Raw genomic sequence first — 115,343 nt, forward strand, 5'->3', positions numbered from 1 at the left:
ATGTGAGTGTACTCCTTGGCGTCCGTGAGATGATGCAGTGTGGTGAGAAGCCTGTGCATGCCTGCGGGTGGTGGCCGCAGGTATTGCTTGGTCTCCACGAGGGTGCGCAGCAGGGGCAGTTGTTCTGCGGCGGTTTGCTGCGCGATCAATGGCAGCCACGCGATCTCCCCTTCATGCAGCAGCGTGGCTATCAGAGCCTCGCGGTCAGGTTCAAAGCCTCGGTTTAAAGTGGAGGTGGCGGTTTCGAGCGCATCGGTCCATGCCTGGGATCGTGAGCGAATCCAAGGCAGCCAGAGGCGAGCAGCGGCGCCGGATGCATGCACGTCATGTGCAGCGGGCAGATCCATGCCGAGCAGTTGAAGCGCTTCGCGACGATGTGGCGCAAGCTCCTTCATCAAATACTGGCGTGTGGCGGGATCTCCCAGCCACGGGCGTATGTCACGGCTATGCCAGTGGCGAGGCAGAGGCGTTACAGGGAACGAACCATCTGCGGGAAGCGCGTGCTGGATGAGGCTGAGGTCCGCGAGAGTGCGTGCCGAGTGTGTGGCACGCGACAGCCGCCACCAGGCTTCATTGATGGGAAGCAGGGCGGGGAATTTTTCGCAGTGCTCGGCTTGGATGCGCCAACCGCTGTCCTGCGATCCGGCAGGGCAGGAGGTGCGCGCGCGCTGTGCGGCTGGATGCTGCTCCAGGCGCAGGAATACGATTCGTCCCGCCTGCAGGCGCAGGGGGAACTGCATGAGAGTCATGAAATGAAAAAGGCCGCGATTGACCACACCAGTGCGCCGTCCGTGCGTGGTGCATCGCGGAAAGAGACGCGGACGACGGTGCAGGGGTGGACTGCGCGGGCGTGATGAGATCGACTCAACATCGCAGATGCTGGCGGCTCGTGGCGCCGCGCATGTCCAGATGGATTCAGACGGCCTTCGTTATGAGGCCGTCAGCGCTGCAAGAAAACTGGTCTGCGCGGTGAACATGATGCGATGTGTAGCCACAGAACGCCTTTTGGCAAGCCTGGAGTACGATGGACACTCTTGTCCGTCGGCCTGCGCTCCTCCTCAGCAGGCAATCCACAAATACACATGCAGCAACGCCGCGGAAGGTTTGGGCTGCTGGAGATCGATTTGAGATAATGCGTGCACAAAAATGCTGAAGGTGCCGCTGGCCGACAGACAAGAGTGTCCATTGTACCTTCGTAGCGGCCCGCTGCGCCTACCTCAAATAAATGAACTCATTGCTCATCATCAGCGCCTGGCAAAGCAGCGCCCAGGCCTCCTGCTCGCGTTTGGTGGAGTCCTGATGGGTGGAATTGAGCGAGGCATCGGCGGCGGTGAGATAGTTCTCAGCACGGCGCAGATCTTCGGCAGTGGCTTCACGGGCAAAGGCGAGGCGATAGGCGGCGCGGAGGCGGGCCTCCTTGTTGGCGGAGAGTTTGAACAGGCGGGTGGCGAAGTTCTTTGCGGCGTCGGTGGCGAGGTCGCTGTTCATGAGGAGCAGGGCCTGCGGGGAGACGACGGAACTGTAACGCAGGCCGGTGCTGGTGGAGGCATCGGGATAGTCGAACTGCTGGAAGAGGTCGTAGAGATTGTTGCGGATGATCGGCATGTAGAGCGCACGCCGCGTGCTGCCGTAGGAGGTGAAGTCCTTGGAGGTGTGATTGAAGACGAATTCGCGATTGCGGCGCGGGATGGTCTTGCCGCCGATGGTAGTGTCGAGACTGCCTGCGACTTCCAGCAGGGCATCGCGGATTTCTTCGGCTTCGAGACGGCGCACGGGGAAGTGGTGCAGCAGGAGGTCTTCGGGATCAGCCGCGTAACCTTGTGCCGAAGTGGCGGAGCTCTGCTGATACGTGCGCGAGCTCATGATGAGGCGGTGCATGTCCTTGAGGCTCCAGCCGTTGCTGGTGAACCAATGGGCCAGCCAGTCGAGCAGGGCAGGATGCGTGGGCTGCTGGCCGAGGAGGCCGAAGTTGTCCGTGGTGGGGACGATGCCCTGACGGAAATGCCAGGACCAGATGCGGTTGGCGATGACGCGTGAAGTGAGCGGATGTTCGGGGCTGGCGAGCCAGCGGGCGAGTTCAAGGCGGCCGCTTTGATTCGCGGGGAACTGCGGCTTGGTGGTGAGTGATGCCTGGGCGACCTGGATGAAGCCGCGTTGCACGGGCTTGCCGAGCGCGAGGTGGCTGCCGCGAATGTGGATGGGCAGCTCTTTGATGATCTTCGGTGCTTCGGCCACGGCGAGCGTGGTGGGCAGATCCGGAAGGTTGCTTTCCGTGGTCATCATCGTGTCCTTCAGCGAGCGCACCTTTTCAGCCACGTCTTTGGGGAAGAGAATCATGGGCTCGGGTGGCAGCGCGAGGAAGCCTGCGGGGGCATCCAAGGCGGCACGCGCCTGATGCAGCAGCGAGTCTTCGGATGCGTCTTTGGGTTCTGCTTTGGCGTCCGCTTTGGGCTTCGCTTTCGGCGCAGGAGCGATTTTTTCTGCAGCGGCGAAGATGGCGGTGTAGTAGCCACGCAGAGATTGCACATCGCCCGTCTTACTGAGAACATCCTGCCAGGGCTTGAAGAAGGGCAGCGTTTCGTTGGCGGCGAGGTACACGCGGCAGTTGAGCAGGATGTGCGGGCGCAGGCCGAGCGGCTCCGCCACCGGGCGCACCTGGCTCAGGGTAGGTGCCTCGGGCAGCTTGGCGGCGGCCATGAGGTAATCGACTGCGTGTTCACGCACCTCTTTGCGCAGGGCTGTGATGGCGGCGCTTTCGGCTTTGGAAACGGCGGCCCTTTGGTCCTTGAGGATGCGTTCGGAAGATTTGACGGCGGCAAAGTCATCGAGCGAGCCCACGGGCGCTTCATACGCCGTGCTCAGCGCGCCGATGCGGTCCACGCTGAAGCTTTGCGTGCTCTTGAAGATGGCGGCGAGTGAGTAGTAGTCAGCGGTCGGGACGGGGTCGAACTTGTGATCATGACAGCGTGCGCAGCCGAGGGTGAGGCCCATGAAGGCGCGGCCCATGACATCGATCTGCTCATCGATGACGTCCATGGTGAGCTTCTCCTTGTCCGGTTCGGCGAGGACTTTGGCACCGAGATTGAGAAAGGCGGTGGCGGTGACGTGCTCGTGGCGCTCGGAGAGGTCTTTCGATTCGAGCAGATCTCCGGCGATCTGTTCGGTGAGGAATTGATCGAAGGGTTTGTCGGCGTTGATCGCCTTCACCACATAGTCGCGGTAACGCCATGCGGTGCCGAGCGCGATGTTCTCATCGAGACCGTTCGAGTCCGAGTAACGTGCCACATCCAGCCAGTGGCGACCCCATTTTTCACCGTATTGCGGAGAGCGCAGCAGGCGGTCCACCACCTTGGCAAAGGCGTCGGGGGCGTTGTCTGCGAGGAAGGCATCCACCTCCTGCGGAGTGGGAGGCAGGCCGATGAGATCGAAGGTGGCACGGCGGATCAGCGTGCGTTTGTCAGCAGGCGCCGCCAGCTTGAGTCCTTTTTCAGCGAGTTTTTCGCTGATAAAAGCGTCGATGGGATTGGATGCGTCTGTTTTGGGGACGGGCGGCGCCACAATCGGGCGGAAGGCCCAGTGCTTGGCACCCTCTTTGAGATCAATGACACGTGGCGCACCTGGTTTGGCGGAGGCGACGGCCTCACGCGGATCTGGCGCTCCCATTTTCACCCACTCTTCCAGCGTCTTCACTTCCGCCGCAGGCATGGCGCCTTTGGGCGGCATCTGCAGGTCCTGGTTTTGATAGCGGATGGACTCGATGATGTGGCTCTTGTCGGGATTGCCCGCGACGAGGGCCGGGCCGTTGTCGCCGCCTTTGAGTATGGCGTCGCGGGAATCGATGAAGAGGCCGCCCTTGCCCTTGCCGGATTCGACGGAGTGGCACTCGTAGCAGCGTTTGATCAGGATAGGGCGGACGTTCTTTTCAAAGAAAGTGATTTTCGCGTCATCCGCAGGCGCGGCCATGGCTGCGCTGCCCGTGTGCAGCGTCAAAAGCAGGGCAATGGAGAAAGGGGCTTTCATGAGACAGTAAAAGTACGGCCAGAAAGCAGCGCTTCTTGCCGTGGGATTGACTTCGTTTAGTTTGCGAGATGTCTCCTGTCCTGAACACTCTGGCCGACCTCGTCCGCATCAACAGCATCAACACCTCTTATGAGGGCGGTCCCGGAGAGGGGGAGGCGGCGGCCTACGTGCGGCAATTCTTTGAGGAGCGCGGCATGGAAGTGTGGGAGCAGGAAGTGTTTCCGGGGCGCAACAACGTGATCGCGCGCGTGCCGGGTCGCGACTCCTCCAGGCGCATCGTGTTCGAGGCGCACATGGACACGGTCTCCGTCAAAGGCATGACAATTGATCCCTTCGATCCGGTTGTGCGGGATGGCAGGCTGCACGGTCGCGGCTCGGTAGATGACAAGGCGGGGCTGGCGGCGATGATGCACGCGGTGGCGGACATTCACGCCAGCGGTGAACCTCCGCCCTGCGAGGTGTGGCTGGCTGCCGTGGTTGACGAGGAGTATTCCTTTCGCGGCGTGGTCAAACTCTGCGAAGGACTCAAGGCCGATGCCGCCGTGGTGGCGGAGCCGACAGAATTCAAATGCGTGATTGCGAGCAAGGGAGTGCTGCGCTGGCGCATCCGCACCAAGGGAAAAGCAGCGCACAGCTCGAAGCCGCATCTGGGTATCAACGCGATCACCGCGATGTCGCGCATCGTGCTGGCCTTGAACGAGGACCATGAGCGCATGCAGCAGACCCAGCATCCGCTGCTCGGGCCGGGCACCTGCAACGTGGGCGTGATCCATGGCGGCGTGCAGGTGAACTTCGTGCCGGATGAGGCGGTGATCGAAATCGACCGCCGTCTGCTCCCCGGTGAAGAAGTGCCGGACGTGCTGGCGCATTATCAGGTGCTGCTGGATGCGCTGATGAAGCGACACCCGGACGTGCTGGCAGAAATGGAAACACCGATGCTGCAGGACTGGCCCTTTCAGACCGACGCCCAAGCTCCGCTCGTGCAACTTGCGCAAACCTTGCTCGGCGAAATGGAGCGCGATAATGGCGTCAGCGGCGTTCCCTTTGGCAGTGATGCCAGCAAATTCTCACGCATGGGCATTCCGACGATCCTGTTTGGCCCCGGCAGCATCGATCAGGCACACGCAGCGGTGGAGTACGTCGAGTGTGCCGAAGTGGAAAAGGCGCTGGCGTTTTACACGGAGGTGGCGCGGCGGTTTGTGTGAGGAGGAGGAAAGCATGCACTCGCATGTCACTGCGCGTGCGGACGTGAAGTACGATAGACACTCCTGTCTGTCGTTCAGCGCTTCGTCGGAGCGGGGTGTAAACAAATGACCTGCGGCTCCGCTGCGGCGGAGGAAGTGGCGCGACGTAACGCAAAGGGATGCGCAGCCGACGATGGCTTTAAGGTTGGGGTGAGCCTGGCTGCTTTTCGGTATCGCTGATCGACGGCAGGAGTGCCCATCGTACTGCTGACTCAAGAGAACGACTTCCGCAAATGGCTGGGCAGGATGTTCAGGGCTTCGCGGTATTTCGCGACGGTGCGGCGCGCGACCTTGATGCCCTGGCCGTCCAGCAGTTTGGCGAGCTTGTCGTCGCTGAGGGGCTTGTGCTTGGGCTCGTTCTTGATGAGTTCGGCGATGGCGTTTTTGACGCTGGTGTTGCTCAAGTCATCGCCTGATTCTGTCTTCACGCCGTGGGAGAAGAAGAATTTCATGTCAAACACGCCATGCGGAGTGGCGATGTACTTGCCGGCGATGGCGCGGCTGACGGTGGTCTCATGCACGCCGACTTCATCGGCCACGGTGGCCATGTTGAGCGGGCGCAGGAAGTTGGTGCCCTTCTCCAGGAACTCGCGCTGATACTTGAGGATCTGCGTGGCGATGCGGTGGATCGTCTGCTGGCGCTGATGGATGGAGCGGATGAGGAACTTGCCGCTGCGGATCTTGTCGCGCACGTAGTTGCGCACCTCGCCGTTGTTGCCGGGCGCACTGAGCAGGTCCTTGTAGGTGTTGCTGATGCGCAGGTGCGGCAGGTCGTCATTGGTCATGACTGCCACCCAGTCGCGCCCCTGGCGCTCTACCACGACATCCGGTGTGACGTAGTTGTTGGAGGAGACGGCAAAGCGCTGCGCCGGGCGCGGGTCCAGCGTGCTGATGAAATCGGCGGCGCGTGAGATCTGCTCCAGCGGTACGCCGAGCTTGCGGGCGAGGATGGGGTAGCGCTTGTTGGCGAGATCGTCGATGTATTGATCAACGAGCCGCCAGGCGAGGCTCTGCTTTTTGCCAAGGCGCTCCAGCTGCACCAGCAGGCATTCGCGCAGATCTTCCGAGCCGACGCCCACAGGATCGAAGCTCTGCAGCAGCTTTTTGGCGGTGATCAGGACATCGATGGGGATGCCATGGTTCAGGCTCAGGTCGTCGATGCGGGTGTTGAGAAAGCCACGGTCATCCAGATTGCCAATGAGGAACTCCACATGAGGAGCAAGTGCGGCTTTGGCGTCCGAGGTGTGGAGCTGGGAAAGCAGATGCTCCTGCAGCGTGGTGGGAGCCACGATGGAGTCCATGAGGAACTGCCAGCGTTCCTGGTCATCGCTGCGGCGGGTGGCGGTCTGCTGGCGGCTCTGCTGCCAGTACTCGCGCCATTCGTCATCCATCTGCGTCAGGGCGTCGATGTCACTGTCATCCACGCTGCGGTCATCGGGATCATCGGGGATGGCGTCCTGGATGGAAGTTTCCGGGGCTTCGAGCTCCAGCACCGGATTGATTTCGACCTCCTGCTGGATGATCTGGCGCAGCTCCAAAGTGGGAGCCTGCAAGATCTGCAAGCTTTGCTGCATCTGCGGCCCGATGGCGAGCTTTTGAGTCTGTAACTGCTGGAGTCCGTGGTCGGCCATGAATGGTTGTAGGACAGCCAAGCGCCGTCCTACCCTTTTAGCAAGCATTCTTCAGGCCAGCGCCGCGTTTATTTTTGATTTCGTCAAAAGACCTGCCGCTGGCACAAAAGAAGAAGCTTCGGCGTGACCGGGATTTCCTAAAAAATGGGGCGCTGGAGCCGGAAGTACGGGGCGGGAAAGCCTCAAGGCACCTCAAAAACCTTCTGCGTGGTGGGGTCCAGCGCCAGGGAGCCGCTCTCGAGCCCGGTGATGTCGAGCTCTTTGTAAGGCGGATATGGGCTGATCACACGGCCGGGCTTCGCGGTTTTCTTGCCCTTCAAGAACGACCCAGAAGATCCGCTGTTGGAAGTCGTGGTAGGAAATTCCTTGGAGGTGGATTCGGAGCGGCGCGTCGTGGGCGCTGGCGTCGGCGGAGGGGCGTCAGGCTTCGGCTCCTTCTTGGGTGTCACCGTGGCAGGTTTACTCGTCGTCCTGGGGGATGGCGGTGAGTCGTCCACCTTGGGCGGAGTGTATTTGCGCGTGGTGCTGGGGGAGGGAGTCTTGCTCTGTGGAGCTGGAGCAGAAGGCGTGCTTTTGCTGCGGCTCGTGTTTGACTGCGACGGGGCCGGAGCGGTCGGCTGCTGCTGGGGTTGCTGCTGCGGCGGGTAGTTGTAGCGCGGCTGTCCCTGAGGCTGCTGTTGCGGATATTGATAGCCAGGCTGTGGCTGGGTGTAGCCTGAACCGGGAAGGGGATATCCTTGCGGAGACTGCTGCGGATATGTTGGAGCGGCCTGCGGGCGCGGGGTGGAGTCCAGGCTGTAGCCGCCGTTTTGACCGTAGCCCTGCGGCGGGTAGTCATAGCCGGTGGGGTCCTTGCCATAGAAAAGACGGCGCGCCATTTCGCTCATGCGCTGGCCAAACTTCGGCAGAAACTGCAGCGGGCTTTCATACTGCGGCTGGGGCTGCTGCTGTTGCGGATAGCCGTAGCCTGGAGGTGTCTGCTGGTAACCCTGCGGTGCTTGCTGATAGCCCTGTGGAGGGCTGTACTGCTGTGGATAACCACCCTGCTGGGGATAACCCTGCGGCTGCGGATAGTAGCGCTGCTGAGCCTGCGCCATGCCCGTGGAAGCAGAGAGGATGGTGAAACACCAGCCCAGCCCAATGGAACTGATCAGCCCCCTGCGAGTGGTTTGAGAATTCATAATCGTTAATAGTTCTTAAATTCCTGGGAACTTCAAGCCGCATTTTCCGGCCCTCCGCCTCAGGAATGAGGTCACAACTGGATAGACGAATGCGGCTGAAGTTTGTTCAGCCGCATTGCCATTTCTTCGAATCTGTCGTGAACTTCGGCCTTATGAAGCCAGACGCGCGTCGATGTCTTTGTCCAGCCAGGCCCACATGCTGGCGAGGCCTTCGGTTACCTTCGCCTTCACAGCCGTGAGTTCGTCGGCGCTGAGGCTCTGACCTGCGGCGGGGACGCTGCGGCCAAACATGTAGTACTTGATCTTCGGCTCTGTGCCGGAGGGGCGCACGGCGAAGCTGCGGCCATCGGCAAGGTCCACAAAGAGCATCTTCTCCTTCAGCACCACGTCGCCTTCTTCATCGGTGATCTCGTCCTTGCGGAAATCGCGCACCTTGATGACGGCGGAGCCATCCACTTCCTTCGGCGGGTTGCTGCCGTAGCTGTCGGCCAGCTTGGCGATCTGCGCGGCACCGCTGGCACCTTCGAAGACCTTGCTCTCGTTGCGCTCCAGGAAGTAGCCCACTTCACAGTACACCTGATCCAGCAGTCCCACCACGGTGAGGCCCAGGCTGGCGGCGTAGGCGGCGAGCTCGGCAAACATGACCACGGCGCCGTTGCCGTCTTTGTCGCGGCTGAAGTCATCGCCCATGTAGCCGTAGCTTTCCTCACCACCGAAGACGAGGAACTTGCTGTGCTTGAGGCGTGCGTTGCGGCTCTCCACGTTGTTGAGGTCGCGGTAGCGGCTCTGAATGTCGGCAGGCAGGGCGGCTTCGTATTTGGAAAGCTTGGCGCTGATCCACTTGAAACCGGTGAGTGTGTTCACGCAACCGACACCAAACTTCGCGGCGATGGCGTCCTGCATCGGGCTCGTGACAAAGGTCTTCAGCAGCACGGAGTGGCTCTTGTTTTCAGCATTGAGGATGCCGAGGTCAAACATCGTCTTGGTGCGGTACCAGGCCATGAGTGAGCCCACCTGATTGCCGGTGAGCAGCACCATTTCGCCAGCGGCATTGCGCACGCCCACGCCCATGCGGTCGCAGTCGGGATCGGTGCCGATGATGATGTCCGCGCCTTCCTTGTTGGCGAGATCCACCGCCATCTGCAAGGCGGAGGCGTTTTCCGGATTCGGGGACTTCACGGTGGGGAAGCGGCCGTCGCGCACGTCCTGCTCCGGCACGGTGAGAAAATTGAAGCCGAGCTTTTTCAGCAGCACGGGCACCAGCACACCGCCTGCGCCGTGCAATGCGGTGAATACAATTTTGAGCTTCTTCGCTTCTTCCTTCTGCAGCAGCTCGGGCTGCAGCATCATGGTTTCCACGCGGGCCAGATACTTCTGGTCCATGTCATCGGCCAGGGTGGTGAGCTTGCCGCGTTCGGCCTCGGGCAGCGCGGTGTATTCCTCGCCCTTGATGGCGTTCACTTCCTTGATGATGCCGGTGGCGTGGGGCTCCACGATGCCGGCGCCGTCGTTGAAATTCACCTTATAGCCGTTGTCATGCGCCGGGTTGTGGGAGGCGGTGATCATCACGCCTGCATCCGCACGGAGCTGTCGCACCGCGAAGGACATTTCCGGCGTGGCACGGCAGTAGTCGAAGAGGTACACATCCGCCCCGTGATCCATGGCGATCTTGGCGCAGAACTTCGCGAACTCCGGGGAGAAGTGGCGGGTGTCATGCGCAAAGACAATGCTCGGCTTGCCGCTGAGCTTGGCGTTGGCGCGGAAGTTTTTGAGGTAGGTCACCAGGCCACGGGTGGCGCGGCTGACGTTGTAGAAGTTCATCGCGTTCGTGCCCACGCAGGGGTGCTCCGGGCGCTGGTCTTCCGGGGCGCTGCCACGCTCCGACTTGGTGACGATCTTGCCCACCGTGCGGCCACGCAGGCCGCCGGTGCCAAATTTAAGCGCCTGGAAGAAGCGGTCGTTCAGCTCCGCCCACTGGCCTGCGGTGGCGAGTTCTTCGATGCTGGCGCGGTAAAGCGGGTTGTCGCTGGCGGCGAGGAGGGCACGAATGTTGTCGTAGCTGGCGGCGAGGAGTTGCCCGGAAGAGGCGGCGGCTTGGAGTTGATCGGCAAGGGACATATGAAATATCAATTTGAACCAGTGATTTAAGGAATCAAACGGCAAAGCGCTCAGCGAGCAATGAGGGATGCTTTACAAACGGGGGCGCAGAATTGCACTCGCCAAAAGGAATGCCGCTCTTTAAGATCGCCCTCGTTCCCTGCCAGACACACCGAAAACACTCACCTTTTATACGATCATGGGCCTGATGGATTACCTCAAAGGACAGTTCTTGGAAATCATCCAATGGACGGACGACTCACGCGACACGCTTTCCTGGCGCTTTCCGGACGAGGACAAGGAAATCAAGCGCGGCGCGCAGCTCATCGTGCGGGAGTCGCAGATCGCCCAGTTTGTTTACCTTGGTCAATACGGCGACACCTTCGGCCCCGGCAAGCACACCCTGAGCACGGAAAACATCCCGATTCTCTCCACGCTCAAGGGCTGGAAGTACGGCTTTGAGTCTCCCTTCAAGGCGGACGTTTACTACGTCACCACCCGCCTCTTCACCGGCAACAAGTGGGGCACCAGCAACCCAATCATGATGCGGGATGCGGACTTCGGCATCGTGCGCGTGCGCGCCTTCGGCACCTTTGATTTCAGAATCACCGAGCCCAAGCTCTTCCTCAAGGAAGTCGCCGGCACCGACAACCACTTCCGCCTGGATGAATTCGCCGACACCATGCGCAGCCGCATTGTCAGCGTGTTCACGGACGCCCTCGCCACCGCCAAGGTGCCCGTGCTCGATCTCGCCACCCGCTACTCCGAGCTTGGCGAAGCCCTGCTGCCCATCATCAACCCCACGACGCAGGGCAAGTACGGCATTGAGATCACCAGCTTCATCCTCGAAAACGCCAGCGTGCCGCCGGAAGTCGAGGCCGCCATCGACAAGCGCAGCAGCATGGGCGCGATCGGCAACCTGAACGACTACGTGAAGTTCCAGATGGCCGAAGGCATGGCCAAAGGTGGCGCTGGTCCGGCCGGAGCCGCCGCAGAAATCGCGATGGGTTTTGGCATGGCGCAGAACATGATGGCCCAGGGTGCCTTCAACATGAACCCCGCCGCCGGCGGTGCCGCCGCCCCGGCTGTCGCTGCTGCTCCAGCCGCCGCGCCTTCCGTCGACATCCTCACCCCCGCCCAGGTGGCCCAGACCCTCGGCGTCACCGAGGCCGATGTCCTCGCCAGCATCGAAGGCGGCCAGATCAAGGCCAAGAAGATCGGCACGCAGTACCGCATCACCAAGGCCGCGCTGGATGAGTTTCTGGCGCAGTGATGGGGGTGCCCAATGACCCCTCGTGTGAAATGCCGGAGGTGCTCCGCGATGATTTTGGAAATCACCGCGAGCGCCAACGGCGGTTTCTGTGGTGCGTGCGTTAAGACACGCGGGCTGCGCTGTTGCCTCAGGCAGATAGGTGTTCAATGCCTCTAGCGAGGGATTGAGCGAAGCGGTATCCCTCGGTCAGAGAGCCATACACGCTCACTTCGGCCGCATCGCGGAGCGATGCCAGCGCGGGCCAAGTTTGGTTTTTTTTAAGCGGCTTCATTTCCTGTTATCCCCCTCTAGGGTAGTTCGGGGAAAAACGAAGCGTGCTTTCCGCACTCCTGCGGAAACGGTTTTGGAAACAAAAGCTCCGGGAGCAAAAAAATGGAAACGAAAAACCTCGTTTTTCGTTTCCATGGGGCTGCGGGGGCGCAGCGCTAGATCGGGGACTGGAGCCCCTGGCGTTTACTACCAGCTGAAGCGCTCGCGCAGCGTGGGCTCGCGATGGTGGGAGAGGCCCATGAGGCAGCCCAGGGTGAGGCCGACAGCGAAGGCGCCGAGGACGACGGGGACTGGATTCTCACGCACGTATTGCTTGGACTGAACCAAGGTGTCCTCAGCGCGTGCGGCGGCGGTTTTGTAAAGGTCCTCGGCGCGGTGTGCGGCGGAGTGGTAAACGTCTTCAGCGCGTGTGGCGGCAGACTGGTAGAGGTCTTTGGCAGCCTGACCCGCGTGCTGCGCGGCATCCTTGGTGGCGGCGATTCCACGCTGTGCAGCATCTTTGGCGGTCTGGGCGGCCTGCTCGGCTGCGTCTTTCACAGTGTGTGTGGCGTTCTGGGCCAGATCACGGGCGGCATAGCCGGCCTGCTGTGCGGCGTCCTTGGCATTGCCAGCTGCTTCCTGGGCGGAGTCTTTGGCGGCCTGGGAATGTTGGTCGTAGGCGAGCGTGTTGAAGTCGGTTTTCATTTGGGGGTGTGGTTGTTCTTGCTGTGATCGTGTGTGGTCTTTGCTGTGATCGTCTCAAACTGCGCCAAAAGCGCAGTCCGTGCCATGGGGTGTATGCCTCCCTCCTGGCGGTCACTGGCAGGATCGTCTCCGGGCATGAAGGCAGCCGTACCAATCGGTGTCCCGAGAGTCCGCCGTGAGGCTGATGCCGTTATGAGGCTGCGATAGGAAGAGATGCGATCCCAGTGTGGTATGAAAAAAAACGCCCGCCGCCATCGAGGGCGGAGTCGGGGCGTTTAGAAAGGGGGACGTCATAGGTCCGCAGCACGCGCTGGGACGCAGGAACCTGTAGACGCGCACACCTCATCCCTGTCGGCTGAGCGGGGCGGGTCACGCAATAAAAAGAAATACCACACCATGCTATACAATATCCCGGTCAGCCGTGGGTGGCGTCGCAGGGTTGGTAGGGAACCGCTGTGCGGGTCCGTGATTCCGGGGCTATGGCGGCGCAGGCATTCAAAAAGGTGCGCCGTCTCCCGGCGGTGAAAGGCAGAAAGGGCGGGGCGCCGGTTGCCAGTTTCCAACCCCCAGAACCTAGGGGGGCAACTGGAAACTGCGGCGCTGAAGGCTGTGCAGGAGAGCGCGGGGAATGCAAACGGCAGGAAAGCTGTGGCAATGCGGTGCAGTTTGCGCAGTTGCCATGGGCAACCGAAAAAAAGGCATGGCAACCGGATTGGCCGTCAGGATGCGGGGCGTTTCCACACGCTCACAGACCTGCGGGCTGCCCCACAATTAGCGCAGCTCTTCATCTTAGGTTGGGTGAGTTTGGCGCACAGTGCCTACCTGTGCTTCACCGCTCACTTCGCCAAACCGCCCGACTCTTGGCGGCACCGAGGCACAAGCCAGTAGACCAGCGTTCTATTACCACGCCCATCCTGCATTCCACCTCACCAAGGCGCAGTCTGATTCAGCTGCAGCGGCGCGCTGCGGATGAGGAAGAAGCCGTGGAAGGGCTGCACATTGGCGGCAGGTGCTGGCGTGGTCTGCGGCATCCAGGCGGGCGGAGTGGTGGTGCCATTGAGGTAGTAGCCGGTGTAGCTGCTGGCGTCTGGCGTGGTGTCGCCATCCCAGAGGCGGAAGCGGTCGGCCGCATCCGGGGTGAGGCCGGAGGTGAGTCCGTTGACCGGAGCAGGGGTGACCACGGGCCAGCCGGGGGCGACGAACTGGGTGCCGGCGACGAGCGGGGTGACGTAGTTCGTCAGGCGCACTTCACCGGTGAACATGAGGACGTTGCCAGCACCGCGCATCTGCACCATGGCAGCTTCGTGCGCAGCGAAGGGGCGGGCGTTCATGCTGAGCACATCGCTGAGCCAGTAACCGTTGCTGTTGGTGAGGGTGGTGTAGTTGCTGGCGGCTGGGTCGAAGAAGAGCACGCGGTCCTCGCTGCTGAAGGCGGTGGATGGAAGCAGTTCACCGAGGGTGTGGTGCTGGCGGACGCTGATGCGCGCATTGGCAAGACCGGCATAAGACTGGCTGGTATTTTGCAGCACGATGGTGTTGCCGGAGCTGCTGGCGGAGTCGATGTCGAAGCGCTGTCCGGCCAGCGGGCCGTCGAGGACTTCGAGGTAGAACGAACCGGAAGGCAGGGTGATGATGGCCTGCAGCATGATTTCATTGGCGCTGACGGCGGCGACGCGGCCGGTGAAGAAGGCGGCATTGAGCAGCGGCATGCTGAAGGTGCGTGAGCCAGGGGCGAAGGACTGGCGGCTCCAGCCCTGGATGCCGGAGGTGACGGTGGCTTCGGCGACGCCGTCGCGGTTCGCATCGAGATCGACCTTGAGGCGGATGTAGCCAGCGTCGAGCCCCTTGAAGACGAGGAGTTTTTCGAGGTTCGAATACGAGCGTGTGAGCGTGCCGTCCGCGTTGATGGTGGTGGTGGCCGCCATGGTGAGTTTCTTCCAGGCGCTGGCAGTTCCGGCTTTGCTGAGATCGGTCAGTGTTTCGAGGCTGATGATGAGGTCGTCATGCGTGGCGGTGGGCTGCGTCAGCTGGGCGATGAGCGTGCCAGTGGTGGCGTCATGCGTGAGGGCAAAGCGGTTCGGCTGCAGCGGGTTGGCAGGATCGGTGCCCAGAGCGTATTCAAGCAGGTTGGAGATGCCGTCTTCGTCCGGATCTGCGGTGGCGCCGCCGATGTCACTGCCCTGGCTCCAGGTGGCGAAGGTGCTGGCGCCTGGAAGGACGCTGGCGGTGAAGCCGCCGGTGATGATGTAGCGGCGGATGGCCGTGCTGGCGGCGAAGCCGGTGCCGGCAGGAGCGACGATGCCGAGGTCGCGGGTGAGATCCACGCTGGCGTCGGTGGCGTCATCGGTGGATCCTTCCGCGCCGGATTCGGCAGCACCCACAGGGCAGAAGCCGGGGCGCAGCGTGAAGAGGCCGGTGCTGGCACCATTCACGGCGGGGCTGTTGTTGAAGATGAGATCCTGACCCACGTCGTCATCGCCCTCGATTACGGAGGACATCGGGAAGAGACCTTCCAGCGGTGAACCGGTGGTGAACTGTGACGCAGGAATGTGCAGGAAGTAGCTGCCTGGATTCAGGCCTTCGAGGTAGTAGCGGCCTTTGCAGCTGCAGCCCGAGCTTCCCACGCTCACCGGATCATCCACGCCGGGAGTCGCGCCCTGGGCATAGAGTTCCACGTAGATGTTGCCAAGGCTTTCACCCTCATTGCGGACGCCGTCGCCATTGATGTCGAGGAAGATGAAGTTGCCTACTGCCACGCTGGACCACAGGCCGAAGTCCACGGTCAAATTGGTGTCAGCATCCGTGTCGCCATCGGTGATGGATTCGGCGCCGCCAGAGAGATTGATGACGGGGCTGAAGAGCGCTGTGCCGGAGCCGCCGGGCTGCGCGCCGTCATTGTTGTTGTCGACGTTGTTGTCCGCGATGGAGGCCGTGCCGCCGGTGAAGAGGTAGTCCACAGGAGGCGTGACCTTGATGTAGTAATTGCCTGCGGGCAGGGAGCTGAAGAGGTACGCACCGCTGGAGGTGGTGGTGAAGTCACTGCCCACCTGCACGTCCGCTGCGCTGCTGCTGCCGCCGATGGCATTGTCATCGCCGGTGGTGAAGAGCTGGACGGTGGCTCCGGCCACGCCGGGCTCGCCGCTGTCCTTGAGGCCGTTGTTGTTGGAGTCTTCAAAGACGAGATTGCCGATGGAGAGCGTGCGTACCTGCAGGGTGATGTTGAAGGACTGGGCACAGGCGTTGGCATCGGTGACACGGATGGTGACGGGGAAGGAGCCCTTGGCCGTGGCTGTGCCGCTGAGTATGCCTGAGGAGGAGATGAGGACGCCGCCGGGCAGATCCCCGCTCTGCAGCGCATAGGTGTAGGGTCCGGTGCCGCCGGAAGCGGTGAGCGTCTGCGAGTAGGATGCACCAAGATACGCGATCGGCAGCGTGGCGGTGGTGGGGGAGAGATTGAGTGTCGGGCAGACAGGAGCGAGCGTGTAGGTGGCCGAGCCGGAGCAGCCATCCGAAGCCGTCGCCTTGATGGTGAAGGTGGTGGAGGAAACGCTGGTGGTGGTGCCGCTGATCGTGCCGCTGCTGCTCAGAGTCATGCCGGAAGGCAGCGTGCCGCTGGCCAGGGTGAAGGTGTAAGGAGTCAGACCGCCTGAAGGGGTGATGCTCTGCGAGTAGGCAACGCCGACCACCGGCGTGGCCAGCGTGGCCGGCGACTGGTTGATGACTGGGCAGATCTTCAGCGCGACCACCGAGCTGCCCTGGCAGCCGTTGGCATCCGTGGTGCGGATGGTGACGTTCATGCCGGTGCCGTTGGAGGTGGTGGGCGTGCCGCTGATGATTCCGCTGCTGGGATTAAGCGTGAGGCCAACTGGCAGTGTGCCGCTGGTCACCGTCCATGAGGTGTAAGGTGCGATGCCGCCATTGCCGGCGAGCGTCTGTGAGAAGGCGACTCCGACCGTGCCGGTGGTGAGGGTGGCGGGCGTAACCGTGATGGTAGGACATGCCGGAGTGATGGTATAGCTGGTGGTGCCGGTGCAGTTGTTCGAATCCGTGGCGCGGACCGAGAAGGTCGCCGCCGAAGTGCTGGTGGGGGTGCCGGAGATGACGCCCGAAGCGCTGTTCAAGCTCAGGCCCGCAGGCAGTGTGCCGCTGCTAATCGAATAGGTCACGGTGCCCACGCCGCCCGTGGAGGTGATGGTCTGCGAGTAGGCGCTGTTGACCATGCCATTTGGCAGCGTGGCGGGGCTGACCGTGATGGTCGGGCAGGCCGGAGTCAGCGAGTAGTTGCGTGTGCCGGTGCAACCATTCGCATCGGTGGCGGTGATGGTGAAGCTGGTTGCCGCGGTGCTGGTGGGCGTGCCGGACAGCGTGCCTGCGGAGCTGAGGGTCAGGCCCGCTGGCAGTGTGCCGCTGGAAACCGTGTACACATAGGGAGTCACTCCACCGGATGCAGTGAGGGTCTGCGAGTAACTGCTGCCCGCAGTGCTGGCGGCCAGAGTGGTGGGGCTGATGGCGATGACCGGGCAGACTTTGATGGAGATCGTCGCGCTGACCTGACAGCCGCGTGCATCGGTGGTGCGTACGGTCACACTGGTGGCGGCACCCGTGGAGGCCGTCGGTGTGCCGGAGATGATACCGGTGTTCACATTGAGCGTGAGACCTGCGGGCAGCGTGCCGCTGGTGACCGTCCATGCCGCATACGGTGCCGTGCCGCCGCCACCAGTGAGTGCCTGTGAATACGCGGTGCCGACCGTGCCGGTGGCTGCCGTCAGCGGCGTGATGGTCATCGTGGGGCAGGCAGGAGTGATGGTGTAGCTCTGCGTGCCGGTGCAGCCATTGGCGTCCGTGGCTCTGAGTGTGAAGGTGGCGGGGGTCGGGCTGTCCGGCATGCCGCTCAGGATGCCTGCGGAGCTCAGTGTGGCCCAGGTGGGCAGCGTGCCGCTGGCCACCGTGAAGGTGTAGGCGCTGGCGCCGCCCGTGGCGGTAAAGGTCTGCGAGTAGGCGGTGCTCACCGTCGGCGTCGCCGGCGTGGTGGGAGACAGCGTGATGACGGGGCAGACCTGCACCGTGATCGCCTGCGTGCCCTGGCAGCCATTGGCATCCGTGGTGCGGATGGAAACACTCACGCCGACTGCATTGGAGGTGGTGGGAGTGCCGCTGATGACGCCGGTGCTGGTATTGAGCGTGAGACCCGCAGGCAGTGTGCCGCTGGTGACGGTCCAGGTGCTGTAAGGTGCGGTGCCGCCTGAAGCTGTGAGAGTCTGTGAATAGACGCTGCCCACCGTGGCTTGCGCCGCTGTGGTCGGCGTGATGCTGATCGTCGGGCAGTTCGGTGCGAGCGTGTAGCTCATCGTGCCGGCGCAGCCGTTCGCATCCGTGGCACGCACACTGAAGGTGGCGGAGGTGCCCGTGGTGGGTGTTCCGGTGATCACCCCGGCGGTGCTCATGGAAGCCCAGGCCGGCAGGGATCCGCTGGCAATCGTATAGGTGTAACCGGAGGTGCCGCCCGAGGAGCTGAGAGACTGCGAGTAAGCGGCGCCAATGACCGGGTTGGTCAGCGTTGCAGGTGAAAGCGTGATGACCGGGCACACCTGCAGCGTGATGGCTCGCGTGCCTTGGCAGCCATTGGCATCATTCACACGCACCGTGATCGTGGTGGCCGGGCTGGCGGAAGCCGTTGGCGTGCCGCTGACAACACCGGTGCTGGCATTGAGAGTGAGCCCGGCAGGCAGCGTGCCCGAAATAACCGTCCAAGCGCTGTAAGGCGCGATGCCTCCGGTGGCGGTCAGCGTCTGCGAGTAGGCCGTGCCCACCGTGCCTTGCGCCATTGCCGCAGGCGTGATGGTGACCGTCGGGCAAACCGGAGTGATCGTGTAGCTTAGCGTGCCGCTGCAGCCGTTGGCATCCGTGGCGCGTACGGTGAAGGTGGCCGCCGTGGTGCTCGTGGGGGTGCCGCTCAGGACGCCGGAAGGACTCAGCGTGGCCCAGGCTGGCAGCGTGCCGCTGGCAAGAGAGAAGGTGTAAGCCGCAGCGCCACCAGAACCGGCGAGTGTCTGCGAGTAGGCGGTGCCGACGGTTGGTGTGGGGAGCGTGGCCGGTGTGAGCGTGATGACCGGGCAGATGATCAGATTGATAATGCGTGTGCCCGAGCAGCCATTCGCATCTGTGGCGCGGAAGGTGAGGCTGACGCCACCCGCATTGCTGGTTGTTGGCGTGCCGGAGATAAGGCCGGTGTTGGCATTGAGCGTGAGTCCTGAAGGCAGTGTGCCGCTGCTCACCGCAAAGGTGTAGCCCGTCGTGCCACCGCTGGCGCTGAGCGTCTGTGAATACGACGTGCTGACGGTGCCGCTGGGCAGCGTGCTCGGATTGACCGTGATCGTGGGGCACACTGGCGTGACGGTGTAGTTTCTGGTGCCGGTGCAGCCATAAGAATCCGTGGCGACGATGCTGAAGGTGGCTGCGCTGCTGCTGGTCGGAGTGCCGGAGAGCACACCCGCGCTGCTCAGGGTGAGACCTGCGGGCAGCGCGCCGCTGCCGACTGCATAAGTGTAAGGCGCCAGACCACCCGAGGCCGTGACCGTCTGCGTGTAAGCCGTGCCCACCGTCGGTGTGGTGAGGGTGGAGGGTGAAACGGAGATCGGCAGACAGGTGATGGTCACGAGATAATCTTCCACCTCACCCATGCCGCTGGCACCGACGGAGGTCGGGCTCTGCGTGTTGGTGAGACGGAAGCGCGCGCCGCGCTGGCCGGGAACCGCATCGACGGGCACGATGAAGTTCACCGTCTGCGTCACACCGTTCGTGCCCGTGGCGATGCTCGTGTTCGTGGCAATCTGTTCGCCCGCATCGGTGAAGGAGCCGTTGTTGTTGAAGTCGATCCACCCATTGAGGTAACCCGCCGCACCGCTGTTGTTCGTCACCACCACGGTGGCGCTGCCTGCGGTGCCGGGAGTCTGGCTCGGCACGGTCACTCCGTCTTCGTCATCGCTGCCGGCGGTGTCATCGCCCGTGGCGGTGGAATTGAGCGTGGAGACATATTCCGTGTCCGCCAGCGCACCCATGCGCAGATTGGAGCTGGCAAGGCTTGAAGCATCCGCCACACCGTTCCAGTCGCCGAAATCCGTCGTCGGCACGGCGATGGTGGTCACATAATCTTCGACTTCACCGGTTCCTGCGATGCCGGTGACGCCAGGGGATGAGACATCGGTCAGGCGCACGCGCACTCCCACGTTCGAACCAGTCACCGCACCTGCCGGCACGGTGATGTTGAGGTTTTGCGTGCTGTTGCTGGCGCCGGTGACGATGCTGACATCGGTGGCGATCTGTTCGCCTGCATCGGCGAAGGAACCGTTGTTGTTGTAGTCGATCCACACGTTGAGGAAGGCGGCGGAACCGGTGCTGTTCGTCACGATCACCGGAATCGTGGCCGGAGCGCCAGCGGTCATGGTGGGTAGCGTCACGCCGTCTTCATCATCCACGCCGGTGCTGTCGTCACCCGTGGCGGAGACATTGCGCGTGGAGACATATTCCGTGTCCACCAGCGCACCGAGGCGGAGCGTGTTGTTGGCGGTGGATGCTGCATCGCTGATGCCGCTCCAGTCGCCGTAGTCAAGCGGCGGGCTGATGATGGAAACGACGTAGTCTTCCACTTCGCCGCTGCCAGCAGCACCGCCGGAGCCGGGGGCGGAAACGGAGGTCAGGCGGAAGCGCGCACCCAGATTGGTGCCGGTCACTGCATTGGCCGGCACAGTGACGCTGAGGTTCTGCGTGCCGCTGGTGGTGCCGGTGGCGATGCTCACATTCGTGGCGACCTGCTCTCCTGCGTCGGTGAGCACACCGTTGTTGTTGAAGTCGATCCACGCGTTGAGGAAGGTGGCGGAGCCCGTGTTGTTCGTCACGATGACGGGAATGGTGGCCGGTGCGCCTGCGGTCAGGGACGGCATCGTCACACCGTCTTCATCATCCAGGCCGGTGGTGTCGTCACCCGTGGCCGTGAGGTTGTTGGTCGGGGCAAATTCGGTGTCCGTCAGAGCTCCCAGGCGCAGGTTGGAGTTCATCGTGCTTGAGGCACTGGGGAAGGTGGTGAAGTCGCCAAAGTCCGTCGTCGGTGCGGCGATGTTGGCCACATAGTCTTCCACTTCACCATTGCCACCACCCGTGCCCGTGGAGCCCGGACTGCTGGTGGAGGTGAGGCGGAAGCGCACGCCCAGATTGGTGCCGGTGACTGCAGCCGCAGGAACCGTGATGCTCTGACTGATGATTGAATTGTTCAGTCCGGTCGCGACATTGACATTGCTGGCGAACTGTTCACCTGCATCGGCGAATGACCCGTTGTTGTTGAAGTCAGCCCAGGCGTTCAGGAATGTCGTCGAGCCCGTGGTGTTGGTCACGGTGACAGGGATCGAGTACGTCCCGCCTGCGGTCATGGCGGGCAGCGCCACACCGTCTTCATCAGACAGATTGGTGGTGTCATCACCGGTGGCCGTGGCGTTCTTCGTGGCGCTGAATTCCGCATCGGTCAGCGCACCGAGGCGCAGTGAGGCGACGAGCGTGTTGGACGCATCGGCAGCGCCGTTCCAGTCGCCGAAGTCCGTGGTGGGGCCGACGATGTTGGTGACATAATCTTCCACTTCCCCTGTGCCCGCCGTGCCGGTGGCCCCGGGGTTGGCGACTGACGTCAGTCTGACGCGCACCCCCACAGGCGTGCCTGCCACGGCGTTGACGGGCACTGTGAAGTTGATGGTTTTGCTGGCGTTGGAGGTGCCGGTGACGATGAGGGTGTTCGTGGCAATCTGCTCACCCGAGTCGGTGAGCACACCGTTGTTGTTGTAGTCGATCCAGGCGTTGAGATAGGCGGATGAGCCGTTGCTGTTCGTCACCTTCGCGGTGATTTTGGCCGCCAGACCTGCGGTGAGAGTGGGGATGGTCACACCGTCTTCATCATCAGTGCCGGTGGTGTCGTCGCCCGTGGCGGCGGTGTTCTTGGTGGCGTCGTATTCTGCATCGATCAGCGTGCCGATTTTCAGCCTGCTGTTGGCCGTGCTGGCGGCGGTGCCAATGCCGCTGAAGTCACCAAAGTCGAGCGTCGGTGCGGCGATGTTGACGACATAGTCTTCGATTTCGCCGACGGCGGCGTTCGCACCGGTCGGTCCGGGGGAAGTAGGGGCAGAAAGGCGGAAGCGTGCGCCCACATTCGTTCCCGTCACAGCGGCAATAGGAACAGTCACATTGATGGTGAACGTCGAGTCATCGCTGCCGGTCGGGATGTTGATGTTGGTGGCAATCTGCTCGCCGGAATCCGTCAGGACGCCATTGTTGTTGAAGTCGATCCACGCATTGAGGTAGCCGAGCGCGCCGGTGCTGTTGGTCGCCACGACGGGGATCGTCAGCACCTGGCCGGCGGTCATGGACGGCAGCGTCACGCCGTCTTCGTCAGCCAGATTGGCGGTGTCGTCACCGGTGGCGGTGGTGTTTTTGGTGGGAGAATACTCGGCATCGATCAGCGATCCCATGCGCAGGCTGGGGCTCACGCCTTGGGAGGCGTCCGCAAAGCCGCTGAAGTCACCAAAATCCGTGGTCGGCGCGGTGATGGTGACCACATAGTCTTCGATTTCACCCGTGCCAGCGCTGCCGGAGGTGGCGGGCGATGAGGCCGAGGTGAGCATCACACGTGCGCCGAGAGGCACGCCGGTGAGTGAGGTGGCCGGGATGGTGATGCTGCCGCCGATCGGGCTGTTGCTCGTGCCGGTGGGGATGGTCCCGTTGACGACGATCTGTTCACCCGGGTCCGTCAGCACTCCGTTGCCGTTGAAATCAATCCAGGCATTCAGATACGCCGTGGCGCCCGTCGTGTTCGTCACCAGGGCTGAGATGGTGGCAGGAGCACCGGCGATCATGGTTGGGAAAGTGATGCTGTCTTCATCGTCGCTGCCGGTGATGTCGTCTCCCGTGGCAGTGGCATTGGTGGTGGCCACGTATTCCGTGTCCGTCAGCGCGCCCAGTCGCAGATTGCTGTTGGTCGTGGTGCTGACGACGCTGAAGAGCGAGTAATCCCCGGAGTCAGTCGTCGGCTGAGCAATGTTGACCACGTAGTCCTCCACTTCACCCACGCCGCCTGCACCGGTGGAGCCCGGTGAGATGTCGTTGGAAATACGTGCGCGCATGCCCAGGCTGGTGCCGGTGACTGCGCTGGCGGGCACGGTGACGCTGATGTTGATGGTGCTGTTCGTGGTGCCCGTCGCAACGGGAGTGTTCGTGGCGATCTGCTCTCCCACGTCGGTGAAGACGCCGTTGTTGTTGTAGTCGATCCAGGCGTTCAGATAAGCGGCGGCTCCCGTGTTGTTGCTGGCGACGACCGGGATCGTGGCCGGCGCACCGGCGATCATGGACGGCAGTGTGACTCCGTCTTCATCATCCACACCGTTCAGATCGTCACCCGTGGCGGTCGCGTCGGTGGTGGCGGCGTATTCCGTGTCAACAAGCGTGCCGAGGCGCAGATTCGTGCTCGCGGTGTTGGAGACGCTTGGCGCGCCGCTGTAATCACCGAAGTCTGTGAGCGGCGCGAGGATGACGACCGCGTGGTCTTCCACTTCACCGATGCCGACGCCACCGGTGGAGCCCGGGGTTTGCACATTGGTAAGGCGGAAGCGTGTGCCGATGAGCGAGGCGGCGGTGACGGCATTGGCCGGCACGGTGAAATTCAGGGTGACCGTGCCACCGCTGGTTCCCGTGATGATGTTCACGTTGTTGGCGATCTGCTCGCCCGCATCCGTTACCACGCCGTTGTTGTTGTAGTCGATCCAGGCGTTCAGGTACGCCGTGGAGCCCGTCAGGTTCGTCACGGTGACGGGCAGCGTCATGGGCTGGCCCGCAGTCATGGAAGGGAAGCTCACGCCGTCTTCGTCATCGCTGCCGGTGGTGTCATCACCCTGCGCGCTGGCGTTTTTGGTGGCGCTGCCTTCGAGGTCCTGCAGCGCGCCCAGCTTGAGATTGGTGCTGCCTGTGCTGTAGGCGTCCGCGAAGAGCGAGAAGTCGCCGTAGTCCGTCGTGGGCACAACGATCGTGGCCACGTTGTCCTCCACTTCGCCGTTGCCGCTGGCGCCCGTCGGGCCGGGCGACGAGGTGGAGGTGAGGCGCACACGCACGCCTGCGCTTCCCAGCACGGCATTGGCCGGGGCGGTGAAGGAAACGGTGCGGTTGGAGTTTGAGCCGCCGTTGACGATCAGGGTGTTGGTGGCGATCTGCTCACCCGCATCGGTAAGAGAGCCATTTTGATTGAAGTCGATCCACGCGTTGAGGTAGGCCGTGGCGCCGCTGGTGTTGGTGACGTTCACCGTGATCGAGCCTGCTCCGCCCTGCGTGATGCTGGCGGGCAGCGTCACACCGTCTTCATCATCACTGCCGGTGGTGTCATCACCGGTCGCCGTGCTGTTGGTGGCGGCGGTGGCCTCCGCATCGGTGAGGGCACCGATGCGCAGCGTGGCGTTCATGCGGCTGCTGGCGTTGCCGAACAGGCTGTAGTCACTGTAATCCGAGTCAGGCGCAGGCGTGACGGTGTAGGCCAGCGCGCCGCTGCAGCCGTTCGCATCCGTGGCGGTGACCGTGAAGGTGGCGGCCGTGGTGCTCGTGGGTGTTCCTGACAGAACCCCCGCAGTGCTGAGCGTGAGGCCTGCGGGCAGAGTGCCGTTGCTCACGGCATAGCTGTAAGGTGACGTGCCCCCGGATGCAGTGATGGTTTGTGAGTAGGCGGTGTTGATCGTGCCATTCGTCAGTGTCGCGGGCGTGAGGGCGATCACCGGACAGATTTGCATCGCGACGGCCTGTGAGCCTGTGCAGCCGTTTGCGTCAGTGACACGGAATGTCACGCTGGTGCCTGTGCCATTCGAGGTCGTTGGCGTGCCACTGATGACGCCGGTGCTGGCGTTCAACGTCAGACCCGCGGGCAGTGTGCCGCTGGTGACCGCCCATGAACCATACGGGGCCAGTCCACCGCTGGCGCTCAGGTTTTGTGAATAGGCCGTGCCCACGGTGGCGCGCGTGGCAGTCGCGGGGGTGACGGAGATGAGCGGACAGGAGGGGGCGAGGGTGTAGGACCGTGAGCCGGGGCAGCCGTTGGCGTCCGTGGCGGTGATTGTGAAGGTGAATGAAGCGGTGCTGGTGGCAGTGCCGCTCAGGATGCCCGCGTTGCTCAGGATCAGGCCGGTCGGCAGTGTCCCGCTGCTCACGGTGTAAGTGTAGGCCGTTGCACCGCCTGAAGCCGTGATGGTTTGTGAATAGGGGCTGTTCACCGTGGCTGCAGTGAGTGTGGTCGGATTCACCGTGACCACCGGGCAGATTTTTAGCGTGACCGCCTGTGAACCCTGGCATCCGTTGGCATCCGTGGCGCGCACCGTGAAGGATGCGCCAGAGCCGTTGCCGGCCGTGGGGGTGCCGCTGATCAAGCCGGTGCTCGCATTGAGCGTGAGACCGGCTGGCAGTGTGCCGCTGGTCACCGTCCATGAGCCATAAGGAGATGCACCACCGCTGGCGGAAAGTGTCTGGGAGAAAGCGGTGCCGACCGTGCCTGTGTTGAGCGTGACCGGCGTGATGGCGATCGCCGGGCAGGTCATCACCACCGCATAAGTCTTGGTTCCCACGCAGCCGTTGGCGTCCGTGGCGCTGAGGGTGAAGTTGAAGGTGCCGGCGAAGTTCGGCGTGCCGCTGAGGATGCCTGTGGTGGCATTCAGCGTCATACCCGAAGGCAGCGTGCCTGAATTGAGCGCATAGCTGTAAGGTGCCGTCCCGCCCGAGGCCGTGACGGTCTGTGAATACGCCATGCTGAGGGTGCCGTTGGCCAGCGATGCCGGAGCCAGCGCCACCGTCGGACAGGTGGGGGTGATGAGATAGTCTTCGACTTCACCATTCGGCGCGATGCCAAAAGCTCCCGGAGACGCCGCCGTGGTCAAACGCACGCGCAGGCCGATCTGCGCCAGCACCGCCGTGCCCGGCACGGTGCCGGTCACATTGACGCTCTGCTGCGAAGCGCTGGAACTGGCCGACACGGAGCTGAGTGTTTCGGACGGATCCAGGAAGTCGCCGTCGTTGTTCCAGTCAATGAAGGCATAGACACTGGCGCTGCTCCCGGTGTTGTTGAACACGGAGACAGGGATGGTGAAGCTTTGGCCGCGGGAGAATGCAGGCAGTGAGGCGATGGAGTCTTCATCATCCGTGCCACTCAGGTCGTCACCCGTGGATGTGGCATCAGGCTGACCGTCTGATTCGATGTCCAGCGTGGCGCCGAGACGCAGGTTGGAGTTGCGATAGTGGGAAGGTCCGCTGTCGTTGTTGGCCGTCTGGTAGTTGGCCGTGCCGGTGCCGATGCCGGTGTCGGGAAGATCACCCCAGTCACGGTTCCCGGCGATCACGAAGGTGAACTGCTTGGTGGCGGTGGTGGTGGCGGCCACGGTGGGAATGAACTGCACATCATCGATGGCCATGCCGTCCAGACCATACGAAAACACCATGCTGGAGGTCTGCGGCACGAAGGGCAGGTCGAACGTGGCCCAGTTGTCAAAGTTCGCGGCGTTCGGGGCAGGGAAGTTCACATTCGCCGGGCCGAACAGGCTGGCGGCGGAGGCGTTGTAGCCGGCGATCCACAGCGCATTGCTGTAGAACGGCGGCTGGGCTTCCGTGGTGCTCGGATTGGCAAACGCGCCGCGCATCGCATAGCGCACCCGCAGTGTGTAGGGACGTCCCACGGTGAAACCGCTGACCGTCTGCGAGGCCCAGCTGTCCACAAACGGAGAGGCGAGGTACTGCAGGCCTGCAGGCGTTTGACCCAGCAGCGAGTTGTTGGCGTTGCTGTCGTTGACGCCGTAGATCTGCGCCGCCGTCGTTGTGCCGGAAAGGGCGCTGTTGCCGAGCGTCCAGCCGGTCACGCTGGTACGTGGCGTGAAGGTGATGGCGCTCCACGCGTCCGTTTCCACGGAACCGTTCGTCACAGTGACGCTGGCCGGGGTCACGAGGGCGTCATCCACCGCGAAGGTGACGACGTAGGTGCCGGGGGAGGTCGGTGTGCCGGAGAGCACGCCCGTGCTGCTGTTGATCGACAGGCCCGTCGGCAGCGCACCTGAGCTGACACGCCAGTTTTGATAAGGGCTGCCGCCGCCGGTGGCCGCCAGCGTCGTGGAGGTGTAGGCCGTGCCTTCCGTGCCATTCGGCAGGGAAGCAGTCGTGATGCTCATGGCCGTGGTCACGCTGATCTGGATCGTGGTGAAGCCCTGGCAGCCGCGGACGTCGGTGGCGCGCACGGTGATGGCGCTGGTGCCCGTGGTGGAGGTGGTGCCGGAGATGACACCGGCGCTGCTCAGGCTCAGCCCTGAGGGCAGCGTGCCCTGGGTGATCGCATACGAGTAAGGAGCGATGCCACCAGCGGCGCTCAAACTGGTGTTGTAGGCCACGCCCGAACTGACCGCAGGAACGGTGAGCGGTGAAATTCCGATGGCAGGGCAGGGGCGCAGACCAAAGTCGAGGGTGTATTCATCACTGCCGAGATTGGAGGCACCGGGCTCGGTGGCCGTGGCGAGTGTGAACGGCATGCTGTACACCGCAGCACCCACACCCGCGACGACTGCGTCTGCGCTGCTGACGAACGAGCCGGCGGTTTGCACGCCGTTGCTGTCGTTGTCGATGCCGTTGTCGAGGAGCACCGAAGTGGAACTGGCCAGCGGGAAGTCGAGGTTGAGGCTGTAGGTGGTCGTGCCGGTGCCGTACTTGCTGGTGAACACGGCTTTGTTCGGCGGTGTGATTTTGAGGTAGTAGACCCCGGTGGGCAGCGAGGTGAACTGATAAGCACCGGTCCAGTCCGTGACTGCCGTCAGGGTGGAGAAACCAGAGGCGATGGTGCCGAAGCTGCCCGCCGTCAGCATGCCGCCGGAGCTGAGCACGGAGGCACTGCCGTTGGTCACGGCCTGGTCATCGGCCGAGTTCACGCGTCCGTCCGCACCGGCGCTCCAGATTTCCACCGGCACATTGGGAATGCCGCGTTCATTGGAATCTTTGAGCCCGTTGTTGTTCTCATCGAGGAAGACAAGATTCCCCACGCTCATGCCGCCCGAACCGACGCTGATGGTGTAGCTCTGCGTGGCGAAGCAGCCGTTCGCATCCGTGGCTTTGGCGGTGAAGACGTAGGCGCCGCTGGCGCTGGTCACCGTGCCGCTGACGACTCCTGCGCTGCTAAGGGTGAGGCCGCCTGGAAGTGCGCCCGTGGTGATCGTCCAAGTATAAGGTAAAGTGCCGTTGCTGGAGCTCAGCGTTTGGTTGTAGCTGGCATACTGCGCCGTCGCTGGCAAAGACGCTGGAGTGATGCTGAGCGTGGGGCAGGCGCCCGTGACGATGTAATCTTCCACTTCACCATTGGCGGTGGTTCCGGTGGACGTCAGCGTGGTGGCCGTGGCGAGACGGAAGCGCGCGCCAAAGGTGCCGAGCACCGCCGTGCCCGGCGTGGTGCCAGTGAGGTTGACGGTCTGCTGGCTTGCTGAAGTGTTGACCGCCACTGCGGTGAGCGTTTCACCCGCGTCCGCAAAATCGCCGTCGTTGTTCCAGTCAATGAAGCCGAAGACGCGCGCGGTGCTTCCGCTGTTGTTGAAGACCGAGACCGGAATGGTGTAGGCCTGGCCGCGGTTGAACACGGGCATGCTGGTGATGCCGTCTTCATCCACTCCATCACCCGTGGCCGAGGTGTTTGGCTGGCCGTCGCCTTCCGCATCCACCGTGGCACCGAGGCGCAGCGTGGTGGCGGTGGCTGTATGGGAGGGGCCGCTGTCGCTGCTGAGTGTCTGATAGTTGCCCGCGCCGGTGCCGGTGCCTGTGTCTGGCAGATCGCCGTAGTCGAGCGAGAAGGCATTCACGGTGATGGCATAATCTTCCACTTCACCACGCAGGGTGGAACTGCCGCTGAAGCTGGGAGCCGTGGCGCCTTCCGTGGCGATGATTCGCAGGTATTTGACGCCCCCGGTCGTGCCTGCTGGCGGGCTGAGCGTGGCCGTGATGGTGTTGGTGCCGGTGACGAGGCTGGACGTGCTCAGCGTCACACTTTCATTGGTGTCGAGCACATCGTTGTCGCCGTTCCAGTCCGCAAACACGGCGATCTTGCCGGACGTGATCGGGCTTGTCAGCGTGACCGGAATGGACAGCGTGCCGCTGCTTCCAGTCAGCAGCGTCGGCATGACGAGGTCTTCGTCATCGGTGCCGGTCGTGTCATCCGTCGTGGCGCTGCCGGAGGCGGGATTGCTGGTTTCCACGTCGGTGGCATTGGTGCCGATCTTGATCAACGTGCTGGCGACGCGGGATGCGGATGCAAAGCTCGGGTAGTCACCGAAGTCCACGGTGGAGGCGTTGACTACGACGAGGTAGTCTTCCACTTCACCCGTGCCGACGACGCCATTGGAGGCCGGAATCGTGGTGCTGGCGAGGCGCACACGCAGTCCGAGGTTGGCCCCGATCACGGCGGTGCTGGGAACGGTGAAGTTGAAGCTAAATGCCCCGTTGCTGGTGCCGTTCGGCACGCTGATCTCAGCGCCAAGTTCTTCATCGGCGGTCAGGTTGCCGTCGTTGTTCCAGTCGATCCATGCCTTGAGGAATCCAGCGGAGCCGAAGGAGTTGGTGGCGTTGATGGTGAGCGTGGCGGGGACATTTTGCGTCAGCGTGGGCAGTGTGGGCACGCCGTCATCGTCCGCACCGTCACCCGTGGCGGTGCTGTTGGGCTGGCCGTTGCCTTCCGCATCCACCGTGGCGCCAAGGCGCAGATTGCTGTTGGCGGTATGCGCCGGTCCGTTGTCGTTGGAGAGAGTCTGGTAGTTGCTTGCGGAAGTGCCGATGATGGTGTCGGGCAGATCTCCATAATCCAGCGTCGGGGTGGTGACGTTGATCGCGTAGTCTTCGACTTCACCCTTCAGTGCAGAAGTGCCGCTGAAGGCTGGCGCGGCGGTGCCTTCGATCACGACGATGCGGAGATACTTGGTGCCGATGGTGGTGCCTGCGGGAGGGCTGAACGTGGCCGTGACGGTGTTGCCGCCGCCGATGAGGCCCGAACTGGTGAGGGTGACGGTTTCATTCACGTCCAGGGTGTCGCCGTCATCATTCCAATCCGCCCAAACACCAATCCGACCCAGCGCGACACTGCCGCTGAGAGTCGTGGGGATGTTCACGTTCAGGTCACCCCCGGAAACCACGGATGGAATCACCAAATCTTCGTCATCGGTCCCGGTGGTGTCATCCGCATTTGCTGTTCCGGTGGTCGGATTGACGGGTTCCACATCAGTCGCAGCGGTGCCGATCCGAATTTCGGTGCTCGCGATTTGGGAGGCGGCTGCAAAGCCGGGGTAATCGCCAAAATCCGTCACGGGCAGATTCGTGGTGATCGACAGAGCACGGGTCCCGGCGCAGCTGTTGGCGTCCGTAGAGCGAACCGTGAAGCTCGCGGTGCCGGTGGCGGTGGGGGTTCCGGTGATGACGCCAGCACTGGAGAGTGTGAGTCCGGCAGGCAATGCACCGCTGGCGAGGGTGTAGGCATAGGCGGAGGCTCCGCCGGTGGAGGCGAGTGTCTGACTGTAAGGCGCACCCTGGATCGCAGCCGGCAGCGTGCTCGTGCTCACGGTGACGACAGGGCAGATCTGCAGCGTGAGGCTCTTTGAGCCCTGGCAGCCATTGGCGTCATTCACCCGCACGGTGAGGGTGGTCGCGGGTGAGGCGGAGGCCGTCGGCGTGCCACTGATGACACCCGTGCCGGCGTTGAGCGTCAAGCCAGCTGGCAGCGTGCCGCTGGTGATCGTCCAAGTGCCGTAAGGGGAGACGCCACCGCTGGCGCTGAGCGTCTGCGAATAGCTGGTGCCCACAATGCCCTGCGCCAGGGAGGACTGTGTGATGCTCACCGCCGGGCACACCGGAGTGACTGTGTAACTGAGCGTTCCCGCGCAGCCGGTGGCATCTGTCGCCTTCACTGTGAAGGTTGCAGCGGCCGTGCTGCCGGGGGTGCCGCTGAGCACACCAGCGGAACTCAGCGCCGCCCATGCAGGCAGCGCTCCGCTGGACACGGTGTAGGTGTAAGGAGACACACCACCACTGGCCGTGAAGGTTTGCGTGTAGCCGGTGCCAACGGTCGGCGCTGGCAGTGTTGCTGGCGAAACAGTCACCGCCGGGCAGACGCTGACGACGTAATCTTCCACTTCGCCATTGCCTGCATTTCCAATGGAGCCCGGGGTGCTGACGGATGTCAGACGCACACGGATGCCGATATTGCCGAGGACGGCGGTCGCAGGGGTGTTGAAGGTGATGTTGCGCCTGGTGCCGTTGGTGCCGTTGACAATGAGGGTGTTGCTGGCGACCTGCTCGCCGGCGTCGGTCAGGATGCCGTTGTCGTTGAAATCCACCCACGCATTCAGGAAGGCCGAGGCACCGCTCGTGTTGGTGATAGTGACGCTCAGGGTGGTCGATGTCCCCTGATAAATGGCCGCAGGCACCAGCACGCCATCTTCATCATCCAGGCCTGCGAGGTCGTCACCCGTGGCGCTGGCATTGGTGTTGGCGGAGTACTCTGAGTCTGTCAGTGTGCCGAGGAACAAGCTGGTCGAAAGATTGCTGCCAGCGGAGCCAAACGAGGCGTTGTCACCGTAATCCACCGCAGTCAGCAATCCGAAGTCGATCGTGTCTTCCAAACTGTCACCGCCCGTGCCGAGATTGCCCGGCTCCGCACCCTGTGTCAGTGTCACGATGGGGCTGTAAACGGCTGTGGCCCGTCCACCCGGCTGCGAGCCATTGTTGTCTCCATTGACTCCGTTATCACCGGCGGCGGTGGTGCTGACCACCGAGTACAGCGTCGGCGGTGTCACCGTGACAAAGTATTTTCCGGCCGTCAGTCCGACGAAACTGTAGGTGCCCGTGCCATCCGTGGTGGTGGTGGCCGCCAGCGTGTCTGCTGCAGTGCCTGATCCCCCGATCGCGTTGTCAGTACCAGGAGTCCAAAGCTGCACAGTCACTCCACCGATGCCGCTTTCGCCGCTGTCCTGCAGCCCGTTGTTGTTGGCGTCGTTCCAGACCAGATCACCGATGCTCAATGTCTTGGAGATGCCCAGGGTGGCATTGACAATGCCAGAGGTGCCGACGGTGACAGAGAGTTTGCCATCGACCGTGCCGTCACTGCCCGCGCCGGAGCCGAGGAACTCACCGGCATTGAGCCAGCCGGTGGGAAGATCTGCCGCCGGGGCGGTGGAGCCCAGGCTGCCGTAGGAAGTGCTCAGGACGACTTTGTAGGAGGTGTTGGCCGTGGCGCCGCCGAGGATGAACGTTCCGTCGCTCTTGACGGGGAAGGAGTCCACGAGGTTGCCCGAGGCATCCACCAGCATGGCGAAAAGCTGGCCGCTGGCATTGGTGCCCGTGCCGCTGATGATGCCGTCTGCAAGACCGTTGGGATCATAGTACACGATGCCTTTGACACCCAGGGAAGTCACCGAAGAGGAAATGCCTTCAGACAAGTCCGTGTAGGAAGCGGTGGGCAGCGGCCCCACTTTCACCGCTTTGGGCGAGGTGGTGTCGTAACTGTCGATGCGGTAAATGTTGGTGCCGGTGGAGCCCAGGGCATAAAGCCGTGAAACACCACCCACCCCGGCAATCTGCACGGAGCTGTTGCTGGAGTAGGGGATCTGCGAGTCCACGCTCGCCGTGGTGGCTGCCGGACCCGAGGCATTCATGCCGTCGTCGATGAACTGGTTGAAAAGCGTGTTGGCGTTGCTGATTACCGTGGAGGTCACCAGCAGGCCGTCCTGCGGGCGGATGACGAAGTCACCCCCATTGAAGGTCTGGGAACGGTGGAAGAAGTTCGTGTAATCATTGAATGCGGGCGAGTTCAGCCCCAGTCCCGCCGAGTTCAGATGCCACACCGCCACGTTGTTGCTGAGCTGGCCGCCGGCATAGTATTCACCATTGTAAAAGGCAGCACGGGGGAAGGCCCCCGCGCTGGCCGAACCTGAAACGGGGCTGCCCGTGTTGAAGGTGACGTTTGTTCGTGACGAACCAGTGACCAGCTGGGAGCTCCAGGTCTTGCTCACGTTGTCGTAGGCCGCCGTGTACAAATTGAAGTTGTAGCCGCTGGTGCCCGTGGACGTGGCGGCCCAGTAGAACCGCCGGTTGAGCCAGTCGAGCGCCAGGCCGTTCATCATCGCATCCGAGGAGCTGGTGTTGAAGCCTGGGGAAGCTGCGTTGAGATCCAAGATGCCCGGATTGACAGACACCGTCGGTGTGGAGGAGTTCGGATTGTAAACCGAGATTTCATCCAGATAGAAGCGGGTGCCGACAGCGCGGATCGTGTAGAAGTAGTCCCTGAAGTTCGAAGACGGGGCCACGATGGACGTGGTGTAGTCTTCCACTTCGCCATACCCGCTCGCTCCGGTGGATCCTGGGCTCGCGACCGTGGTCAGGCGGAAACGCGCGCCCACCGTGCCGACGCTGGCGGTGCTCGGCACGTCAAAGTAGAAGGTCTGGTAGTCCCCGCTGGTGCCATCATCCACCACGACATCAGAGATCACCTGCTCGCCCGCGTCAGTGACCACGCCATTGTTGTTGAAGTCCACCCATCCATTCAGATACGCCGGCGCACCGGTCGTGTTGTTGAGTTTGACGGTCACCGCCACACCCGCCTGCCCCTGCACGAGAATGGCCTGCAAGGTCACGCCGTCTTCGTCATTGAAGTTGGTGATGTCATCGCCCGTGGCTGCTAGATTGGTGACCGCAGTGATTTCCGTGTCCTCCAGATCGCCGATGCTCAGAGCACTTGAGTTGTAGCTGCTGGCATTTGCAAAGCGCGAGAAGTCGCCATGATCGGACGCTGGCTGGACGGTGATGATGTAATCCTCCACCTCACCTGTTCCGGACATTCCGGTGTCACCGGGCGTGGCGATGGAGCTCAATCTGAAACGCGCCCCGATGGCTCCGGTCGCTGCCGCGCTTGGCACCGTGAAGCTGTAGCTGCGGCTGCTGCCACTGGTGCCGGTGGTCACGACGTCATTGACGATGATCTGCTCACCCGGGTCCGTGAGGAGGCCGTTGTTGTTGAAGTCGATCCAGCCGTTGAGGAAAGCGTCCGCCCCGCTGGTGTTCGTGAGGTTGACCGTCACACTCACACCGGACTGTCCTTGAATGACGGTGGCAGGCAGCGTCACACCGTCTTCGTCATCACTGCCGTTGGTGTCATCACCCGTCGCAGCGGCATTGGCGAGCCCGGAGCTTTCACTGTCCACCAGCGCGCCCATCCTTACCGAGGTCGAAGTGGTGCTACCGGCGATCCCGAATGAAGAATCGTCCCCGAAGTCCGATGGCGGCAGGATATTGACCACATAGTCTTCCACTTCTCCGTTGCCGCTCGCTCCGGTGGAGCCCGGGCTGCTGGTGGATGTCAGTCGTACTCGCACACCCACGCTCCCCGCGCTGGCACCGCCCGGCACCGTGAAGCTGAGAGTCCTGTTGCTGTTCGATGTGCCCGTCGCGATCAAGGTGTTGGCCGCAATCTGCTCACCGGAATCGGTGAGCACGCCGTTGTTGTTGTAGTCGATCCAGGCGTTCAAATAAGCCGTCGCTCCCGTGGTGTTGGTGGTGTTCACGGTCATGCTGCCGGAAGTTCCCTGCACGATGAAGGCTGGCAGAGTCACGCCGTCTTCGTCATCAGCGCCGGAGAGATCATCGCCCGTGGCGGTTGCATCGGTGGTCGCGGCAGACTCCGTATCAAACAAAGCGCCGAGTTTGAGGTTGGCGTTGTAGTTGCTGCTGACGCTGCCAAAGCTGGCGTAGTCGCCGAAGTCCGTTGCTGCAGGAGTGAGCGTGTAGCTGCGGGTGGCCTGGCAGCCGTTGGCGTCCGTGGCGCTCACGGTAAAGGATGCTGCGGTTGTACTGGTAGGAGTGCCCGAGATGACCCCGGTGCTGGAGTTCAGCGTCAGACCCGCCGGCAATGTGCCGCTGATCAGCGCAAATCCATAGGGCTGCGTGCCACCCGTCGCGCTGAAGGTCTGGCTGTAGGCGGAGTTCACCATGCTGGCGGCCAGACTGGACGGGCTCAGAGTGATGGCTGAACACGGCTTCACAGTGTAAGCCTGGGTGCCATAGTAGCCAAGGTTGTCAGTGGCGCGGAGCGTGAAATTGAAGGTCGATGAGCTGGTGGGCGTACCGCTGATCACTCCCGTGCTGGCATTCAACGTGAGCCCGGTCGGCAGGGAACCACTGGCAACGCTCCACGTGAAGGTTGGCGATGTACGCGCGACACTGAGGCCGTCATCAGCTCCAATCAGTTTGAAGGAGGAGTTGAACGAGGTCTGCGTCCCGGGGGCTGCGAAGAGTTCAATGGCCTCCCCTCCGCCCTGTTCGAAGAACACGAGTTCGATCACGTGGATTCCCGCCGTGAGTGTGACCGTGCCTAATCTGTCTGAAGTCGCGTGCAGCGTGTCGTCGTTGATCACCGCCGATCCGTCGATCTTGACGCGTGCACCGTCGTCGGAGTTCGTGAGGAAGGTCCATTCACCGGCGGTCGGGATGGTGATGATGCCCGTGGCTTTCAGGGCAAAATTATCACCCGACCCTCCTGGGAAGCCGGTGTCTGTGACGTGCCCTCCACCGGCACTGCTGCCATTGTAGGCGATGGTTGAAGCGGTGCCGGTCCAGTTGCTGATGCGGTTCGTTCCGGCCAGCACGGCATCTGCTGCGGCGAGAGTGCCGACCGATGTCGATGAGAATGCCTGCTGAACGTCAAATCCAGACTCCAGGCCGGTCATCGTCTGGGAGTAAGCGGTGCTAACAGTCGGCGGTGGAAGTGTTGTGGGAGTGATGGTGATGAAATTGAAAACCTGCAGCAGCAGAGTGGCGGATCCCTGGCAGCCGTTCGCATCCGTGGCGGTGAAGGTGAGGCTCGCTCCGCTCTCAGTGCTCACCGTTGGCGTGCCCGAAATCACTCCGGTGGATGAATTGAAACTCAGGCCCGCAGGCAATGTCCCTGAAGTCAGCGCCCAGGTGTAGCTTCCGTTTCCGCCGCTGGCCCCCAGTGTCTGTGAGTAAGGCCAGCTCACCGCACCATCTGACAGGGAGGAAGTGCTGAGCGTGATGCTGGGACAGGAGATCGTCGTGACGTAGTCTTCCACCTCACCGTTGCCTTTGAGACCAGTGGGGCCGGGCGTGCTGGTCGAGGTCAGTCGCACACGCACCCCGGCGGTGCCCATGGAGGCCGTGGCGGGCACGGTGAAACTCACCGTTCTGTTCGAATTCGAGGTGCCCGTGACGATCAGGGTGTTGGTGGCAATCTGTTCACCAGAATCAGTGAGCACTCCGTTGCGATTGTAGTCGATCCAGGCGTTGAGATACACCGTGGAACCGCTGGTGTTGGTGACGTTGACTGTGAGGCTGCCGGTGGTTCCCGTCATTATGCTTGCGGGCACGGTCACGCCGTCCTCGTCATCGCTGCCCGTGGTGTCGTCACCCGTGGCAGTCGCGTTCGCGGTGATGGCCGTTTCGCTGTCCGTCGTGGCACCGATTTTGATGCTGCTGACCGTGGTGCTGCTGGCGCTGGTGAAAACGGAGTAGTCACTGAAGTCGGTCGCCGCAGTGGCTGCCGTCGCTGCGGCAAGCAAAACGCAGCACATTGAAACGAGGAGACGTGTCGCTTTCAGGCGACACGTCAGACCAAAGAACCGTGATGCGTTTTCCCTCATGGGGTGGCGTTAGAGCAGGGAGGGGCGTGTCATGCGGCGGGCGCGGCGTGTCAGATGGGCGGCAGCCGCAGCGAGCAGCAGGAAGGCCGAGCCGGGCTCTGGCACCACGGCTGTTTGCAGGCTGAACGCTCCAGGGGTCGTGGAATACGTTCCTGGGCCCTGCACGTTATTGGCACCGCCAATGATGGTGCTGTTCGCATCGGTCAGCTGCCAGTAGTAAGAATTGCTGTCAGCTGTATTGGGTATGACCCAGTCATCGGTCTGATCTCCCACGGGGGAGCCGTCGGTCACCAGCGCCCACTCGCTGCCTGGCACAATGGATTTGGAATTGTAGGCCCAGAGATAAACCGTATCCCCCATGGTGAAGATATCGGCAGGACTGGCATCAGGTGAATTCGAGGAGCCATCCGGGTTGAAGTCGAAGCCCCCTAAAAAATACCGCCCGACCGGAATCGGCTCTGGATTCCAGCCGTTCGCATCCGGATAATACGCACGATCAAGCACGTGCCAGTTGGCCTGCCATTGATCAACGTTCTGATACGTGGGGGTGAAACCGCCGGTAAAAGTCCCAATCTCAAACGAATAAGTGGCATCCAGAGCGTTGCCGGAACTGTCGAACAAATTGTCGCCGAAGCTGCTGTTCCAGTAGACCGAGCTGGCCTGGGCACCGTGGGTCCACGCCAGCGCCACAGCGAGGCAGAGGAGTCTGGGTAGTGTGGAGGTTTTTTTCATCGGGGTTTTGGGCTGTTGGCGGCGGGGGAAATCGGAGAAACGAGCGTGTCAGGAAGCTTCCGGGCAGGGATGTAATTGAGATTTAGGTCCTTACGTATCACATATATTATAATTATAATAACAACAATGCCAGCAAACAAGTCTGAATTCGGATTTATTTGGAAATCTTGACTGTTCGGGCCTGTCGTTAGTTATGCCCCGCTATGGGAAGGGGCATCTGCTGGCAGACCACGATCCCAGCCTAGGCTCTTGGGGGCGCATGACCGGCGACCTTGTTCTGCAGTCCCGCGCCTGTTCTTCCCTTAAGTGCAGAATCTCATGGCGCTGGCCCATGTCGCGGCTAATGGAGCCGATGAAGTTGGAACAAGGCCAGATTTGGAAGCAGGGAGAGAATTACATCCGCATTGTGGAATGGGCGCGTCTGTCCATCGAGTACAAGGTGATGAAGGACCCCATCTCCAAGCTGGGAATGCTGCACAGAGTCACGAAGAAGGAATTCTGCCGCCTCCTCAAAGGAGCCGTGCTGCTGAAGCCGGACGATCTGCCTTCCGCAGAGGCGCCAGCCGAGGACGAAGACGAGGAAGAATTCTCCGCCGAGCTTGAAAAGGCCATCAGCCAGAGCATTGCAGCGGACCTCCGCTGCATCCTCGATGGAGCCAATGACGGTGATAGCGATTCGGTGCTGGAAGCTCACGCCCGCCTCAAGGACGCTGTCAGCACCACCGATCTCCCATTGCTGCTGGATGCGCTGAAGTCACCTGACAATAATTTCTGGTCCCGGGAACTCATCGGCGAACTGGTGGCGAAAACGGGCGGTTCAGACTGTCTGGCAGAACTGCTCGAAGCTCTTGCCGCAGGTTTTGCCGAAGGCCATGACAACGATGGCCTGCAGAGCAGCCTCATCATGCTGGCCGAGGGCGAGCCGGAAAAATGCCGCCGGAAGCTGAGCGAACTGCTGGCCGGGCCAAATTTTAAAAATCAAGAGGCTGCCGAGTGGCTCCTGACATTCATCCCATAACCGTCACACCGTCTCAAAGAACAGAGTGAACTCGTGCCGGTTGTAGGTCAGGTGCGTCTGCGCAAACAAACGCAGCCCAGCAGCCTTGGACATCGCAACGATGAGGCGGAACAGCTCGTTGGGTTCATCCAGTGAATCAACCCGCGGCACCTTGAGTGTGAAAACAACAAGTCCCCCCGGCTTGAGAAACCGTGACAGCCGGATCACTTGCTCGATGGATTCCTCCGGCGGTCCGTTCATGTCGCACAGCAGCGCGTCATAGGCCGTCCCGGCCTTTGGCTGAAAGGCTGCCACGTCCTCCAGGAAAAACTTCAGCCCGGGCCGGCCATCGAGTCGTTTGTCCAGCGGCGCACGATCAATCGCCGTCACCCGCTGGTTGCGCGCGAGCAGTTCCGACGTCATGCCACCGGGGCAGGCCCCCAGTTCGATCCAGTGCGCTCCCTCCCTCATTGGCGGCCGGTACAGCAGCAAATAATGCAGCGCCTCGGCGATCTTGGCGCCCGCGCGGCTGATCGTGTCCGGTGCATCCTGATCAATGTACTTGCTGCCGCCTGCGTAGAGACCGTTCGAGGCGCGCGGACTCTGCATGCCGCAAAACAAGCCCTCTTTTCCCACGAGGCAAAACAGGGTTTCCGCCGTCGGGTCCTGTTCCTCCACCGTCGCCGCAGCCAGCTTGGGAAACAGTTGCAGCACCCTGCCGCGTAGATTGGAGGCCAGCCCTTTGTAATACTTGTCCGGAGACGTGGGCTGCAGCGTGCCGATGAAAATCCCCTGCGGTTTGCGTTCACCAAACTTCTTCAGCAGTGTCTGTGCCGCCTTCTCAATGAAGCCGTCCATTTTCTGCGCATTGCACGGCCAGGTGTGGTCCATTGGCAGATTCCAGCGCGCAAACTTCGCGGCTTCAGACTGGCGGATTGCCGCCGGGGTCGCTGTCTTGATAAGATAATAATCCTGCCCCAGCCGTGTGCTCGATACCGCTCCCATTTGCTTCAGCACAGTTTCGGCGATTCCCTCGAAAATTTCGGGGATGCGCACCAGCCAGGGGCGCTGAGCTGGGGGAGTGGCGGTCGTTTCGCTGTCGGTCATGTCCTCCTGCACTCGCGCCACATTGTCCTGTCTGCAAGCAGAGGAGTGCGGCAGGCTGCTCTCAATCGCCGCCTTCGGTGCGGCGCGTCACCCATTCCACCGCTGCACGCACCAGCTCGGGGGCCGTGTGGATGCCGAGCTTCGTTTTGATATGGGAACGGTGGGCCTCCACGGTCTTCACGCTGAGCCGCAGATCATGGGCGATCATGCTCGTGCCGCGGCCTTGGCCGAGAAGTTCGAATATCTCCAGTTCCCGGTCGCTGAGCTTCTCCACAGAGCTTTTGCTGTTGCTCTCCCGGCCCGTCACAAAGCTGTTCAGCATCAGCAGGTTCGCCGCAGCACTGAGATACAATTCGCCACTGAGCACATGCCGGATGGCCGCCACCACCTGGTCCGGCGGGGCCTGCTTCATCAGGTAGCCGCGCGCTCCGGCACGCAGCGCCCGTTCGGCGTAGAGCGATTCATCGTGCATGGACAGCACCAGCACCGGCAGGTGGGGTTTGAGCACCTTGAGCGATTTCACCAGCTCGATGCCATTGATGTCCTTCAGGGAAATGTCAGCGATCACAAGGTCGAACTCATGGCGCTCCACCAGTCCCAGGGCTTCCGTAGCTGTCTCGGCCTCGCCACAGATGATGATGTCATCCTCATGATCGAGAAGCATCGCGATGCCTTTGCGGAAAATGGGATGATCATCCACGATGAGAATGCGGTGCCGGCAAACTTCCAAAGGAACGGGGTGCTTGGAAGGAGAGGCATTCATCCGGGGTTCAAAGAAGGAGATGGGATGGATGCCGGCGGTGGCTGCTGCCCGACAGCAATCATTGGCAGCACGCAGGATACCCGCGTCCCGTGATTCTTGCGTCTGCCGATGCTGAAATCCGCCCCGATCACATCCGCACGGTACTTCATCAGGCGCACTCCCATGCCGTCGCCCACATGAATGACCTCCGGCATGCCGCACCCGTCATCTGCCACGCTCAAGGAAAGAAGATTATGCCGCAGCCTCAGGCTCAGGGTGATCGAGCGCGCCCCCGAATGCTTCAGCGCATTGGTCACCGCCTCCTGGGCGATGCGATATAAATGCAGCGCCACACTGTTGTCCGTGATGGGGATCATTCGCTCGCAGCGCAGCCGGCATGAGATGCTGCCGTTGCTGCGTGCCGCCAGTTCATGCAGGGCGGAGACCAGGCCTTCGGCATCCATGACCACGGGATGCAGTCCTTTGGCGATGTCGCGTGAGGCCTCCACGGATTGATGGATCAAAGCCGCCAGCCGCGAGGCCTCCGCCGCCGGTCCAGCGAGCTCCTGCGCCTCCAGGGTTTTTGCCAATGACCGCGCCATCAAGGCCAGCCCGGAGAGCGACTGGCACAGCCCGTCGTGCAGATCCTGGCCCATCCGGCGCTGCTCCTGTTCGGAGATGTCGATCAGCGCGTTTTCCAGCCTGTTCCGTTCCTCGATCTGCGCCGTCAGTTTCTCATTGGCGGACACCAGCTCTGCCGTGCGTTCCGCCACGCGCTGCTCCAGCTCTTTCTGTGTCTGCCGCTGTTCGGTGATGTCCGTGGCCACACCCAGCACCTTGTCGCAAACCCCGGCCTCGTTGAACAGAGGCACCTTCCCCGTGCTGAACCAGCGCACCTGCCCGTCTGCCTGGGTGATTTCTTCCTCTGGAATCTGCAGGGCCTTGCCACTCGACATGACGTCGTGGTCGATTTGCTGAAAATGCGCGATCTGCTCCGGCGTGCGGTTGAAGTCAGCATCAGTCTTTCCCGCAAGCTTCTCCGCCGTGGTGCCGCAGCTGCGTGCGAGTGCGGCGTTGCCCAGCAAGAATTTCCCGTGCTTGTCCTTCACAAAGATCATGCTCGGAGTCGCGTCGATCACCTGACGCAGAAAAACGCGCTCGCGGTGCAGTTCATCCTCGATCAGGCGAAAATTCCTTTCGCTCGCAGTCAGCACTTCGTTGCGCGCTTCGAGCTGTGTGCGGGTTGGTTTCGTCTTCGGCGTTTTTTGTGGTCGCGGCTCGACGGGTTTGCCATCGTTCCGCGTGCTGGCACGTGGCGTTGTCGGTGTTCCTGGTTGAGTCTCGCGTGTGTGGGGCACAGCCCTGCTCCGGCGTTTTGCCTGGGCGGGGCCATCCGGCGCGGACTGCCTTGAGGAGGAACGAGGCATGGCAGGAGCCTACTGACTCAGGATTCCGTCTTCAATCTTAATCGCACGATGCAGGGGGACCGCATTGGACGCATGGCTGCTGCGGGGTAGGTGCATTTCCAGCAGCCGTTCCAGTCGCTCCGTTTCCCTGCCCTCCTCCATCAACATGGTCCAGTGCCGTTCGCACCCGCACCAGCGGCAGCAGATTTGCAGCCTCGCCCCGGGTTTGGCATGCGTGCTGATTTTGATCCCATGCTGCAAAGACCAGTCCAGGATCTGCTGCGCCTTGAGTGTGCCCAGGCCGGAGATGCGCAGCCGCCCCTGCGCAAAGCAGATGCCACGCGGGGCCGCCAGGCAGGTGAAAAGGGCCAGTCGGGCCATTGAGACGATAAACCAGCCGGACAGCAGGCCGCACAGCCAGCGCTCGGGAGAAACGTACTCACCGCCTGCGACCCGCCACCCCAGCACGAGCAAAACCATGCAGGTCAGCAGTGCGGCGGCCTGATTGAACTTTCCATGCAGGAGGCGCGTGAGATGTTCATACCGCGCCCGGTGGTAAAGCTGTGGCTCCTCAATCCAAAGGCTGGTCTCGTCGTTGCGCAGCACAGCGGCCGGAGGTGTCAGCATGGGCCTGGGCGTCGCCAGAAGCGGGGCGGCATCCTGCTTCAGGAGACCAGACCGGGGCGCGCTGGAAAACGTAACTCCGGCCAAAAGCCGGGTTGCTGGTAGGGGTTTGTTCATGCCGGCCTCCCGCCATCCTAGGCATGCCTTATTCGTTGATGCCGCAGTGGTGCCAGTGATGGGCGGACCGGGAGACCAGACGCACGCTTCCGGTCAGCCTCAAGACCTTTTGGGCCAGTTCCGAACTCGAAATTCTGCCGCTTTCACGCGGCCGTTGCGTGACTGACGTGTCCCCGGTGCGCGTAGCCGAGGCCAGGTCTGGGCGGGCAGGCTCCACCGCCATTTCCTCGATTGTGTAAGTTGCGTTCATGACCATCCTTTCGTTGAGAGTGAGAATTCATTGTCCATGGTATAGCAGGAGATGGCTTCCATCTCCTGCTCCCAAAATTCCTCCAGCCGTTCGGATTCGGCGGGAACAAAGACCTGCCCCTGCGCGGCATAAACGGACATCAGTTCTTTCTCCGCATTCAGCCAGTGCTCGGGTCGCAGATGTGAACAGCCTTCTTTCTTCCAATGTTTGAAAGCAAGCAGGGCGATTTCTTTGTCGGAGGGATGTGAGCCTTGACGGGAGGTCTCGCTTGATGGGGTGTACACAGGGGCATTCATGGCTTTGAGGGGTAAACGTGAATGAAATGCAAACTGGCGGGTGGCTCCGGCCATTCTGACCACTTCTAAATTTCCCGCAATCGGCTCTGCCCTGCTCTTGGCATCGGGGAAACCCTCAACCATCTGTCATGGCCCAAGATTGTCCCTTTTGGCAGGTTTGCTGCGGCCTCAAACTTCAATTGCAGGTTTCTTTAATCTGCAGGTTTCTTTAATCCTTTGCGAATCGCATTCCCTTTCTACTCTCCGCGCCCCGCATGTCCGTCAAACTTCGTCTCAATACCGCCACCGCCACCAAAGTCGTCCTCGCCAAGATCGGCAATCCTCTGCGTGAGGAACCGCTGCAAACCTCCAAGGAGGTGTTCCAGATCGCCGAGGGAGATCAGGAAGCACTTACCGCACTGTTCCTGAAGCCTTTCAAGGCCTGCATCGCCCACCGCTTCACCCATCATGCCTCCCTCAAGCAGCATGAGGTGAACAACTGCGCCAAAGCCATCTTTGAAGACGAGGATCAGCTGCTGGCCAAGGGCGTCGAGATCGCCCAGCGCCTCTACGCCAAGTCCAATCATCCCAACATCAAGGCCGGTGACCTTTGCATCTCCCTGCTCAAGGAAATCCACATCGAGGGCGAGCTCGTCAACGGCCTCTGCATCCTGAAGAGCGACAGCGTCGTGCCCTTCCTCACCATCACCCCGCGCAACGGCGACCTCCAGCTCAGCACCGAGCACGGCATCAATCCCGACAAAATCGACAAAGGCTGCCTCATCCTCAATTTCTGGGAGGAGAAAGGCTACTACGTCCTCACCTTCGACCGCAGCGGTGGCGACACCCGCTTCTGGGTGCGCGAATTCCTCGGCGTGGAGGCCGTGCCAGACGCCGCCTTCCTCACCAACGCCTACGCCAAGATGGCCGTGTCCTTCCTCGAAGAGCAGCAGCCTGCCGATGGCGACACGCCCCCCTGGGAAACCGCCACCGCTGCCAAGGACGCCCTCGAGTACTTCGAAGAACGCGAAAATTTCGACCTCGAAGAGTTCGGTCAAACCGTCCTCAAAAACCCCGAAGTCATCGCCAAGTTCGACGAACACCGCGCCCGCATGGAGGAAGAGCAGGGCCAGCCGCTGGAGACCAACTTCGAGATTTCCAAGAAGGACCTCACCAAGGCCAAGAAACGCATCGCCGCCGTCCTCAAGCTCGACACCGGCGTCGAAATCCACTTCAAGCCCGGCAAGAGCGAAAACGATCCCCAGCTCGAACGCGGCTTCGACGACGACAAGGGCATGAAGTACGTGAAGGTGTTTTACAACAAAGACGTCAGCGCGGGGTGAAATAAGGACGAATGGAATTTTCGTCCACGATCAACTCTCGGGATCTTCCAGCAGGCGCCGCGGAAGGTCTCGGGAGCCATGCATGATGCGCTCGATGCTTAGCTGTTCTCCTTTTTGATAAAAAACGAGATGCTTGTCGAAAGGGCGCGATGCCTGGAAGCTACGGATGCCCGCGAGTTCCATGGATTTAAAATGACGGCGCAGCCCGAGTTCAGGATGGGCTGCGAGATGTTGAATCGTTTGGTCAATGGCCAGCAAGTAACGCTCGGCCACTTCAGGGTCGGCATTTTCAAGATACCATCGGTGTTGCAGAGCAATGTCCTGTTCTGCCCGCAGGGCAATGACAACTGTCAGGCTCATGCGCGGGCATTTTGACGAATGCGGTCCAGTGTCGAAGCATCGTAAACATGATGAGGCGAACGAACACCTTCGAGAAGGGCCGCTTCCAGAGCGGGTGATTCATCAAATTCCTGATGTTCCAGCACGCGCAAGGCCTCCCGCACGACTTCTCCTTCGTCGGCATAACGACCAGTGTGAACGAGTCGCTCAACAAGCTGGCTCAGGGCAGGTGGAAGAGCAATATTCATGACTAAGGGTATCCAATGCGCTGAATTTGTCTAGGAGTTGCCTTTCGGGTTCATCCGGAGGTGGCAAAAAGTCGCTTCAGCGGATACAGCAACCGCATCAAGTTCAGCCTCTTCTCTCATGAACCCCAGTTCCGATCCTACCTCTCCCCAGCGTCTCTGGAAAATGGGCCGCGTTGTTCTGCAACGTGAAACCGCTCATCGCGGTGGCAAGACGGTCATTGTGATCAAGGACTTCGCCACGCATCTGCCGCTTTCCGTCATCGAAACCATCGCCAAACGTGTTCGCGCTGCCTGCGGCTGTGGCGGCACGGTGCGTGACAAACGCATCGAGATTCAAGGCGATCAAGCCGCCAAGGTCCGAGCAGTGCTGGAAGCCGAAGGCTTTGAAGTGCGCGGCGTGAAGTGATCACCGCCCTAAGTGCACCCGTGTGTCATACTCAAAGCAGACCTGGCCTGACTCCTGATAAACGTCAAAGATGCGGCGCAGTTCGGCGATCATCTCGTCATGGCGTGGCTGGCCCTCAGCCGGCGCATAAGAACTGGAAAGCAGGCGCCCCTTGAGTCCTTCGAAATCAAAGCGCTGCTCATAGGCAAAGGTGTGCGTGGCATAGTCAACGCGGAAGAATGCGCCGAGAGCAGCCGTGTTGACGTTTTCGTGACGAACCTTCGTGTAGTCCGTGCCGAAAGTGATGAGCAGTTGTTCGAACGCTTGCAGGAAAGGCGTGGAGTCGAGTCTGCGCTCATTCCAAATGAGCACAATGTGACCGTCCGGTTTGAGGATGCGGGTGAACTCTGCGCGAGTATCCGGCGTGTTGAACCAATGAAAAGCCTGCGCGGCGACGATGAAGTCCACACTTTGGTCCGGCAGCGTGGTGGCCTGCGCGCTGGCGTTCACACTGTGAAAGTTGGGAAAATGAGCGAGCAGCCGCTCAGCCGCCTCACGCATCTCGCGATTTGGCTCCACGGCATAAACGGCATTGCCAGCGCGCAAAAAGAGCTCCGCAGAAATGCCGGTGCCCGAGCCGACATCAGCGATCACGTGTTGAGGAATAAGTCCTGCCTCACGCTGCAGCAGCGGGATGATTTCCGGCGGGTAGCTTGGGCGGTAGCGCACGTAGTTCTCCACACGGTCGGAGAAGCGCTGTTCGGGTGCGGATGACGGGGTGTGCATAAGGCCATAATGCCGGAGGTGGGGCGGGAAAACAAGTTGCCAGCACCCTCGCGACTGCTAACGCTGAACTTATCCCACTATGATCGTCGCTCCTAAAATTCGCGGATTCATCTGCACCACCGCACATCCGACCGGCTGTGCCAAACACATTGCTGACCAGATCGCCGTCGTTAAGTCGCGCGGCCCCATTGCCAATGGCCCGAAGAAGGTGTTGGTGGTGGGTTCCTCGACCGGTTACGGTCTGTCCTCCCGCATTGCGGCAGCCTTTGGCTCGGGTGCGGCCACCATGGGCGTGTTTTTTGAAAAACCCGGTGAGGCTGAGCGCTGCGGCACCGCAGGCTGGTACAACTCCGCTGCGTTTGAAAATGAAGCCAAGGCTGCCGGTCTCTATGCCCGCTCCTTCAATGGCGACGCCTTCTCCGATGCGATGAAGACCACGGTGATCGAAGCCATCAAGGCAGATCTCGGGCAGGTGGACTGCGTCATTTACAGCCTTGCCTCCCCGCGCCGCACGCATCCGAAAACCGGCGAAGTTTTCAAATCCGTGCTCAAGCCCATCGGCTCTGCTTCCTACACCAATAAAAACCTCAACACCGGAAACGGTGTGGTCAATGAAGTGACCATCGACCCGGCGAATGAAGACGAGATCGCGCAGACCGTGGCCGTCATGGGCGGTGAAGACTGGGAAATGTGGATCGATGCGCTGCAAAGCGCCGGCGTTCTCGCAGAAGGCGTGCAGACCGTGGCTTACAGCTACATCGGGCCGGAAGTGACCTGGCCGATCTACAAGAACGGCACCATCGGCCGTGCGAAGGAAGATCTGGAGCGCGTGCAGCGTGTGCTGGACGGCAAGCTGGCCTCCCTGAAGGGCAAGGCCTGGGTCTCGGTGAACAAGGCGCTCGTCACGCAGGCCAGTTCCGCGATTCCTGTGGTGCCGCTTTACATCTCGCTGCTCTACAAGGCGATGAAGGCCGAAGGCACGCATGAGGATTGCATCGAGCAGATGGACCGCCTCTTCCGCGAGCGCCTCTACAACGGCAATCCGCAGCCGGATGAAGCCGGACGCATCCGTGTGGACGACTGGGAAATGAAGCCTGCATTGCAGGACCTTGTGGGCAAACGCTGGGCCGAGGTGAACACCGAGAACCTCGCGGAGCTGGGTGATTTCGAAGGCTATCAGACCAGCTTCCTGCGCCTCTTCGGCTTTGGTCTCGAAGGCGTGGACTACAATGCCGAGGTGGACGTCAGCATTGGCGTGCCATCACTTGCCTAAGGATGACACGTTTCCCGAGCCCGCAGCGCTTTGCTGCGGGCTCTACTTGGATTACTTTCCTTTCGCGAGATCCAGAAACACGATGCTCGAAGGATTGCCGACGGCTGCGTAATGGCCGGTGAAGTTTAGGACGCCGGTTTTGCGATCGACGCGGAACACAGCCACGTTGTCGCCACGCTGGTTGAGGCTGTAGAAGAACTCGCCTGTGGGGTCGAAGTTGAAGCTGCGCGGGTAGTCGCCGTGGGTCCACTCTTCGGTGACGAAGGTGAGAGTGCCGTCTTTGCCGACGGCAAAAATGCCGATGCTGTCGTGCAGACGATTGCCCGCATAGACGAAGCGGCCATCGGCAGAGACGAGGATCTCGGAGCAGAAGTTGCTGCCGGCAAATCCGGGTGGCAGGCTTGAGATCGTCTGGCGTGGGGTGAGGCGACCTTTCTCAGTGTCGTAATCAAGCAGCACGATGTTGGAGCCCTCCTCCTGCAGGGAATAGAGCCAGCGGTTGTTGGGGTGAAAGGCAAAGTGGCGTGGGCCATCTCCAGGAGGAAAGGTGACATGGGGAGGATCGTTCGGCGTCAGCGTGCCTTTTTGGTCGTCAAACTTCCACACGAGGATTTGATCCAGGCCGAGATCCACAGACAGCACAAAGCGTCCTGAAGCATCAGACGCGATCATGTGCGAATGCGTTCCATCATGGCCGCTGAAGGCGAAGCTGCCGGGAGGCGCGTTGGTTGCTTTCTTCGGCCCGATGGTGCCGGCGTCCTGCTTGAAGTCTGTGGCTTCTCCGAGGCTGCCATCAGGCTTGATTGGAAGCACGGACATCGAGCCACCAAAGTAATTCGCCACCAGCAGAAAGCGTCCGGAGGGATGAAGGCTCACATAGGTGGGTCCTTTGCCGCCGGAACTGACGGTGTTCATCAGCGTCAATTGACCGTCCTTGGGATTGATGGCAAAGGCGCTGACGGAGCCTGCTTCGTTGTCACCCTGATGGTCGGTTTCATTCGTTGAATACATGACTGTCCTGGCGGCATTGAAGGTGAGGCAGTTGGGGCTCACGCCAGTTTTGTACAGACCGCAGGGTGTCATGGCACCGGTGCTGCGGTTTACTTCAAAGATATGGATGCCCTGGCCGTTCCCTGGTGGCAGATCCACCTGGGTGGCCTTCATGTTTTGCAGCGGCGAGGTGAAGGTGCCGACGTAGGCGATCAGCGGTGCCTGATCTTTGGCATGAACGGAGAGAGCCGCACCGGCGGCGAGTGCGGTGCTCAGAAAGGAACGGCGTGAAATGGATTGGATGTGGGATTGCATGAGAAATGGGAATTACTTGAGGACCGGCAGAATCACACGCGAGGCATGTGTGGCATCATGCCAGATGGTGTTGATGGCTGGCACACCGGGTTCGGTGATGAAGTGGCTGATGGGGGCGCCGGTCTGCGTGTTCGGCTCATAATAAGGCGCGCCGGTGCTGGCGATGGTGATGCGGATGCGGTGGCCTTTGTTGAAGATGATGCTGGTCCAGCCGATGTCCCAGGCGAGTTTTGTCACAGCGCCAGGCACGAGCAGTTTTTGATGATCAAATCCTTCGTGATAGCGTGCGCGCAATGGGTAGTCCACGATCAGGATGGAGCGGCCATCGGGATATACATCGGTCACGCGCAGGAAGAAGTCGGTGTCCTTGGCAGTGGATGACACGAAGACTTCGGCCTTGATGCGTCCGGTGACTTCGAGCGGCTTGGTCAGCACCTCGCTGGTCCAGGTGCGCACTTCGGCCTGCTCTTCAAAGGCTCGCGCATCCTTGGCACCGGGGAAGCCAGCGTAAGGCAGGCTCATGGGATGCGCAGGATCGCTGAGATACGAGGTGCTGGCTTTCTCATTCGAGGGTTTCGCGGCGGCGAGTTTGCCGTCGGGTTGCAGGAACCAGTCGGCGGCTTTACTGGCGGGCGGGAAGTCTTTTTCCTCACGCCACACATTGCCGGGAGCACCTTCCTCACCGACTGCGCCCATCACGTAGTATTTCACGGTCGTATCCTTTTCGACGCCGTTGTTTTCGCCTTTGAGGTAATGATTGAACCACTTCGTCATGTGCGCATAGACATCGAACATGGCGTTCTCGGGGAAGAGAAGGTCGCCGATCTTGTTCGACTTTGGATAGCCGCCGTGCAGCCAGGGGCCGATGATGAGCTGCTGCTGGCCGCGTGAATTGGGACCGCCATGCTCATTGCGCCCGATGAAGCTGGCCACGCTGCCCTGGCACATGAAATCAAACCAGCTGCCGATGGTGAAGCAGGGGTAGTTCATCTTGTCGAAGTGCAGGGAGGCGTCTTCGTCCTTCCAGAAATCGTCATAGTCCGGGTGCTGGTCCCATTCACGCAGCATGGCTTCGTTGTCTTTGATGTCGCGTGCCACAGAGCCGCCCTTGATGAAGCGCTGCGGTTTGGTGGCACCGCCGATGCGGTAGCCTTCCTGATACAGGCTCAGGCCCGTGTCGGTCATGTACTGCGCCACGAGATGCGGCGGCTGGGTGACGGCGAGGTAGTTCTGGGCATAGCCCGCCTGCGAGCCGCCATAAGTGCCGATCTTGCCTGTGCACCAAGGTTGGGCGGCCAGCCATTCGCACACGTCATAGCCATCGCGCAGCGGCCCCCATTGCAGGCCGCGATAGCCTCTGTAAACGCCTTCGCTCTCATGCGTGCCGCGGTAGTTCACCAGTGCGATGACAAAGCCGCCTTCGGCAAACTTGGCGGCAGCCTTGCGCGAACCGGCGCTGCTGATGTCCGCATAGCGCTGCTCAAAGATGGCGGGAAATTTGCCCTCGCCCGGCGGGAAGAACACATAGGCCGAGAGGCGCTTGCCATCGCGCATCGGAATCATGAGATGCTCTTCACGGACGGGGCCGAAATCGAGCTTGGCGGGAGTGGCGGCGTGCAAAGACGCACAGGCGGCGAAGAATAGGAGAACGTGGCGCATCAGTCCATTACGGGGGGCATGGACGGCACGTTTCAATCACATGCGGTGCGAAAGGCACGTATCCTGATACTTAGCTCGCGCCGATGCCGCGAATGACGGCGGGCAGGGTCTGGGCCAGGATTTTCAGATCGAGCCAGAAGGACCAGTTGTCGATGTACTTGAGATCCAGCGCGACCCACTCCTCGAAGTTCTTGATGCCGTTGCGGCCGGTGACCTGCCACAGGCAGGTCAGACCGGGCTTCACGCTGAGGCGGCGGCGCTGCGCGTGCTTTTCGATGCGCTGAATTTCATAGACGGGCAGGGGACGGGGGCCGACGAGGCTCATGTCTCCGCGCAACACGTTGATGAGCTGGGGCAGTTCATCAATGCTGGTGCGGCGCAGCCAGCGGCCAAAGGCGAAGATGCGTGGGTCGTTGGAGATCTTGAAGACGGGGCCGTCCATCTCATTGTGCGCCTCCAGTTCCTGGCGCTGAGCTTCCGCGCCCTGGTGCATGGTGCGGAATTTCCACATGGTGAAGGGCTTGCCGTAGTGCCCGGCGCGCTCCTGCTTGAAGAACACCGGCCCGCGTGAACCGAAACGAATGCCAACGACCGCCACGAGCCACAAGGGCAGTGAGAGCAGAAGCAGTATCAATGCGCCGACATGATCGACGATGGCTTTGAACAGCAGCTCCCATGAGGCCTGCGGTGTGGAATGGAACACCAGCATCAAGCGCCCGCCGAGCACGTCGAAGGTCGGGCGAGCGATGGCGGTCTGGAAGAAGTCAGCCGCGATCCAGGCTTCAACGCCTTCGGTTTCGCAGGCCTGCACCGCTTCCTCGATCTTGCTGAAATGCACATGTTGCGCGGCGAAGAGCACACGGCTGATGGAATGCTCATGCAATGCGGCGACGAGATCTGAAATCGGGCTCTGCATGATGTCGATCTGGCCCACGACCTCGATCTCGGCGCGCTGCTCGGTGGTCATGTTGGCCAGGAAGGCTGCCAGATCTGCCTGCGCGCCGGCGATGATGACACGCTCACGGCCTTTACCAGAGGCCATCTGCCTGCGCAGGATTTCACGCTGCCAGGCCTCGCGCAGCAGCAAGGAGAGCGCACCGAGAGCCACGGAGAAAACGACCACGGCACGGCTTTCGACCGACCACTTGAAGAAGACGATGCAAAAGGCGATGCACATGCCGATGACAGCAAGCGCCTCCGCGAGCTGACGGATCGAGCGCGCTGGTGTCTTGTTGTAGATGTTGGAGTAAAACCCGCGGGCCTCCAGCACGATGGGCGTGAACGGGGCCACGACCGCAATCACCCAGTAGAACTTCTCCATGGGCGGGATCTCAACCGCATCGGGAAAGAAGACCGGAACCAGATCTGCACGCAGGAAATGACCAAACCAAAGGCAGAACGCCAGGAGCGCGCTGTCGAGCAGTTCGGTGAGCTGCAAATTGATTTCTTGCTTCCGGCCCAGCATAGTGACGAGTAAGATACTGAATCTTATTCAGACTTATTAAAATTATACTCCGCCTAGCCAATGGCTCAACTTGTTTCCTCTAAAAACCTGCTTTTCTCCTCCCGCCCTCTTGCGGTGGGGGTGGTGGCGGATTCTGCTGCCCTTGAGCACTTTATCTCCCTGGATGCGGCCTCCCGCGCGAACCTTTGTGACGTGGCGGAGCTGAGGCTGGACCAGCTGCAGATACCTGCGGCGGATCTGCGTGCCAGGCTGGCTGGCAACACCCTGCCGCTGCTGCTGACGGCACGGCATCCTGCGGAAGGCGGGCAGGGGCCTGAGGACCCGGCAGCCCGTGCGGCGATGATCGAGCCGCTGCTGGATCTCGCCACGTTGATCGACATTGAACTGCGCAGCGCTGCGCAGATGCAGGGCACGATCCAGAAAGCGCGTGCCGCAGGCGTGCCGGTGGTAGGTTCATTCCATGATTTTCAGGCCACCCCGGCGGAGGAGGTCCTGCGTGGCGCGGTGAATTTCGCCCAGCAGGCGGGACTGGATGCCGTGAAGATCGCCACCTACCTGAACACGCAGGGGGATCTGGCGAGTCTCATGAAACTGGCGGGGGAGACGCATCGGCTGCGGCTTTCCGTCATGGGCATGGGGCCCTGGGGGCGTGTTTCACGTCTGGTGCTGGCTAAATGTGGCAGCCTGCTGAATTACGGCTTTATTGGTGCTTCGAATGCTCCTGGCCAGTGGCCCGTCGCCCGCCTGAAAGAACTCCTCTCTGAACTCTGAAATGATCCCCCCTCGTCAGTCTCCCCCCTTCCGCCGCGCCCTGCTGGCCAGTCTTCTTTGCGTCTCCATCTCCGGCTGCGGTGACCCCAAGCGTGAGCAGCAGCTGCAATGGAGGGAGGAGGAGATCGAGGCGAAGGCCGCGGCCATCGCCAAGCGTGAGCAGGATTTCGCTGGAGAGAAGCAGATGATCGCACAGGCGAAGGCGGACATCGCCGCGCGTGAGGCGGCGGTGGCACAGCTGAAGAAGAAGCTGGAGACTCAGCTCGCCGATGAGATCGAGAAAACGAAGAAGGTGCGCCGTGAGATTGAGATCAAAAATCTGCGTGGCTCCATTCCACAGATCACTGCCGGGCGCTGCATCGTCATTGATCCTGAGAATGATGATGTGCTGTTTGAAAAGAGCCCGGACCTGCGTGGGGCGATCGCCAGCACGACGAAAATCATGACCGGCCTGCTCGTGGTGGAAGCGGGAGACCTCGACAAGGTGGTCACCATTGAACTGGCGGACACCCAGTGCGCTCCGGTGCGCATCGGCCTCAAGGTGGGGGAGCAGTACACCCGCCGCATGCTGCTGACCGCCATGATGGTGAAGAGCTCCAACGACATCGCGCAGGCGCTGGCGCGTGACAATGCCGGCAGCGTGGCCGCCTTTGCGGAAAAAATGGACGCGCGTGCGCAGGCGCTCGGCCTGAAGAACACGCACTTCGTCAATCCGCACGGCCTGCCATCCCTCACAGATGAAGATCCCTACTCCACGGCGCGTGATCTGGCGATGATCGCCAAGGCGGCGGACAAGCTGCCGGACATCCGCGCCATTGTGAAGCTGCAGAGCTTCAAGTTTACCAAGCCCGACGGCAAGATCATCGAACTGGCCAACACCAACCGCGTGCTGCGCACCGCCAGCTACTGTGATGGCATGAAAACCGGCTACACCGAGGCTGCGGGCTACTGCCTGGTGGCCACCGGCGAGCGCAATGGCCGCCGCCGCATCGTGGTCATCCTCAACGACAGCCACGAAGGTGTCTGGCGTGACGCGCAGGCGCTGCTCGACTGGGCGCTGAAGGCGTGAAATAACATTCGCGGCTTGCGAGTTTCATGGCTTCCCGGCATCATCGCCGCCTCTGACCATGAAACTCCATACCCTCCTGCTCGCCTCCCTCTGTGTCGCCGCCACCAGCTTTGCTGAAACGGCCAAGAATCTCGCCATCGACCCCAAGCCGCGTGATGCCGGCTGGATGAAACGCCACGAGAGCTTCAACGCCATTTCCAAAAAGGGCGAGGCGCAGCTGGTGTTTCTGGGCGACTCGATCACCCAAGGCTGGGAAAAAAATGGCAAGGACGTCTGGGCCAAAACGTGGGAACCGCTCAAGGCGGCGAATTTCGGCATTGGCGGTGACCGCACCGAACACGTGATCTGGCGCCTGCAGAACGGCAACTTTGACGGTATCAAGCCGAAGCTCGTGGTGCTCATGATCGGCACCAACAACACCGGTCATCAAGGCCGCCCGGCTGCCGAGCATGGCGGTGTGGCGTACGCCAGCAGCGCCGAACAGACCGCCGAGGGAGTGAAGATGATTCTCGACATCCTGGGCAAAAAACTCCCGGAGACGAAGGTGCTGCTGCTGGGCATCTTTCCACGAGGTGCCACCAAGGAGGATGCGATGCGCAAGCAGAACGTGGCCACCAACAACCTCATCTCCGGCTTCGCAGACAACAAACGCGTCTTCTACATGGACATCGGCAACACGTTCCTGAAGCCCGATGGCACCCTGCCGAAGGAAATCATGCCCGACCTGCTTCATCTCAGCGCTCAAGGGTATCAAATGTGGGCCGACGCCATCGAAGGCAAGGTCAAGGAGCTCATGAAGTAGCTCGGAGCAAGGCAGTCAGTTTCATCACCATCCAAGCATGAAAACCATTCTCATTCCTCTTCTGCTCGGCGCGACGGCGTCGTTTGCGCAGCTGGCCGATCAAGCAACGCCGGCTGACAAGGTCAAGATCGCCAAAGGCTTCAAGGTGGAGCTGCTGTATTCCGTGCCGAAGGCGCAGGAAGGCTCCTGGGTGTCCATGACGCAGGACGACAAAGGCCGCATGATTTGCAGCGACCAGTATGGAGCGCTGTATCGCATCACCCCGCCGGCGCTGAATGGCAGCCCGGGTGAGACGAAGGTGGAAAAGCTCAGCATCGACTTCGGTCACTGCCAGGGCCTGCTGTATCATGCGGGTGCGCTCTATGGGGTGGTGAATGACGACGCCTATCAGGGCCGCGGCCTCTACCGCTGCAAGGACACGAATGGTGATGACCAGTTCGACACCGTGGAGCTGCTGCGCTCTTTCCCAGGCAAGGCTGGTGAGCATGGGCCGCATGGTGTGATCGCCTCCCAGGATGGCAAGAGCCTGTATGTGATGTGTGGCAACCAGACGCCAGAGCCAAGCTGTGAGACCAGCCTGGTGCCGCGCCATTGGTCGGAAGACCAGCTTTATCCCATGCTGCTGGGCCGTGGCTTCATGCGCGATGTGCTGGCCCCCGGCGGCTGGCTGGCGCACACGGATCTGGATGGCAGGAAGTGGGAGCTGGTGAACACCGGCACGCGCAACACCTACGACATCGCCATGAATCGCAGTGGTGACATCTTCGGCTTTGACGCGGACATGGAGTGGGACACCGGCATGCCGTGGTACCGCCCCACTCGCGTGTGCTTCATGCAGAGTGGTGGCGAGTTCGGCTGGCGCACCTGCAGCAAGAAATGGCCTGCACGCTGGGAGGACAGCCTGCCAGCCGTGGTGGACATCGGCCCCGGCTCACCAACGGGCGTGGCCTTTGGCTACGGCGCAAAGTTCCCGGCGAAGTATCAGGACGCGCTCTTCATCTGTGACTGGAGCTATGGCAAAATGTATGCCGTTCATCTCTCGCCCAATGGTGCTGGTTACACAGGCGTGACCGAGGAGTTCATGAGCGCCTCGCCGCTGCCGCTGACGGACATTGAAGTCTCGAAGAAGGATGGAGCGATGTATGTGAGCGTCGGCGGCCGCAAGGTGCAGTCGGGACTTTATCGGGTGACTTACACGGGAGCGGATTCCGTGCAGCCATCCCCGCAGCCTGAAGTAAAGCCGCTGGCACGACGCACACTGGAAACCTTTCATGGCAAGCAAGATCCCAAAGCGGTTGATGCGGCATGGCCTTATCTCGGAGATGCTGACCGCCAAACACGCTTTGCAGCCCGCATCGCGCTGGAGCATCAGCCTATCGCGTCTTGGAAGGACAAGGCGCTCAATGAGTCCAATCCCCGCGCTGCCTTGACGGCACTGATGGGCCTCATCCGCAGCAGCGGAGGTGACAAAGCAATGCAGCAGCCGGTTTTGGCTGCACTGAACAAGATCGACTTCAAGGCGCTCAAAGGTTTGGATCGTGTCACACTGGTCCGCGATTACATGCTCGCTTTCACCCGCATGGGAGAGCCGGATGCGGCGACGAAGGAGACGGTGATCAAGCATCTTGCGCCGTTGTTTCCCACGAATGATCCGGCCTTGAACCGTGATCTCTGCGAAGTGCTGGTCTATCTGGGAGACGCCAGCGTTGTCGCCAAGGCTGAGCCATGGGTCAATGGCTCGCCGACACAGGAGGAGCAGATCGACTACGCCCGCATCCTGCGCTTTGCGAAGACCGGCTGGACGAAGGAACTGCGGGCTGACTATTTCAGCTGGTTCCTGCGCGCCGCGAACTACAAGGGTGGGGCGTCGTTTGATCTCTTCATCGGCGAGATCAAGCAGAATGCACTATCGACCATGACCGAAGAGGAAAAGCTGGCCATCAAGGATGTGCTGGATGCGAAGCCGGAGGTGAAAGCACCATCGTTTACCGCAAAGCCCATGCAGTTCGTCAAAGCTTGGACGCTGGCTGAACTCAGCAAGTCGCTGGGGGTTGGGCTGGAGGGCAACCGTAACTTTGCCAATGGCCGCAACATGTTCGGCGCCGCCACCTGCTTCGCCTGCCACCGCTTCAACAACGAAGGTGGTGCCGTGGGTCCGGACCTGACCAGTGTGGCCGGCAAGTACAGCCCGCGTGATTTGCTGGAGCATATCTTGGAGCCCAGCAAGGAGATCAGCGACCAGTATGGCAGCACCGTCTTCACACTGCAGGATGGCAGCACGGTCATAGGTCGCATCGCCAACATGAAGGAGAACATCATGATGGTCTGCACCAACATGATGGACCCCAACAACTTCACCAATGTGGATGCCCGCAAAGTTGTGAAAACGGAGGAGAGCAAGATCAGCATGATGCCTCCCGGCCTGCTCTTCATGCTCAAGGAGGACGACATTCTCGACCTCATGGCCTATCTGCTGAGCAAGGGCAATCCGGACGATCCCATGTTTGTTAAGTAAGTAATTCCTTGCCTAAGCGGCAGCTTCAAAAACAAAGGCCCCAGTTCTTGCGAACTGGGGCCTTCTTATTATCGCGGGGTTAGCCGTGAACTAGGAGCTTACTTGGCTTTCTTTTCAGCAGCAGGCGTTTCGCCTTTCTGCTTGGCCCAGCGCTTGCGCTGAGCATCAGCGATTTTCTTGCGGGCAGCAGCGGACATGACGCGCTTCTTTTTGGCCGGCTTCTCACCTGCAGTTGTTGATGCGGCGGACGACTTGGAAGAGCCGCCAAGAAGCTGTGCCAGTTCCTGCTGGAAGCCTTCGATTTTTTCTTGAAGAGCAGCGGCGCGGCGGAGTTGGGATGAGGATAGAGTCATTTGTTTTATTTATGGGGGTACAATCCTTTGTTTATGAAAAACTTAGGCCAAAGTCAAGCTTGGAACTCTAAGTCTATTCCCCATTTTGCACTTAAAGAGCCTGATCGTAGATGCTCTGGAATACCTCGGCGGCATTTGGGTCTATGATCGTTATGCCGTTTTGGTCAAAACGTGCTGTAACTGTCGCCCCTTTTCCCTCCTGCATGTATTTCCAGTTGAGGTCTCGGACGCGTGCGGCGGCATCCACGATGGCGCAGGTAATGCGGGCATCTTCGGCGGTCGGATAGAGTCCGGCCACATCGTCACGGGACTCTTTGGCAAACTTGACGCGGCAGACGGCGACCAAGCCTACAGTCAGACTATCCACTCCGTAACCTATGTAGCCTTTGGTGCCGTCAGGGCGGGTTACTTCGCGGGTAAAGTGATTGTTGCTCGTGCGCGAGCCGCCGCCCTGATTCCACCAGCGGAAACCACGATACTGCTGGTCGCTTTCGACTTTGCCGTCAGCACCGACGATTTCGTGCCCCTGGTTCACCGGACCTTCGAAATCGGCTGGAGTTACCCAGTTGTTATTAAAGTTGATCGACATGCCGTTGTCGAAATCCACGCGCACCTGCACGGCGTCGAAGGCATTGATGCCATCGCGTACCAGGCGCTTTTTCTGGCCGACGGCGGTCAATGAGACCGGCTTGCTGTGGTAGTAGCTCCAGATCAGATCGGTCCAATGCGGGCCGACGTAGCTGAAGGGGTCGCTGCTTTCCACCCACTTGAAGGTGCTGGTGCTGACTTCGAGCGGTTCTTCGAGATAGGCGGTGCCATAGAGCGGCGCGCCGATGCGGTTCTGAATGTCATCGCGGATGCGCAGGTGGTCGGGGTCGTAGCGCTTGTGCATGTCCACGGCGACGATGAGGTTCCTGGCCTTGGCTGCTGCGATGATTTCGTCCGACTCCTGAATGGAGAGGCACATGGGTTTCTCGGTCAAGACGTGCACTCCTTTGGCCAGCGCGGCGAGAATGGGCTGCGTGTGCAGGTGATCCGGGGTGGCGACGGCCATCACATCGAGATCTGGGAAGGCGGCGAGGATGTCATCCCAGGGGGCCTCGCCGTGGAAGGCACGCGGTTCGTGACCGGTGAGGTCTTTGAAAGCCGCTGCGGCTTTGAGCGCGGACTTTTCGCTGCGGGTGGCGACGGCGACGAGGTCGAATTTGACCCCGGCGAGTTCGCGTGAGTATTTGTCGAGGCCGACGCGGGCAAGCTGTCCGGCGATGCCGAAGCGCTGCAAGTCCGCGTAAGCACGCGCGTGAACATCTCCGCCGAACATGCCGGCGCCAACGAGGGCTATCTTGATGGTGGGTTCCATGGTGACGCATGGAACGCGAACTCAGGCGGCATGCAAGAGGTCAAGCTGATACCGGTATGCCGGGTTCTCATGCTTTGGTGAGGCCTGAACTGGAAGACGACACGGAGTGCTGCTGCAGCCGCACCAAGAGGGCACAAAAAACGCGGGAGTCTTGCGACTCCCGCGTTGGATGGTTTCTCGATGAGAGACGCCTGCTTATTCAGCAGCGGCGGCTTTCTTCTTCGGAGCTGCCTTCTTCTTGGCAGGAGCTTTGGCTGGCGCTGCTTCTTCGGCCACAGGCTCGGCTGCGACTTCAGGCTCAGGGGCTGCGGCGGCTTTTGGCACGTAGGCGTCCACCCACTCGATGTAGGCCATCGGAGCGGAGTCGCTGCGGCGCTGGCCGAGCTTGGTGATGCGGGTGTAGCCACCGACGCGGTCCTTGGAGGCCACGGCGATCTCTTCGAAGAGCTTCTTCACCATGTCTTTGTGACGGAGTGAGGAGAGGGCGGTGCGGCGAGCATGCAGGGTGCCGCGTTTGCCGAGGGTGACGAGCTTCTCTGCGTAAGGGCGGAGGGCTTTGGCCTTGGCCAGTGTGGTGCGAATCCGGCGGTGCTCGATGAGGGAGCAGGTGAGATTCATGAGCAGCGCGTCGCGATGATCCTGCTTGCGCTGAAGTTTGACGATTTTTCTTCCGTGTTTCATGTCCTAAATTGGTCTGTCTAAAATTCTGTCTGTGATTGATTACTCGTCTTCGTCGTCTGCGTCTGGCAGATGGCTGTCCACGAGCTTGGTGAAGTCGAGGGAGTCGGCTTCTTCATCGTCGTCGCCGATCATGCTGCTGCGGGCGAGGAGGGAGACACCGCCAGGGGTGGCCTCAAGCAGCGCTGGGTCGAACTTCATGCCGAGAGACAGACCAAGCTCTGCGAGCTTTTCCTTGATCTCGGTGAGGGACTTCTTGCCGAAGTTGCGGTAACGAAGCATTTCGCCTTCGGTCTTCATGGCCAGCTGGCCGACGCTTGTGATGTTGGCGTTGTTGAGGCAGTTGGCGGCGCGGACGGAGAGTTCGATCTCGTTGACGCTCATGTTCAGGAGCTTGCGCAGCTCGCTGTTTTCTTCACTCTGGGCTTCCGGTGCGGCTTCGAATTCGATGGCCTTGTCGTCATAGTTGACGAAGACGTCGAGGTGGTGGCGCAGGATGGCGGCAGACTGCAGGAGGGCGTCCTGCGGGGTGATGCGGCCGTCGGTCCAGATGTCGAGCACCAGCTTGTCATAGTCGGTGTTCTGACCGACGCGGGTGTTTTCCACGCCGTATTTCACGCGGGTGACAGGGCTGTAGATGGAGTCGATCGGGATGACGCCGATGGGGGTGTCAACGCGCTTGTTTTCTTCCCAGGTGGAGAAACCACGGCCGACGCGCACTTCGAATTCGCATTCGAACTTCGTTTTGCGGTCCAGCGTGCAGATCACGAGATCCTTGTTGATGACTTCGTAGTGGTTGTCGTCCTTGATGTCACCGGCGGTGACGGCGCCTTCCTTGTCAGCAAGGATGGAAAGCAGGCGGGGCTCCTTGGCATCGCTGTGATGCTTGAAGCGGACCTTCTTGAGGTTCAGGATGATCTGAACGACGTCTTCGAGCACGCCCGGGAGGGTGGTGAATTCGTGTTCCGCACCGCGGATTTTCACGGAGGTGATGGACGCGCCTTCAAGGGAGGAGAGGAGGACGCGGCGGAGGGAGTTGCCAATTGTGTGACCGTAACCTTTGTCGAAGGGTTCGGCAGTGAACTGGGCGTATGTTTCGGTTGCCGTGGCCTCGTTTTTCACAAGGCGGGAAGGCATCTCGAATCGGGCAAGACGTACTGACATAGGATTTGTGTTAACACTAACGGCCGGGTTACCTCCGGGCGAGAACCCTGCACATCTCGAAGAGAGGCAGGCGCGGAGACCAACGGCGAATGGATGACGACTCGCAGGGGGCGGGGAGTATGGAAGCCGGTCTTTAGAATGCAACCGGGAATTTTCAGGGGGAAAGGGGCCGGAAAAGCCCGGTGAAAGGGCTGATTCCGGCTACTGCTGCGGCAGATTCAGCTCCACCCGCTCCTGGCCCCGCAGCACGATGGCGGGGATTTTCTCTCCGGGAAGGTGGTGCAGGAGCAGATCGCCGATGAGGGCGCTTTCCGAGAGGCGCTGATTCTGGTCGCTGATCTGAATGAGGATGTCGTCCTTTTTAAATCCCGCTTTCTTGGCGGCCGCATGCTGGCCGAACTCGCCCACATGGAAGACGCGCAGGGCCATCTGGGTCTTGTCCAGGCCGAGGCTGGCGCGCTCCTCATCGGGAATGTCGTCCATTTTCATGCCGCCAAAGGCCATCGCCCGCATGGGCCAGGTGCCGACGCGCTTGCCGATGTCTGATTTCAAGCGCCAGCCGGCGGGGAGATCGAGGGTGACGGCGGTTTCCTTTCCGCCGCGCAGGACTGTGGCGGGGAGGGAACCTGAGTCGGGCGAGCGATGCAGCACCCAGCTCACATCGGCGATGGAGACGAGAGGCTGGCCATTGAGGCGGGTGAAAAGGTCACCCGTCTGGACTCCGGCGGCATTGGCGGCGGAGCCGTCTGCCACGGCCTCCACTTTGGCGACCTCGTCGGTGGCGAGGGTGATGCCGAGGGTCTCGATGGAGGGCTGCGGGTAAATCCACTCCACCGGCACGGGCTTGTTCTGGCCGCGGTAATAGGCCCGGAAGGCGTCGCCCACCATGTGGCAGTGGACGCAACTGGCCACGACCTTGCCGTTCCAGTCGAGCTTGCTCTGGTACTTGCCCGCGAGTGCGGGGAATTCGATGGGCGTCTGGTAAGGTGTGGCGCCGCCCTGCTTGCCACTGAGGGCGGCTTTGTTGGCCGGATAGCCTTGGTGAATGGCCAGGGCGGCTTCGAGCGCCTTTTTGAAGCCGGCGGTGGTTTTGTTCAGCGGGTCCTTTTGATGCAGCCAGGAGCCATAGCGGCCGTAGATGGTGCCGTCGCCATTGAAGAGGATCGCGGAGAAGGAGAGATCGTAGTCAAACTGGAAGCGGGAGAGGTCGAGCGCGTTGGCATTGATGATGCGCACGCAGACGAATTGATCGAGCAAGGGCACGAGTTCCTGCTCCTCCAGCACACTGGCGTCAATGCCGGCGCAGGACATGCAGGGCAGGCAGCGCAGCACCACGAGCAGCGGTTTGCCGGTGGTCTTGGCCAGACGGAAGCCGCCGTCCACGTCATTCCAGTTCCAGCGTGGATCGTTTTCCAGCCGGGCCTTGTCACCCCGCACCGCACCCTCACGGTCTTTGACGGTGGCGGCGGGTGCTGATAGAATCAGGAGCAGGACGGCGAGCAGCAGGAGTTGCTTCATGCCCGCATTCTGAGGAGTCGGCGGAGGCCAAGGCAAGCCGGGATTTATTTTCAGCCGGTTTTTGGAATGGACAGGCTTTGGTTTTCTCCGGTTAATCGGGCAGCTTTCACCCACGCGCCTTTTATGTCTGAAGTCACCGCCATCTCCAAGTTTGCCTGTCCCGCCTGTGGTGCCGAGGCAGTCTGGACGCCAGCGAAGCATGCCCTGGTCTGCCCGTATTGCGGCACGGTGTCTCCGGCGGAGCTGAAAAACGACGGCACCCTGGTGGAGGAAAATGACCTCGTGGCCATGCTGCGGGCCATTCCAGACGACCAGCGCGGCTGGGCGGCTGTGCGCAAAACGGTGAAGTGCCAGAGCTGCCATGCCATTTCCGTCTTTGATGAAAAGCGGGTGGCGCAGAACTGCGACTTCTGCGGCTCACCGGCCATCATCGCCGTGGATGACGTCGGCACGCCGATTCGGCCCGGCAGCCAGCTGCCGTTCAAGATTTCCGAAAGCCAGGTGCGGGAGGACATCCGCCGCTGGTATGCCAGCCACTTCTGGGCACCCAATGCCCTCGGGCAAAAGGCGATGACGGACACGCTGCATGGCATGTATCTGCCCTACTGGACCTTTGACGCGCATGCGGAATGCCCGTGGGAGGCGGAGGCAGGCTACTATTACTACACCACCGACAGCAAAGGGAACCGCACGCGGCATACCCGCTGGGAGTATGCGTCCGGCCATGTCAGCAGTGATTTTGATGATGTGCTCGTGCCTGCCTCGAAAGGCGTGCACACGGCACTGCTCGAAAAGCTGCAACCGTTTCCCACCACCACCGATCTGCTGCCCTATGACCCGGGGTATCTGTCCGGCTGGGTGGTGGAGCAGTATCAGATCGATCTCGTGCAGGCCGCGCAGGATTCACGTGACCGCATGGATAACATCCTGCGCAGCCAATGCACCGAGCAGATTCCCGGAGATACCAGCCGCAATCTGCAAATCTCCCCGGACTACAGCGCGCAAACCTTCAAGCATGTGCTGCTGCCGGTCTGGCTGCTGACTTACACCTATGGCACGAAGACTTATCAGGTCACCGTGAATGGAGCCACGGGCAAGATAGGTGGTGAATACCCGCTGAGCTGGGTGAAGATCACCATCGCGGTCATCATCGCCCTGATCATCCTTGGCATCTTTATGTCTTCGCAGAACTGAACCTGTGTGAACTTCCGCTTTCGAGAACTGCCCATCGCCATCGCCTTGCTCGCGATCTGTGCGTTCTTTGCCATCAAGGAGCCGGCGTTTCTGGGAGCGCGCAATTTGTCGATGCTTGTGACCGAGCTTTCGATCACCGCCACCCTGGCCATGGGCATGCTGCTCATTCTGCTGCCGGGGCACATTGATCTGTCCGCAGGCAGCGGGGTCGGTTTGCTGGGTGGCATCGCGAGTGTGCTGGTGTTTCATTATCACCTGCCGGCGCCTGCGGCGCTGGGGGTGGGATTTCTCTGCGGGGTTTTAATCTGGATGGCGATGGGGGCCTTCATTGTGTGCGAGCGCATGCCTGCCTTCATTGTCACGCTCGGAGCGCTGCTGATTTTCAAAGGTCTTTTCTGGCTGGTGATCGACAATGCCACCGTGCCGGTGGCACCGGGCGGACAGAGCAACCTGTACTCGCTGCTCACCACCTACTACCTGCCGGTGCAATTGGGCTGGCTGCTGGCAGCGGGGCTTGTGCTCGCGCTGGTGTTCACCACGCTGAGTGCGCGCAAACGCCGCCTGGAACATGGTTTTGCGGTGGAGGACAAGGAGATGGCCTTCATGCGCCTTTTCATCACCGCGCAGGCCATCGCGCTGTTTGTGCTCGTCACGGGGCAGTTTCGCGGCATTCCGCTGCCTTCACTCATACTTGGTGGGGTGACACTGATCGTGTACGCGGTGACGCAGCACACGGCGCTGGGCAGACACCTGTATGCCATCGGCGGCAGCGCGGAGGCGGCCCTGATTTCCGGGGTGCCGATGAAACGCAGCGTGATCGCCGCCTACAGCGGCATGGGGGCCATCGTGGCACTCACGGGCTTCATGCAGACGGCCTACGCTGGCTCATCCACAACCACCGTGGGAGATCTGATGGAGCTCGATGCGGTGGCGGCCTGTGTGATCGGCGGTGTCAGCTTGCGCGGAGGGCGTGGCAATGTGCTGGGAGTGCTGCTCGGTGCCCTCATCATCGCCTGCCTGCTCAATGGCATGACGCTGATGTCCGTGCCGCCGGAGCGGAAGTTCATCGCGCGCGGCGTGGTGCTGATTCTTGCGGTGTGGATGGACATGCGGCTCTCCCGGAAGCAATGACGAATGACGAAATCAGAATGACGAATGACTGAATCTCTGCATTCGTCATGCTTAAACATGTCCGCCGCCTCTCAACTCCTCAAACAGCACCTTCAGCAGCGCCAGATGCTGGGGAAGACGCACGTCGCGCTGCGTCCGGGGACGATGGACAGGCTGAGGGGAGTCGTGCGTGAGCCTGTCGTACGTGAACCCGTGGTGCGTGCGGCTCCCGCGCCTGAGCCGTCCCGATCTTTGGCTGCGGCACCTGCGCCTGCCGCGCGCATCCTGCGCGAGACGCCGCCGCCGGAAACGAAGAAGGCGGAACTGCTCGAAGTGGCGGGGGAGACGATCGAAGAAAAGCTCGCGGCATTGCGCGCGATGGCGGAGACGTGGGAGCCTGCGCTTTCCATGAGCAGCCTGCGCAAGACGATGGTCTTTGCCGTGGGGAGTCCGCTGGCATCGCTGATGTTTGTTGGTGAAGCCCCCGGAGCGGAGGAAGAAAAACTGCGCGAGCCTTTCGTGGGGCCGGCGGGGCAGAAACTTACCGCCATCATCAAGGCCATGGGGCTCGAACGCCGGAAGGTGTACATCAGCAACATCTGCAAATTTCGTCCTGCCATGGACAACCAGGGCAGTGGCAACCGCAAGCCCACCGCCGAGGAGATGCGCGCCTGCGTGCCCTTCGTCCTCACAGAAATTGATCTCATCAAGCCGCTGGTCATCGTGGCCCTGGGTGCCACGGCAGCAGAGGGGCTCGGCATTCCTGGTACGGTCGGCGGTTTGCGCGGAAAGTTTCACAGCACTGGCGGCATTCCGACCATGGTCACCTACCATCCTTCCTACCTGCTGCGGGAAGAGCAAACAGGCGACGGCATTCGTGCCAAGCGCGCCGTGTGGGAGGACATGCTCAAGGTCATGGAAAAGCTGGGCCTGCCCATCAGCGCGAAGCAGCGCGGGTATTTTCAGACGAAATAATCCGCTTCACAGCTTATGAACAGGAACCTTGTGCTGCTGCTGGCCTCGGGGGTGTTCTTTGCGCTGGTGTGGCTGAACTGGCAGCCAGCCAGACCCAAGCCTTCCGTGGTGGTTGAGAAGCCGGGCACTGTAAAGCCTGCTGCTCCTGCGGCGAGTGCGGAAACGGTTCCCAAAGAGGAAGAGCCGAAGCCCAAGCATTACCGGCCCAGGCAGGTGTCTGAAGCTGTGCGCCGCAAGGTGGATGACTTCATCCGCCGCTACAAAGACGTTCCGCCTGAGGAGATGGACAAGAGCGGAGAGCTGGCCCCGCTGATGAAGCGCTTTGAGCAATTGATGGACTCGCCCGAGTTTCAGAACGAGCTGGAAAAGCGCATGGAGGCTATCAAGGCCGCCAGAGGGCAGGAGCACGGCATGCTGAATATCGGATTTGGCAAACTCGGCGATGCTGAAAGCCGGGCCTGGCTGGAGGCGATGTTTTCTGACGATGCCGATCTGCTGCAGGAGTACTTCCTCAACAAGCTGGACGGGGCCATCTTTGAATTTGCCTTTGATCCCACCCTGGAAAACGCAGGCAACGGCGTCACGGTGAAAGGCGCTGCGCCTCCTGCGCCTGCGGCCAACAGGCTGCCAGATTGAGGGCTTGTCTTTCGCCAGTCGCCCGGGTTTAAATCACCGGCATGAAGGCCAGAGCAATCTCCCGTCGTGATTTATTCAAGCTTGGTACCGCAGGCGCTGCGGTGCTGACGACTCACGCGGAACTGCAGGCCGCAGGCAAGAAAGCAGGCCCCGTTTGTGAGGAAGGCGGCTGCTGCATCACGCCTTCGGGGGATTTTTACAATGTGGAGCGTGGCAATCCGCTGCCGTACAAACTGCCCATCGAGAAGCAGCGGGAGATCGGCATGGTGCGAGAGACGTGGCAGCTTGAAGTCATCGCTGATGCGGCAAGCAACGCGAAGATCGAGCGGCCCATGCTGCGCAGCGACGGCACGGCGCTGACGTTTGAGAAACTCATGGAGATCGCGAAGACGAAGGCGGTCAGTTATTTGAAGGTCATCACCTGCAACAACCTTTCCGATCCGCTGGGGCATGGTCTGTGGGAGGGCGTGCCGCTGCGCGATGTGCTGTGGCAGTGCGGGCCGGTAGAAAACCTGCGCCATGTCTGGTATCACGGCCACCACAACGAGGACCCGAAGCAGATCTTCAAATGCTACCTGCCGATAAACCGCGTCTTTGAAGATCCGCCGGGAGAGCTGCCGGTGATGCTCTGCTACAAGCTTAATGGCGAATTTCTCACCGGTGAGCGCGGCGGGCCGGTGCGCATGATTGTGCCGGAGGCCTATGGTTTCAAATCGGTGAAGTGGCTGCAGCGCATCGGCTTCACGAATGCGCATCAGTCCGACGACACCTACGCGAACGGCAACAACGACATCAACTCGTGGCTCAAGACCTTCGCGCGTTTTGGCGATTTGCCGGACAAACTCAGCGCGAAAGATGAACTGACACTGCATGGCAATGCGCAGGTGGGCATCTCAGGTCTCAAGGAGGTGCAGTACTGGCTGCGCAATGTGAATGAGCCGCTGCCTGCAAACGATCCGCATTTCACGCAGGCGCCGTGGCAGGAGGCGCAGATCGTGCCGTTTGATAGCAGCGGCATTGCAGGCTTCAAAGGAGCGCCGCTGCACCCGGTGCAGTTTGATCCGGTGACGCGCAAGCCGCGCCAGTGGCCGCTGCGACACACGCTGTGCCGCTGGACGGCCAAACCCATCAAGCTGGCGGCAGGGAAGTATGAACTGCGCTGCCGGACGATCGATGAAAACGGAATTGCGCAGCCGATGCCGCGTCCGTTTCCGAAGTCCGGGAAAAACAATATTCAGAAAGCGCTGCTGGAAGTGCTGGCGTGACGTCGCCTGATTTTCAGTGTGACAACAATGAGGGTGGTGTCCGGCCCGGATGCTGCTCTACTTTGGCCGCATGTATTCATCCACTGTTCCCTGGAAAGTCCTGTCGGCCAATGTCGGTGTCGGAATCCTCACTCCAGGCTGGACGCTTGACGTGGTTTATCCGGACTTTGCGGAACCAAGGAGTTTTGTTCTGGATGTCGTTTTTGATTCACCCTTTTCGACCATCCCTGTCGTGCATCTCGGCCTCACGGGTTTCGACATGGATCGGCGGGAAAGCTCGCGCATCACGGTGAAAGCAGTGAATGTCACGGAGTTCGGCTTTCAGGCGGTCATCTCCACGTGGGATGCATCAAGGGTGTTTTCCGTGGAGTTCAACTGGCTGGCCATCGGGGCCTGATCACGGCTTGCGAAAGCACCAGGAGCGGTAGGAGAGCTCGCCAGACTTCAGCGCCTCATACACACGCGCGCCCGGCAGTCCGGCGAAGTCGCGGCCCAGGGAGTGCAGAAACTTGGGCAGGCGCTGGCAGATGAGGGCCTCGCTGCGTGCGGCATTGGTTTCCATGCCACGCAGCACCTCGGGGCGGATGTCGCGGGTCTGCACGATATCGAGCGGTGATTGGGCGATGGCCTGCTCCCACTCGGCCCATTGATCGCGGAAGCGAAAGTCGGCGTAGAGGAAGTGACCGCCCGTTTTCAGCACGCGCGCGACTTTGGCCAGGAAGCCGGGGAAGTCGGGGTAGCAGTGTGAGGCTTCGACATTGATCACCGCATCAAACGTTTGCGGAGGGAAGGGGAGGGACTGCGCATCTCCCTGCACAAAGCGGAGGCCCGGCACCTGATGGCGCTTCTTGCAGAAGGCGATGCCGGTGGGATTGAGATCGAGCCCCGTGTAGCTGGCAGGATGCAGCGTGCGGGTGAGCCAGGCGGCGCCGCCGCCATGGCCGCAGCTCACCTCCAGCACGTTTTTGCCCTGCAGATCCACCTGCGTGGCCACGTGGTGGTAGAGCTGGATGCAGGCGCGATTCGGTTCGTCAGCGGGGTCGAGCTTCAAGCCCACGGGCGGATCGGTTTCAAAGGCGTAGTTCAAAAACAGCACTTCTTCGCTGCGCAACCGGCGTGTGAGGTAGGGATACCACAGCTGCCAGATGGCTTTGCGGACCGGGCCGATGGAGAAGAGGCGTTCGAGGAGGGACATGGAAGGGCAAAGCCTGCGAGATGATGGTGGCGGATGCAACTTGCCAGTTGGCATTCGTTGTGCGGGAATAGAACCGCCGCCTGCGCCTCACACCTGGAACTGCATGCTTTGTCAGCCATGAAAGATCGTTCCCACATTCCCTCCAGCGAGGTCACACCTGAGGAGACTTTTCTCAACCGGCGCTTCTTCATCAAGTCCGCCATCTGGGCGGGCTCCACACTGGCCACGGCGGGGCTGTACCGCACCTTCAGCCCACGGCCCGAAGTGGCGAATACGGGAGCCGCCATCGCCACGGTGGCGGAGCCTGCGTTGCAGACGGCTTTGGCGGCGGATGAGAAGGTGAACTCGTTCACCGACATCGCGGGCTACAACAACTACTACGAGTTTTCGACGGACAAATCCGAGGTGGCTGCGAAGGCGAAAAATTTTGTGACGGATCCGTGGAGCGTGCAGGTGGACGGGCTGGTGCAGAAGCCGCGCACCTTTGATCTGGCGGACCTGCTCAAGTTTGAATCCGTGGAGCGCACCTACCGTTTTCGCTGTGTGGAAGGATGGTCGATGGTCATCCCTTGGGTGGGGTTTCCGCTGTCCAAATTATTGAACCTGGTGGAACCGCTGAGTGCGGCGACGCATGTGGCGTTTGAGACTTATTATGACATCAAGCAGATGCCGGACTCACGCTATGCGGGCATTGATCTGCCCTATGTGGAAGGTCTGCGGCTGGATGAGGCCATGCACCCGCTGACGCTGCTGGCCACGGGACTGTATGGCAAGACGCTGCCGAATCAAAACGGTGCGCCGGTGCGGCTGGTGGTGCCGTGGAAGTATGGCTTCAAGAGCATCAAGTCGGTGGTAAAGATCACGCTGATGGACCGCGAGCCGCCCACCACCTGGAGTCTGGCCAATCCGGGGGAGTACGGTTTCTACTCCAATGTGAACCCCAAGGTGGATCACCCGCGCTGGTCGCAGGCGCATGAGCGGCGCATTGGCGAGATGGGATCGCGGCCCACGCTCATGTTCAACGGCTACGCGGAGCAGGTGGCGCATCTCTACAAGGGCATGGACCTCAGCGTGGATTTTTGACCTGTATGACCTTCAGCGCAGACACACGATTTCACCGGCAGCTCTTTGTCTTCAATGGCCTGCTGCCCGCCGTGCTCATCTTGATTGACGGCTGGCGCGGAAAGCTGGGGGCGAATCCAGTGGAGTTCGTCACGCGGGCCACGGGTGTGCTGACGCTGTTCTTCCTCATGCTCACGCTGCTGGTGACACCGCTGCGGAAAATCTATGGCTGGAACTGGCTGCTCAAGCAGCGCCGCCTGCTGGGACTGTATGCGTTCTTTTATGGACTCGCGCATCTGCTCACCTATCTGGCCTATGATCGTGACTGGCAGCTGGGAACCGTGGTGGGAGACGTGTACAAGCGGCCCTTCATTGCCATCGGCATGTTCAGCTTTCTGCTGATGGTGCCGCTGGCTGTCACCTCCACCAATGCGATGATCAAGAAGCTCGGAGGCCCGCGCTGGGCGCAGCTTCATCGCCTCACCTATTACATCACTATCGGTGGTGTGCTGCACTACTGGATCATCGTGAAGTCGGATGTGACTTATCCATTCTTCTTCGCGGTGGTGCTGGCGCTGTTGCTGGGATACCGCGTGGTGATGAGCATAAAAAAAGCGCGAGGTGCTGCACCCCGCGCTTCGTGAGATTTTTGGACTTTGCTTATTTCGCGGGAACGGCGTTCCAGACCTTGATGTCGTCAAACCAGCCGCTCTGGCCGGCGACGCCGAGTTCGATCTTGGACTTCGTTTCGTGACCAATGCCAGCGGACTTGAGGAAGGCGACGGCTTTGCCATCGATGCTCACGCGCATTTCATCGCCCACGGTTTCCACCACGACGGTGTATTCCTTGTTCTGCTCCAGCTTCACGGGGAAGGTGGCGCTCTTGCCGGCCATAAGCTTGTTCACTTCGTCCTTCTTGGCGGGGTCCTTGCGGAGTTCCTTGATGATCATGTTCTGGCTGCCTTCGCGCTCATCCATGATGGTCACCTTGTCGAGACGCACCTGGGCGCGGCAGAGGTGGCCGTAATGGGCGGCGGTGTATTTGCGGTCGTCGAATTCCACATCCATCATCGTGCAGCCGTCGAAGCGCATCTTCACCTCGATCACGGTGTCCTTGGTGGGGACTTCCAGGCCGTAGACGGCGGCATGCGCGGTGATGACGGACTTGCCATCCTTGGAGGGCTGGTCCTTCACGCGGGTCTGCGTGCCTTTGAGGGCGTTGTTTTCAAAGACGAAGGTGTCCACCACGCGGTGCCAGCGCTTGTCGTGCTCGCTGCCGTTCATGTCATCGGAGAAGAGCAGTTCCTTCTTTTCGGCGATGGGCTTGGAAGGGATCTTGGGAAGGTCAGCTGCAAAAGCCGCAGCACTGATGAGGAGGAAAGGGGCAAGGAGGGGGCGGATGTTCATGGGCGCAAGGTAACGAGTAAATTTGGCGAGTTCATGCGCTGAAATTGCCGAACTTAAGTCAGCACTTGAGTTTCATGCCCGCGAAGTGTTTGGTCATTGCCTATGAGCCAACCTGCCTGCCCGATGTGCGAGATGAATGATGTCCTGGACCACGCCGACCGCTATGAATGCATGACCTGCGGCCACGAGTGGCCGAAGGAGGCTGCGGCAGACGAGCCGGAAGCTGAACGCGTGGTGAAAGACGCCTACGGTGCGGTGCTCGCGGACGGTGACATCGTGGCGATGATCAAGGATCTGAAGCTCAAGGGCTCCAATGAAGTGCTCAAAGTCGGCACCAAATCCAAGCCCATCCGTCTGGTGGACGGCGACCACGAGATCTCCTGCAAGATGGACGGGATCGCGATCGGCCTGAAGGCCTGCTTTGTGAAGAAGGTCGTCAGCTAGGCGGCCGGCGCAGCAGCCGCTACATTCAGCTTGGGATTGATCACATGGCGCCACCATGGGGGCAGCAGCACCATGGCGATGGCCCAGAAGTAACCCACCGGAAGCTTGGGGGCCTCGGGCTCCGGGTCCAGGAGGTAGTACGGCTTCACCGCGATGTGGTGGTAGGAGTGGTGGCCGACGCGGTAGGTGATGTAGCTGGAGAAAAAGTGGTAGGTGTCCCAGGAGTGTTCCGGTCCGGTCTTTTCATATTCACCGTCCGTCTTTTGGCGCATGAGGCCGTAGTGCTGGATGTAATTGACCGACTCCAGAACGATGTGTGCGCCAAGAATGTGAGCCAGATAAAACAGCGTTCCGTTCGGTCCTGAAACCAGGAACAGGCCGGTCAGGAGCGCCACCTGGCCCAGGGCGTAGATGAGCATTTTGTTCTTCAGCAGGCCCTCACCATTGCAGCGGCGTGCCTCCATTTTCCAGCAACGGATCATGCTGCCGGGAATGGTGCGGAAGATGTAGGAGTAGATGCTTTCGTTCATCCAGGCGGTGTTCTCATCCTGATCCGTTCCGGCGTGGACGTGATGGCTGCGGATGTGAATGAGCTTGTAGTGTGGGTAGAACAAGAAGGTGGTGAGCAGCCGCTGCGTGATTTGATCGAGCGCGTCCTTCCCATGCAGCAGCTCATGCGCCGCGCCAAAACCAATGCCGCCCAGAAGGCTTGCTGAGGCGATCAGGATGCCAATTTCCATGGCATTGAAACGATCCAGGGACATGGCCAGCCAGACGACCGAGGCCATGTAGAACAAAGCGTAGAGGCGGGTGTTCCAGTGCAGCACGGCCAGATGTGCTGGGGTGAACTCGGACTTGTCAAAATGAGCGTCATCCTGCCAGCCGGTGATCCAGTCCAGCAAAGGCAGTGCGACCTGCAAAAAGACAATCGGCAGCAGCAGCCACCAGCCGCCGCCCCAAACACCCAAGGCCAGCATGACAAAGAGAGAATGGGGCAAAAGGCAGAAAAGGACGTGGCGGCTTACCGGCGGCTTGGTCTGGCTTTCAGGGGCGGGGGATTCCATGATGGCGTGATATATAAGGATGCGACTGAGCCTTGAATAGAACGGAACCAAGGCTGCAAGTTCACCTTCAGCATTTCTTGGACCCGGTCAGATAGGATGATGCGAGCGTGTGCCTTCCATGGCCACTAAAACTTTATTTAGCCGGGCGTTTTCGGGAGAAGATGGCGTTAGGGTGGCAGCCACGTTCTCTCTCGTATATTGTCTTTTATTATGTCTGAAATATCCTCAGCCCCCTCTCCCCAGCTCTTCTTTGAAACGATCAACGCCTTTCAGAAATCGGCGGCCTTGAAGGCCGCGATTGATCTGGGTTTGTTCGCCGCCATTGGCAATACTCCATCGACTGCTGCGGAGATCGCGACGCTCTGCCAGTGCCCGCAGCGCGGCATCCGCATCCTGGCGGACAACCTGACGATTCTCGGATTTCTCACGAAGGAGGGGGCGTCTTACACGCTCACGCCCTCTTCAGCGGTTTTCCTGGTGGAAAGTTCTCCTGCTTACATGGGAGATGCCGTGAAGTTTCTGTTCGCTCCCGGTCTGACGGAAGCCTTCACCGATCTCGCCTCCACCATTCGTCGCGGGCGGCTGCACACGACGGAGGAGGGCACCACGGCGGCGGATCATCCGGCCTGGGTGGAATTTGCCCGCGCCATGGGGCCGATGATGGCACCCACTTCGCAAGGGGCGGCGGAGCTCGTGCCGCTGGACCCAGCCCGCGACACCCGGGTGCTGGACATCTCAGCCAGTCATGGGGCCTATGGCATCGCCGTTGCGCTGAAGAATCCGCGTGCGCATCTCGTGGCGCTGGACTGGGAGTCCGTGCTGGCTGTGACGGAGGAAAACGCGCAGGCAGCGGGCATTGCGGACCGCTTCAGCAAGATCGTAGGCGATGCCTTCACCGTGGATCTCGGGAGCGACTACGATGTCGTGCTGGTGCCGAATTTCCTGCATCACTTCAATATCGAGGATTGCACGCGCTTTCTAAAACGTGCGCATGCAGCGCTGCGTCCGGGCGGGAAAGTGGTGATCGTGGAATTCGTGCCCAATGCAGATCGCGTCAGCCCGCCGCCCGCTGCGAGCTTCAGTCTCGTCATGCTCGGCACCACGCCGGAGGGCGATGCCTACACCTTCGCCGAGTATCAGCAGATGCTCACGGCGGCCGGCTTCCGCGATGCGGAGTTTCATCCGCTGCCGCCCACGGCGCAGAGCGCGGTGATCGCGATGGCGTGAGGAGAATCACTTCGCGCCAGGGACCAGCCGGCCTTCGTCGATCTCGATGTATTCAAACATGGTCTGCACCGTTCCGGGTGGCAGGCCGATTTCTTCGAGGCGTTCGTTCAGGCGCTGGGTGCCGGCATCGCGCCAGCCGCGCTTGGTCATGAAGGCGTTCCAGACTTCGATCTCCTGCTCGGTGGGCTGGCGGCCTGTCGCATAGGCCCAGGCCAGCAGGCTTTCATCGCTGCCGCCTTTGAGCGTTTCGGCTTCGAGTGCGGTGTAGTCGATCTTGAGGAACTCGCAGCAGCGCCAGTCAAAGCTGCCTTTCGCAGCGCCACGCATGGGCTGCCAGCCTTCGGGCAGCTTGCCTGCGGCGGTGAGGCGAATCTTGTCCAGCATGCGGCCGAAATAGACGAGGCCGTTCACTTGATCGAAAGGGCTGCGGAGTCCGGGAATGAGGGTGGGGTAGGGGAGTGCCATGATGCGGGAGCAAAGCACGGCCCGCGCAGGCCTTCAAGAAACGCCTGCGTGTGCGCAATGGCTTGAAGCGCGCATTGCAAATTGGGCTTTTTAAAAGTATCGGAAGGCATGCGCAGCCAAAAAGTCAGCAACCGAGCCCCCAGACCCTTCAAGACCAAGAATGATCGGTGGACGGGAGTCCGCGTCCCCAAGGTGATTTTCACCGCTCCCAAGCCCGCAGTGCCTGCTGTCAAAACCGACACTGCTGCCGAGAAGCCTGCGGACAAGCCTGCGGATAAGGCTGCTGATGGAAAATAAATCGTGGGGGAAGTGAGCGGCGCGATCTGCACGCAATTGCAGCGGGGTCGCATGCTACAGCTCATAGGTCCGCGCGTGCTGTGGGCCTGGTTCAAGTCCACCGTGGCAGGCCATCTGCCAGGGCGGATCAAGGGCGATCCGCTCCAGCTTCACGGGGCGTTTCTGCTGCATCATGGGCAGGTGATCAAAGGCCACACCTACCGCGATGCCTCGGACCGGCCGGACTACGTGAGGCTCGCGACGCCGTTACAGGCGGTGTGAGGTTTTGTATTCACGACCTTTTGGGTTGCCAGTTTGCGGTGGCTGCGGTGATCGTACTTCATGGCAACTCCTGAGAACGTCCAGATGGCAGCAAACTTCGGTCTCTTCATGCTCGCCGCCGGCGCGCTGGGACTGTTCAGCGGGACGACGCTGGGACGCGGTGGCATGGTGCGGCGTGCGGATGCACCGGGCACGTTTTACGCCACCTGCGGCTCTCATCTGGCGGTGGGGGCTTTTTGTTATTTCGGGCAGTATTTCGCGCGGACGGTTTAAAGTGAAGGCCTCATGCCACGCCTCCTCCTCATCCTTTTTTTCCTGAGCCTTGGGATCTTCGCTCAGAGTCCCACACCTCACACGGTGATCGTGTTTGGGGATTCCATCACCGCCGGCGGAGCCCTGCCCAAGGAGGAGCGCGGGCATCTCTGGGTGACGCAGGTGCAGCAGCAGTCGGCGGGAGCGCTGACGCTGATCAATGAAGGCAAAGGCGGGCGGCCGACGAGTTCGCTCAAAGAGTTTGAGGCGATGCTCACACTCCATGCGAAGGCAGACGCGCTCGTCATCGCGCTTGGCATGAATGATTCACGCGACATCACGCCGCCATGTGTGCCCAAGGCGGTGGCGAATGTGCGGTCGATGATTGTGAAAGCGCGTGCGGCTTATGGCGAGAAACTGCCGGTGCTGCTCGTGGGGCCCTCGAATATCAACAAGGCTGCGCTGGGGCCGACGAAGCCTATCGCTAAAGAACGCGAGGCCAAGCTGCGTGAACTCGGCGCTGCGTTTGAGAAGCTTGCGGTTGAAATGAAGTGCGAGTTTGTCAGCCTCTTCGGAGTCGTGCCCGATTCATCCCTGCTCAAAGATGGCGTGCATCCCGATGGTGCCGGGAATGACGCCATCGCGAAGGTGATGGGGGAGAAGTTGAAGGCGCTGGGCTGGTAGTGGCAAACAAAGTAGTCCTCTCGCTCCGCGAGAGCGCGACAGCGTCTTGGAGTGCGTGCGGCAAGCCTGGGCGCGACGCCGCCTTCGCGGGCCGGACGACAGGCTTAGGCCGAAGAACCTATTGAACCCCGCGAAAGCGGTGTCGTCGAGGCAAGGGTATTGCCCTTGCCGCTATGCCACCGCACTCCAAGACGCTCTCGCGCTGTTAGCAGATGGCACATTCTCCCATCACCGCAGCATCATCCACAGCGTGCTGGAGCCGTGGCCGGGTGGGAAGTCCATGGGGGTGCCGAGCTTGAGGTAGTCGGCGGTGCGGCGCTTGCCCTTCGCACACCAGCGGGCGCTACGCTCCAGGCTGGCGAGATCGAGCTTGGTGCAGTTTGTGGAAAGCAGGATGGCGCATTTCTGCGCAGCCACTTCCAGCGCGGCATCGAGCAGGTCTTCAATGTGATCCTCCACCTGCCAGCGGCGGCCGTTCTTGCTGCGGGAGAAGGTGGGCGGATCGAGGATGATGGCGTCAAAGCGCTCGCCGCGAACACAGAGCTGGGGCAGCAGCTCTGCGGCATCATCTGCCACAAAGCGGTGCTTTGTTTCTGCGATGCCATTGAGCGCGAGATTTTGTCTGCCGCGATCGAGCGATTTGCGGGACAGATCCACGCTCAGCGTCTCCGCGCCTGCGAGCGCGGCCACCAGCGAGAAGCTGCAGGTGTAGGCAAAAGTGTTGAGCACACGCTTGGGCTTCAGCGCGTGCAGCTTGGCGCGGTTGAGGCGCTGATCCAGAAACAGGCCGTGGCTGTAGCTGGCACCGATGTCGAGGCCGTAGCGAATGCCGGCTTCTGTGACCACCGTGGTGAGCGGCAGCGAGGCATCGCCGCTGTGCAGCACGGGCGAGACGCGGTCGGCGTTCTTCAAAGGCAGGAAGCGGTGGAAGACGCGCGCGGGCTGCCAGCCGGAATTCGTGCACCACGTGGCCAGCCCGGCGGCCAGTAAATCACGGGCGTCGTCGCTCTTGTAGGAAAGGATCACGTCATCTCCCAGACGCTCCACCCAGCCGCCGGGGCCTGAGGCGAGTCGATGCGCGTTGGTGCCTGCGGCTTCGATCGTTTTGCACTGGGCGGGAGTCATCCATGTCACGGATGGAGAGGCAGGACGTGGGTCGGGGGGAAGGTTCACTGCCTCACTCCTGCCGCAGGAAGGGCGGCGAGGCAATCAGAGTCGGCTGCAGACTCTCCAGGCCTTTTTGCCGGTGTCTCCAGCCTTCCATCTTGCCAAAACCTTTGCCCTTGTGGCATATAGGCCCTGGCTCTGCACAGGTGCGCAGAATCGAACCATGTTTGTCCAATGAGCACCAAACGACTTTCAAAATGGACGCAGATCAGCTCATAGCAGGCAGTGTTGAAAAGCTGAATTCACAGGGCCGGCAACTGACGACCGGCCTCCTGTCCGCGACGGGAGGATTCATCAAGCTGGACATACCACCGCCGGTCAGTGTGACTGAATGGGCTGCAACTGCCGAGTTGATGGGACTGACTCCGCCACCGTTTATCACCCGATTATACACCGAAGTCGGTGGCGGGCGGGTCGGCCCATTCTATGGAACCTTGTCAGCCGATGATTCTGAGACTGGCCTGGCAAGAACCTATCGGGGCCGTGTGGACATGAACAAGCGCTATCCGTCCTGGTTTTGGCCGCCCTCTCTGCTTCCCCTTCTTGATGCCGGTTGCGGAATTCTTCACTGTGTTGACTGCACCAGCAGCGATCTTCAGGTCATCCGTTATGATCCCAATGTGTATGAGCAGCGACCCAAGGATATGGGGCGGTGTTTTACGACCGGCTTGTTCAGTCTTTATGATGTCTGGAACTCATGGCTGACCGAAATGCCACTGCCCGATAAGACCAGGATGCCTTGGACCGCCTACGCTGGTTTGGTGCCTGAAGGCAAGCGTCTTCAGAATCGACGGCGGAGGCCAGGCGAGAAAGATCAACTCACCATGGACTTTTAGCTGCGGCCTCATCACTCGGTTAAGAGCATGCATCGCTGAATTTGACACCGCGAGCAGAAAGATTCCAGGAGCGCGGACCTCCTGAGTCCGCAGCAGGTTGCTCGCGCAGAAGGGGACCTTTTCGGCCCGGCGTATGGAAACCAGGATGATGCTGGAGGCTGCGATGCTGAAGGAATGTGCGGAGGCTTGGATGCACGCGGAGTGCTGCGGACTGGAAGTCCGCGCTCCAAGGGCGCTTTGGCATGCGGCGCTCCATCTCACGACGACAGGCCTTAACCGAGTGCACTTCATGCCTGGTATTTTATATCACACCGTTGGCGGCCACTGCGCGCCTGCGAGTTCCTTGGGCAGTTGCTTGGGATCGGTGGGATATATGAGCGAGAGGTCGGGCTTGGTCGTGGCACCGGGGAGAAATTCGGTTTCCTCGGGTGCGCCGATGATGAGCCAGAGCACTTCTTCGGCGGTGTCGTTAAACACCTGGCGCAGTTGATCCGGGCCGACATGGACGCCGCCATGCTTGGGCACGGTGAGTGTTTCATCGCCCACGCGTATGCGGCCCGTTCCTTCGAGGACGAAATAAAACTCCTCGGCGCGGAGGTGCTTGTGCAGGGTGTTCGCGCTCATGGGCGGCATGCGCCAGAGGCGTGCGCCCATGTTTTCGCTGCCAGTGCGCTCCAGAAAATCCGCGTTCGGGATGCGCATGAGATTCGACAGACGCCAGGTGAGATCATCCGGCGTGATGAGATGGAAGCCTTGCACGGGGTTCATGAGCTTGCAGAAGTATGCGCCGCCTCGCGCTTCCGCAACTGCCCGCAGGCGGCATCGATGTCCGGCCCACGTGCGCGGCGGAGATGGGCCACGGTGCCATGGGCGCGGAGTTCGGTGAGGAATGCTTCCGTTTGCTCCAGGCTGCTCGGCGCATAGGTGCGGCCACGCAGGCTGAGGCCGGTGGCATTGTAGCGCAGCAAATTCACATGCATGCGCCGTCCATCCAGCAGACGCGACAGATCGCGGGCCTGCGCGAGGGAATCGTTCACGCCATCCAGCAGGCAGTACTGAATGGTGGTGATGCGGCCGCTGCTGGCCTGGTAGCGGTCCACGGCGGCGAGCACGTCCTGCACATCAAAGCGTTTGCCCATCGGCAGCAGGTCGGCACGCGTGGCGTCATCCGGCGCGTGCAGAGACAGCGCGAGATGCACGCCGAGATCCGCCTCGCGCAGTTCATCAATGCCGGGCACGATGCCCACGGTGGAGATGGTGATCTGCCGCCAGCCAAACGCACCGAGCGTGGGCGCGGCGATGCGCTGCACGGCGGCGAGCACGTTTTTGAGATTCAGCATCGGCTCGCCCATGCCCATGAAGACGATGGTGCGCAGCGTGCGGCCGGCGGCGCGTGCCTCGCGGCGCAGGTGGATGAACTGCTCCACGATTTCGCCGGAGGTGAGATTGCGCTCAAAGCCGGTCTGCGTGGTGGCGCAGAAGTCACAGCCCATGGCGCAGCCCACCTGGCTGGAGATGCAGCCCGCTGCACGGTCCGGGTGGAAGTCCGGCATCAGCACGGACTCCACGGTGCGGCCGTCATGCAGGCGCAGCAGGAGCTTGGCCGTACCATCTTCAGACACCTGCCGCATGGCGAGGCTGGCGGCGGCGGTGGGAAAGGCGGTATTGAGCTGCTCCTCCAGCTTCTCGGGCCAGAGGAAATCGGTGCGCGTTTTCGGCGGCTGCGCAGCCAGCAGACTGCGGATCACGCGTGGGGCGTGCGCGGTGTTGAAGCCGTGGTCTTGCATCCACGTGCCCAGCTCCTCGGCAGAGAGGTCGGGCAGGGCGCGTGCGATGATGGCGCGGGTGCTCATTTCGATGAAGGGGCGCGTTTTTTCGAGGCCTTGGCCTTGGGATTGAAAGCGAGCGCGAGGTCCACCCAATGACGCAGATCCTGCTCGGATTCGTAGCCTTCCGGATGCACAAAGACATAGCCCTTCATGGGCCTGCCGGTGAAGTCCATCGGCCTGCAGCCAGGGCGTTTCAGAGACTCGGCCTCCACGGCAGGATCCAGCCGCACCATGAGGCGTGCCTGCGTCACGCCGAGGCACATCTTGTCATTCACCATGAAGCACAGCCCGCCCATCATCGACTTCGTAGTGAAGCGAAGGCGTCGGGCGGTGAGCAGATCGGTGATGCGATCCGCAAGTGAAGTGTCGTAAGGCATGGAGGCTCAGCTATGGGGACGGCGGAAGACTTTGCGAGCCTTTTCCACCTTGGCGCGGATGAAGCAACCTTCCGCGTGGTCATTGATGAGACCCATCGCCTGCATGAAGGCATACACCGTCGTCGGGCCGACGAATTTCCAGCCGCGCTTTTTCAGCTCCTTGGAAAGCGCGACGGATGCCGCCGAGGTGGACGCGGTCTGCGGTTCTGCGAGTGTCCGGGCATCCGGCTCATAGCGCCAGACAAAGGCGGCGAGGGAGCCTTCCTGCTTCACCAGCTCCTGCGCACGCCGTGCGTTGTTGATGACGGCCTCGATCTTGCCGCGATGGCGGATGATGCCAGCGTCTTGAAGCAGGAGCGCCACGTCCTTCTCCGTGAAGCGTGCCACGCGGTCGAAATCAAAGTCATGGAAGGCACGGCGGAAATTTTCGCGTTTCGCGAGGATGGTGCGCCAGCTCAGTCCGGACTGGAATCCCTCCAGGCAGAGCTTTTCAAATAGCCGGTGGTCATCCGCCACGGGGAAGCCCCACTCGGTGTCGTGGTAGGCGGGGAATTCCGGTGCGGAGGCGCACCAGTGGCAGCGTTGTTTGCCATCGTCGGTGGAGGTGTGGGTCAGGCTCATGGAGGTTCAGGAGACGAGAAATTGCAGACGCTCATCAGCCATGCCGGGATCGAGCTCGTGGATCTCAGCGGTCACGATGCCCTCGGCGACAAAGGGATCTTCGTTCACGCGCTGCTGCAGTGCGGCGTGCGTGGTCTGGTGCGCGAGGAGGCCGCCACCGAGACCGGGCTCAAGACTGCCCGCCAGCAGGAAGACGCCTTCGGCGAAGCTGCGTTTGAGCCAGGCCTTGTGACCGTCCATGAACTGGCCGGCCTGGCTTTTCCTGTCCGTGAACTTGAGGAAGACGATGAACATGAGAGTGGAGTGAGGTGTGGGGTTTGAAGAGGGAAAGATCAGCGTTTGCTGCGGCGGGCGGGCCGCGTGCCCAGGCCGGCGAGCCACGCATGCACACGATGCACTTCCGCGCGGATGAAGGACTCATCGTGGAAGGCCTGCGCCAGAGTGGCGGTGCCCTGGCTCCAGGCCAGCAGGTGCATCGCATGCGCCCTGGATTCGCCGCCGCAGCCGAGTTGCTCAAACTGGCGTTTCAACCAGTCACGGAAGAGGCCGAAGATCTTGTTCGCATGCGCGAGCGCGGCGTGCTCCAGCTTGGCCAGCTCCGTGCAGAGCGTGCCCACCGGGCAGCCGTGGAGCAGGATCCTTGCGCGGTTCATGATGAGGATGTTGATGAAGCTGCTGATGCGCTCCGCCGCAGTGCAGCCTTCGGCCTCCCACTGCTCCAGCATGCCGCGTGTGCGCCGCAGCCGCAGGTCGATCACGGCTTCCAGAATGTCGTCCCGCGTCTTGAAGTGGAAGGTCAGATTTCCGCGCGTGATCTGCACCTCCGCCGCGATGTCCGCGACGGACGTGTATTCGAAGCCCTTCTGGTAAAACAGACGGTCTGCGGTTTCGATGATCCGGTCTCGTGTGGTCGGGGCGCTCATGCGGGCCTTATGCCGCCGAATTAGGACAAATGTCCTAATGTGTCAAGCGCGTGATCCGGCTGCAATTTCCTCGCATGCCCCGCGTTTTCGCCCTCATGACCACGCCTCTTCGTCTTGCCGCCCTGTGTTTTGCCTTTACTTGCACCGTCCTGCCATCCCATGTCCCATGCCCAGACGGGAGATGCGGAATACAAGCCGGAGCTGTTTCAGAATTTGAAGCTGGTGTACTCGGACAACTTTGACGGCCCGCTGAACACGGAGTTTTGGGAGGTGCGGCAGAGCACCACGTGGGCGGTGAAGGACGGCGTGCTCACCGGCAGCCCTTCGTCCAAGGAGTTTCAGGACAAGAAGAAGGCCAGCGCCGATCCCTCCCACGCGGGGCTGAAGCCCGTCATCTGGCTCAAGAAGGTGCCGGAGAATTTCGTCTGCGCCATGCGGGTGCGCTATGATGCCACGACCTACCAGAAAGGCTTTCCGCTCTTCGATCTGGGTCACCACATCCACACCCTGAGCTTCAGCGAGAAGGCCACGACACTGGCGATCAAAAAGAAGGTGGAGACCCTGCCCGTGGCGGAGCCGCTCTTTGCGCTGAACCAATGGCATGACGTGGTCATCGAGCTGAAGAAAGGCACCCTCCTTCTCAAGATCGACGGCAAGAAGCATGTCTTTGAAAGCAAGAACATCGACATGACCGGCCAGGCGCAGATCGACTTCAAAGCCGTCGATTTCGGCACCTGCCAGATCGATTCCATCAAGCTGTGGGAGGGGAAGTGAGGGGCGCTTTCTCCTCATTGTTCCCGGCGCAGTCGCTCGAGTTCTTTCTTCAAAGGCTGCCAGTAGGCCTGGTCTTGAAGTCGTTCCTGCCTTTCTTCGTCTTCCAGCGCTGCTGACAGAGCCTGTTCATCTCCTGCTATGGCATGTTGGATCAATGCGCGTGATTCCGTGGCAGCCTTGGCGAGGGCCGGATGTGATTGGGCAAGATCACACAGCAATGTCGTGGTGCGCAGTTCTTGAAACCAAAAGGCGAGTTGTTCAGGGGTCGGTGTGGATTGATTGGCAAAGTAGTTTGCCTCCACCAACCGACGAATCATGGGCCAGTCTTTGTCACGTTGGGTTTTTTTTGCCCGGACGAGATCCGGTAGTGAAAGCAGATCACACAGGGTGCCATCGTCCATTTCCAAGGTGGTGCGCCGATCCCAAAGCGCGCTGAAATCAGCGACTCCTCGCATACGAGACATGATGTCAACCCGCATCCCGGCCGCATCGGGGTGGCGGCAGCGAAAGTGAACTGCATGTCCAGCATCAAGATGGTGAAGCAGGAACGGGGGCACAGCGATGACTTCGGCATCCAAGGCCGCGAGAGCAGTCAGGAGTCGCTCGGCGTTCGCCTCGCTCGCGAGGATGGCGAGATCCGTATCGCGGCTAAACTCCGCTGCGCCGTATAACACGCAGGCCTGGCCGCCCATCAGCAGGCACTGGACGTGGTGCTCGCGCATCGAAGAAAGGACTTTGCGTATCGGGTTCGGGATCAAGGGTGCCTCCTAGTGAGAGATAGGTCTGCCACAACCGCGTTGTCTCTGTCCAGCGTTGAGCCGGAGTAAGCCGATACCATTCGGCCCACTCGTCGCCCACCAGTTCTTCTGCGCTGATCATCACAGGCAATTTAGGCTGCAATCGTCACTCTTCAAGCCGCACGCTTCAGCTTCTCACCTCAGAGGGAAGCGCGCCAGCTGGCCTCGCTTTTGCCGACGAATGCATGAGCTCGCGGTTTTGTGACACTGGCTGAAACAATCTATCCAGTTCCTCATGCAGAGTCGCGAAGCAACGGGGCAGCTTTTGGAAAAAACCGAAACAAGGCCAGCCGGGCCTGCCTGACTACACGCCTGCGCCGTGCACCTGAATCAGATGCACCTGGAAGATGAGGTCGCTGTTGGCCGGAATGTCGCCCATGGACTGGGGGCCGTAGCCCAGATTGGCGGGGATGTAGAGCAGCCACTGGTCGCCGGGCTTCATGAGCTGCAGCGCCTCTGTCCAGCCGGGGATCACCTGGTTCACGCCAAAGGTGGCGGGGGCACCGCGCTCGTAGGAGCTGTCAAACACGGTGCCATTGGTCAGCGTGCCCTTGTAGTGCACCGTGGCGGAGTCATACAGCGTGGGAGAGCGCCCGTCTGCAGGCCCGGACGCCAGCACCTTGTAGCGCAGCCCGCTCGGGGTGGAGATCATGCCATCGGTGGATGGCGTACCGCTGATGGCCGGAGTGGCGGCGGATGGTGAAGCAGGCTCGGACTTCTTGCCGCTCTCGCAGCTGGTCATGAGAAGCAGGAGTGCGGCGGACAGGGTGAAGGACAATGAAGAGCGTTTCATGGTGACTGCGGTGGGTAGGGTGGTGCGGAGGCGTCGATTGGGATGGGCCCCGTGGTGGCGGAAGATGTGGGCGGGAAACGGCCCACGCGCAACCGGGATGCGTGGTGCTGCAATGAGCTGCGAGCAGGGGAATGGCGGAGGGCTGGGTGAGTGGCGAGATGCTTGGTGGCCTCGCGGCATGGCGTTTTGCGAAACGGATTTCTGGAAAGCGAGCGTGGCGACGCTCGCGGCGGCTTGAGGACAAGCCGCCCTACCTCGCGCTGGGCGCTCTCATATCCAGCGCAGGTAGGGCTGGCTGTCCTCAGCCAGCCGCCGTCGGAGCCCACGATCTTCGAGCAAGAAGCAGCCTGCTAAACGGAAATGAGTTTTGCGAAGCGCTGCAACCCGCTTGGGGGAGGGTTCAGTCAGTTGTGTCAGTTCTGTCAGTGCGTTTTGAAAGAGGGAGCCTTTTTTTCATCGCTCCAGGTGAAGAATTGCATGCCCCAAGTTGCCTTGTGGCTGTGCAACAACGTTCGGCTCCGCATCATCCATGCTTCTTAGGAAACCTCATGCGCCTTGCGGTTGCGGCGCGCCTCCTTGTTCCACAGGAACAGGGCAGCTTTGTCAGACGCTGCCCCCAACCGAGGGGTTTTGGAGGTTTCGGAGGTTTTGGAGGCTCATTTAAAAAGGGGGAGTGTTTTTTACACGTGGGGATTCCCGTAGTGGCATGACTCAAGGGGTCCTGAATGACGTGCCAGTAGATGCTATCGCATGATATTCACTGGTAATTATCACGGGCATGGCCTCACTTTGTTCCTCTGGCTGAATTCACTGCGCTACGGTTTCTGCCTGCCTACCAGGGGTGAAGGACAGCAGACTAACTAGAGAGCCTGGGTTTGATGAACCGTAGCGCAGCGGAGATAGACGAAGTCAAACAGGTGAAACCCACCTACCGTGATTCAATCCATTTCCGTGGATCCAGACGGTAGTACCTGGCCAGCTCTGTGTACATCTCCGGCCGCTCATTGTACAGCTTGTGCGGTTTCTCAAAGAAGGTCTCAGTGGCCACGGCGAAGAACTCCGCAGGATTGGTGGCGCCGTAGGCATCCAGCACCTTCTCGGTGCCCTCCTCCGTGCGCTCCAGGAAGTCGGCGTAGTTGTCATGGAAAACGTGGGACCACGTGCGGTAGGCGGCACCGCTGGACAGGGAGGGTGCTCCATCGGTGGGACCGTCCTCATGGTCCAGCTGGTGGGCAAACTCATGGAAGGTCACGTTGTCGCCATCGTGAATATAGCGTGCTCCGTGAGTCACGGAATCCCAGGCCAGCACCACGGTGCCCCAGTGGGAGGATTCCCCCAGCCGGTGCACTTCTCCCTCACTCACGATGCCGTGGGCATCTCTGAGCTGGCTTACCGAGCTGAAGGTGGTGGGGTAGAGGTATACCGCGCTCAGCTTCGGATAAGGTCTCCCCGTGCGCTGCACCACCAGCAGGCAGGCCTGCGCTGCCACGGTGAGGATCATGGCCTCCGTCAGCTCCAGCCCGCCACAGCCTTCAAAACGGATGGTGGAGATGAACTGCGCGATCCTCTCGTGAAGTCGCAGCCGCAGCTCCTCAGGCAGGTGGGCATACAGCGGTACATTCTGCTGCAGCAGGGCGATCCATTCCTCATTGAACACCACTGGCTCCTTTGTCTCGATGCCTATCAGCGCCTTCAGTTTCTCCCAGATCATGGGGCGGAGGGTAGTGCATGAGTAGCTGGCTGCCAGAGCATTTGAAAAGCTGGCCCATGACTGTGCGGCAGGGTGGTTCTTGTTCCAAGAAAGCAGCTCTTCCCAGCTATCCCAACTATGCCCGCAGGGTAGAAAAAATATTCTCACCCTCCCAAAAGGAACCTCCAAAACCTCCAGCCGACCTCCACCTGGGAGGGCGGAAAAATAACTCCCCCTCTCAAAACGAACCCTCAAAACCCTCAAAACCATCAAAACCCCCGAAACCTCCCTTCTGCTTCTCGATGTGGTGGCGGTAGAAAAAATATTCTTCCCTGCAAAACACACCGACGAAACCCCTCAGGTGGGCAGCATCTGGCAAAGTTGCCCTGTTCCTGTGGAACAGGGAGCGCGCCGCAACCATAAGGGGCATGAGATTCCTCGTGAAGCGTGGGCGATGCGGAGCTGCACCTTGTTGCACAGCAACAAGGCTGCTTTGTGCCAGCCCTCCTGCCACACCCGCAGGTCAGGAAAAATAACTCCCCCTTTTTATATGCACTGACAAAACTGACAGAACTGACGCAACCGGGTTGTGTCAGTTCTGTCAGTGACCTTGAGATGGAAAATGGATGCAAAGCCGCCCTGTTCCTGTGCTCCGCAATCCCAAGTCCTGCCACACGCAGGCCAGTAAAAAAAACACTCCCCCTTTTTAAATGAACCATCAAAACCTCCGAAACCTCCGAAACCCCGGTTTCGTTGGTTTTGCTGGTTCCCTTGGACGGGGAGCGGGAGATGTTTTTCCGCCCGCCTAGGCGACCTCTCAAAAACCGCCCCGAACCGCCGTGCTCCACCTCAGCAACCCGCAGCTTAAAAGCATCGTCTTCTGCCTGGTTGCTGAATCAGGGCACAGCAAAGCTGACTGGGGTGAAAACCAGCAATGGGAAGCAGAAATAGAGCAAGAAACGTGCCATGGAACGGTGGTTTTTTCTTGTCTGCGGGGGCTGTTTGGTTAGCATCGGCCCCCCAACCAGCCTCCAACCAAGGCTCAAGCACCAACCTACCAACCATGACCCCATCCCTGCTGAAACGCACGGGGAGCGGGGCCGCACGGCATGCCTTTGCCGCGCTGGCCGCGCTCGCCACCACCTCCGCCCATGCCGCCGACGGCTCCACCATCAACAGCGGAGACACCGCCTGGCTGCTGACCTCCACCGCGCTGGTGCTCTTCATGATGATCCCCGGCCTGGCGCTGTTTTATGCCGGTCTCGTGCGGGCAAAGAACATCCTCTCCATCCTGATGCAGTGCTTTGCGCTGACGGCCGTGCTCAGCCTCGTCTGGCTGGCCGTGGGGTACTCGCTGGCGTTTTCAGACGGCGGCAGCATCGTCGGTGGTTTCAGCAAAGTCTTCCTCAGCGGCGTCACACCCACGTCCGTGCGCAGCGACTGCCCCACCATCCCGGAGCTGCTGCACTTCGCCTACCAGATGATGTTTTTCCTCATCACCCCGGGGCTGTTCATCGGCGCGTTTGCCGAGCGCATGAAGTTCCAGGCCATCCTGATCTTCAGCGTGGTGTGGAGCCTCGTGGTCTATGTGCCGTGCTGCTACGGCGTCTGGCACAAGGCGGGCGCGTTCTTCGGCCTCACGGGCGTGATCGATCTCGCGGGCGGCATCGTCGTGCACATCACCGCTGCCGTGGCCGCGCTGGTAGCTTGTATTATGGTCGGCCCGCGCCGGGGCTTTCCGCATGCGCAGATGATGCCGCACAACCTTGCCCTCACCGTCACCGGCGCAGGCATGCTGTGGGTGGGCTGGTTTGGCTTCAATGCGGGCAGCCAGCTCGCGGCGAACGGCTCTGCGGCCATGACCCTCGTCGTCACGCACATCTCCGCCAGCTCCGCCGCTGTGGTGTGGATGTTCATCGAGTGGCTGCGCAACGGCCGGCCCAGCGTGCTCGGCATCGCCACCGGCTCCATCGCCGGGCTCGCGGCCATCACCCCGGCATCAGGTAAAGTGGGGCCCGTGGGAGCCCTCTGCATCGGCGCCATTTCTTCGATCATGTGCTGGCTGGCCTGCGCCAAGCTCAAGCAGCGCTTCAAGTACGACGACTCGCTGGACGTCTTCGGCGTGCATGGCGTCGGCGGCTTCGTGGGCACCATCCTCGTGGCCGTGTTTGGCACCACCTCCTTCGCCGGCGGCCTGGGCGATTTCCACATCGGCAGCCAGCTCGTCACGCAGCTCATTGCCTCGCTTTACACCATCCTGCTTTCCGGCATCGCCAGCTACGTCATCCTCAAGGTGATCGATGTCACGCTGGGCCTGCGCGTCAGCCCCGAAGACGAGAACCAGGGCCTCGACCTCGCCGAGCACGGCGAAGCCGCCTACAACGACTGAGTTCAAACCCATGTCGCGGGAGGGAAGGGGAGCGGTGGCAGTCACCACGCCGCTGCCATTCCCTCTTCGCGCATGGCAGGCCGGAAAGTTGCCCTGTTCCTGCGGAACAGGAGAGCGCCTCAACGACGAGCGCTGTGAGGGATTCGTTACGTGTGGGAGATGCGGAGCGGAACCTTGTTGCGCAGCAACAAGGCAACTTTGAGGCCAGCCAGCCTGCACCATGGAATGGTATATAAAAGCAGAAGGAGGTCAGACTTCGATCTTCCAAGTCTCCTTGAGCATCCAGCGCCGCCCTTCGCTTTTCTTGGAAAACTCTTCTTCAGAGCTTAGATCCTCATAGAGGCACCAATCATCTCCTGCCGTGCGGCGATAGCCGGGAAACTCTCCTGCATCCCTGGCGCACAGCAGCCAGCGAAACCTGCCGCTGTTCAAATAGTAATCGGGCGCATGATTAGCAACCAGCAGGAACCCATACCCAATGCCTTCGGAAAAGACCAGAGATTCGGCGTTCCAGGGCGCTGCACCCTGCGATTTTTCTGTGGAAATGCAGATCGGCCAGCGGTTTGCACGCGTCAGAGGATCCGGGCTTGAACGCAAACGTTGCTGCATGAAGGCCAGCCGGGTAGCCTGATAATCGTCCACGAGGAAGCTGACGCAGGTGACTTCGGCGCGGCTCAGCAATTCGCGCAGCTTTTCATAAAAGCCCTTGGGGAAGCACGGCCTTGTACGGCTCTTGTAGTCGGAGCGTGTGAGCTCAAAAGGCGTCTTGGCATCAAAGTCATAGGTATGGCGGCGCAGATCCAGACAAGCCAGCTCCGTGCGAATCAAAAGATCTGTGGATTCTCGCAGGGAAGCCTGGGCCGCCTTCACCTCGGCATACAGCTCGCTTGCCCAGTCTTTGAATGACTGGCTTTCGCGTGCGGTCAGCCAGCAACGGGATTCAGGAGTGGTGTCATCGTAGGCCCAGTCAAAGCAGCGGTCAAAGTCGGCAAGCGGCAGCCAGTTGTCCGGCCATTTGTGGGAGCCTTGGGTGTCCTTCTTTCTCCAACTGCGGAAGTCGTGGACCGAGGGAGGCACGTCCAGCAGCTCCACCCAGATGTATTTCCACACATCACCGGGGCGTTGGATGGCCATCAGCTCGTATACGCGGTATGCCTCGGCGGCATCGGCCAGCAGATGCCGCAGGGCCAGGTCATGAAGCTTCACCTTGAAGGGGAGGGAAGGATCATTTCTCCAGAAGTGGCAGATGAGATCGACGAGCATGGGAATACCATTGTGGAGAACGCTGGCACTGGCGGCAAGCCGCAACTCGATGCTCACGTAATACCAGCTCCATTTCACCCTCGCCAAGGCACTCCATTTCCCGTACTCTCCCGCCAGCCATGCCCATCCATCTCTCCACCCCATCCCGGCGCACGTTTCTCACCCAGCTCGGTGGCGCGGTCGTTTGCGCTCCGGCGCTTCATGCGGCAGACGCGCAGCGGGTGGATGCGGACCGCATCGCCATTCTCAATGACACGCACATCGCCGCCGGGCACACGGCCAGCGCGGCCATCCCCACGCACCTGCGGGAGACGGTGGCCTGGCTCGTCGCGCAGGAGCGGCGGCCTGCGGCAGTCGTCATCAATGGGGACCTCGCCTTGAGCAACGGGCGGCCTGGCGACTATGAGCACTTCGCGCGGCTCATCGCTCCGCTGCGGGAGGCCGGCATGCCCGTGCACCTCACGCTGGGGAATCACGATGACCGTGATGTCTTTTACCAGGTGCTGCAGGCGGAGAAAGCCGCGGAGCCGCCCGTGGTCTCGCGCCATGTCGGCGTCGTCTCATTGGCCAAGGCGAATCTCTTTCTGCTCGATTCGCTTAAAACCGTGGGGCAGGGCGCGGAGGCACGCATCGTCGCGCAGGGGTTGCTCGGCGCGGAGCAGCTCGAATGGCTGGGCCGCATGCTCGATGCGCACCCCGGCAAGCCCGCACTCGTCTTCGCCCATCACAATCCCCGCCTCGGTGGTGAGGAAAAGCACTTCCCCGGTGGGCTGGAAGACTCCGAGCCGCTGTGGGAGCTCCTCGTCTCACGCCCGCAGGTGAAGGCTTATGTCCACGGCCACATCCACCATCGGGATCACTTTCAGCATCGCGGCATTCACATCCTGAACACTCCCGCCACCTCCTACGTGTCCAATCCCACCGCCAGCACCACCGGCTGGACGATGGCCCAGCTCACCGATAAGGGCGCGGACTTCACCACGCTGACACACGCGCCAGACCACGCATGGAATGGCAGGGTGGAGAAGGCGGTGTGGCGGGCTTGAGCTCCGCTGCCTCCTGAGGCAGAAGGCGGAGCGGGGTGCGTGGAGGGTTATTCCGCAGACGCCTGCGTCAGAGGTCCCACATGCACGGAGCCTTTTTTATCTCCGGCGTGCCGGATGGCCTGGGCATGGTAGAAGGTGTTGTTGTCCATGCTCTGGTGATCGTAAAGGAAGGGCGTGTACAGCTTCGGACTGTACTGCTGCAGCGCCACGTTGTTGTTCATCACCAGAGGGCCAATGACGCCTGGAGCGGATTCGAGCACCGTGCCGGTGTGAACCATCTGGACCTTGGGGGAATTTGAGCAGGCGGAGAAGCTGGCGGCCAGACCAGTCAGCGCGAGCAGCATAAAATGATGTTTCATGGTGGTAAGTGGTAAGGAGTTGAAGATGGAGTTTGAGACTCTCAGTTCTAACATTGGACACCAAGGGATCGAACCCAGCTCAAAGAACGAGCTTCCGGTCCACCCCCGAACAGAGGGTCAGGGACTCCATTAGCGCCATGCGGCCGGCCGCCGATGTGATCCTCGCCCACCCCTTATCCACCACCTGCTGGCTGCAGCATCAGTCCGGGGCTGCACTCTGGATCAAGGAGGGGGCTGTCAAAGCTCGGCTCCTGCGCCTTTCTTCTCATCCGGGTTCATGACCACGCTGAAATGTTTGGCGACGCATTTCGGACAGATGCCATGGGTGAACTGGGCGGCGGATCGTGAGGCGACGTATTCCTCCATCTGCTGCCATTCGCCCTCTTCATCCCGGATGTCCTTGCAGTAGGCGCAGGTGGGCAGGAGCCCCTCCAGCGTGCGGACGCGGGCGCGCAGAGCCTGGGTTTGCTCAGAGAGCTTGCCGCACAGGAAGGTGATGAAGAAGAGGATCGCGAGCCGGATGATGGCATTGATGATGGCCACGGGCAGCGTGTAGGGGATGCCCCAGGCGTATTGGATGCTGAACCGGATGAGGCACAGGATGGCCCCCAGCCACAGGGCGGTGCGGAGGCCGCAGTTCCACGCCATCAGCGCCACGGGGATCACAAACAGGAAGGGAAAGAAAACAATGGGGCCCGCCAGGAAGTCGCTGCAGGCCATGAGCAGGGCAATGCAAAACAGCACCCGCTTGTCATTCCAAGGATACCGCTCGAAAAAGTATTCCGACGGAGGTTGGGACGGGGGTCCATTCATGGCTGTGGCCGTTTAAGAAACATGGAATAGGTGCTGCACAAGAGCAAAGTCGTACAAGTGACTATGAATCAGTGACTAAGAGAAGGCAATGGATTCCCAAATCTAAACTAGGGCAAGTCATATCGCGATACGATGGAAGCAGATCTGCCTTTGAGCCGGGGAAGCCCGGGCGCTCGAAACAGACGCGGGCGCTCAAAAAGGTTCGCCGTCCTTGAAATGCGGAACGGCAGGAGACGGGGGCCTTTGCCGGTGAAGGCTGGCGTCCTACCTCTCATCAAACACCCGCTTGAAGAGCGGGCTCAGCAGCTCCGCACCTTCGCGGGTGAGGTGGTGGCTGTCGAAGTAGAGGATCTGGTCGTTTTTCAGGACGCCGTAGAGGCCGCGCGGGTTGAGGAAGAGGTCGGCGGGATCGATGACGGCGGCGCCCATTTGGGCGAGTTCGGCGAATGTGGGCTCCAGGGCGGCATGGGCCTGCCGGTGCTGCTCCTGGCTGAGGCCCAGGGCCTGGAGATCGCCGCCGCGCAGGGCGGTGAGGGCGGCAATGCGGGGGACGTCAAAGCCGGGGGCGGGCACGTCCTTGAGCACGAGCACCTGCGCTCCAGAGGCCATGAGCGTGCGCACGGTGGCGATGAGATCGGCCCGGAACTCGGCGGAAGCGGCAAAGGCGTCCCATTTGGCCGTCATGATCACGTGCGGGATGTGTTCCTTGGAAATGAAGGCCACGACGCTTTCGGCCACCCTGGGCGCGGCTTTGCCGAGGCCGAATTCGCCGGGGCTGATGTAGTGCAGCACCGGGGCGGTGGAGTGAAACCCCGCCAGCACGCCGCGCTGCTGGTGCTGGCGGCAGAGGGTGTCGATGGCCGGGGCGATGGCCATGGCGTGGCTGTCTCCCCAGACGAGGACGCGGATGGGCTGGGTGCCTTTGGCGGAGCCGAGTTCGGTGAAGTTTCCGGCCAGGGCGTTGTCCGGGCTGAGGTTTTCGCGGAAGCCATGGCTGTCCCGGCTGGCGGCGTAGGCCAGAGCGCTGGCGGGGAAGCGCGCGGGGAGGCCTTTGAACGCGGACACGGTGAGGGCCGAGGCGATGAACACACCGGTGACGACTGCCGCGAAGGTGAAGATCTGCCGCCGCCCGCTGAGCCAGCGCCGCTGGCGGAAGGGCGTCTCGATCAGCCTCCACGACAGCACGGCGAGCACGAAGCTGGCCAGCAGAAGGCCGATGCGCATGGCGGTGGTGAGTTCATAGGCGGAGAGGTACTTGGCAAACACGAGCAGGGGCCAGTGCCAGAGGTAGAGCGGGTAGGACACCAGCCCGATGAAGACAAAGGGCCGCCACGAGAGCAGCCGCCCCACGGCGGAGAGCCGGGCATCGCTGGAGGCGATGATGAGCCCCGCGCCGAGGCTGGGTGCCAGCGCGGCCACTCCGGGGAAGCGCGTGCTGCCATCAAACCCCAGCACCGCCAGGCCGATGAGCGCGAGGCCGAGCCAGCCGGAGACCTCCTGCACCGATCTGTTTGAAGGGAAGCGCCCGCGATACACCGCCACCAGCACGCCGATGAGCAGCTCCCACGCACGCGCGGGCAGCAGGTAGAAGGCCATACGCTGATTGTGCGAGGAGTAGCTCAGGGCCACGCCGATGACGAGGGAGCCGAGGGCGATGCCCCAGATCCAGCGCATCCAGGTGCGCGGCCGGGAGCTTACCAGAAAGGTGAGCAGCAGGGGAAAGAGCAGGTAAAACTGCTCCTCCACCGCGAGTGACCAGGTGTGGAGCAGGGGCTTGGTCTCGGCGCCGGGATCGAAGTAGTTGCCGTCTTTCCAGAAGTAGAAATTCGCGCCCATCACAGCCTGGGCCAGGACGGATTTTCCCACGCGCTGGAAGTCCTCCGGCAGGCAGAAAAGCCACGCCGCCCCCAGCACCGCCACCACCATGCAGGTGAGCGCGGGCATGATGCGCCGGATGCGCCGCTCCCAAAACTGCACCATGCTGAAACTGCCGGCGGCGATCTCCCGCAGGATGAGCGAGGAGATGACATAGCCGGAGATGACAAAGAAGACATCCACCCCCACAAAGCCGCCGCTGCAGCCGAGCCCCGCATGAAAGAGCAGCACCGGCAGCACCGCCAGCGCCCGCAGCCCGTCCACATCAGGCCGGTAGCTGGAAGACGGAGATCCGGCGGAGGCGGCAGAAGGCGTCATGGGGAGAGTGCAGGTGGGCGTGGGGAGGGGATGGGGGAGCGCTGCCTGCTGTAAACTGGCAGGGCTGGGTCTGCACCTTTTTCCTGCGGGGTGCTGCGGCACGGGAAGGCGCGTCTGACAGGGCAGGGAGGGACGATGCAACTGCCGTGGGCACTTGCGCGGCATTACGTTATCCCCGTTACCAATCGCCCGCGCAAGTGTCTGCGCTCCTCGGCTGCGCGGGTGCCCGGCGGGGAGGATGCTCTGACCATGTGGCAGTGTCGCCGCCGGAGGTGAGGTGGATGCTGCTGGCTGATGAACGAGCGCCGGGCACGGGCTCGGCCCCTCTTCACCCAGCCAGTCTGGCAGGTGGAGAGCGGGCGTGCTCGCTTGAGGAGTGGGCCGGTCTCAGCGCAGCACGGTGGCGCGGCGGACTTCGTAGCCCGGGGTGGTGTGCACCGCCAGGGGAGCCAGAGGATTCAAAGGACCCACGTAAACGGAGCCTCTGCCAGCGCCAGGGGCGCCATGCCGGATGGCCTGGGCGTGGTAGAAGGCGTTGTCATCCAGACCCCGGTGATCGTAAACAAAGGGCGTGTACAGCTTCGGGCTGTACTGCTGCAGGGCCACGCTATTGATCGTGTAGAGCGGACCGTTAACACCCGGAGGATGGACGATGCGGGCGGTATTGACCCACTGGACGCTCGAAGGAAAGGCGCAGGCGGAGAGGCTGGCGGCCACGCCGGTCAGGGCGAGTAGCAGAAAATGACGTTTCATGGTGGTTGGGGAAGCTGGAAGTCAATTATGACACTCAGTTCTAACAAAAGACTCAAAAAAGATCGAATTAAACTCAGCGCTGAATGTCGCGAGTGACCCTGAAAGTCATGTAGGGGCCACCGCCAGCAGGCCTCTTACTTTCAAGCGCGGTTGATAGTCAGCAGCTCGCGCCCCTGCCGCTGGTTCAGTGCTTCAGATCTTGAGGTCATCGAGGAAGTTTGGGGCGGGGGCTTTTGAAAAGAGGAATGCGATGAGGCCGCACACCGCGCTGGGACGAAGGATTCCACGGACGCGCCCAGCGCATCCCTACCATCCCAGAGCAGCGCATGCCGCAGGGCGGGTAGGGAACCGCTGCGCGGGTCCGAAGCTTCGGGTCTGCAGCGTCGCGGGCGCTCAAAAAGGTGCGCCGTCCTTGGAATGGGGAAAGGCAGGAGATGCGGGCCGTTGCCGCGATGATTTGCCTCCCTGCATCACACGCACGCGCCGACGGCTTGGAACTTCAAAAATCAAAAATCGATGGTTCGACAATCGTCAATCCTCCGGCTCCAGGGCGTCCTGGCCGTGCGTGATTGACGATTGATGAACAAGGCTTGCTGATTTTTGAAGGTGGCCCCTGCTTCACCGGCTCCGCGCTCCCAATTTGCCAGTTCCAAGGCACAGGAACAGGGGAAAAGAAAACGCCTGAGGGCAGGCCGCTCTCGGCGGGAGATGCGATAAGCAAGGAACGGCTGAACCATGAGCCGGCGAGGTCTGCTGTGGTCTCTCGCTTCGCCACTGTGCTCAACCTGGCATTTCATTCCCACTCCTTTCTCCACCAGCACCGTGATTCGCCCCCACTGCCATTCGGCCTCCCTGCCTCGTTTGAATTTCTGACGGGCTCTGCCTTCCATCTTTAAACCTTAGGGCAGGGTTAGACCCCATGGAATGCCCCACCGCCACGCTCTAGCCTGAATCCTCGACGCGCCCGCACCATACCCCATGAAACGTTTCCTCCCATCTGCCTTTGCCACACTTGCCATCCCATTCCTGTCGATGGCGCAGACCTCCGCTCCTCCTCCAGACGAAGAAAAGCCCCTGGTCCCGAAAGCACCCGTCCCGGCACCTGAGACGGTTGTGCCTGGCCAGCCTCCTGCCGCAGTGCCTCCAGCGCTGCCTGCCGGCGTGACTCCGGACAAGCTTCCTGCGGCGGTGCCTCCCGTGCCCGGCCTGCCTGAAAAACCTGCAACACCCGGAGCGGACCGCCCCGGCCCTCCCGGCGACAAACGCCCGGGCCCTCCTGGCGGTAAACGTCGCGGCCTGCCCGGAGCCAAAGAGACACCCGGCGCGCCTGAAGATCCAGCCACGGCTCCCGGCAAAGACAGGCCTGCAGCACGCCCAGGTGAAACCCCAGGCACGCCGCCAACTCCCCATGGAAAGGACCGCGGAAAGGGACCTGCCAATCGCGGCACGCCACCGGCCATGCCCGCAACCCCGGGCATACCGCCGGCCACGCCCGTAACCCTCGGCGTACCGCCCGTAATCCCCGGCACGCCACCGTCCATGCCTGCCACCCCCGGCATTCCACCCGCCACTCCCGGCACGCCTGCCACCCCCGCAACTCCCGCCACGCCACCGACCACCACCGGGACTCGTCCCCTGCCTGGCAAAAGACCCACCGATCCGCAGGAGCAGCGCGGTGATCCTTCCCGGCCCCCCGCGCCTGCCCCTGGCGCTCCGATGCCTGCCGTGACCTCGACTCCCGAAGTCCCTGGCGAAACAAAACCCGCCGTGCGGCCCGAGGCACGCGAGCGCCCTGCGCGCCCCGCCGCCCAGAAGCCCCCATCACAGGAGACGGCCAAAGTGCTGGAAGATGAGCCCAAGCGTGACCGTCAGGCGGACGCCGCACAGGCGCGAAAAATTGACAACAAGGAAGATGCCAAGCGCCTCCTTCTGAACATCCTCGGTGCCGGTGCTGCCGCCGTTGGAGTGAATCCCAATGATCGTCGTGACCCTGACTCAAGGCGTCGTCCAGGCGGCCCCATGCCTGGCTATGGCTACCGTCCCTCCGTCGAGGAAGTCGGCAGAACCCAGCAGGACCGCGAGCGCACCGTCACCAGCATCGTCGAACGATTCCAAGGCCGCGCCCCGCAGGTTGCGCCGTCCGGCAGCCTCCATCGCGAGCAAAGAATCTTCCAGACCACGGAGACTCAGCGGCACACCCGCTTTTACGAAGGGAACCGCCGGGTGATCCGCTACTCCTCCATGCAGGAGATCCCACCGGTCATCGTCGCCTCTCAGCAACTCCAGCGCGTCCAAGTCCTGCCTCAGGCGCGAAGCCCCTACAGCATCAGGCCCCAGGCGCCGCAGCAGGGGTATTACCAGAACGCCATCCCCCCTTCCTACACCACCGGGGATGCGTATGCCGTCTCCTACAGCGTCGATCCCAAATCTGCCATCAGCACGGATGCCATCCTCTTCCGCCAGGGCTCCACGGATTTTGCCGACGCCTATTCCTACGACCTCGTCATCGACATGGCCAACGCCATGAAGGCACCGGCCCTCGCCAACGACACCTTCGTCATCGAAGGCCATGCCTCGGCTGAAGGCGATTATGGGCAGAATCTCCAGCTCTCCCAGGAACGTGCGGAGCGCATCTCCCGGGAGCTCGTGCGTCATGGCGTGAGCGCCGAGCGTCTCATGCCCGTGGGCTATGGTGAAGCCGAAGCCGCCAGTCCGGCCGATGCCGCCGAGGCTGACCGCAGTCTGGACCGCCGGGTCGTGGTCTTCCGCATGCGCTGAAGCACCTTCCATTCGGGCATCGGGTGTCCGAATGGAATGCTTGGCATGAATGGCACTCAGTTAAGGCGGGCCGTCGTTCGTTTTCATAGTCCCTTAGGCAGTGTTTTGGAGAGGCACTGACGCGAACGCGACAGCCTCTTGGAGTGCGGTGACAGAGATGCACGGCGCAAGCCTGCATCGACGACACCGCTTTCGCGGGGGTGTAGCGCGTTCCGCTGGTCTGAGATTACCGTCCGGCTTGCGAAAGCGGCGTCGCGTCAAGGCTTGCCGCACGCATTGATTCGCTGCGCTCACCCTTCGGGCAGCCTGCGGCTGTCTATCTCCGCCACGCTCCGGTTCCAAGACGCTGTCGCGTGGCTTGGCTCCCTGGTCGCCAAACCCACGATACATGCTCTCAACCGAGTGCCATTCGCGAACATGCCTGCTATGCACCACCCCTACTTCACCGGCTCCGCGCTCCAGATCTTGAGATCATCCAAGAAGCCGTCTTTGCCCATGCAGCCAAACTCCACCTTGGACTTCGTGGGGTGGGCGATGCCGGGGGACTGGAGGAAGGCCACGGGCTTGCCGTCGATGGAGGCGCGCATCGTGTCGCCCACGGTCTCCAGCATAAACGTGTGCCACGTCTCCGCATCGAGGCTGAGCGGGAAGGTCACGTTTTTGCGGCCTTTCGGGGTCGGGGGCTCGCCGGTGGCGCCTTCGGGCCGGGCCACGGCCAGGCCCTTCTGATCCACGAGGGTGAGACGGTCCGCCGCGATGCGCGCCATGCAGAGGTGCCCGTAGTGCGAGCCGTTGAACTTCCGGTCGTCAAATTCCGCCGTCACGGACTGCGCGCCGCCGAGCCGGAAGCGGAACTCGATCACGCTGTTCTGCGTCGGGATGTCATTGCCGATCACCGCCTGATGCCCCTTCACCGGCGGCTTGCCCTCCTTGGCCGGCGCGTCAAAGCGCATCTGCGTGCCCTTCAGCGCGCCGTTCTCCAGGGAAAACGTTGGCACCACGATGGCCCAGCCCTTGTCCTTGCCCAGCTCCGCGCGCGCGAAGTCATCGGAGAAAAGCAGCTCCTTCTTCTTCGCCGTCGGCTCTGCGGGGATCGAGGGCAGCTTCGGCGCATCCGCAGCGAAGGTGGAGGCGGTGATGAGCAGGAGGGGCGCGAGAAGGCGGAATTTCATGGGGTGGAATGAAACGCAGCTTCCTCGATGGTTTGTCAGAATGTTGCCCCCTGATCCCGTTCCTTTACTGCATGAGGATGGTGGCGAACTGAACCCAGGCATCTGTCTTCGCTATGAGTGCTGAAGCCACGCAAATGACGGCGTGAGCTCCAAAGGCGCCGGCAAACCAGCGGTCGATGCGGCTTTCCAGCATGCATTTGATGCCGAACATGACCGCCCCCAGCAGCAGGGTGGTGAGGAAGGCGCTGAAGCATTCTTCCATCCACGTTCCCGCGTACCAGTCGTTGAGTGCGGGCATGCGCCCCAGGGCTGCGGAAACAATGGACAGGGACGCCATGAACATCATCGGACGATGCACTTCGGGACGCCGGCGATACCGGATGCCGACCAGCACGAACGCGCCAAACGCGACGATGGCACTCATGGGCACGGTCAGAAACTCCTTGGGCGTGAGGCCAAACACCTTCAGGTCGGGTGGATTCACCCGCGCGGCATTCACGGCGACGAGACAGCCGGTGACGACGATGGCAGCGGCCAGTGCTGTTCCGAACAGACCGAGCGTCATGTGGACGCGCTTGCGGCCGGAGGCAACGAGCAGCGGCTGCACCACGGACAGCAGCATCCAGGCGGTCATCAGCACGGCATGCACGATGACCAGCGTGCGGATGGGCGGCGTCAACGGACGCCCGGGGAATGCCTCCATGTTCAGGTAAAACAGACGGAAGCCGACAACGGTCAGCACCAGCAGGGCGAGGGAAGCCGCCGAGTAAAACAGACGGCTATGATGGGGCTTGGTGAACGACAAGGTATTCATGGAAAGGGGAGGTGATGAGACGAGGGATGCATGGGAAAGTTAACAAGCGCAGCAGGCAGCCTGCTCTGCCAGAGACTCAAGCTCTGCGATCGCGCAGACGCTTTCCGATTCCACAGCGATGGCCGTGCCCAGACGACGGGCGGCTTCGGTGAATGCGGGCTCGGTGATCAGGCGGCTCAAGGCGGTGCGGATTTCCTCGCTGCTGCTGCTGGCGGTCATTCGCAGTCCCGCGCCGTGCTCGACGACGCGCACGGCATTTTCATCCTGATCGCGACCGTGCGGAATGACCAGCATGGGACGATGATGGCTCAGGGCACGCATCACCGTGCCGTGACCGCCGTGGGTGACGACCACCGCCGCCTGCTGCATGACGGCATTGTGCGGTGCACTCGGTACGACCACGGTGTTTTCCGCCGGACGCACGGACTCGGGTGCCACCTGCCCGAGCGTCACCAGCACGCGCACCGGAAGCTCCGCCGCGGCATCGATCACTTTTTGCAGCACGCCTTCGTGGGCCTGATAGGTCGTGCTGAAGCATGCGGCGATGAGGGGGCGGGGATCGTTCTCCGGCCATGGCGAGCGCCATGGCTTTGCCCAGGCCGGCTCATCGAGCTGCGGGCCGATGTAGCGAATCTGTTGGGGCAGTTCTTCCACGGGAAAATCGAACGACCGGCTCGAAGCAATGAGATAGCGCGTCGCGACTTCCAGCTGCTCCAGCACGGTTTTAATCGGCATGAGTCCGAGCGCGATACGGGTGTCATTCAGAGCGTCGAGGTGGGCATCCAGCATCGCGAGCGTGCCCTGGCGAATCTGTGCGTGCAGGGCTTCTTCTTCAGCCGTGCGTGGTGGCGGCAGTCCAGGCCCGAAGGTGGGCATTCCTTCCAAGGGATACAGGCACAGATTGGCGGAGAGGATGGCCACCGGCTGGCCCCGGCTCTCGCACGCGGCGAGAACGCCAGGCAGCATGTCGCTGGTCACCACAAGATCAGCCGGTTCGCGATCCAGCACGGCGGCGAGGTCACGGGCGTAATCGAGCGACGGGCCAAAGAGGATCTTGCTCAACGCGAGGCCGATGCCCTCCTGCGGACTGGCGGCTTCCCAGTCGCGCAGCGGACAGCTCGCCGGGGTCTTGTCAGCGCGGTTCGGCGCGGTCTGCCACGCGTGAAAGGCGATCCCTGCAGCCGCAGCGTCTTCGCGGCTGGCCTCGTCGCTCATCAATCGGACGCGGTGACCCCGTTTGTGCAGTTTGCGGGCGACGGTGATGACGGGCGGCAGATTGCCGCCGCCTTCCCAGGTGGTGAACAGGATGTTTTTGGGTTCGGTGCTCATGCGATGGATGGTGTTGCAGGTTTGAATGGACGGGGCTTACCGCGGCTCCAGGGCGGCGAGAATCATCTGCCGGACGATCTGCTGGTAGGCAGGGATGGAGCGCCCCATGTCGAGGCGTATCAGCTTCCAGACGTAGATGTCCGCAGCGACGACGAGAGCATCCAGCGTGGCCTCGCGGCGTGCGGGTGTCAGGGGCTTCAGCCGTTCAGCAAAAGTCTCTTTCAGCCAGTCGCGGTGTCCCTGTCGTCCCACATCCAGCGTGGGCTTGAGGACCGGATGCATCTGCTCCTGATCCAGCAGCCGCAGGACCAGCGGACCCACATCTTCATAGTCCCGCGTCAGGGCATCAATGGCGCTGTCCAAATCGCCGGGGATCACCACGCGGCGCACGGCTACCGACTCGCCCATGTGTTTGTGAGCCACTTCCAAAAGGCCCATCTTGCTGCCAAACTTGCGCACCACGGTCTGCACGGTCACGCCTGCATCGGCCGCAATGTCATCGAGCTTGATCTTGTCGAACCACTCCGTTTCGGCGCGCTTGAGGAAGGCCTCGATGATCCGCCGCGTGCTGGCTTCCGCCGCTTCGGCACGGGCCGTCTGCTGGTAGTCACGGGGAGGTTTTGCGGCGGTTTTCTTTTTCATGTTAATGTGAGTAACATGAATTAAAACGGCGTCAAATATTTATTTTAGTGAGACTAACATGAAAATTGGCGCTCGTGTTCCGGTTCCCAATCAGGCTGTGGGAGAGGCATCGCCATGGCCGTGGCTTCGGAGCCAGGATCAGGATCAAACCAGGATCATGATCCTGCGTTGATCCTGATCCCAATAGGATCACAGGATCAGTACCTATATATAGGTACTGATCCTGTGATCCTAGACCCAAACCCCAACGGGGCACTGAAATGATCCCGTGATCCCAGAGAACCTGAATGATCCTCTGAACCCGCCGCAGCCACCGCCACCTGCCCCGGCGGGCAGCCTCCCACCTTGCCGAACCTCTCGCCAAAGCCCCTGGGCCACCTGCGCACGTGAAGAGCCAGGGTCACAGGGTCAAACCGGGGTCAAAACGGATTTTGACCCTTAGGGTCACAGGTTCACAGGGTCACGACCTATATATAGGTCGTGACCCTGTGAACCTGAACCTGACCAATGGTGAACCTGAAATGAACCTGAGTCCTACTTCGCTGATGGGGATTAACACAGGGTGAGCGAAGCGAGGCAGCTTCGCGCTCCGGGGTTTAGGTTCACGGGTTCAAAAGGGGTTCAAAACGGATTTTGAACCCATGAACCCAGCCTCCAACGAGGAGACGCAACGCGGTGGTTTCTCAGCTTATTGAGCCTTGCGGGTCGTCTTCTTCCCAGCTTTGCCATCACTCAAAGTGAGTCGCTGCCGGGCGCGGACGACGGCTTGGTGGAGCTTTCGTTCGAGCTGCTTCTTCGGCAGCAGTTGGGTCCAGTAAGTCGCCACGTGGATTCCGCTGCTGGCGAGTTCGAGCAGCTCGACGTGCTCATCGTTCTTGCCCGCGCAGAGGATCATGCCCAGCGGCGCTTCCTCGCCCGGCTCGACGGCGTGGCGTTTCAGCCAGCCGAGATACAGCTCCATCTGCCCTTTGTCCGCCGCCTCGAAATCGCCGAGCTTAAGGTCTATCGCCACCAGCCGCTTGAGCTTCCGATGGTAGAACAGCAGATCGAGGTAGTAGTCCTTGGCATCAATCTGCATCCGCTTCTGCCGCTCCAGGAAGGCAAAGCCGATGCCTAGTTCGAGGATGAAGCTCTCCACCTCGCGCAAGATTGCCGCCTCGACGTCCTTCTCGGCATAGGTGTCCTTCAGCCCGAGGAAGTCGAGGATGTAGGGATCGCGAAAGACGAGGTCGGGCGTGAGCTTGTCCTCGCTGCGCAGGGCGGCGAGTTCCTGCTTGATGAGCTTGTCCGGCTTCTTCGAGATCGCCGTGCGCTCGTAGAGCATGCTCTTGATCTTCTGCTCCAGCGTGCGCGTGCTCCAGTTTTCCATGCGGCACATCTCGGCGTAGAAGTCCCGCTGCAGTGGGTCGTCGAGGTAGATGATCTGACGGAAATGCGTCCAGCCCAATTTTGTCCGCAGTGCGGTCAAAATGTTCGGATCGGGGAAAGCCTCTGCAAACTTCACCATCCGCGCCAGGTTCCGCTCACCAAACCCACGGCCAAACTCCGCTTCCAATTTTGCACTCAGTGCGGACAAAATCTGCTCACCATAATCAGCCCGCTTTTCTTGGAGAATGTCCCGGCGAATGCGAGTGCCGATCTCCCAATACAGGATCGTTAGACCTGCGTTGAAGGTCCGGGCAACGGCTTCGCGGGCCGTGAGGATGAGATCGCGCACATCCGCAAGCAGCGGCGCGGCAGGGGCGGCGGGTTTGGGAGCGAGCGTGCGAGGCTTGGGCTTGGCGGGCATGGCTCCGTCAGAGTAGCGCGGTCAGGCGGCTTCGGGAAAGGCGAATTGTCTCCGCCGTGCGGAGAGAGTCCACGTGCCATTCTCCACGGAAAACGTCGGCCCCCCAATGGCCCAGCCCTTGTCCTTCCCCAGCTCCGCCCGCTCAAAGTCATCGGAGAAAAGCAGCTCCTTCTTCTTCGCCGTCGGCTTCGCAGGAATGGCAGGCAGCTTCGGCGCATCAGCTGCGAAGGTGCAGGCGGTGAGAAGGCTGGCCAGGGTGAGGAAGCGGAAGTTCAGTGGGGGAGAAGGAACGCACGGCTGTTTAATGATCGGCATCGTTTTTTTTAAAACTATGTGCGTTGGGGCTAGTCACAAAGCGCTGAGCAATTTTTTGTTTCTTGTCGTCGAATAAATTTTGGGGCGATTGTGATTTTTAGGATAGAGAGCCCTCATTTTGATAAATCGATGAGACCGCTTGTCGCCAGTAACTATCACCGGAACTTTAGATATAATCTGAAGCGCAATTATGTGGGGATCATCAAAGTCAGCATCATTGGCAATAGCTGATACACGTTCTTGTTCTCTGTCAATTTCGTGATCGGGAAAACGAACAGCGATTCCAGCCTTGTTCAACTCTCCAAAGAGGCGAAGAAACTGGTGTGCCTTGGTGAGTTCTTGAATAAATTTTGTGCCTCCCCACGCAAGGCTCTGCTTCGTAGACAGTATATAGTTATTTACTGGAGCGAATTGTTTATGGGAGCCATTTTTTGCATCAAAAACAGGCCCCCAAGAATTGGCATCGACAATAACCATATTAGATTCCCAGGTTGCGCATCTGCTCGTGTATGAAAAAGTCTCGAAACTGAGATGGCTGTTCTAAAGGGTAAGAGCCTGTTTTGCTCAGAACGAGTTCCGTAATTGTGTTTTCCCCCCTGCTTCGAGTGAAAAATACTACGCTGGTGCTACCTTTATTATTGATTGTGCTGTCGTCACGCATCGCGCTACGGTAGCGATCTATAAGATAGTCGCTGTGCGTTTCGATTACAAAATTTTTCCCTTCATTCGTTGCCAAGGAGAAGAACAAGTCGCCCAAAGCAGCTTGTGCGCGTGGGTGGAGGTGAACCTCCGGTTGTTGAATGTGGAAAACACAAGCCTTTTCTCGCGCCACAATTTCTGCCAAAATGGGTAATACTTGGCTAACGCCGTAGCCTACATTGCTGAGGCTAAGACGAACACCTCCAAGATTTACTTGGACTTCAAACGGAGCGCTATCACCGCTGCCAAAGCTTTTGATTCGCAGATCTCGAAATAAATGACTGTCCTTACCTAGGCCACTGATTAACTTTTTAAAATTTGCCGCACCTCCTTGTTTATCCAAAAGTTGCTTTTTTAATAAATATGGAGTGTGGTCTCCTTCTGCGCTAAAGGCTTTTTTTGTGCCGTCGTATGTTCGTCTGGGTTTGGTTCTAATCGGAGCTAGCCAAACTGCTGAATCCGCAGGAGTCATGAAATTATAGATTGAAGAAAGCGCACCTCCGCTTTCTTCTGCCTCCTTACTAGCATTTTGACGAAGTACTAATCCTTCAACAAGGCCGACTAAGTGATAGAGGGGTAACCCTGCTAAAGAGGTATTGGTGCCTAGGTTGAGCTTGATTGCATTTTTGAGGGTCGCATTTTTATGTCGATTTGCTACATCATTAATCCAAGAATACTCCATTCTTGGTAACCCGTTGTCTAATGTCAGTTCTTCGTGAATATAGAAGATCTCATTTTCTGCATTGAGAACTGTAAAAAGCCCTGCTTTTCCAACGAAGGAAAGTTTTGATATGTAAGGCAGTCCCTCTCGATTAGTAAAGGTTCCAAAAAGAACGAATGGCTGGGGTTTTTCTGCAAAGGTGCGAGCATAGCGTGCAGTTCCAATAATGAACGACTCGGTTTGTTTGCTGCCTGCAGTTAGAAGGTCATTGAATCCACCTAAATGCTGATCCTCAGAATCAAAATCTGGTTCGTGCCAGAATGAGAAGTTACGGATCAAATGAAGAACAGACATTACCGATGACTTTCCTGTGCTATTCTCGCCAACGAGGAACGTGACATCTCGAAATGGAATTAGCGTGTTTTTGAAACCGCGGAAATTGTCGAGAAACAAAAATTCGGACGGGTTATCGCGGTTTTGATGAGGGCTGGAGGTGGTATCACTCATAAATTGCTAGATCCTGCAATTTGCCTATTTGGCAGCAATGCTGAATTGAAGATTCGACTCCATTTTTCAATACTTGAGGAAAAGGTAGAAGCAACAGTCGGAATATTAAAATTAATTCCCAATCCTACTCAGGGCAATGTATCCAGTCTAGCATCAATTTATCCGCGTCGACAAAGTGTTGTGCGGAGGTATTTCAGTCATTGATGGGTGGCGCGTGGTGCTACGGTAGCCCCGCTCTTCTATGACATCTCGACTCAATTTTGGCATAGACCAACCTCCCTGTAAAACCGCTCCTGCAAGAGAGCGCGGCGTTCGGGTGCGCTGATGCCAGCGGGAAACGAAGCCAAAACCATGCTGCGGGCAGCCTTGTGCATGCGGACGTGTTCGGCTCCGCTCTTGTCCATGAGCCGAGTGTGAATGAGAGCGGCGGTATCGGTCATGACTGGAGCTCCTGCCAGAGGCTACTCAGGCCGAGAATATCCGTCCAGTGCTGAATGTAGGCGGTATCGCAGCCAGTGGAGAGGAGCGCGGAGGCTTACTCCTCATGTTATCATCGCGGCTTTGCCGCCTTTTGAATGAGGCGGTCAGGAGTGACCGCACTCCCCTCGGGTGAGTTCAGGCGTAGGCGAGTTTTCCTTTGGGTTCGGGGATGGGACGCCCGAGGGAGCGGGCGGTGTCGATCCATTCCTGAACTACGGACTGCGCATTGGCGATGGCCTCTTCGTAGGTGGTTCCGTCGGCCATGCAGCCGGGGAGTTCGGGAACCTCGACGATGAAGCTCTCGTCGGCCTTGCTCCAGTAGATGATGAATTCGTAGCGCATGTCAGTCGATCTTCAGTTGGTATTTGAGGATGATGTCGCGGACTTGTTTGACCTGATAAGGTTTCGCCTGCGAGCCGCGAGGTTGCAAGTTGAGGATTTCGTTCACGCCCTCCTTGAAATAGATGTGATGGCTGCCCTTGCCGGGACGAAGGGTGAAGCCGCCGCGATCCAGAATATGACACAGATCGCTGAAATCGAAGTTCGCATCTGAGCGACCTTCGAGCAGGCGGGCGAGTGACTTTTTGATCCGGCTCATGCGACTCCTATTGGGCCGTGGTGTACACTTCGGCACCGGTTTCCACGAACTCCTTGGATTTTTCGGCCATGCCTTTTTGCAGCGCTTCCTCTTCGGAAATCGCCTGCTCCGCCGCGTATTTGCGGACGTCTTCGGTGATCTTCATGGAGCAGAAGTGCGGGCCGCACATGCTGCAGAAGTGGGCGGACTTGGCGCCGTCCTGGGGGAGGGTTTCGTCGTGGAAGGAGCGGGCGGTGACGGGGTCGAGGCTAAGATTGAACTGATCTTCCCAGCGGAACTCGAAGCGGGCTTTGCTGAGGGCGTTGTCGCGGTACTGGGCGCCGGGGTGGCCTTTGGCGAGGTCGGCGGCGTGGGCGGCGAGTTTGTAGGTGATGACGCCGACTTTGACGTCTTCCTTGTTGGGGAGGCCGAGGTGTTCCTTCGGGGTGACGTAGCAGAGCATGGCGCAGCCGTACCAGCCGATCATGGCGGCACCGATGCCGCTGGTGATGTGGTCGTAGCCGGGGGCGATGTCGGTGGTGAGGGGCCCGAGGGTGTAGAAGGGGGCCTCGTGGCACCACTCGAGCTGCTTGGCCATGTTTTCCTCGATCATGTGCATGGGCACGTGGCCGGGGCCTTCGTTCATGACCTGCACGCCCTTGGCCCAGGCGCGGGTGGTCAGCTCGCCCTGCACTTCGAGTTCACCAAACTGCGCCTTGTCATTCGCATCGGCAATGGAGCCGGGGCGGAGACCGTCGCCGATGGAGAAGGAGACGTCGTAGGCGGCCATGATGTCGCAGATGTCGTCCCAGTGGGTGTAGAGGAAGTTTTCCTTGTGGTGGGCCAGGCACCACTTGGCCATGATGCTGCCGCCACGGGAGACGATGCCCGTCATGCGGCTGGCCGTCATGGGCACAAAGCGCAGCAGCACGCCGGCGTGAATGGTGAAGTAATCGACGCCCTGCTCCGCCTGCTCGATGAGCGTGTCGCGGAAGAGCTCCCAGGTGAGGTCCTCGGCCTTGCCGTTCACTTTTTCCAGGGCCTGATAGATGGGCACGGTGCCGATGGGCACGGGGCTGTTGCGCAGGATCCACTCGCGCGTGGCGTGGATGTTCTTGCCGGTGGAAAGGTCCATGACGGTGTCGCCGCCCCACTTGGTGGCCCAGCGCATTTTCTCCACCTCTTCCTCGATGCTGGAGGCCACGGCGCTGTTGCCGATGTTCGCATTGATCTTCACCAGGAAATTGCGGCCGATGATCATCGGCTCCAGCTCGGGGTGGTTGATGTTGGCAGGAATGATGGCGCGTCCGGCGGCCACTTCGCTGCGCACAAACTCAGGCGTGATCTCATTCGGGATGCGCTGCGGGAAGCGCTTGAAGATGCCGGGGGTGTACTCGCTCTGCACCTGGGAGGAGCCCACGTGCTGCTTGTCCAGGTCGTTGCGGACGATGTCGCTGGTGAAGGCGGCGATTTTGGCGCGCTTCATGTTCTCACGGATGGCGATGAACTCCATCTCCGGGGTGATGATGCCCGCACGCGCATAGGCGAGCTGCGTCACCACCTTGCCGGGCTTGGCCTTGAGGGGCTGGCGCTGCGCATTGATGGGGGCCTTCAGGGGGCTGAGGATGCCTTCGCGCTTGGCGGCGGCGTATTCGGCGTGGTTGGCGGTGAGGTAGCCGTTGTCACGTGGCTCGATGGCGCGGCCTTCGTAGGCTTCCACGTCATTGCGGGCGAGGATCCAGGCCTTGCGCAGGCCGGGGAGGCCTTCTTCCACGGTGCCTTTGTAGGCGGGGTCGCCCCAGGGGCCGGAGGTGTCATAGACGCGCACGGGTTCATTCTGGATGATGCGGCCGTTGAAGTCCTTGGTGGGAGAAAGGGTGATCTCGCGCATGGGCACCTGCACATCCGGGTGGATCTGGCCCTGCACATACACGCGGGCGGAGGCGGGGAGTTGCTCGGAGGAATGGGGCTCGAAGGATTCTTGGGCGGCGATCATGGCGGAGGGGGGAAATTCTTGGTTCTTTGTTCTAGGTTGGGGCGGCTGAATAGCCGGAACTGAGATGAACCTCCGATCGAACTCCCTTCGGCGGCATGACCCGCATCAGGTTCGGAGGGTTCGGATCCAGGAAGATCCATCTCAGTCCCTGCAATGGGACGCCCCTGTCGTGACGCGGTTATGGTGCGGCTGGGAGGGAGAAGGTCAAGGGGAAGTGGGCGGGGAGTTGAAGGCGGCTGGGGGAGGGGAAGTTGGCCGCAAAGAGGCGCAAAAAGGAGGGGACGTGGGGAAGGGGAGGTGGGGGCGATAGGAAAGGGGGAGAGCGATGGGGTGGCAGGGGGGCGCTGGGAGGAAGGATTCTACGGACGCGCACAACGCGTCCCTACCGTCCGGAGCGGCGCATCGGAGTGGTAGGGAACCGCTGTGCGGGTCCGTGGTTTTGGGTCTGTGGCCTCCGCAGGCGCTCAACAAGGGTGCGCCGTCCTTGGGGTGCTCGACAGCGGCAGGGAGGTTGGCCGCAAAGAGGCGCAAAACGACGCAAAAAGGATGAGGGAAGGGAGGTGGGGGCGATAGGAAAGGGGGAGAGCGATGGGGTGGCAGGGGGGTGCTGGGAGGAAGGAATCTACGGACGCGCACAACGCGTCCCTACCATCTGGCGCGGCGCATCGGGGTGGAGGGAACCGCTGTGCGGGTCCGTGATTTCGGGTCTGTGGCCTCCGCAGGCGCTCAACAAGGGTGCGCCGTCCTTGGGGTGCTCGACAGCGGCAGGGAGGTTGGCCGCAAAGAGGCGCAAAAAGACGCAAAAAAAGGGGGGGGAAGGGGAGGTGGAAGCAGAACTGGCCGCGAGTACCCAGGCCTCCTCAGAGGGGGTAAACAGAGGTCCCGGAAAACCTTAGAAACTCGTTGTTTACTATGGTAATTATTGTAAACTTAGATGTTTTATCAGTCGATGTTGCGCTTTCACCCCCATTTTTCCGGCCTTTTCGCGAGTGCCGCCCTGCTGCTGACCGCAGCCCCGGCGGTGCGGGCGGACATCGTTTCGGACTGGAATTCGCTGGCGCTGACGTCTATGACGAGCACGGCGGACCCGCTGGTGGCGCATGATCTGGCCATCCTGGCGGCGTCCATGTACAATGCGGATCAGAGCATCCAAGGCACCTACAACACCTACGGCTACGGCTCTTACCCCGCCCCCGCCATTGGCAGCGCACCCTCAGGAGCGGATTCCCAGGCGGCGATGATCGCGGCGGCCAACACCGTGATGCAGTATCTCTATTCGGGATCGAGCACGGAGGCCACCTCCCTTTACAACAGCCAGCTCAGCGGCATTGCCAACAGCCAGGCGAAGACGGACGGCATCGCGTGGGGCATCACCATCGCCAACAATTTTCTGAGCGCGCGTTCGGCGGATGGCTCGGCCGATGCCGCCACCACCACTTACTCGCCCGTGGGCACCATCGGCTACTGGCAGCAGACTTCCGCCGCCGGCGCTTTGCTGCCGGGCTGGGGCAGTGTGGGCACCTTTGCCATCCCGGGGGTGGGCGGTTACATGAGCACGCTGCCGGGCGGCTCCGTCACCTCGTATTTGCAGTCCAGCCAGTATGCGGCGGACTACGCCCAGGTGAAGGATCTGGGGTCCAACTTCAGCGCCACGCGCACCTCGGATCAGACCAATCAGGCCTACTTCTGGGCCGCCGGAGACGGCACGGTGAAGATGTCGGGCATGTGGAATCAGATCGCCCAAACCGCCGCCGCCACCGCAGGCCTGAGCACCGCCGATACAGCACGCCTGCTGGCCACCCTGAATGTGGCCATCGCCGATGCGAGCACCGCCGCCATGGCCACGAGCTACGACACGCAGTTCTGGCGCCCCGAAACAGCCATCGCCAACGGCGACATCGACGGCAACGCCAGCACTGTGGTGGATTCTCTCTGGATGCCGCTGATCACCTCCCCATCGCTGCCGGAATACGTCTCGCTGGGAGCCACGATCAGTGAAGCCGCCGCCGTCGTGCTGGCCTCCTACCTCGGCGACAATGTCTCCTTCAGTCTGGGCAGCGACATCAATGGAGACGGCAACATCGACCTGACGCGCAACTTCACCAGCTTCAGCCAGGCGGCGAACGAAGCGGCGATGGCGGGCGTCTATGGCGGCACGCAGTTTCAGACGTCCGTGGCCGACGGGCAGATCCTCGGATACAACGTGGCGAACTACATCCTGGCCAACAACTTCACCGTCGTGCCCGAGCCCGCCGGAGCCGTGCTGCTGCTGAGCGGCGGCTTGTTTCTGCTGGGTGCGCGCAGACGCCGCTAGATCCAGCGCCGCTGCTGCGTTGATTTGCGATGAACCGCATCGCATGTTCCGTTTTTTCCGCCCTCCTTCTGTTTCCCGCGCTGCTGCCAGCGCTCGATGAAGCGAAGCTGGCCGCCATCCATCCTGCCATGGAGGCCGCAATCAAAGCCAAGCAGGCCGCCGGCATCGTCACGCTGGTGATGGAAAAGGGTAAGGTCGTTCACTTCGATGCCGCAGGCATGGCCGACATCGGCAAGGGACGCGCGATGGAAAAAGACGCGCTGTTCTGGATCGCCTCGATGACGAAATCCATCAACGCCACCGCCGTGATGGTGCTGGTGGATGAAGGCAAGCTCTCGCTCGATGAACCCGCGTCCAAGTGGCTGCCGGAACTCGCCAAAGTGAAGCTGGCCGATGGCAGCACACCGGAAAAACCCATCACCCTTCGCATGCTGCTCAGTCACACCGCAGGCATCGCCTTTCCACGTCGTGCGCCATCGGATGGAGCCATCTCTTTGAAGGCCTACGTGGCCTCATTGCTCAAGACCCCGCTCGCGTTTCAACCGGGCAGTGCCTACGAGTACGGCTTCGGACCCACCGTGTCCGGGCGCATCATCGAGCTCGTCTCGGGCATGAAGTATGACGCGTTTTTGCAGGCGAAGATTTTCGCGCCGCTGGGCATGAAGGACACCCTGTTCAATCCCGATGACGCTCACCGCGCACGCATCGCCCGCACCTACAAGATGGATGACGAAAGTCATGAGCTCGTGCCCGGTTACAATCCTTTCGTTACGAGCGACGCCAGCGTCACACACATGCCCGAGCCAGCCGGCGGCCTCTTCTCCACTGCGGCGGACATGGGGCGCTTTTACGCGATGATCGCCAATGGCGGCGAACTCGAAGGCGTGCGCATCCTCAGCGAGAAATCCGTGAAGGACATGACCACCCCGGTGACCGCTGGTGGCAAGTCGCTCAACTACGCCTGTGGCTGGCAGGTGAACACGGCAACGCAGCGCGTGAACTCGCAGATGCCCGTGGGCAGCTTTGGCCACGGCGGCGCCTTTGCCACGAATGGCTGCATCGATCCGCAGAGCAAGATCGTCACCGTGTATCTGGTGCAGAACGTGCTGGTGCCAGACAGCGGCAAGCCTAAGGATGAGTTTCAAAAGCTGGTGATGAAAGCCGCCGACATCCAAGTAGCGGCACCGCCGACAATAAAGAAGAACAAACCTTAAACTCGTTGCGGTATTCGGCGAGGTTCTTGCTTGCTCAAACGGTTGAGGATCAAGTAATCTCGAAAATATCGAATGAGAAAATCAGCAGTCACCCGCCGCGCTTTTATTTCGACCGGCTTTGCCGCCGTGAGCGGGGCCTTTTTAGCCGCTGAGGAGCAGGTGATCGCCCCGCTGGGAATACCGCTGCATCAGGAGCCGCTGGCGTTTGATTTTGACGCTCTGGAGCCGCACCTCGATGCGGCGACCTTGAAGCTGCACTACAGCAGGCATCACGGTGACATTCTCGAAAAGCTGACCGAGACACTGCAGCCGCTCAATCTGAAGGTGGGCAATGTATCCGTCCTGATGGCCAACATCTCCCGTCTGGTGCTGCCGATCAACCCCCGTAAAACAGTGGTGCGGATGGGCGGCCCGCCTGCAACCCTGTCAGCGGAAAGCCAGCGGGATCTCAGGCAGTATGGCGGGGCACACATCAATCATACCGCCTTCTGGCGTTTTCTGGCGCCGGCAGGCTCAGGGCCGGCAGGACCGGCGGGCAGGGTGGCGGAAGCGATCGTCAGAGAATTTGGCGGCATCCATGAATTCAAGACCGCCTTCACCGAAGCCGCCATGAAGCACTTCGGCTCCGGCTGGGCTTTCCTGGTGTACCGCCCGGATGGCAGGCTGGTCATCACCACCATGAAGAACGAGGACAATCCTCTCATGACCGATTTTGTGAAGCCGGAGGAGCAGGGCAGGTTCATTCTGTGCCTCGATCTCTGGGAGCACTCCTACTATTTGAAGTATCGGAACGACCGCAGAAAATACGTCGAGGCGTGGTGGAATGTGGTGAACTGGAATTCCGTGTCGCGTTCCTACACCGTGGCCGCATCCAGGGCGCGGGTGTGACAGGCGGAGGCTGACCGCTCCTCAGCGCGGGGGATAAAGGTCAGGCATCAGCAGCGGGCGCAGCACCATGGGGGTGAGCTCGCGCGGCAGCGGCACCCAGGGGTGGCCTTTGTCATTCTTTCGCAGGCCCCACCAGAGGCGGCCGCCATGGCGCCAGGGATCGATCACGAGGCCGTCTTCAAAACGCTGGCCCTTCGCGGTGACGATGATGCCGTGGTGCTCCTGCCAGGTGTCGCGCTTGGAGGAGGTGAGGTGCAGCTCCAGCGTCTTGAGATTGAGGCGGAACAGGAAGGGGAACAAATCATCCCGCCATTGGTAGCAGAGGCCGCGCTTGCGCAGGCCGGTGTTGACGAGGCCGTTGTTCATCCATGGGTGGGCGAAGGGTTTGAAGTCCTCAGCGAGTTTGGCGGATTCTTCGATCGCCGTGGTGGCCAGCCGGTCGGCCTCGCGTGCGCTCACCGTCGGGGACAGCTGCTGGAGATCGTGGCTGAGCTGCCGGGCTCTTTCCTGACGCAGGGTGGGCGTGCCAGGGCTGACGCAGGATGCAAGAGCGAGTGTGAACAGCAGTGAACAGAAACGCGAAACGGTGAACATGCGGTGAGGAAAATCAGGACAGCGGGCCGTGGGCGGCCTCATGCAGCGCACGGGCCTGCTGCTGCCATTGCTCACGGGTGGCGCGGTTTTTAAAGGCCAGGAGTTCGCTGAAGGCGCGCTGCTCGTCCTCATTCCACTGCGCGATCTGCCGCCAGGTGCGGATGCCGTGGGCGCGAAGCTGCTCGCTGATGACCTTTTTGATGCCCTTGATCTGCGTGAGATCGTCATCCGGCACGGTCAAGAGGGCTGATTCCCCCTCCTCCACACGGCGAAGCACCTGCGTTTGAATGCGCAGCCTTTCGATCTCTGCCGTCGCGGTGGCCAGACGCTTCTCACTGTCGGCCAAACTGCGGCGGGCGAGCCCCAGGCCGGCGGGATCGGCCGGTGTCTGCCCTTCGAGTTGGGTGATGCGGCGCTGCCAGTCGTCGCGCTCCTGCGTCAGCGTGGCGAGACCCGCCTGATGCGTGCTGAGCTGGTTTTCGAGCGCGGTGACTTTTTCGCGCAGCGTGGAGGTGGCGGCCTTGGGCTTCGCCGGGGTGCTGCGTTTGCGCTTGGGTTTGGCGGGGGCTTCTGCCGTCTCGCCTACAGCGGGAGCGGGAGCAGAAGCAGAAGCAGGAGCAGAAGCAGGAGCAGGAGCAGGAGCAGGAGCAGGAGCAGGAGCAGGAGCAGGAGCAGGGCGGCGCAGGTCTTCGAGTTCCGCTTGGGCGGCGGTGTGTGCTGCGCGCAGGTGCTCTAGATCTGCCAGAAGCCGGGCCATTTCCGTTTCGAGCGCCTGTGCGGCTTCGTTGGCCTTGGCGGCCTGATCCTGGCGCAGACGCGCTTCGCTTTGGGCGGCTTTCAAATCGCTGCGCAGAGTCTGGAGTTCAGCTGCAAGCACCGGGTCCTGAGGGGAAGGGGCTGCACTAGCGGCCAGGGCGGTGGCGCGGTCGGTTTCAGCCTGGCGCAGGGCTGCTTGCGCCGTTTCGATCTGCGCGGCCAGCTCATCGATGCGCTTCTGCATGTCACTGCCGCGCCACTGCCAGCCGAACCACGCAAACAGAGCGGCGGTGATGCCGAGCAGCGGTGCGAGGTAGAGCAGCAGCCAGAGGAGGGAGGACATCAGTGGGGGGCAGGGGGCGTCAGGTGCATGCGAAGCTGCTCGATCGCCTCGGCAGCGAGATCTTCAACAACAGCGGCGGGAATACCGGCGGGAATGCGGTCGGACTGGGCCAGACCGCCCGCTTCGACGAGTTCGCGTGTCACGGGAATGAGCGTCCACGTGCTGCCCGGTTTGGCGAGGGCAAACATCCCGGCGCTGCTGGCGGCGGGTGGTGGTGGCAGGCTTTTGAGGGTGTGAAGAATGCTGCCGGAGGGCTCGCAGTCGCCGCTCACATGCACCCCGTCACTGAAGACGATGTACTGCGCACCGTAGGCCATGCGCACGGCGGCGATGAGCTGGGCGCGCACCGCCTCTTCGGCGACCCGCCCTGAGACGAAGGCCTTCGTGCCGATCAGGGTGAGGGCGATGAATGACGGGTCTCTGGGCTGGGCGGGAGCCGGTGAATGGGAGTCGTCTCCTTGGAGCCAGCTGCTGAGCGATGCGCTGTCATTTTGCAGCAGCCGGGCATCAAGCCCGCGCGGCAGATCATTCTTCCACGACTGCTCGCGGGGGGCGACCTGCCAGTCCACGGGCTTCCAGGCTTCGCCGCTGAAGCTGAGAAAACAGGATTTGCCACCCGCCTTGCCCTCCTGCGGCAGCAGGGCGGTGGTGATGGGGCCAAAATCACCGCTGGGGCGGCGCTCCTCACTGACGCGGATTTCATCATGCAGGCGGCGCGGGGCGAAGGTGGACAGGGCGTCTTCGAGAATCTCCTCCTTCATGGCGGTGCTCCCGACTTCGCCCCGGAGGATGATCTGCTGATCACGCACCGCGATGAAGAGGTAACCCGGCGGCAGTCTGGCCAGGCGCTCGCTTTGCGCCTGGTCGAGGTGCTGCTGCTGCTGGGTGGCGCGCAGCTCTTTCAATGCAGGGCGCACCTGCTGCTGCCATTCGTCCTCGCTGACTCCCAGCGCACGCGCTTCAGTGAGCAGTTCGGCGTCAGATTTGCCCAAGTTCAGCTCCTTCCATGACTGGCCTATGCGGGCCAGATAAGCCTGCGCGCTGGACTGCGGGGCCGGAACCGTGCGCAGGGTGGTGGAGACGCTGGCGGCTTCGTCGTGGTTCTCGGCGTCGGTGCCGGGCATGCCTTCGCTCACGCCGCCCCGGAGGCTCCAGGCCTCCTGCACGCTGCGCGCGAGGTCGCGTGCTTCAAAGGCGTTGGCGGTGGTGCCCAGCAGGCGCGCATGCGCTCCGTCGGCAGCCAGCAAAATCCAGCCGGGAGGGCTGGGAATGACCTCGACCTCGCTCTGCAGACCACCGACCGGATTGAGGGAACGCCCGAGGCCGAAGGAAAGCGGTGCGGGCAGGCGCACCTGATCGCGCACGGTGGTTTCGATCAGGCTGCGGTCCTCCGGGGTGCGCACGCTGCCGGTGAGGCGCGCCTTTTGGCCGTCGAACTCCAGGTGCAGTCCGCCAAGGCGTTTGCGCAAGGCGGGCTGCTGCGAGAGCTCCTCCCGCGCGGCCGTTTCCAGATCCCGCTGCAGGTGCGGCAGGCACACCAGCGCACCGACAAGCCAGAGCGCGAAGAGTGTGGCAGCAGAGAGGATCCAGCGCGCGCGAGTCATGGCGGGGGAGGTCACGCTTTTTCGGTGAGCATGCGCACCTCGTCGAAGCTGTAACGACGTGCCTCGCCACGCTGATTGGTCTGCAGCAGGGTTTGCGTGCCGGTATCCAGCGAAGTGAGCCAGCCCTCCCCATAGGCCCAGGTGTCGAGGCAGATGCGGCCCGGCAGAATGAGGGGCAGTCCGCTCTTCTGGGCGGTATGGCCGCACACCTGCGTCTTGCCCGAGAAATGCGGGTGGGAATCATCAAAGCGCCGCCAGAACAGCCAGTCGTCGCTTTGATCCTCCATGGGCAGCATGGCGTTCACATTCG

General features: G+C 61.2%; 90 protein-coding genes and 1 riboswitch (2 of these 91 only partly in view). Of the genes, 32 read left to right on the forward strand and 58 right to left on the reverse strand.

Translation table 11 applies throughout. The features are described 5' to 3' along the window. On the reverse strand, positions 1-749 hold the beginning of the coding sequence (locus tag AC24GY_RS03845) for a hypothetical protein (RefSeq protein ID WP_487680440.1). 1,678 nt of this gene lie to the left of the window's left edge; the window shows 749 of its 2,427 coding nt (coding positions 1-749); its start codon is at positions 747-749; the stop codon falls past the left edge of the window. A 463-nt stretch (positions 750-1,212) separates the two neighbouring features. Further along, on the reverse strand, positions 1,213-4,020 hold the full coding sequence (locus AC24GY_RS03850; protein ID WP_487680442.1) for a PSD1 and planctomycete cytochrome C domain-containing protein: 2,808 nt from the start codon (positions 4,018-4,020) through the stop codon (positions 1,213-1,215). A gap of 68 nt (positions 4,021-4,088) precedes the next feature. Between AC24GY_RS03850 and AC24GY_RS03855 the strand changes: the two genes are divergently transcribed. Continuing rightward, entirely contained in the window at positions 4,089-5,225 is a 1,137-nt protein-coding gene (locus tag AC24GY_RS03855) for a M20 family metallopeptidase (RefSeq protein ID WP_487680444.1), read from the forward strand. Between the two features lie 251 nt (positions 5,226-5,476). Here AC24GY_RS03855 and rpoN read toward each other — a convergent pair whose 3' ends face one another. The 3 genes from rpoN to AC24GY_RS03870 form a co-directional block, all read right to left on the reverse strand. Further along, positions 5,477-6,895 (reverse strand): RNA polymerase factor sigma-54, encoded by a 1,419-nt coding sequence (rpoN, locus tag AC24GY_RS03860; protein WP_487680446.1) that lies wholly within the window; start codon positions 6,893-6,895, stop codon positions 5,477-5,479. 182 nt (positions 6,896-7,077) lie between these two features. Continuing rightward, positions 7,078-8,076 carry a hypothetical protein gene (locus AC24GY_RS03865; RefSeq protein ID WP_487680448.1) on the reverse strand — a complete coding sequence of 333 codons (999 nt, stop codon included), beginning with the start codon at positions 8,074-8,076 and terminating at the stop codon, positions 7,078-7,080. A gap of 150 nt (positions 8,077-8,226) precedes the next feature. Next, complete coding sequence (locus AC24GY_RS03870; protein ID WP_487680450.1) at positions 8,227-10,194, reverse strand: phospho-sugar mutase; 1,968 nt, start codon at positions 10,192-10,194, stop codon at positions 8,227-8,229. Between the two features lie 178 nt (positions 10,195-10,372). On the opposite strand from AC24GY_RS03870, the gene AC24GY_RS03875 reads away from it, so the two are divergent. Then, positions 10,373-11,446 carry an SPFH domain-containing protein gene (locus tag AC24GY_RS03875; RefSeq protein ID WP_487680452.1) on the forward strand — a complete coding sequence of 358 codons (1,074 nt, stop codon included), beginning with the start codon at positions 10,373-10,375 and terminating at the stop codon, positions 11,444-11,446. A 456-nt stretch (positions 11,447-11,902) separates the two neighbouring features. Here the strand turns inward: AC24GY_RS03875 and AC24GY_RS03880 are convergent, their stop codons facing one another. From AC24GY_RS03880 to AC24GY_RS03890, 3 genes are all read right to left on the reverse strand, one after another. Next, entirely contained in the window at positions 11,903-12,400 is a 498-nt protein-coding gene (locus AC24GY_RS03880) for an ElaB/YgaM/YqjD family protein (protein ID WP_422323660.1), read from the reverse strand. A gap of 926 nt (positions 12,401-13,326) precedes the next feature. Then, complete coding sequence (locus tag AC24GY_RS03885; RefSeq protein WP_487680454.1) at positions 13,327-36,036, reverse strand: putative Ig domain-containing protein; 22,710 nt, start codon at positions 36,034-36,036, stop codon at positions 13,327-13,329. Positions 36,037-36,126: 90 nt separating this feature from the next. Next, positions 36,127-36,849 carry a PEP-CTERM sorting domain-containing protein gene (locus tag AC24GY_RS03890; RefSeq protein WP_487680455.1) on the reverse strand — a complete coding sequence of 241 codons (723 nt, stop codon included), beginning with the start codon at positions 36,847-36,849 and terminating at the stop codon, positions 36,127-36,129. A gap of 352 nt (positions 36,850-37,201) precedes the next feature. Between AC24GY_RS03890 and AC24GY_RS03895 the strand changes: the two genes are divergently transcribed. Then, positions 37,202-37,867 (forward strand): hypothetical protein, encoded by a 666-nt coding sequence (locus tag AC24GY_RS03895; protein WP_487680456.1) that lies wholly within the window; start codon positions 37,202-37,204, stop codon positions 37,865-37,867. A gap of 3 nt (positions 37,868-37,870) precedes the next feature. Here the strand turns inward: AC24GY_RS03895 and AC24GY_RS03900 are convergent, their stop codons facing one another. The 5 genes from AC24GY_RS03900 to AC24GY_RS03920 all read right to left on the reverse strand — a co-directional run bounded on the left by AC24GY_RS03900 (position 37,871) and on the right by AC24GY_RS03920 (position 42,511). Next, positions 37,871-38,953, reverse strand: coding sequence for an SAM-dependent methyltransferase (locus AC24GY_RS03900; protein WP_487680457.1), 1,083 nt, complete (start codon positions 38,951-38,953; stop codon positions 37,871-37,873). Between the two features lie 61 nt (positions 38,954-39,014). Continuing rightward, positions 39,015-39,716, reverse strand: coding sequence for a response regulator transcription factor (locus tag AC24GY_RS03905; protein ID WP_422315571.1), 702 nt, complete (start codon positions 39,714-39,716; stop codon positions 39,015-39,017). Beyond that, the gene (locus AC24GY_RS03910) at positions 39,713-41,122 is read right to left on the reverse strand and encodes a PAS domain-containing sensor histidine kinase (RefSeq protein WP_487680460.1); all 1,410 of its coding nucleotides are present in this window, start codon (positions 41,120-41,122) and stop codon (positions 39,713-39,715) included. Before AC24GY_RS03910 ends, AC24GY_RS03905 begins: the two co-directional genes overlap by 4 nt. A gap of 9 nt (positions 41,123-41,131) precedes the next feature. After that, complete coding sequence (locus AC24GY_RS03915) at positions 41,132-41,728, reverse strand: hypothetical protein (protein WP_487680462.1); 597 nt, start codon at positions 41,726-41,728, stop codon at positions 41,132-41,134. Positions 41,729-42,088: 360 nt separating this feature from the next. Then, on the reverse strand, positions 42,089-42,511 hold the full coding sequence (locus AC24GY_RS03920; RefSeq protein WP_487680464.1) for a DUF2934 domain-containing protein: 423 nt from the start codon (positions 42,509-42,511) through the stop codon (positions 42,089-42,091). Between the two features lie 131 nt (positions 42,512-42,642). Here AC24GY_RS03920 and AC24GY_RS03925 point away from each other — a divergent pair, with 131 nt between their 5' ends. After that, entirely contained in the window at positions 42,643-43,710 is a 1,068-nt protein-coding gene (locus AC24GY_RS03925) for a nucleoid-associated protein (protein ID WP_487680466.1), read from the forward strand. Between the two features lie 30 nt (positions 43,711-43,740). Here AC24GY_RS03925 and AC24GY_RS03930 read toward each other — a convergent pair whose 3' ends face one another. After that, positions 43,741-44,070: a type II toxin-antitoxin system RelE/ParE family toxin gene (locus AC24GY_RS03930; protein WP_487680468.1), complete on the reverse strand. Its 330-nt coding sequence runs from the start codon at positions 44,068-44,070 to the stop codon at positions 43,741-43,743. Next, on the reverse strand, positions 44,067-44,297 hold the full coding sequence (locus AC24GY_RS03935; RefSeq protein ID WP_422315559.1) for a type II toxin-antitoxin system ParD family antitoxin: 231 nt from the start codon (positions 44,295-44,297) through the stop codon (positions 44,067-44,069). The genes AC24GY_RS03930 and AC24GY_RS03935 overlap by 4 nt, the downstream gene beginning before the upstream one ends. Positions 44,298-44,415: 118 nt before the next feature. Between AC24GY_RS03935 and AC24GY_RS03940 the strand changes: the two genes are divergently transcribed. Next, the gene (locus AC24GY_RS03940) at positions 44,416-44,703 is read left to right on the forward strand and encodes a translation initiation factor (RefSeq protein WP_422315557.1); all 288 of its coding nucleotides are present in this window, start codon (positions 44,416-44,418) and stop codon (positions 44,701-44,703) included. Here the strand turns inward: AC24GY_RS03940 and AC24GY_RS03945 are convergent, their stop codons facing one another. Further along, complete coding sequence (locus AC24GY_RS03945) at positions 44,704-45,468, reverse strand: class I SAM-dependent methyltransferase (RefSeq protein WP_487680470.1); 765 nt, start codon at positions 45,466-45,468, stop codon at positions 44,704-44,706. A gap of 79 nt (positions 45,469-45,547) precedes the next feature. On the opposite strand from AC24GY_RS03945, the gene fabV reads away from it, so the two are divergent. Then, positions 45,548-46,741: an enoyl-ACP reductase FabV gene (gene fabV, locus AC24GY_RS03950; protein ID WP_487680472.1), complete on the forward strand. Its 1,194-nt coding sequence runs from the start codon at positions 45,548-45,550 to the stop codon at positions 46,739-46,741. Between the two features lie 51 nt (positions 46,742-46,792). On the opposite strand, the gene AC24GY_RS03955 is transcribed toward fabV, so the two are convergent. The 3 genes from AC24GY_RS03955 to AC24GY_RS03965 all read right to left on the reverse strand — a co-directional run bounded on the left by AC24GY_RS03955 (position 46,793) and on the right by AC24GY_RS03965 (position 51,143). Further along, on the reverse strand, positions 46,793-48,046 hold the full coding sequence (locus tag AC24GY_RS03955) for a lactonase family protein (RefSeq protein WP_487680474.1): 1,254 nt from the start codon (positions 48,044-48,046) through the stop codon (positions 46,793-46,795). 12 nt (positions 48,047-48,058) lie between these two features. Next, positions 48,059-49,705 carry a CocE/NonD family hydrolase gene (locus AC24GY_RS03960; RefSeq protein ID WP_487680476.1) on the reverse strand — a complete coding sequence of 549 codons (1,647 nt, stop codon included), beginning with the start codon at positions 49,703-49,705 and terminating at the stop codon, positions 48,059-48,061. A 70-nt stretch (positions 49,706-49,775) separates the two neighbouring features. Beyond that, positions 49,776-51,143: a sugar transferase gene (locus AC24GY_RS03965; protein WP_487680478.1), complete on the reverse strand. Its 1,368-nt coding sequence runs from the start codon at positions 51,141-51,143 to the stop codon at positions 49,776-49,778. Positions 51,144-51,230: 87 nt separating this feature from the next. On the opposite strand from AC24GY_RS03965, the gene AC24GY_RS03970 reads away from it, so the two are divergent. The 4 genes from AC24GY_RS03970 to AC24GY_RS03985 are packed head-to-tail and all read left to right on the forward strand — an operon-like array spanning position 51,231 to position 56,327. Further along, complete coding sequence (locus AC24GY_RS03970; protein WP_422315543.1) at positions 51,231-51,941, forward strand: type I 3-dehydroquinate dehydratase; 711 nt, start codon at positions 51,231-51,233, stop codon at positions 51,939-51,941. Between the two features lies 1 nt (position 51,942). Then, on the forward strand, positions 51,943-53,010 hold the full coding sequence (locus AC24GY_RS03975; protein WP_422315541.1) for a D-alanyl-D-alanine carboxypeptidase family protein: 1,068 nt from the start codon (positions 51,943-51,945) through the stop codon (positions 53,008-53,010). Positions 53,011-53,068: 58 nt separating this feature from the next. Continuing rightward, positions 53,069-53,812, forward strand: a complete 744-nt coding sequence (locus tag AC24GY_RS03980) for a platelet-activating factor acetylhydrolase IB subunit (protein ID WP_487680481.1) — start codon at positions 53,069-53,071, stop codon at positions 53,810-53,812. Between the two features lie 37 nt (positions 53,813-53,849). Then, complete coding sequence (locus tag AC24GY_RS03985) at positions 53,850-56,327, forward strand: c-type cytochrome (protein ID WP_487680483.1); 2,478 nt, start codon at positions 53,850-53,852, stop codon at positions 56,325-56,327. A 98-nt stretch (positions 56,328-56,425) separates the two neighbouring features. On the opposite strand, the gene AC24GY_RS03990 is transcribed toward AC24GY_RS03985, so the two are convergent. The 5 genes from AC24GY_RS03990 to AC24GY_RS04010 form a co-directional block, all read right to left on the reverse strand. Continuing rightward, on the reverse strand, positions 56,426-56,680 hold the full coding sequence (locus tag AC24GY_RS03990) for a hypothetical protein (RefSeq protein ID WP_422315535.1): 255 nt from the start codon (positions 56,678-56,680) through the stop codon (positions 56,426-56,428). A gap of 91 nt (positions 56,681-56,771) precedes the next feature. Next, positions 56,772-58,040 carry a Gfo/Idh/MocA family protein gene (locus AC24GY_RS03995; RefSeq protein ID WP_487680485.1) on the reverse strand — a complete coding sequence of 423 codons (1,269 nt, stop codon included), beginning with the start codon at positions 58,038-58,040 and terminating at the stop codon, positions 56,772-56,774. A 195-nt stretch (positions 58,041-58,235) separates the two neighbouring features. Beyond that, positions 58,236-58,721, reverse strand: a complete 486-nt coding sequence (gene rplQ, locus AC24GY_RS04000; RefSeq protein WP_422315531.1) for a 50S ribosomal protein L17 — start codon at positions 58,719-58,721, stop codon at positions 58,236-58,238. A 39-nt stretch (positions 58,722-58,760) separates the two neighbouring features. Further along, the gene (locus AC24GY_RS04005; RefSeq protein WP_487680487.1) at positions 58,761-59,882 is read right to left on the reverse strand and encodes a DNA-directed RNA polymerase subunit alpha; all 1,122 of its coding nucleotides are present in this window, start codon (positions 59,880-59,882) and stop codon (positions 58,761-58,763) included. A gap of 201 nt (positions 59,883-60,083) precedes the next feature. Then, complete coding sequence (locus AC24GY_RS04010) at positions 60,084-61,400, reverse strand: Trx7/PDZ domain-containing (seleno)protein (RefSeq protein ID WP_487680489.1); 1,317 nt, start codon at positions 61,398-61,400, stop codon at positions 60,084-60,086. 123 nt (positions 61,401-61,523) lie between these two features. Between AC24GY_RS04010 and AC24GY_RS04015 the strand changes: the two genes are divergently transcribed. The 6 genes from AC24GY_RS04015 to AC24GY_RS04040 all read left to right on the forward strand — a co-directional run bounded on the left by AC24GY_RS04015 (position 61,524) and on the right by AC24GY_RS04040 (position 66,977). Further along, complete coding sequence (locus AC24GY_RS04015) at positions 61,524-62,594, forward strand: TFIIB-type zinc ribbon-containing protein (protein WP_487680491.1); 1,071 nt, start codon at positions 61,524-61,526, stop codon at positions 62,592-62,594. Between the two features lie 6 nt (positions 62,595-62,600). Beyond that, positions 62,601-63,725, forward strand: a complete 1,125-nt coding sequence (locus AC24GY_RS04020) for a sugar ABC transporter permease (protein WP_487680493.1) — start codon at positions 62,601-62,603, stop codon at positions 63,723-63,725. Positions 63,726-63,782: 57 nt separating this feature from the next. After that, positions 63,783-64,679, forward strand: coding sequence for a uracil-DNA glycosylase (locus tag AC24GY_RS04025; RefSeq protein WP_487680495.1), 897 nt, complete (start codon positions 63,783-63,785; stop codon positions 64,677-64,679). Positions 64,680-64,694: 15 nt separating this feature from the next. Next, positions 64,695-65,315, forward strand: a complete 621-nt coding sequence (locus AC24GY_RS04030; RefSeq protein WP_487680497.1) for a hypothetical protein — start codon at positions 64,695-64,697, stop codon at positions 65,313-65,315. A gap of 41 nt (positions 65,316-65,356) precedes the next feature. Further along, entirely contained in the window at positions 65,357-66,580 is a 1,224-nt protein-coding gene (locus AC24GY_RS04035) for a molybdopterin-dependent oxidoreductase (RefSeq protein ID WP_487680499.1), read from the forward strand. Between the two features lie 70 nt (positions 66,581-66,650). Then, positions 66,651-66,977: an H-type lectin domain-containing protein gene (locus AC24GY_RS04040; protein ID WP_487680501.1), complete on the forward strand. Its 327-nt coding sequence runs from the start codon at positions 66,651-66,653 to the stop codon at positions 66,975-66,977. Here AC24GY_RS04040 and AC24GY_RS04045 read toward each other — a convergent pair whose 3' ends face one another. After that, entirely contained in the window at positions 66,978-67,775 is a 798-nt protein-coding gene (locus AC24GY_RS04045) for a phthiotriol/phenolphthiotriol dimycocerosates methyltransferase (protein WP_487680503.1), read from the reverse strand. A 117-nt stretch (positions 67,776-67,892) separates the two neighbouring features. Between AC24GY_RS04045 and msrP the strand changes: the two genes are divergently transcribed. Both msrP and AC24GY_RS04055 read left to right on the forward strand, forming a co-directional pair. Further along, entirely contained in the window at positions 67,893-68,858 is a 966-nt protein-coding gene (gene msrP / locus AC24GY_RS04050; protein WP_487680505.1) for a protein-methionine-sulfoxide reductase catalytic subunit MsrP, read from the forward strand. Between the two features lie 5 nt (positions 68,859-68,863). Continuing rightward, the gene (locus AC24GY_RS04055; protein WP_487680507.1) at positions 68,864-69,481 is read left to right on the forward strand and encodes a protein-methionine-sulfoxide reductase heme-binding subunit MsrQ; all 618 of its coding nucleotides are present in this window, start codon (positions 68,864-68,866) and stop codon (positions 69,479-69,481) included. A 16-nt stretch (positions 69,482-69,497) separates the two neighbouring features. Here the strand turns inward: AC24GY_RS04055 and AC24GY_RS04060 are convergent, their stop codons facing one another. Further along, the gene (locus AC24GY_RS04060) at positions 69,498-70,244 is read right to left on the reverse strand and encodes a hypothetical protein (RefSeq protein ID WP_487680509.1); all 747 of its coding nucleotides are present in this window, start codon (positions 70,242-70,244) and stop codon (positions 69,498-69,500) included. 102 nt (positions 70,245-70,346) lie between these two features. On the opposite strand from AC24GY_RS04060, the gene AC24GY_RS04065 reads away from it, so the two are divergent. Continuing rightward, complete coding sequence (locus AC24GY_RS04065) at positions 70,347-70,688, forward strand: zinc ribbon domain-containing protein YjdM (protein WP_422315502.1); 342 nt, start codon at positions 70,347-70,349, stop codon at positions 70,686-70,688. On the opposite strand, the gene AC24GY_RS04070 is transcribed toward AC24GY_RS04065, so the two are convergent. Then, positions 70,685-71,752: a fatty acid desaturase gene (locus AC24GY_RS04070; RefSeq protein WP_487680511.1), complete on the reverse strand. Its 1,068-nt coding sequence runs from the start codon at positions 71,750-71,752 to the stop codon at positions 70,685-70,687. The two genes, AC24GY_RS04065 and AC24GY_RS04070, sit on opposite strands and share 4 nt — an antisense overlap. Before the next feature lie 210 nt (positions 71,753-71,962). On the opposite strand from AC24GY_RS04070, the gene AC24GY_RS04075 reads away from it, so the two are divergent. Beyond that, positions 71,963-72,979, forward strand: a complete 1,017-nt coding sequence (locus tag AC24GY_RS04075) for a methyltransferase (protein WP_487680513.1) — start codon at positions 71,963-71,965, stop codon at positions 72,977-72,979. A 6-nt stretch (positions 72,980-72,985) separates the two neighbouring features. Here AC24GY_RS04075 and AC24GY_RS04080 read toward each other — a convergent pair whose 3' ends face one another. Then, positions 72,986-73,444 (reverse strand): DUF5069 domain-containing protein, encoded by a 459-nt coding sequence (locus AC24GY_RS04080; protein WP_487680515.1) that lies wholly within the window; start codon positions 73,442-73,444, stop codon positions 72,986-72,988. Between the two features lie 108 nt (positions 73,445-73,552). Between AC24GY_RS04080 and AC24GY_RS04085 the strand changes: the two genes are divergently transcribed. The 4 genes from AC24GY_RS04085 to AC24GY_RS04100 are packed head-to-tail and all read left to right on the forward strand — an operon-like array spanning position 73,553 to position 74,938. Further along, the gene (locus tag AC24GY_RS04085; protein ID WP_487680517.1) at positions 73,553-73,741 is read left to right on the forward strand and encodes a hypothetical protein; all 189 of its coding nucleotides are present in this window, start codon (positions 73,553-73,555) and stop codon (positions 73,739-73,741) included. A gap of 51 nt (positions 73,742-73,792) precedes the next feature. After that, positions 73,793-74,002 (forward strand): hypothetical protein, encoded by a 210-nt coding sequence (locus AC24GY_RS04090; RefSeq protein ID WP_487680519.1) that lies wholly within the window; start codon positions 73,793-73,795, stop codon positions 74,000-74,002. A gap of 60 nt (positions 74,003-74,062) precedes the next feature. Beyond that, on the forward strand, positions 74,063-74,275 hold the full coding sequence (locus AC24GY_RS04095) for a hypothetical protein (RefSeq protein ID WP_487680521.1): 213 nt from the start codon (positions 74,063-74,065) through the stop codon (positions 74,273-74,275). A gap of 12 nt (positions 74,276-74,287) precedes the next feature. After that, positions 74,288-74,938, forward strand: coding sequence for an SGNH/GDSL hydrolase family protein (locus AC24GY_RS04100; RefSeq protein WP_487680522.1), 651 nt, complete (start codon positions 74,288-74,290; stop codon positions 74,936-74,938). Positions 74,939-75,166: 228 nt separating this feature from the next. Here the strand turns inward: AC24GY_RS04100 and AC24GY_RS04105 are convergent, their stop codons facing one another. Then, positions 75,167-76,063 (reverse strand): class I SAM-dependent methyltransferase, encoded by an 897-nt coding sequence (locus tag AC24GY_RS04105; RefSeq protein ID WP_487680524.1) that lies wholly within the window; start codon positions 76,061-76,063, stop codon positions 75,167-75,169. A gap of 239 nt (positions 76,064-76,302) precedes the next feature. Here AC24GY_RS04105 and AC24GY_RS04110 point away from each other — a divergent pair, with 239 nt between their 5' ends. Further along, entirely contained in the window at positions 76,303-76,941 is a 639-nt protein-coding gene (locus AC24GY_RS04110; protein WP_487680526.1) for an SMI1/KNR4 family protein, read from the forward strand. A gap of 306 nt (positions 76,942-77,247) precedes the next feature. Here AC24GY_RS04110 and AC24GY_RS04115 read toward each other — a convergent pair whose 3' ends face one another. From AC24GY_RS04115 to AC24GY_RS04140, 6 genes are read right to left on the reverse strand one after another with little or no spacing between them, the layout of a single operon-like run. Continuing rightward, positions 77,248-77,709, reverse strand: coding sequence for a cupin domain-containing protein (locus AC24GY_RS04115; RefSeq protein ID WP_487680528.1), 462 nt, complete (start codon positions 77,707-77,709; stop codon positions 77,248-77,250). Further along, entirely contained in the window at positions 77,706-78,794 is a 1,089-nt protein-coding gene (gene rlmN, locus AC24GY_RS04120; RefSeq protein ID WP_487680530.1) for a dual-specificity RNA methyltransferase RlmN, read from the reverse strand. Before rlmN ends, AC24GY_RS04115 begins: the two co-directional genes overlap by 4 nt. Continuing rightward, entirely contained in the window at positions 78,791-79,147 is a 357-nt protein-coding gene (locus AC24GY_RS04125; protein WP_487680532.1) for a TfoX/Sxy family protein, read from the reverse strand. Before AC24GY_RS04125 ends, rlmN begins: the two co-directional genes overlap by 4 nt. A 6-nt stretch (positions 79,148-79,153) precedes the next feature. Next, positions 79,154-79,768, reverse strand: a complete 615-nt coding sequence (locus AC24GY_RS04130) for a DNA-3-methyladenine glycosylase I (RefSeq protein WP_422315476.1) — start codon at positions 79,766-79,768, stop codon at positions 79,154-79,156. Positions 79,769-79,774: 6 nt separating this feature from the next. Further along, complete coding sequence (locus AC24GY_RS04135; protein ID WP_487680534.1) at positions 79,775-80,062, reverse strand: YciI family protein; 288 nt, start codon at positions 80,060-80,062, stop codon at positions 79,775-79,777. A gap of 38 nt (positions 80,063-80,100) precedes the next feature. Further along, positions 80,101-80,691: a TetR/AcrR family transcriptional regulator gene (locus AC24GY_RS04140; RefSeq protein ID WP_487680536.1), complete on the reverse strand. Its 591-nt coding sequence runs from the start codon at positions 80,689-80,691 to the stop codon at positions 80,101-80,103. A gap of 159 nt (positions 80,692-80,850) precedes the next feature. On the opposite strand from AC24GY_RS04140, the gene AC24GY_RS04145 reads away from it, so the two are divergent. Beyond that, positions 80,851-81,465 carry a hypothetical protein gene (locus AC24GY_RS04145; RefSeq protein WP_487680538.1) on the forward strand — a complete coding sequence of 205 codons (615 nt, stop codon included), beginning with the start codon at positions 80,851-80,853 and terminating at the stop codon, positions 81,463-81,465. A 14-nt stretch (positions 81,466-81,479) separates the two neighbouring features. Here AC24GY_RS04145 and AC24GY_RS04150 read toward each other — a convergent pair whose 3' ends face one another. From AC24GY_RS04150 to AC24GY_RS04160, 3 genes are all read right to left on the reverse strand, one after another. After that, a complete protein-coding gene (locus tag AC24GY_RS04150) occupies positions 81,480-82,223 on the reverse strand; it encodes a hypothetical protein (protein WP_487680540.1) in 744 nt (247 codons plus the stop codon). A 343-nt stretch (positions 82,224-82,566) separates the two neighbouring features. After that, entirely contained in the window at positions 82,567-83,055 is a 489-nt protein-coding gene (bamJ, locus tag AC24GY_RS04155; protein WP_487680542.1) for a BamJ family beta-barrel-assembly machinery protein, read from the reverse strand. A gap of 928 nt (positions 83,056-83,983) precedes the next feature. Next, a complete protein-coding gene (locus AC24GY_RS04160) occupies positions 83,984-84,766 on the reverse strand; it encodes a M90 family metallopeptidase (RefSeq protein ID WP_487680544.1) in 783 nt (260 codons plus the stop codon). Between the two features lie 1,042 nt (positions 84,767-85,808). Between AC24GY_RS04160 and AC24GY_RS04165 the strand changes: the two genes are divergently transcribed. After that, positions 85,809-87,134, forward strand: a complete 1,326-nt coding sequence (locus AC24GY_RS04165; protein WP_487680546.1) for an ammonium transporter — start codon at positions 85,809-85,811, stop codon at positions 87,132-87,134. 249 nt (positions 87,135-87,383) lie between these two features. Here AC24GY_RS04165 and AC24GY_RS04170 read toward each other — a convergent pair whose 3' ends face one another. Then, entirely contained in the window at positions 87,384-88,454 is a 1,071-nt protein-coding gene (locus tag AC24GY_RS04170) for a hypothetical protein (protein WP_487680548.1), read from the reverse strand. A 62-nt stretch (positions 88,455-88,516) separates the two neighbouring features. On the opposite strand from AC24GY_RS04170, the gene AC24GY_RS04175 reads away from it, so the two are divergent. Further along, the gene (locus AC24GY_RS04175) at positions 88,517-89,443 is read left to right on the forward strand and encodes a metallophosphoesterase (RefSeq protein ID WP_487680550.1); all 927 of its coding nucleotides are present in this window, start codon (positions 88,517-88,519) and stop codon (positions 89,441-89,443) included. Positions 89,444-89,490: 47 nt separating this feature from the next. Here AC24GY_RS04175 and AC24GY_RS04180 read toward each other — a convergent pair whose 3' ends face one another. The 4 genes from AC24GY_RS04180 to AC24GY_RS04195 form a co-directional block, all read right to left on the reverse strand. Then, entirely contained in the window at positions 89,491-89,802 is a 312-nt protein-coding gene (locus AC24GY_RS04180) for a hypothetical protein (RefSeq protein ID WP_422317948.1), read from the reverse strand. Between the two features lie 237 nt (positions 89,803-90,039). Further along, the gene (locus tag AC24GY_RS04185; protein WP_422317946.1) at positions 90,040-90,615 is read right to left on the reverse strand and encodes a hypothetical protein; all 576 of its coding nucleotides are present in this window, start codon (positions 90,613-90,615) and stop codon (positions 90,040-90,042) included. A gap of 264 nt (positions 90,616-90,879) precedes the next feature. After that, positions 90,880-92,808, reverse strand: a complete 1,929-nt coding sequence (locus tag AC24GY_RS04190; protein ID WP_487680552.1) for an acyltransferase family protein — start codon at positions 92,806-92,808, stop codon at positions 90,880-90,882. Positions 92,809-93,195: 387 nt separating this feature from the next. Then, the gene (locus tag AC24GY_RS04195; RefSeq protein ID WP_487680554.1) at positions 93,196-93,561 is read right to left on the reverse strand and encodes a hypothetical protein; all 366 of its coding nucleotides are present in this window, start codon (positions 93,559-93,561) and stop codon (positions 93,196-93,198) included. A 978-nt stretch (positions 93,562-94,539) separates the two neighbouring features. Between AC24GY_RS04195 and AC24GY_RS04200 the strand changes: the two genes are divergently transcribed. Beyond that, the gene (locus AC24GY_RS04200) at positions 94,540-96,339 is read left to right on the forward strand and encodes an OmpA family protein (protein ID WP_487680556.1); all 1,800 of its coding nucleotides are present in this window, start codon (positions 94,540-94,542) and stop codon (positions 96,337-96,339) included. Between the two features lie 437 nt (positions 96,340-96,776). Here the strand turns inward: AC24GY_RS04200 and AC24GY_RS04205 are convergent, their stop codons facing one another. The 11 genes from AC24GY_RS04205 to thiC all read right to left on the reverse strand — a co-directional run bounded on the left by AC24GY_RS04205 (position 96,777) and on the right by thiC (position 107,320). Beyond that, complete coding sequence (locus tag AC24GY_RS04205) at positions 96,777-97,511, reverse strand: hypothetical protein (protein ID WP_487680558.1); 735 nt, start codon at positions 97,509-97,511, stop codon at positions 96,777-96,779. A 64-nt stretch (positions 97,512-97,575) separates the two neighbouring features. After that, positions 97,576-98,325 (reverse strand): hypothetical protein, encoded by a 750-nt coding sequence (locus tag AC24GY_RS04210; protein WP_487680560.1) that lies wholly within the window; start codon positions 98,323-98,325, stop codon positions 97,576-97,578. A gap of 39 nt (positions 98,326-98,364) precedes the next feature. Then, complete coding sequence (locus AC24GY_RS04215; protein ID WP_487680562.1) at positions 98,365-99,654, reverse strand: nucleotide disphospho-sugar-binding domain-containing protein; 1,290 nt, start codon at positions 99,652-99,654, stop codon at positions 98,365-98,367. A 36-nt stretch (positions 99,655-99,690) separates the two neighbouring features. Continuing rightward, positions 99,691-100,296 carry a TetR/AcrR family transcriptional regulator gene (locus tag AC24GY_RS04220; protein ID WP_487680564.1) on the reverse strand — a complete coding sequence of 202 codons (606 nt, stop codon included), beginning with the start codon at positions 100,294-100,296 and terminating at the stop codon, positions 99,691-99,693. A gap of 688 nt (positions 100,297-100,984) precedes the next feature. Next, entirely contained in the window at positions 100,985-102,085 is a 1,101-nt protein-coding gene (locus tag AC24GY_RS04225) for a PDDEXK nuclease domain-containing protein (protein WP_487680566.1), read from the reverse strand. A gap of 21 nt (positions 102,086-102,106) precedes the next feature. Then, the gene (locus AC24GY_RS04230; protein ID WP_487680567.1) at positions 102,107-102,400 is read right to left on the reverse strand and encodes a hypothetical protein; all 294 of its coding nucleotides are present in this window, start codon (positions 102,398-102,400) and stop codon (positions 102,107-102,109) included. 33 nt (positions 102,401-102,433) lie between these two features. Further along, a complete protein-coding gene (locus AC24GY_RS04235) occupies positions 102,434-102,877 on the reverse strand; it encodes a hypothetical protein (RefSeq protein WP_487680569.1) in 444 nt (147 codons plus the stop codon). A 1-nt stretch (position 102,878) separates the two neighbouring features. Beyond that, positions 102,879-104,267, reverse strand: coding sequence for an AAA family ATPase (locus tag AC24GY_RS04240; protein WP_487680571.1), 1,389 nt, complete (start codon positions 104,265-104,267; stop codon positions 102,879-102,881). Positions 104,268-104,882: 615 nt separating this feature from the next. After that, a complete protein-coding gene (locus AC24GY_RS04245) occupies positions 104,883-105,089 on the reverse strand; it encodes a type II toxin-antitoxin system HicB family antitoxin (RefSeq protein WP_487680573.1) in 207 nt (68 codons plus the stop codon). 1 nt (position 105,090) lies between these two features. Further along, entirely contained in the window at positions 105,091-105,345 is a 255-nt protein-coding gene (locus tag AC24GY_RS04250; protein WP_487680575.1) for a type II toxin-antitoxin system HicA family toxin, read from the reverse strand. A gap of 7 nt (positions 105,346-105,352) precedes the next feature. After that, positions 105,353-107,320: a phosphomethylpyrimidine synthase ThiC gene (thiC, locus tag AC24GY_RS04255; protein ID WP_487680577.1), complete on the reverse strand. Its 1,968-nt coding sequence runs from the start codon at positions 107,318-107,320 to the stop codon at positions 105,353-105,355. A 64-nt stretch (positions 107,321-107,384) separates the two neighbouring features. After that, positions 107,385-107,496, reverse strand: a riboswitch (TPP riboswitch). Between the two features lie 773 nt (positions 107,497-108,269). On the opposite strand from thiC, the gene AC24GY_RS04260 reads away from it, so the two are divergent. The 3 genes from AC24GY_RS04260 (at position 108,270) to AC24GY_RS04270 (ending at position 111,736) form a co-directional block, all read left to right on the forward strand. Beyond that, a complete protein-coding gene (locus AC24GY_RS04260; RefSeq protein ID WP_487680579.1) occupies positions 108,270-109,634 on the forward strand; it encodes a vanadium-dependent haloperoxidase in 1,365 nt (454 codons plus the stop codon). 29 nt (positions 109,635-109,663) lie between these two features. Beyond that, a complete protein-coding gene (locus AC24GY_RS04265) occupies positions 109,664-110,848 on the forward strand; it encodes a serine hydrolase domain-containing protein (RefSeq protein ID WP_487680582.1) in 1,185 nt (394 codons plus the stop codon). A 72-nt stretch (positions 110,849-110,920) separates the two neighbouring features. Beyond that, positions 110,921-111,736 (forward strand): superoxide dismutase, encoded by an 816-nt coding sequence (locus tag AC24GY_RS04270; protein WP_487680584.1) that lies wholly within the window; start codon positions 110,921-110,923, stop codon positions 111,734-111,736. 21 nt (positions 111,737-111,757) lie between these two features. Here AC24GY_RS04270 and AC24GY_RS04275 read toward each other — a convergent pair whose 3' ends face one another. The 4 genes in view from AC24GY_RS04275 to AC24GY_RS04290 are tightly spaced (at most 13 nt apart) and all read right to left on the reverse strand, a layout consistent with a single transcriptional unit that may run on beyond the window. After that, positions 111,758-112,330: a hypothetical protein gene (locus AC24GY_RS04275; RefSeq protein WP_487680586.1), complete on the reverse strand. Its 573-nt coding sequence runs from the start codon at positions 112,328-112,330 to the stop codon at positions 111,758-111,760. A gap of 13 nt (positions 112,331-112,343) precedes the next feature. Further along, positions 112,344-113,429: a hypothetical protein gene (locus tag AC24GY_RS04280; protein WP_487680588.1), complete on the reverse strand. Its 1,086-nt coding sequence runs from the start codon at positions 113,427-113,429 to the stop codon at positions 112,344-112,346. Further along, positions 113,429-115,033 carry a hypothetical protein gene (locus AC24GY_RS04285; RefSeq protein WP_487680590.1) on the reverse strand — a complete coding sequence of 535 codons (1,605 nt, stop codon included), beginning with the start codon at positions 115,031-115,033 and terminating at the stop codon, positions 113,429-113,431. The genes AC24GY_RS04280 and AC24GY_RS04285 overlap by 1 nt, the downstream gene beginning before the upstream one ends. An 11-nt stretch (positions 115,034-115,044) precedes the next feature. Further along, a protein-coding gene (locus AC24GY_RS04290; protein ID WP_422323014.1) for a metallophosphoesterase crosses the window boundary here: on the reverse strand, positions 115,045-115,343 show its end. Its footprint extends 475 nt past the window's final position; only the last 299 of its 774 coding nucleotides appear in the window; the start codon falls outside the window, past its right edge; its stop codon occupies positions 115,045-115,047.

The organism is Prosthecobacter sp. Pr1, from assembly GCF_057652315.1.

What these genes read in the sequence shown, in the direction of transcription:
- AC24GY_RS03850 (WP_487680442.1), bottom strand. Translation starts at nt 4,020, where the DNA reads ATGAAAGCCCCTTTCTCCATTGCCCTGCTTTTGACGCTGCACACGGGC.
- AC24GY_RS03855 (WP_487680444.1), top strand. Translation starts at nt 4,089, where the DNA reads ATGTCTCCTGTCCTGAACACTCTGGCCGACCTCGTCCGCATCAACAGC.
- rpoN (WP_487680446.1), bottom strand. Translation starts at nt 6,895, where the DNA reads ATGGCCGACCACGGACTCCAGCAGTTACAGACTCAAAAGCTCGCCATC.
- AC24GY_RS03865 (WP_487680448.1), bottom strand. Translation starts at nt 8,076, where the DNA reads ATGAATTCTCAAACCACTCGCAGGGGGCTGATCAGTTCCATTGGGCTG.
- AC24GY_RS03870 (WP_487680450.1), bottom strand. Translation starts at nt 10,194, where the DNA reads ATGTCCCTTGCCGATCAACTCCAAGCCGCCGCCTCTTCCGGGCAACTC.
- AC24GY_RS03875 (WP_487680452.1), top strand. Translation starts at nt 10,373, where the DNA reads ATGGGCCTGATGGATTACCTCAAAGGACAGTTCTTGGAAATCATCCAA.
- AC24GY_RS03880 (WP_422323660.1), bottom strand. Translation starts at nt 12,400, where the DNA reads ATGAAAACCGACTTCAACACGCTCGCCTACGACCAACATTCCCAGGCC.
- AC24GY_RS03890 (WP_487680455.1), bottom strand. Translation starts at nt 36,849, where the DNA reads ATGAAAAAAACCTCCACACTACCCAGACTCCTCTGCCTCGCTGTGGCG.
- AC24GY_RS03895 (WP_487680456.1), top strand. Translation starts at nt 37,202, where the DNA reads ATGAAGTTGGAACAAGGCCAGATTTGGAAGCAGGGAGAGAATTACATC.
- AC24GY_RS03900 (WP_487680457.1), bottom strand. Translation starts at nt 38,953, where the DNA reads ATGACCGACAGCGAAACGACCGCCACTCCCCCAGCTCAGCGCCCCTGG.
- AC24GY_RS03905 (WP_422315571.1), bottom strand. Translation starts at nt 39,716, where the DNA reads ATGAATGCCTCTCCTTCCAAGCACCCCGTTCCTTTGGAAGTTTGCCGG.
- AC24GY_RS03910 (WP_487680460.1), bottom strand. Translation starts at nt 41,122, where the DNA reads ATGCCTCGTTCCTCCTCAAGGCAGTCCGCGCCGGATGGCCCCGCCCAG.
- AC24GY_RS03915 (WP_487680462.1), bottom strand. Translation starts at nt 41,728, where the DNA reads ATGCTGACACCTCCGGCCGCTGTGCTGCGCAACGACGAGACCAGCCTT.
- AC24GY_RS03920 (WP_487680464.1), bottom strand. Translation starts at nt 42,511, where the DNA reads ATGGTTGAGGGTTTCCCCGATGCCAAGAGCAGGGCAGAGCCGATTGCG.
- AC24GY_RS03925 (WP_487680466.1), top strand. Translation starts at nt 42,643, where the DNA reads ATGTCCGTCAAACTTCGTCTCAATACCGCCACCGCCACCAAAGTCGTC.
- AC24GY_RS03930 (WP_487680468.1), bottom strand. Translation starts at nt 44,070, where the DNA reads ATGAGCCTGACAGTTGTCATTGCCCTGCGGGCAGAACAGGACATTGCT.
- AC24GY_RS03935 (WP_422315559.1), bottom strand. Translation starts at nt 44,297, where the DNA reads ATGAATATTGCTCTTCCACCTGCCCTGAGCCAGCTTGTTGAGCGACTC.
- AC24GY_RS03940 (WP_422315557.1), top strand. Translation starts at nt 44,416, where the DNA reads ATGAACCCCAGTTCCGATCCTACCTCTCCCCAGCGTCTCTGGAAAATG.
- AC24GY_RS03945 (WP_487680470.1), bottom strand. Translation starts at nt 45,468, where the DNA reads ATGCACACCCCGTCATCCGCACCCGAACAGCGCTTCTCCGACCGTGTG.
- fabV (WP_487680472.1), top strand. Translation starts at nt 45,548, where the DNA reads ATGATCGTCGCTCCTAAAATTCGCGGATTCATCTGCACCACCGCACAT.
- AC24GY_RS03955 (WP_487680474.1), bottom strand. Translation starts at nt 48,046, where the DNA reads ATGCAATCCCACATCCAATCCATTTCACGCCGTTCCTTTCTGAGCACC.
- AC24GY_RS03960 (WP_487680476.1), bottom strand. Translation starts at nt 49,705, where the DNA reads ATGCGCCACGTTCTCCTATTCTTCGCCGCCTGTGCGTCTTTGCACGCC.
- AC24GY_RS03970 (WP_422315543.1), top strand. Translation starts at nt 51,231, where the DNA reads ATGGCTCAACTTGTTTCCTCTAAAAACCTGCTTTTCTCCTCCCGCCCT.
- AC24GY_RS03975 (WP_422315541.1), top strand. Translation starts at nt 51,943, where the DNA reads ATGATCCCCCCTCGTCAGTCTCCCCCCTTCCGCCGCGCCCTGCTGGCC.
- AC24GY_RS03980 (WP_487680481.1), top strand. Translation starts at nt 53,069, where the DNA reads ATGAAACTCCATACCCTCCTGCTCGCCTCCCTCTGTGTCGCCGCCACC.
- AC24GY_RS03985 (WP_487680483.1), top strand. Translation starts at nt 53,850, where the DNA reads ATGAAAACCATTCTCATTCCTCTTCTGCTCGGCGCGACGGCGTCGTTT.
- AC24GY_RS03990 (WP_422315535.1), bottom strand. Translation starts at nt 56,680, where the DNA reads ATGACTCTATCCTCATCCCAACTCCGCCGCGCCGCTGCTCTTCAAGAA.
- AC24GY_RS03995 (WP_487680485.1), bottom strand. Translation starts at nt 58,040, where the DNA reads ATGGAACCCACCATCAAGATAGCCCTCGTTGGCGCCGGCATGTTCGGC.
- rplQ (WP_422315531.1), bottom strand. Translation starts at nt 58,721, where the DNA reads ATGAAACACGGAAGAAAAATCGTCAAACTTCAGCGCAAGCAGGATCAT.
- AC24GY_RS04005 (WP_487680487.1), bottom strand. Translation starts at nt 59,882, where the DNA reads ATGTCAGTACGTCTTGCCCGATTCGAGATGCCTTCCCGCCTTGTGAAA.
- AC24GY_RS04010 (WP_487680489.1), bottom strand. Translation starts at nt 61,400, where the DNA reads ATGAAGCAACTCCTGCTGCTCGCCGTCCTGCTCCTGATTCTATCAGCA.
- AC24GY_RS04015 (WP_487680491.1), top strand. Translation starts at nt 61,524, where the DNA reads ATGTCTGAAGTCACCGCCATCTCCAAGTTTGCCTGTCCCGCCTGTGGT.
- AC24GY_RS04025 (WP_487680495.1), top strand. Translation starts at nt 63,783, where the DNA reads ATGTCCGCCGCCTCTCAACTCCTCAAACAGCACCTTCAGCAGCGCCAG.
- AC24GY_RS04030 (WP_487680497.1), top strand. Translation starts at nt 64,695, where the DNA reads ATGAACAGGAACCTTGTGCTGCTGCTGGCCTCGGGGGTGTTCTTTGCG.
- AC24GY_RS04035 (WP_487680499.1), top strand. Translation starts at nt 65,357, where the DNA reads ATGAAGGCCAGAGCAATCTCCCGTCGTGATTTATTCAAGCTTGGTACC.
- AC24GY_RS04040 (WP_487680501.1), top strand. Translation starts at nt 66,651, where the DNA reads ATGTATTCATCCACTGTTCCCTGGAAAGTCCTGTCGGCCAATGTCGGT.
- AC24GY_RS04045 (WP_487680503.1), bottom strand. Translation starts at nt 67,775, where the DNA reads ATGTCCCTCCTCGAACGCCTCTTCTCCATCGGCCCGGTCCGCAAAGCC.
- msrP (WP_487680505.1), top strand. Translation starts at nt 67,893, where the DNA reads ATGAAAGATCGTTCCCACATTCCCTCCAGCGAGGTCACACCTGAGGAG.
- AC24GY_RS04055 (WP_487680507.1), top strand. Translation starts at nt 68,864, where the DNA reads ATGACCTTCAGCGCAGACACACGATTTCACCGGCAGCTCTTTGTCTTC.
- AC24GY_RS04060 (WP_487680509.1), bottom strand. Translation starts at nt 70,244, where the DNA reads ATGAACATCCGCCCCCTCCTTGCCCCTTTCCTCCTCATCAGTGCTGCG.
- AC24GY_RS04065 (WP_422315502.1), top strand. Translation starts at nt 70,347, where the DNA reads ATGAGCCAACCTGCCTGCCCGATGTGCGAGATGAATGATGTCCTGGAC.
- AC24GY_RS04070 (WP_487680511.1), bottom strand. Translation starts at nt 71,752, where the DNA reads ATGGAATCCCCCGCCCCTGAAAGCCAGACCAAGCCGCCGGTAAGCCGC.
- AC24GY_RS04075 (WP_487680513.1), top strand. Translation starts at nt 71,963, where the DNA reads ATGTCTGAAATATCCTCAGCCCCCTCTCCCCAGCTCTTCTTTGAAACG.
- AC24GY_RS04080 (WP_487680515.1), bottom strand. Translation starts at nt 73,444, where the DNA reads ATGGCACTCCCCTACCCCACCCTCATTCCCGGACTCCGCAGCCCTTTC.
- AC24GY_RS04085 (WP_487680517.1), top strand. Translation starts at nt 73,553, where the DNA reads ATGCGCAGCCAAAAAGTCAGCAACCGAGCCCCCAGACCCTTCAAGACC.
- AC24GY_RS04090 (WP_487680519.1), top strand. Translation starts at nt 73,793, where the DNA reads ATGCTACAGCTCATAGGTCCGCGCGTGCTGTGGGCCTGGTTCAAGTCC.
- AC24GY_RS04095 (WP_487680521.1), top strand. Translation starts at nt 74,063, where the DNA reads ATGGCAACTCCTGAGAACGTCCAGATGGCAGCAAACTTCGGTCTCTTC.
- AC24GY_RS04100 (WP_487680522.1), top strand. Translation starts at nt 74,288, where the DNA reads ATGCCACGCCTCCTCCTCATCCTTTTTTTCCTGAGCCTTGGGATCTTC.
- AC24GY_RS04105 (WP_487680524.1), bottom strand. Translation starts at nt 76,063, where the DNA reads ATGACTCCCGCCCAGTGCAAAACGATCGAAGCCGCAGGCACCAACGCG.
- AC24GY_RS04110 (WP_487680526.1), top strand. Translation starts at nt 76,303, where the DNA reads ATGGACGCAGATCAGCTCATAGCAGGCAGTGTTGAAAAGCTGAATTCA.
- AC24GY_RS04115 (WP_487680528.1), bottom strand. Translation starts at nt 77,709, where the DNA reads ATGAACCCCGTGCAAGGCTTCCATCTCATCACGCCGGATGATCTCACC.
- rlmN (WP_487680530.1), bottom strand. Translation starts at nt 78,794, where the DNA reads ATGAGCACCCGCGCCATCATCGCACGCGCCCTGCCCGACCTCTCTGCC.
- AC24GY_RS04125 (WP_487680532.1), bottom strand. Translation starts at nt 79,147, where the DNA reads ATGCCTTACGACACTTCACTTGCGGATCGCATCACCGATCTGCTCACC.
- AC24GY_RS04130 (WP_422315476.1), bottom strand. Translation starts at nt 79,768, where the DNA reads ATGAGCCTGACCCACACCTCCACCGACGATGGCAAACAACGCTGCCAC.
- AC24GY_RS04135 (WP_487680534.1), bottom strand. Translation starts at nt 80,062, where the DNA reads ATGTTCATCGTCTTCCTCAAGTTCACGGACAGGAAAAGCCAGGCCGGC.
- AC24GY_RS04140 (WP_487680536.1), bottom strand. Translation starts at nt 80,691, where the DNA reads ATGAGCGCCCCGACCACACGAGACCGGATCATCGAAACCGCAGACCGT.
- AC24GY_RS04145 (WP_487680538.1), top strand. Translation starts at nt 80,851, where the DNA reads ATGTCCCATGCCCAGACGGGAGATGCGGAATACAAGCCGGAGCTGTTT.
- bamJ (WP_487680542.1), bottom strand. Translation starts at nt 83,055, where the DNA reads ATGAAACGCTCTTCATTGTCCTTCACCCTGTCCGCCGCACTCCTGCTT.
- AC24GY_RS04160 (WP_487680544.1), bottom strand. Translation starts at nt 84,766, where the DNA reads ATGATCTGGGAGAAACTGAAGGCGCTGATAGGCATCGAGACAAAGGAG.
- AC24GY_RS04165 (WP_487680546.1), top strand. Translation starts at nt 85,809, where the DNA reads ATGACCCCATCCCTGCTGAAACGCACGGGGAGCGGGGCCGCACGGCAT.
- AC24GY_RS04175 (WP_487680550.1), top strand. Translation starts at nt 88,517, where the DNA reads ATGCCCATCCATCTCTCCACCCCATCCCGGCGCACGTTTCTCACCCAG.
- AC24GY_RS04180 (WP_422317948.1), bottom strand. Translation starts at nt 89,802, where the DNA reads ATGAAACATCATTTTATGCTGCTCGCGCTGACTGGTCTGGCCGCCAGC.
- AC24GY_RS04185 (WP_422317946.1), bottom strand. Translation starts at nt 90,615, where the DNA reads ATGAATGGACCCCCGTCCCAACCTCCGTCGGAATACTTTTTCGAGCGG.
- AC24GY_RS04190 (WP_487680552.1), bottom strand. Translation starts at nt 92,808, where the DNA reads ATGACGCCTTCTGCCGCCTCCGCCGGATCTCCGTCTTCCAGCTACCGG.
- AC24GY_RS04195 (WP_487680554.1), bottom strand. Translation starts at nt 93,561, where the DNA reads ATGAAACGTCATTTTCTGCTACTCGCCCTGACCGGCGTGGCCGCCAGC.
- AC24GY_RS04200 (WP_487680556.1), top strand. Translation starts at nt 94,540, where the DNA reads ATGAAACGTTTCCTCCCATCTGCCTTTGCCACACTTGCCATCCCATTC.
- AC24GY_RS04205 (WP_487680558.1), bottom strand. Translation starts at nt 97,511, where the DNA reads ATGAAATTCCGCCTTCTCGCGCCCCTCCTGCTCATCACCGCCTCCACC.
- AC24GY_RS04210 (WP_487680560.1), bottom strand. Translation starts at nt 98,325, where the DNA reads ATGAATACCTTGTCGTTCACCAAGCCCCATCATAGCCGTCTGTTTTAC.
- AC24GY_RS04215 (WP_487680562.1), bottom strand. Translation starts at nt 99,654, where the DNA reads ATGAGCACCGAACCCAAAAACATCCTGTTCACCACCTGGGAAGGCGGC.
- AC24GY_RS04220 (WP_487680564.1), bottom strand. Translation starts at nt 100,296, where the DNA reads ATGAAAAAGAAAACCGCCGCAAAACCTCCCCGTGACTACCAGCAGACG.
- AC24GY_RS04225 (WP_487680566.1), bottom strand. Translation starts at nt 102,085, where the DNA reads ATGCCCGCCAAGCCCAAGCCTCGCACGCTCGCTCCCAAACCCGCCGCC.
- AC24GY_RS04230 (WP_487680567.1), bottom strand. Translation starts at nt 102,400, where the DNA reads ATGCCGATCATTAAACAGCCGTGCGTTCCTTCTCCCCCACTGAACTTC.
- AC24GY_RS04235 (WP_487680569.1), bottom strand. Translation starts at nt 102,877, where the DNA reads ATGGTTATTGTCGATGCCAATTCTTGGGGGCCTGTTTTTGATGCAAAA.
- AC24GY_RS04240 (WP_487680571.1), bottom strand. Translation starts at nt 104,267, where the DNA reads ATGAGTGATACCACCTCCAGCCCTCATCAAAACCGCGATAACCCGTCC.
- AC24GY_RS04245 (WP_487680573.1), bottom strand. Translation starts at nt 105,089, where the DNA reads ATGCGCTACGAATTCATCATCTACTGGAGCAAGGCCGACGAGAGCTTC.
- AC24GY_RS04250 (WP_487680575.1), bottom strand. Translation starts at nt 105,345, where the DNA reads ATGAGCCGGATCAAAAAGTCACTCGCCCGCCTGCTCGAAGGTCGCTCA.
- thiC (WP_487680577.1), bottom strand. Translation starts at nt 107,320, where the DNA reads ATGATCGCCGCCCAAGAATCCTTCGAGCCCCATTCCTCCGAGCAACTC.
- AC24GY_RS04260 (WP_487680579.1), top strand. Translation starts at nt 108,270, where the DNA reads ATGTTGCGCTTTCACCCCCATTTTTCCGGCCTTTTCGCGAGTGCCGCC.
- AC24GY_RS04265 (WP_487680582.1), top strand. Translation starts at nt 109,664, where the DNA reads ATGAACCGCATCGCATGTTCCGTTTTTTCCGCCCTCCTTCTGTTTCCC.
- AC24GY_RS04270 (WP_487680584.1), top strand. Translation starts at nt 110,921, where the DNA reads ATGAGAAAATCAGCAGTCACCCGCCGCGCTTTTATTTCGACCGGCTTT.
- AC24GY_RS04275 (WP_487680586.1), bottom strand. Translation starts at nt 112,330, where the DNA reads ATGTTCACCGTTTCGCGTTTCTGTTCACTGCTGTTCACACTCGCTCTT.
- AC24GY_RS04280 (WP_487680588.1), bottom strand. Translation starts at nt 113,429, where the DNA reads ATGTCCTCCCTCCTCTGGCTGCTGCTCTACCTCGCACCGCTGCTCGGC.
- AC24GY_RS04285 (WP_487680590.1), bottom strand. Translation starts at nt 115,033, where the DNA reads ATGACTCGCGCGCGCTGGATCCTCTCTGCTGCCACACTCTTCGCGCTC.